94 protein-coding genes and 1 tRNA gene (1 of these 95 running past the window's edge) are annotated in these 108,997 nt (G+C 35.6%); 52 read left to right on the plus strand and 43 right to left on the minus strand.

Annotated elements, in window-relative coordinates; translation table 11 throughout:
- Positions 1 to 226, minus strand: the start of a protein-coding gene (locus A9G40_RS08750; RefSeq protein WP_065582807.1) for a 6-phospho-beta-glucosidase. Its footprint begins 1,211 nt before the window's first position; only the first 226 of its 1,437 coding nucleotides appear in the window; its start codon is at positions 224 to 226; its stop codon lies off the left edge, out of view.
- Positions 227 to 239: 13 nt separating this feature from the next.
- Complete coding sequence (locus tag A9G40_RS08755; protein WP_065582735.1) at positions 240 to 2,111, minus strand: glucose PTS transporter subunit IIA; 1,872 nt, start codon at positions 2,109 to 2,111, stop codon at positions 240 to 242.
- Between the two features lie 176 nt (positions 2,112 to 2,287).
- Between A9G40_RS08755 and A9G40_RS08760 the strand changes: the two genes are divergently transcribed.
- Entirely contained in the window at positions 2,288 to 2,992 is a 705-nt protein-coding gene (locus tag A9G40_RS08760; RefSeq protein WP_065582736.1) for a GntR family transcriptional regulator, read from the plus strand.
- Positions 2,993 to 3,090: 98 nt separating this feature from the next.
- On the opposite strand, the gene A9G40_RS08765 is transcribed toward A9G40_RS08760, so the two are convergent.
- The 8 genes from A9G40_RS08765 to rph form a co-directional block, all read right to left on the minus strand.
- A complete protein-coding gene (locus A9G40_RS08765; protein WP_065582737.1) occupies positions 3,091 to 4,098 on the minus strand; it encodes an aldo/keto reductase in 1,008 nt (335 codons plus the stop codon).
- Between the two features lie 271 nt (positions 4,099 to 4,369).
- A complete protein-coding gene (locus A9G40_RS08770; RefSeq protein WP_065582738.1) occupies positions 4,370 to 7,477 on the minus strand; it encodes a type I restriction endonuclease subunit R in 3,108 nt (1,035 codons plus the stop codon).
- Positions 7,478 to 7,489: 12 nt separating this feature from the next.
- On the minus strand, positions 7,490 to 8,590 hold the full coding sequence (locus A9G40_RS08775; protein WP_065582739.1) for an anticodon nuclease: 1,101 nt from the start codon (positions 8,588 to 8,590) through the stop codon (positions 7,490 to 7,492).
- Between the two features lie 26 nt (positions 8,591 to 8,616).
- Complete coding sequence (locus A9G40_RS08780; protein ID WP_065582740.1) at positions 8,617 to 9,738, minus strand: restriction endonuclease subunit S; 1,122 nt, start codon at positions 9,736 to 9,738, stop codon at positions 8,617 to 8,619.
- Positions 9,735 to 11,300, minus strand: coding sequence for a type I restriction-modification system subunit M (locus A9G40_RS08785; protein ID WP_065582741.1), 1,566 nt, complete (start codon positions 11,298 to 11,300; stop codon positions 9,735 to 9,737). Before A9G40_RS08785 ends, A9G40_RS08780 begins: the two co-directional genes overlap by 4 nt.
- 89 nt (positions 11,301 to 11,389) lie before the next feature.
- On the minus strand, positions 11,390 to 13,180 hold the full coding sequence (locus A9G40_RS08790) for a DUF262 domain-containing protein (RefSeq protein WP_065582742.1): 1,791 nt from the start codon (positions 13,178 to 13,180) through the stop codon (positions 11,390 to 11,392).
- A gap of 243 nt (positions 13,181 to 13,423) precedes the next feature.
- A complete protein-coding gene (gene pyrE, locus A9G40_RS08795) occupies positions 13,424 to 14,071 on the minus strand; it encodes an orotate phosphoribosyltransferase (protein WP_065582743.1) in 648 nt (215 codons plus the stop codon).
- A gap of 21 nt (positions 14,072 to 14,092) precedes the next feature.
- The gene (gene rph, locus A9G40_RS08800) at positions 14,093 to 14,809 is read right to left on the minus strand and encodes a ribonuclease PH (RefSeq protein ID WP_065582744.1); all 717 of its coding nucleotides are present in this window, start codon (positions 14,807 to 14,809) and stop codon (positions 14,093 to 14,095) included.
- A gap of 159 nt (positions 14,810 to 14,968) precedes the next feature.
- Between rph and A9G40_RS08805 the strand changes: the two genes are divergently transcribed.
- The 5 genes from A9G40_RS08805 to A9G40_RS08815 all read left to right on the plus strand — a co-directional run bounded on the left by A9G40_RS08805 (position 14,969) and on the right by A9G40_RS08815 (position 17,897).
- A complete protein-coding gene (locus A9G40_RS08805; protein WP_065582745.1) occupies positions 14,969 to 15,835 on the plus strand; it encodes a YicC/YloC family endoribonuclease in 867 nt (288 codons plus the stop codon).
- 58 nt (positions 15,836 to 15,893) lie between these two features.
- Positions 15,894 to 16,172 carry a hypothetical protein gene (locus tag A9G40_RS15315; protein WP_218057995.1) on the plus strand — a complete coding sequence of 93 codons (279 nt, stop codon included), beginning with the start codon at positions 15,894 to 15,896 and terminating at the stop codon, positions 16,170 to 16,172.
- Positions 16,173 to 16,448: 276 nt separating this feature from the next.
- Positions 16,449 to 16,727, plus strand: coding sequence for a DMT family transporter (locus tag A9G40_RS15320; RefSeq protein ID WP_218057784.1), 279 nt, complete (start codon positions 16,449 to 16,451; stop codon positions 16,725 to 16,727).
- Positions 16,728 to 16,882: 155 nt separating this feature from the next.
- The gene (locus A9G40_RS15020) at positions 16,883 to 17,047 is read left to right on the plus strand and encodes a hypothetical protein (RefSeq protein ID WP_176700468.1); all 165 of its coding nucleotides are present in this window, start codon (positions 16,883 to 16,885) and stop codon (positions 17,045 to 17,047) included.
- A gap of 157 nt (positions 17,048 to 17,204) precedes the next feature.
- Positions 17,205 to 17,897, plus strand: a complete 693-nt coding sequence (locus A9G40_RS08815; RefSeq protein ID WP_065582746.1) for a tetratricopeptide repeat protein — start codon at positions 17,205 to 17,207, stop codon at positions 17,895 to 17,897.
- A gap of 98 nt (positions 17,898 to 17,995) precedes the next feature.
- Here A9G40_RS08815 and A9G40_RS08820 read toward each other — a convergent pair whose 3' ends face one another.
- Complete coding sequence (locus tag A9G40_RS08820; RefSeq protein ID WP_065582747.1) at positions 17,996 to 19,381, minus strand: MATE family efflux transporter; 1,386 nt, start codon at positions 19,379 to 19,381, stop codon at positions 17,996 to 17,998.
- 390 nt (positions 19,382 to 19,771) lie between these two features.
- On the opposite strand from A9G40_RS08820, the gene yejK reads away from it, so the two are divergent.
- From yejK to A9G40_RS08865, 9 genes are all read left to right on the plus strand, one after another.
- Positions 19,772 to 20,776 (plus strand): nucleoid-associated protein YejK, encoded by a 1,005-nt coding sequence (gene yejK / locus A9G40_RS08825; RefSeq protein WP_065582748.1) that lies wholly within the window; start codon positions 19,772 to 19,774, stop codon positions 20,774 to 20,776.
- A 31-nt stretch (positions 20,777 to 20,807) separates the two neighbouring features.
- On the plus strand, positions 20,808 to 21,653 hold the full coding sequence (nfo, locus tag A9G40_RS08830; protein WP_065582749.1) for a deoxyribonuclease IV: 846 nt from the start codon (positions 20,808 to 20,810) through the stop codon (positions 21,651 to 21,653).
- On the plus strand, positions 21,650 to 22,693 hold the full coding sequence (locus tag A9G40_RS08835; protein ID WP_065582750.1) for a hypothetical protein: 1,044 nt from the start codon (positions 21,650 to 21,652) through the stop codon (positions 22,691 to 22,693). The genes nfo and A9G40_RS08835 overlap by 4 nt, the downstream gene beginning before the upstream one ends.
- 183 nt (positions 22,694 to 22,876) lie before the next feature.
- Entirely contained in the window at positions 22,877 to 23,341 is a 465-nt protein-coding gene (locus tag A9G40_RS08840; protein WP_065582751.1) for a hypothetical protein, read from the plus strand.
- Positions 23,342 to 23,539: 198 nt separating this feature from the next.
- Positions 23,540 to 27,238: a DUF4132 domain-containing protein gene (locus A9G40_RS08845; protein ID WP_176700469.1), complete on the plus strand. Its 3,699-nt coding sequence runs from the start codon at positions 23,540 to 23,542 to the stop codon at positions 27,236 to 27,238.
- Positions 27,214 to 28,329 carry an ATP-binding protein gene (locus A9G40_RS08850; RefSeq protein ID WP_141675235.1) on the plus strand — a complete coding sequence of 372 codons (1,116 nt, stop codon included), beginning with the start codon at positions 27,214 to 27,216 and terminating at the stop codon, positions 28,327 to 28,329. The genes A9G40_RS08845 and A9G40_RS08850 overlap by 25 nt, the downstream gene beginning before the upstream one ends.
- A gap of 16 nt (positions 28,330 to 28,345) precedes the next feature.
- The gene (locus tag A9G40_RS08855; RefSeq protein ID WP_081302211.1) at positions 28,346 to 30,961 is read left to right on the plus strand and encodes a DUF5682 family protein; all 2,616 of its coding nucleotides are present in this window, start codon (positions 28,346 to 28,348) and stop codon (positions 30,959 to 30,961) included.
- Positions 30,962 to 30,970: 9 nt separating this feature from the next.
- On the plus strand, positions 30,971 to 32,143 hold the full coding sequence (locus A9G40_RS08860) for a VWA domain-containing protein (protein ID WP_065582754.1): 1,173 nt from the start codon (positions 30,971 to 30,973) through the stop codon (positions 32,141 to 32,143).
- The gene (locus tag A9G40_RS08865; RefSeq protein WP_065582755.1) at positions 32,143 to 34,401 is read left to right on the plus strand and encodes a hypothetical protein; all 2,259 of its coding nucleotides are present in this window, start codon (positions 32,143 to 32,145) and stop codon (positions 34,399 to 34,401) included. The genes A9G40_RS08860 and A9G40_RS08865 overlap by 1 nt, the downstream gene beginning before the upstream one ends.
- A gap of 279 nt (positions 34,402 to 34,680) precedes the next feature.
- Here A9G40_RS08865 and yccS read toward each other — a convergent pair whose 3' ends face one another.
- Positions 34,681 to 36,816, minus strand: a complete 2,136-nt coding sequence (gene yccS, locus A9G40_RS08870; RefSeq protein ID WP_065582756.1) for a YccS family putative transporter — start codon at positions 36,814 to 36,816, stop codon at positions 34,681 to 34,683.
- A 1,009-nt stretch (positions 36,817 to 37,825) separates the two neighbouring features.
- Between yccS and A9G40_RS08875 the strand changes: the two genes are divergently transcribed.
- Positions 37,826 to 39,421, plus strand: a complete 1,596-nt coding sequence (locus A9G40_RS08875; RefSeq protein WP_065582757.1) for a hypothetical protein — start codon at positions 37,826 to 37,828, stop codon at positions 39,419 to 39,421.
- A 518-nt stretch (positions 39,422 to 39,939) separates the two neighbouring features.
- Positions 39,940 to 40,266: a Grx4 family monothiol glutaredoxin gene (locus tag A9G40_RS08880; protein WP_065580276.1), complete on the plus strand. Its 327-nt coding sequence runs from the start codon at positions 39,940 to 39,942 to the stop codon at positions 40,264 to 40,266.
- Between the two features lie 99 nt (positions 40,267 to 40,365).
- Here A9G40_RS08880 and rnt read toward each other — a convergent pair whose 3' ends face one another.
- Entirely contained in the window at positions 40,366 to 41,022 is a 657-nt protein-coding gene (gene rnt, locus A9G40_RS08885) for a ribonuclease T (protein ID WP_218057996.1), read from the minus strand.
- A 235-nt stretch (positions 41,023 to 41,257) separates the two neighbouring features.
- On the opposite strand from rnt, the gene A9G40_RS08890 reads away from it, so the two are divergent.
- From A9G40_RS08890 to cysZ, 7 genes are all read left to right on the plus strand, one after another.
- A complete protein-coding gene (locus tag A9G40_RS08890; protein WP_065582759.1) occupies positions 41,258 to 42,016 on the plus strand; it encodes a Nif3-like dinuclear metal center hexameric protein in 759 nt (252 codons plus the stop codon).
- Positions 42,017 to 42,112: 96 nt separating this feature from the next.
- The gene (gene dapA, locus A9G40_RS08895; RefSeq protein ID WP_065566282.1) at positions 42,113 to 42,991 is read left to right on the plus strand and encodes a 4-hydroxy-tetrahydrodipicolinate synthase; all 879 of its coding nucleotides are present in this window, start codon (positions 42,113 to 42,115) and stop codon (positions 42,989 to 42,991) included.
- A gap of 39 nt (positions 42,992 to 43,030) precedes the next feature.
- Positions 43,031 to 43,783 (plus strand): outer membrane protein assembly factor BamC, encoded by a 753-nt coding sequence (gene bamC, locus A9G40_RS08900; protein ID WP_065580267.1) that lies wholly within the window; start codon positions 43,031 to 43,033, stop codon positions 43,781 to 43,783.
- A gap of 69 nt (positions 43,784 to 43,852) precedes the next feature.
- The gene (gene purC, locus A9G40_RS08905; protein WP_065566284.1) at positions 43,853 to 44,563 is read left to right on the plus strand and encodes a phosphoribosylaminoimidazolesuccinocarboxamide synthase; all 711 of its coding nucleotides are present in this window, start codon (positions 43,853 to 43,855) and stop codon (positions 44,561 to 44,563) included.
- A complete protein-coding gene (locus A9G40_RS08910; protein ID WP_065566285.1) occupies positions 44,563 to 45,018 on the plus strand; it encodes a DUF441 domain-containing protein in 456 nt (151 codons plus the stop codon). Before purC ends, A9G40_RS08910 begins: the two co-directional genes overlap by 1 nt.
- Before the next feature lie 3 nt (positions 45,019 to 45,021).
- Positions 45,022 to 46,992, plus strand: coding sequence for a tRNA(Met) cytidine acetyltransferase TmcA (locus A9G40_RS08915; protein ID WP_065582760.1), 1,971 nt, complete (start codon positions 45,022 to 45,024; stop codon positions 46,990 to 46,992).
- A gap of 164 nt (positions 46,993 to 47,156) precedes the next feature.
- Complete coding sequence (gene cysZ, locus A9G40_RS08920; RefSeq protein WP_081302220.1) at positions 47,157 to 47,960, plus strand: sulfate transporter CysZ; 804 nt, start codon at positions 47,157 to 47,159, stop codon at positions 47,958 to 47,960.
- Between the two features lie 38 nt (positions 47,961 to 47,998).
- Here cysZ and A9G40_RS14350 read toward each other — a convergent pair whose 3' ends face one another.
- From A9G40_RS14350 to A9G40_RS08930, 3 genes are read right to left on the minus strand one after another with little or no spacing between them, the layout of a single operon-like run.
- Entirely contained in the window at positions 47,999 to 48,157 is a 159-nt protein-coding gene (locus A9G40_RS14350; RefSeq protein WP_081295541.1) for a YpfN family protein, read from the minus strand.
- 42 nt (positions 48,158 to 48,199) lie between these two features.
- The gene (dapE, locus tag A9G40_RS08925) at positions 48,200 to 49,339 is read right to left on the minus strand and encodes a succinyl-diaminopimelate desuccinylase (RefSeq protein WP_065582810.1); all 1,140 of its coding nucleotides are present in this window, start codon (positions 49,337 to 49,339) and stop codon (positions 48,200 to 48,202) included.
- Between the two features lie 13 nt (positions 49,340 to 49,352).
- Positions 49,353 to 49,712, minus strand: a complete 360-nt coding sequence (locus tag A9G40_RS08930) for an ArsC family reductase (protein WP_065582761.1) — start codon at positions 49,710 to 49,712, stop codon at positions 49,353 to 49,355.
- 1,100 nt (positions 49,713 to 50,812) lie between these two features.
- Between A9G40_RS08930 and A9G40_RS08935 the strand changes: the two genes are divergently transcribed.
- The 5 genes from A9G40_RS08935 to tkt all read left to right on the plus strand — a co-directional run bounded on the left by A9G40_RS08935 (position 50,813) and on the right by tkt (position 57,118).
- Positions 50,813 to 51,055, plus strand: a complete 243-nt coding sequence (locus A9G40_RS08935; protein WP_081297763.1) for a FeoA family protein — start codon at positions 50,813 to 50,815, stop codon at positions 51,053 to 51,055.
- Positions 51,052 to 53,328: a Fe(2+) transporter permease subunit FeoB gene (gene feoB, locus A9G40_RS08940; RefSeq protein WP_065582762.1), complete on the plus strand. Its 2,277-nt coding sequence runs from the start codon at positions 51,052 to 51,054 to the stop codon at positions 53,326 to 53,328. The genes A9G40_RS08935 and feoB overlap by 4 nt, the downstream gene beginning before the upstream one ends.
- Before the next feature lie 126 nt (positions 53,329 to 53,454).
- Positions 53,455 to 53,691 (plus strand): FeoC-like transcriptional regulator, encoded by a 237-nt coding sequence (locus tag A9G40_RS08945; RefSeq protein ID WP_081302212.1) that lies wholly within the window; start codon positions 53,455 to 53,457, stop codon positions 53,689 to 53,691.
- A gap of 330 nt (positions 53,692 to 54,021) precedes the next feature.
- The gene (gene tal / locus A9G40_RS08950; RefSeq protein WP_065567596.1) at positions 54,022 to 54,972 is read left to right on the plus strand and encodes a transaldolase; all 951 of its coding nucleotides are present in this window, start codon (positions 54,022 to 54,024) and stop codon (positions 54,970 to 54,972) included.
- Positions 54,973 to 55,111: 139 nt separating this feature from the next.
- Positions 55,112 to 57,118: a transketolase gene (gene tkt, locus A9G40_RS08955; protein ID WP_065582764.1), complete on the plus strand. Its 2,007-nt coding sequence runs from the start codon at positions 55,112 to 55,114 to the stop codon at positions 57,116 to 57,118.
- Positions 57,119 to 57,195: 77 nt separating this feature from the next.
- On the opposite strand, the gene A9G40_RS08960 is transcribed toward tkt, so the two are convergent.
- Positions 57,196 to 58,596 (minus strand): phosphoethanolamine transferase, encoded by a 1,401-nt coding sequence (locus tag A9G40_RS08960; RefSeq protein ID WP_065582765.1) that lies wholly within the window; start codon positions 58,594 to 58,596, stop codon positions 57,196 to 57,198.
- A gap of 588 nt (positions 58,597 to 59,184) precedes the next feature.
- On the opposite strand from A9G40_RS08960, the gene A9G40_RS15025 reads away from it, so the two are divergent.
- On the plus strand, positions 59,185 to 59,340 hold the full coding sequence (locus A9G40_RS15025; RefSeq protein WP_176700471.1) for a hypothetical protein: 156 nt from the start codon (positions 59,185 to 59,187) through the stop codon (positions 59,338 to 59,340).
- A gap of 265 nt (positions 59,341 to 59,605) precedes the next feature.
- Here the strand turns inward: A9G40_RS15025 and A9G40_RS08965 are convergent, their stop codons facing one another.
- Together A9G40_RS08965 and A9G40_RS08970 are read right to left on the minus strand one after the other, a co-directional pair.
- Positions 59,606 to 59,935 (minus strand): hypothetical protein, encoded by a 330-nt coding sequence (locus A9G40_RS08965; protein WP_065582766.1) that lies wholly within the window; start codon positions 59,933 to 59,935, stop codon positions 59,606 to 59,608.
- Positions 59,936 to 60,449: 514 nt separating this feature from the next.
- The gene (locus A9G40_RS08970; RefSeq protein ID WP_065582767.1) at positions 60,450 to 61,001 is read right to left on the minus strand and encodes a TetR/AcrR family transcriptional regulator; all 552 of its coding nucleotides are present in this window, start codon (positions 60,999 to 61,001) and stop codon (positions 60,450 to 60,452) included.
- Between the two features lie 124 nt (positions 61,002 to 61,125).
- Between A9G40_RS08970 and A9G40_RS08975 the strand changes: the two genes are divergently transcribed.
- Entirely contained in the window at positions 61,126 to 61,662 is a 537-nt protein-coding gene (locus A9G40_RS08975; RefSeq protein ID WP_065582768.1) for an HPP family protein, read from the plus strand.
- 539 nt (positions 61,663 to 62,201) lie between these two features.
- Positions 62,202 to 62,852, plus strand: coding sequence for a DUF421 domain-containing protein (locus A9G40_RS08980; protein ID WP_065582769.1), 651 nt, complete (start codon positions 62,202 to 62,204; stop codon positions 62,850 to 62,852).
- A gap of 65 nt (positions 62,853 to 62,917) precedes the next feature.
- Here the strand turns inward: A9G40_RS08980 and A9G40_RS08985 are convergent, their stop codons facing one another.
- Positions 62,918 to 63,190, minus strand: a complete 273-nt coding sequence (locus A9G40_RS08985; RefSeq protein WP_065582770.1) for a DksA/TraR family C4-type zinc finger protein — start codon at positions 63,188 to 63,190, stop codon at positions 62,918 to 62,920.
- A 154-nt stretch (positions 63,191 to 63,344) separates the two neighbouring features.
- Here A9G40_RS08985 and msrA point away from each other — a divergent pair, with 154 nt between their 5' ends.
- Genes msrA through msrB form a run of 3 tightly spaced genes read left to right on the plus strand, consistent with a single transcriptional unit; the run spans position 63,345 to position 64,909 of the window.
- Positions 63,345 to 63,878: a peptide-methionine (S)-S-oxide reductase MsrA gene (msrA, locus tag A9G40_RS08990; protein ID WP_065582771.1), complete on the plus strand. Its 534-nt coding sequence runs from the start codon at positions 63,345 to 63,347 to the stop codon at positions 63,876 to 63,878.
- Positions 63,879 to 63,893: 15 nt separating this feature from the next.
- Positions 63,894 to 64,415: a cytochrome b gene (locus A9G40_RS08995; protein ID WP_065582772.1), complete on the plus strand. Its 522-nt coding sequence runs from the start codon at positions 63,894 to 63,896 to the stop codon at positions 64,413 to 64,415.
- 53 nt (positions 64,416 to 64,468) lie between these two features.
- Positions 64,469 to 64,909 (plus strand): peptide-methionine (R)-S-oxide reductase MsrB, encoded by a 441-nt coding sequence (gene msrB / locus A9G40_RS09000; protein WP_065582773.1) that lies wholly within the window; start codon positions 64,469 to 64,471, stop codon positions 64,907 to 64,909.
- An 85-nt stretch (positions 64,910 to 64,994) separates the two neighbouring features.
- On the opposite strand, the gene lptG is transcribed toward msrB, so the two are convergent.
- Together lptG and lptF are read right to left on the minus strand one after the other, a co-directional pair.
- On the minus strand, positions 64,995 to 66,059 hold the full coding sequence (lptG, locus tag A9G40_RS09005; RefSeq protein ID WP_065582774.1) for an LPS export ABC transporter permease LptG: 1,065 nt from the start codon (positions 66,057 to 66,059) through the stop codon (positions 64,995 to 64,997).
- Between the two features lie 10 nt (positions 66,060 to 66,069).
- Positions 66,070 to 67,173, minus strand: a complete 1,104-nt coding sequence (lptF, locus tag A9G40_RS09010) for an LPS export ABC transporter permease LptF (RefSeq protein ID WP_065582775.1) — start codon at positions 67,171 to 67,173, stop codon at positions 66,070 to 66,072.
- A 137-nt stretch (positions 67,174 to 67,310) separates the two neighbouring features.
- On the opposite strand from lptF, the gene A9G40_RS09015 reads away from it, so the two are divergent.
- The 6 genes from A9G40_RS09015 (at position 67,311) to ruvB (ending at position 74,205) form a co-directional block, all read left to right on the plus strand.
- Positions 67,311 to 68,792: a leucyl aminopeptidase gene (locus A9G40_RS09015; RefSeq protein ID WP_065582776.1), complete on the plus strand. Its 1,482-nt coding sequence runs from the start codon at positions 67,311 to 67,313 to the stop codon at positions 68,790 to 68,792.
- Between the two features lie 16 nt (positions 68,793 to 68,808).
- A complete protein-coding gene (locus A9G40_RS09020) occupies positions 68,809 to 69,264 on the plus strand; it encodes a DNA polymerase III subunit chi (protein WP_065582777.1) in 456 nt (151 codons plus the stop codon).
- A gap of 646 nt (positions 69,265 to 69,910) precedes the next feature.
- The gene (dnaX, locus tag A9G40_RS09025) at positions 69,911 to 72,037 is read left to right on the plus strand and encodes a DNA polymerase III subunit gamma/tau (RefSeq protein ID WP_065582778.1); all 2,127 of its coding nucleotides are present in this window, start codon (positions 69,911 to 69,913) and stop codon (positions 72,035 to 72,037) included.
- 31 nt (positions 72,038 to 72,068) lie between these two features.
- Positions 72,069 to 72,407: a YbaB/EbfC family nucleoid-associated protein gene (locus tag A9G40_RS09030; RefSeq protein ID WP_065567582.1), complete on the plus strand. Its 339-nt coding sequence runs from the start codon at positions 72,069 to 72,071 to the stop codon at positions 72,405 to 72,407.
- A gap of 171 nt (positions 72,408 to 72,578) precedes the next feature.
- Entirely contained in the window at positions 72,579 to 73,187 is a 609-nt protein-coding gene (gene ruvA, locus A9G40_RS09035) for a Holliday junction branch migration protein RuvA (RefSeq protein WP_065582779.1), read from the plus strand.
- Positions 73,188 to 73,200: 13 nt separating this feature from the next.
- Positions 73,201 to 74,205 (plus strand): Holliday junction branch migration DNA helicase RuvB, encoded by a 1,005-nt coding sequence (ruvB, locus tag A9G40_RS09040; RefSeq protein WP_065582780.1) that lies wholly within the window; start codon positions 73,201 to 73,203, stop codon positions 74,203 to 74,205.
- Positions 74,206 to 74,295: 90 nt separating this feature from the next.
- Here ruvB and cysK read toward each other — a convergent pair whose 3' ends face one another.
- The 7 genes from cysK to mfd form a co-directional block, all read right to left on the minus strand.
- On the minus strand, positions 74,296 to 75,261 hold the full coding sequence (gene cysK, locus A9G40_RS09045) for a cysteine synthase A (protein WP_065582781.1): 966 nt from the start codon (positions 75,259 to 75,261) through the stop codon (positions 74,296 to 74,298).
- Positions 75,262 to 75,877: 616 nt separating this feature from the next.
- Positions 75,878 to 76,381, minus strand: coding sequence for an RNA 2'-phosphotransferase (locus A9G40_RS09050; RefSeq protein WP_065582782.1), 504 nt, complete (start codon positions 76,379 to 76,381; stop codon positions 75,878 to 75,880).
- A gap of 637 nt (positions 76,382 to 77,018) precedes the next feature.
- Positions 77,019 to 77,960: a homocysteine S-methyltransferase gene (gene mmuM, locus A9G40_RS09055; protein ID WP_065582783.1), complete on the minus strand. Its 942-nt coding sequence runs from the start codon at positions 77,958 to 77,960 to the stop codon at positions 77,019 to 77,021.
- Positions 77,950 to 79,350, minus strand: a complete 1,401-nt coding sequence (gene mmuP, locus A9G40_RS09060) for an S-methylmethionine permease (protein WP_065582784.1) — start codon at positions 79,348 to 79,350, stop codon at positions 77,950 to 77,952. Before mmuP ends, mmuM begins: the two co-directional genes overlap by 11 nt.
- 89 nt (positions 79,351 to 79,439) lie before the next feature.
- Positions 79,440 to 80,960 carry a YdgA family protein gene (locus A9G40_RS09065; RefSeq protein ID WP_065582785.1) on the minus strand — a complete coding sequence of 507 codons (1,521 nt, stop codon included), beginning with the start codon at positions 80,958 to 80,960 and terminating at the stop codon, positions 79,440 to 79,442.
- 270 nt (positions 80,961 to 81,230) lie between these two features.
- The gene (locus tag A9G40_RS09070) at positions 81,231 to 82,802 is read right to left on the minus strand and encodes a DUF945 family protein (RefSeq protein WP_065582786.1); all 1,572 of its coding nucleotides are present in this window, start codon (positions 82,800 to 82,802) and stop codon (positions 81,231 to 81,233) included.
- Positions 82,803 to 82,837: 35 nt separating this feature from the next.
- Positions 82,838 to 86,305: a transcription-repair coupling factor gene (gene mfd / locus A9G40_RS09075; RefSeq protein ID WP_065582787.1), complete on the minus strand. Its 3,468-nt coding sequence runs from the start codon at positions 86,303 to 86,305 to the stop codon at positions 82,838 to 82,840.
- Positions 86,306 to 86,464: 159 nt separating this feature from the next.
- Between mfd and lolC the strand changes: the two genes are divergently transcribed.
- The 3 genes from lolC to lolE are packed head-to-tail and all read left to right on the plus strand — an operon-like array spanning position 86,465 to position 89,619.
- Positions 86,465 to 87,667 (plus strand): lipoprotein-releasing ABC transporter permease subunit LolC, encoded by a 1,203-nt coding sequence (gene lolC / locus A9G40_RS09080; RefSeq protein WP_065582811.1) that lies wholly within the window; start codon positions 86,465 to 86,467, stop codon positions 87,665 to 87,667.
- A complete protein-coding gene (gene lolD, locus A9G40_RS09085; RefSeq protein ID WP_065582788.1) occupies positions 87,660 to 88,376 on the plus strand; it encodes a lipoprotein-releasing ABC transporter ATP-binding protein LolD in 717 nt (238 codons plus the stop codon). The genes lolC and lolD overlap by 8 nt, the downstream gene beginning before the upstream one ends.
- A 1-nt stretch (position 88,377) precedes the next feature.
- Complete coding sequence (lolE, locus tag A9G40_RS09090; RefSeq protein WP_065582789.1) at positions 88,378 to 89,619, plus strand: lipoprotein-releasing ABC transporter permease subunit LolE; 1,242 nt, start codon at positions 88,378 to 88,380, stop codon at positions 89,617 to 89,619.
- A gap of 55 nt (positions 89,620 to 89,674) precedes the next feature.
- On the opposite strand, the gene A9G40_RS09095 is transcribed toward lolE, so the two are convergent.
- The 4 genes from A9G40_RS09095 to pdxS all read right to left on the minus strand — a co-directional run bounded on the left by A9G40_RS09095 (position 89,675) and on the right by pdxS (position 93,092).
- Positions 89,675 to 90,406: a rhomboid family intramembrane serine protease gene (locus A9G40_RS09095; RefSeq protein ID WP_065582790.1), complete on the minus strand. Its 732-nt coding sequence runs from the start codon at positions 90,404 to 90,406 to the stop codon at positions 89,675 to 89,677.
- Positions 90,407 to 90,482: 76 nt separating this feature from the next.
- Complete coding sequence (locus tag A9G40_RS09100; RefSeq protein ID WP_065582791.1) at positions 90,483 to 90,977, minus strand: GNAT family N-acetyltransferase; 495 nt, start codon at positions 90,975 to 90,977, stop codon at positions 90,483 to 90,485.
- A 637-nt stretch (positions 90,978 to 91,614) separates the two neighbouring features.
- Complete coding sequence (pdxT, locus tag A9G40_RS09105) at positions 91,615 to 92,202, minus strand: pyridoxal 5'-phosphate synthase glutaminase subunit PdxT (RefSeq protein ID WP_065582792.1); 588 nt, start codon at positions 92,200 to 92,202, stop codon at positions 91,615 to 91,617.
- 2 nt (positions 92,203 to 92,204) lie between these two features.
- Positions 92,205 to 93,092, minus strand: a complete 888-nt coding sequence (pdxS, locus tag A9G40_RS09110) for a pyridoxal 5'-phosphate synthase lyase subunit PdxS (RefSeq protein ID WP_065582793.1) — start codon at positions 93,090 to 93,092, stop codon at positions 92,205 to 92,207.
- Between the two features lie 184 nt (positions 93,093 to 93,276).
- Here pdxS and A9G40_RS09115 point away from each other — a divergent pair, with 184 nt between their 5' ends.
- On the plus strand, positions 93,277 to 94,686 hold the full coding sequence (locus tag A9G40_RS09115) for an aminotransferase-like domain-containing protein (RefSeq protein ID WP_065582794.1): 1,410 nt from the start codon (positions 93,277 to 93,279) through the stop codon (positions 94,684 to 94,686).
- Positions 94,687 to 94,692: 6 nt separating this feature from the next.
- On the opposite strand, the gene A9G40_RS09120 is transcribed toward A9G40_RS09115, so the two are convergent.
- A complete protein-coding gene (locus A9G40_RS09120) occupies positions 94,693 to 95,301 on the minus strand; it encodes an IclR family transcriptional regulator (protein ID WP_081302215.1) in 609 nt (202 codons plus the stop codon).
- Positions 95,302 to 95,925: 624 nt separating this feature from the next.
- On the opposite strand from A9G40_RS09120, the gene A9G40_RS09125 reads away from it, so the two are divergent.
- The gene (locus tag A9G40_RS09125) at positions 95,926 to 96,189 is read left to right on the plus strand and encodes a SemiSWEET family transporter (RefSeq protein ID WP_081297764.1); all 264 of its coding nucleotides are present in this window, start codon (positions 95,926 to 95,928) and stop codon (positions 96,187 to 96,189) included.
- Between the two features lie 391 nt (positions 96,190 to 96,580).
- Entirely contained in the window at positions 96,581 to 96,970 is a 390-nt protein-coding gene (locus A9G40_RS09130; RefSeq protein WP_065582795.1) for a DUF1161 domain-containing protein, read from the plus strand.
- A 68-nt stretch (positions 96,971 to 97,038) separates the two neighbouring features.
- Here A9G40_RS09130 and asnA read toward each other — a convergent pair whose 3' ends face one another.
- On the minus strand, positions 97,039 to 98,031 hold the full coding sequence (gene asnA, locus A9G40_RS09135) for an aspartate--ammonia ligase (RefSeq protein WP_065582796.1): 993 nt from the start codon (positions 98,029 to 98,031) through the stop codon (positions 97,039 to 97,041).
- Positions 98,032 to 98,616: 585 nt separating this feature from the next.
- Here asnA and A9G40_RS09140 point away from each other — a divergent pair.
- Positions 98,617 to 100,212 (plus strand): hypothetical protein, encoded by a 1,596-nt coding sequence (locus A9G40_RS09140; RefSeq protein WP_141675236.1) that lies wholly within the window; start codon positions 98,617 to 98,619, stop codon positions 100,210 to 100,212.
- Between the two features lie 983 nt (positions 100,213 to 101,195).
- Here the strand turns inward: A9G40_RS09140 and fabB are convergent.
- Positions 101,196 to 102,407: a beta-ketoacyl-ACP synthase I gene (gene fabB, locus A9G40_RS09145; RefSeq protein WP_065582798.1), complete on the minus strand. Its 1,212-nt coding sequence runs from the start codon at positions 102,405 to 102,407 to the stop codon at positions 101,196 to 101,198.
- Between the two features lie 279 nt (positions 102,408 to 102,686).
- Between fabB and A9G40_RS09150 the strand changes: the two genes are divergently transcribed.
- Together A9G40_RS09150 and A9G40_RS09155 are read left to right on the plus strand one after the other, a co-directional pair.
- On the plus strand, positions 102,687 to 103,952 hold the full coding sequence (locus A9G40_RS09150) for a putative DNA modification/repair radical SAM protein (protein ID WP_065582799.1): 1,266 nt from the start codon (positions 102,687 to 102,689) through the stop codon (positions 103,950 to 103,952).
- A 3-nt stretch (positions 103,953 to 103,955) separates the two neighbouring features.
- Positions 103,956 to 104,765 (plus strand): TIGR03915 family putative DNA repair protein, encoded by an 810-nt coding sequence (locus A9G40_RS09155; RefSeq protein ID WP_065582800.1) that lies wholly within the window; start codon positions 103,956 to 103,958, stop codon positions 104,763 to 104,765.
- 56 nt (positions 104,766 to 104,821) lie between these two features.
- Here A9G40_RS09155 and A9G40_RS09160 read toward each other — a convergent pair whose 3' ends face one another.
- Positions 104,822 to 105,580: an MlaA family lipoprotein gene (locus tag A9G40_RS09160; RefSeq protein WP_065582801.1), complete on the minus strand. Its 759-nt coding sequence runs from the start codon at positions 105,578 to 105,580 to the stop codon at positions 104,822 to 104,824.
- 125 nt (positions 105,581 to 105,705) lie between these two features.
- Here A9G40_RS09160 and A9G40_RS09165 point away from each other — a divergent pair.
- Both A9G40_RS09165 and A9G40_RS09170 read left to right on the plus strand, forming a co-directional pair.
- Positions 105,706 to 105,777 (plus strand) — tRNA-Arg (locus A9G40_RS09165).
- A 166-nt stretch (positions 105,778 to 105,943) separates the two neighbouring features.
- Positions 105,944 to 107,113: a tyrosine-type recombinase/integrase gene (locus tag A9G40_RS09170; protein ID WP_065582802.1), complete on the plus strand. Its 1,170-nt coding sequence runs from the start codon at positions 105,944 to 105,946 to the stop codon at positions 107,111 to 107,113.
- Here A9G40_RS09170 and A9G40_RS09175 read toward each other — a convergent pair.
- From A9G40_RS09175 to A9G40_RS15885, 6 genes are all read right to left on the minus strand, one after another.
- Positions 107,102 to 107,317 (minus strand): helix-turn-helix transcriptional regulator, encoded by a 216-nt coding sequence (locus tag A9G40_RS09175; RefSeq protein WP_065568999.1) that lies wholly within the window; start codon positions 107,315 to 107,317, stop codon positions 107,102 to 107,104. The genes A9G40_RS09170 and A9G40_RS09175 overlap by 12 nt on opposite strands.
- Positions 107,318 to 107,426: 109 nt before the next feature.
- On the minus strand, positions 107,427 to 107,750 hold the full coding sequence (locus tag A9G40_RS09180) for a Lar family restriction alleviation protein (RefSeq protein ID WP_065582803.1): 324 nt from the start codon (positions 107,748 to 107,750) through the stop codon (positions 107,427 to 107,429).
- Positions 107,751 to 107,761: 11 nt separating this feature from the next.
- Entirely contained in the window at positions 107,762 to 108,121 is a 360-nt protein-coding gene (locus tag A9G40_RS09185; RefSeq protein ID WP_065581716.1) for a hypothetical protein, read from the minus strand.
- A 25-nt stretch (positions 108,122 to 108,146) separates the two neighbouring features.
- On the minus strand, positions 108,147 to 108,392 hold the full coding sequence (locus A9G40_RS09190; protein ID WP_065581715.1) for a DUF3850 domain-containing protein: 246 nt from the start codon (positions 108,390 to 108,392) through the stop codon (positions 108,147 to 108,149).
- Between the two features lie 2 nt (positions 108,393 to 108,394).
- Positions 108,395 to 108,670: a hypothetical protein gene (locus A9G40_RS09195; RefSeq protein WP_065609673.1), complete on the minus strand. Its 276-nt coding sequence runs from the start codon at positions 108,668 to 108,670 to the stop codon at positions 108,395 to 108,397.
- Positions 108,671 to 108,785: 115 nt separating this feature from the next.
- The coding region (locus A9G40_RS15885) for a single-stranded DNA-binding protein (RefSeq protein ID WP_141675237.1) at positions 108,786 to 108,997 on the minus strand (212 nt) is incomplete at its 5' end.

Consider the following 108,997-nt stretch of genomic DNA (forward strand, 5'->3'; position numbering starts at 1 on the left):
CAGCAAAGAGTTTGATATCATCTTTATAATGATGATAAAAATCAATGGCCGTATGGTTTGGGTAAAACTTATCGGGTTCAATATCTTGGGTGATTTGTCTTGCAACGCCATGAGCACCAGCGGTCATAACATCAACCACGCTGGGTCCTTTACCGCCTTCGTTCCAGCCACCTTCAAATTGGTGAGCGGCTAAAGCGCCGCCCCATAAAAATGGTTTTTTAGTCATTTTTGATTCCTTGTTATTGCTTAATTTTAAATATGATATCATCAACTGTTACTTCTGTTTTATCCGTTAATGAAATGAATTGGTATTGATCGGTATTAACAATAATAATTGGGGTGATTAACGGGTAGCCAGCTTGCTTAATTGCCTCAGGATTGAAGCTGATGAGTAAATCACCTTTTTTTACTTTTTGGTGTAATTCAACGTGATATGCAAACTCGTTATTGGTCAAATTAACCGTATCAATCCCCACATGAATTAGTAACTCAACGCCGTTATCTAATGTTAAACCAATGGCATGTTTAGAATTTTCAAATACCGCAGTTACCTCGGCATCAAAAGGCGCATAGACGTGATTATCAGTCGGTTCAATCGCAATCCCTTCGCCCATTAATTTTTGTGAAAAAGCAGGATCAGGTACTTCACTTAGGGGTAAAGCATGTCCTGTCATTGGGCTTGTGATATCCAGCTCGTCAAGCAAGACTTTAGGCGTATCATTTTCAATAACAGACTCATCTTGTTTCGTTTCACCAGTACCAAAGATTTGAATTAAAACGACAGGTCCCACCAAAGCAATAAGTGACCCAACTGCAACACCAATAAATGAGCTAGGGCTGTTTGGGCTAATTGCATTGACGATAGTTAAAGGGCCAGGCAAACCAGCATAAGCAAAGTAGTGAGGAGAAAAGAAACCAGCCACAATACCACCACAAGCAGCCGAAATACAGCCATAAATAAATGGCTTTTTAAAACGTAAGTTAACGCCATAAATAGCTGGTTCGGTTATCCCAAATAAGCCAGTAATAAAAGCGGATAATGAAATGCCTTTCATCTCTTGAGTTTTTGTTTTTAAATAAAAACCAAATGCTGCCCCGACTTGACCAATAACGGCGATGGTTTGAAATGCTTGGAAAGAGTCTTGACCATATTGTTTAAAGTTTTCAACGATAACCGGTGTGATCCCCCAGTGCACGCCAAAAATAACAAACACTTGCCAAACTGCACCAATAATTCCACCAGCAAACGATGGAGCTAAATTAACAAACCAGTTATAACCATCAGCAATATATTGTGCACCATTGGCAGTTAATGGACCAACAATAAGTAATGTTAAAGGTACCATAATGACAAGACTAAATAATGGTAATAGCACCGGTTTTATAATACTGTGCAGGCGAGGTTCTAAGAAGCGCTCTAAATAAGAGAGTAACCAAACTAAAAAGAGTGGTGGTAAAACGGTTGAGGCATAAGTGGTTTTCGATAGTGCAATGCCAAATAGATCAATTTCTTGCCCCTCGCTTATTAGTTTTGCAAACTCAGTCCATGTCGGCGATAGCAGTGCTGCACAGCAAGCAACGGCGATATATAAGTTACAACGGAAATGCTGTGAAGCGGTAATGGCAATAAAAATTGGCAAAAAGACAAAAGGCGCCCAAGAGATGAAATTGAACACCTCAAAAGTTCCAGTCTTTTCTAGCTCAGGGCAGACCAATTTAAGTAAAATCAAGATACCTTGCAAAATTCCTGATGCGGCTAAAATATAGACAAACGGGGCAAATACAGCCGACATTGTTGCAATGATGCGATTTAATATGTTGCTATCATTTTCTACTTCAATTTTGTTATCAGTATTAACGAGTTGAGTAAAAGCGTTATAGACTTTATCAACATGCGTACCAATAACCACTTGGATTTGACCGCCTTTTTCAACAACGGTAATCACGCCTGGTAATTTAGCAATGTTTTCTTTTGCGTGATCTGGTGTATGTTGGGTAACAAGGCGAAGGCGTGTTGCACAGCGAGAAACGGTAACAATATTTTTCTCACCACCTAACTCATTTAAAATATCAACAGCTAGCTTGTTATAATCTCTAATTTTTGATGACATCCATAAACTCCTTAAAAGCAATTCAGTAAGATTATTTTATAGGCAATTTCAAAATTGTTAATTAACAATTATATTGTTTGTGATCTAGATCGACTTTTTACATCATTTAATTTAAAAGTTAACCTAACCTGTATAAAATAATAGTTAAATTGCTTATTCAATAAAAAGATATATCAATGATTAAATATCAAGATGTTGCCAAAAAAATTAAACAGACGATCTATCAGCAACAATTAGCTAAAGGTACTCAACTTGCTAATATTGAAGGGTTGATTAATCAGTATCAGGTGAGTCGTAGCACAATTATTAAAGCGCTCAATTGTCTGGAACGACAAGGCGTTATTTATCAAGTGCAAGGTAGCGGTATTTTTGTTCGTGAGCGCAAAAAAAGAGGCTACCTCAGTTTTTTACAAAGCCATGGCTTTACTGTTGATTTAGATGATGTATATGGTTCATCTAAAGTGTTTAATGTTGACATTATCAAACCCAGTGCAAGAGTGAAAGAAAACCTACAATGTGATGATTGTGAAGATGTTTATTTTGTAAAAAGATTACGTTATGTTGATGATAAATTATATTGCTTAGAACAGTCCTATTATCGCAAAAAGCTTATTTGTTATTTAAATACAGACATTGTTGAACGTTCAATTTTTAGCTACATTCAAGAAAATTACAATATCAATATTGGTTTTTCTGATAAATATTTTCAAATCATCAAAATTGATGCAAACATAGCAAAATATCTTGGGTTACAAGCGGGGGATCCTGCTCTTTGCGTTGAAGAAATATTTTATACCTCATCTGGTGAGCCGTTTGATTTCTCAAAAATTATTTACCATTATGAAAATGCAAGATTTTGCATACAAAATCATTCAAAATAAGCCATTTAACATAGTCAAAACGGCGCTACGCTGTTATAAAAATTGGCGGTAAATAGGTACTAATTCTTATTATTTTCGATAACAATTTTATATCTAAGTTAATTAGCTTGTTTTATTGGTGGTTTGTTATCTGCCATGATGCCAACCAATGCGTGAGGTTTATAGCATTCTTCTAAGTAGTTTAGTTCGTCATTGCTTAATTGTAATTGGGTTGCTTTGACGGCTTCTTGAATTTGTTTGGTTTTTGTTGCACCCACAACAGGAGCAGTAACTTTAGTTAATAGCCATGCCAATGAAACTTCCGTCATGGATACTTGGTGGCGTTGAGCAATTTCTGCAACTCTATCGATGATCACGTGGTCTTGCTCGGCGGTTTTGTCGTATTTCTTCTTCGCATAGTTATCCGCATTGGCGCGTACAGTTTGGGTGTTATATGGACGAGCAAGGCGACCGCTGGCAAGAGCGCTATAAGGCGTCATGGCAATATTATCTTCTTGGCATAATCCAAATAATTCTCGCTCATCTTCACGCATAATTAAGTTATAGTGGCTTTGCATTGAAACAAACGGTGTTAAGCCTTCATATTTTGCTATAGTGTTTGCTCTTGCCAGTTGCCATGCATAACAGTTCGAAATGCCAATTGCACGGATTTTGCCTGCCTGAATATTTTGATGAAGGGTTTCAAGGACTTCTACTATAGGCGTGTTGTAATCCCAATAGTGATAAATATAAAGATCGACGTAATCTACCCCCAAATTTTTTAGGCTTTGGTTGAGTGATTGGTTGATAGCTTGTTGCCCAGTTATACCATTAGCAATTTGCTCAGCTGTACGTGGTAAAAATTTTGTTGCTATGACCACTTCATCACGCTGGCTCATATCGCGTAATGCTTTGCCAACATATCTTTCACTTGAGCCATTTTGATAAGCGATTGCGGTATCGAAAAAATTAATACCTTGCTCAAGAGCATATCCAATAATTTTGCTGCTTTCTGATTCATTTAGTGTCCAGTTGTGAATACCTGCTGTAGGATCGCCAAATCCCATACAACCTAAACAAATCTGCGAGACAGTTAAATCACTATTACCCAGTTTAGTGTATTGCATGATCACTTTCCTCTATTTAAAACAGAAACCTCTAATGCGCCTTATTATATTGCGCTTTTATTTTTATAGTAAATTTGAATGTGGGTTAATGTGATATCGATCACTTTTTTACAAAAAATAGAATGGATAAGAACTTCATCTATTAAAAAATATATTAAATTAAAACACATATTAAATTAAGACATAGCAGATTATAGCAAACCATATTGCTTGATTATTTATAGGGCAGGGAAAAGTCAGTGCGCAATTCCATGCCCTTTATCGTTAATAATTAGATGTTATCACTGCCACCAACCCCTTTAAATTTTTCAACCATTGTTGCTATTTTTTCAAAAACCCGACGTTTTTTGATTAAATATTGTGGATTAAGTGGGCTCATCTTCGGTAACATTTCGTTTAATTCAGTGCCATTTTCGGTTGCATATTTGCGCTTTAATGAAGAAGCAATATAGCGTTTGGTTGCTGCTTCATTTAAATTCTCTTCTTCGATTAAGGCGTTAATTTCAGCTTGTTGCTGACGTTGTGCATATTGATAAAAAGCATCAACCGTACTGGCTTTGTCGGGAATGTTATTTAAATCCGTTTGATTAATAAACTCAACAATTAACCCTTCTTTAGCTCGGTTTTCTAAACTTGAACGAATCAATCGTTGAGTCTCTTCAACAATATCTTGTTTGGTTTTTTCTTGTTTATTTTGTTCATAAATCAGCTCAAGAATATAATCCAAATTGATTTCTTGTGATTTTAATAGATCAATTTCGAAAACCACATCATCCCAATCAATGGTTGATTGAGCTTGTTGATTAGATTCCTTTTCTCTGCGTAGCCAATCGCGGATGTCATTATAAGTTGAACGATAATTTTGAATTGCACGGTCGGTTGGCAATTTTATTGTTTGCATTTTTTGTAGATCATCATCGGTTACATTATGTCGAGCTTTAAAGGCTAGCATGGCTTGTTCATCAGTCGTATCGAGTTGTTGGAATGCTTTTAATGCCACAAATTCATCATAATTTTGCAATACATTGTCAGCACGCAAGTACTCGCCAAATAATTTAACAAACGCTATTTTATCTTTTTCGGTGATGATTTCATCAGCACGGGGAAATTTTTCTTGTAAATCGGCAATGATTGTTAAATACCCATTGTGAATATCGCCTGATACTTTATCAGTAAAACCCTGCATATATTCATCATAACTTTTTTCTAACACCACTTCTCGGGTATTGCTTTTACCAAATGTTTTTATTGCATCAATGGTAGCTTGTTCCAAATCACGAAACGCTACAATATTACCAAAGGTTTTGGTTGCATTGTAAATACGATTGGTGCGTGAAAAAGCTTGAATTAAGCCATGATACCGCAGGTTTTTATCAACAAATAATGTATTGAGTGTTGGCGCATCAAAACCCGTTAAAAACATGCCAACCACAATTAGTAAATCGATTTCCCGATTTTTTACCTTTAATGACAGATCGCGATAATAGTTTTGAAATTGTTCACTACTAACATCATAGTTTGATTTAAATTCCTTATTATAATCGTCGATTGCCATTGCTAAAAATTCTTTAGCGCTTTGATTTAAAGCGTCAGTTTCAAAGCTTTCATCGGCAAAATTACCTTGTGCGTCTTGTTCTTCATTAGCTGCATAAGAAAATATTGTTGCTATTTTTAACGGCTTGCTGGCATCTTTTTGTAATTTTTTGAACGATTCATAATAGAGTTTTGCCGCATCGACACTGCTCACGGCAAACATGGCATTAAATCCTTTACCATTGCCCATTAAACGGTGGGTTTTTTGCTTAAAATTATTCAAAATATATTGGGTAATTTGTTCAATGCGTTTTGGGTGAAGTAGTGCTTGTTTATTTTCAGCAGCGCTGAGTTTTTCTAGATTTTGTTCTTGTTCAATCGATTTAAAATTAGGGCGCACATCATTATAGTCCACTTTAAATTTTAAGACTTTTTCGTCACGAATGGCATCGGTTAACACATAAGCATGTAATTCACGACCAAACACATCCGCGGTAGTTTGTGCACCTAACGCGTTAGCTGGCATGATCGGTGTACCCGTAAAGCCAAACTGATAATATTTTTTAAACTTGCGCTTTAAGTTTTTTTGCGCTTCACCAAACTGGGAGCGGTGCGCTTCGTCAAAAATAAATACCACATGTTTATCATAGATGGCTAAATCATCTTCGCTTTTTATTAAATTGTTAAGTTTTTGAATGGTGGTAACAATAATTTTATTATCGGTTTTTTCAATATTACGCTTAAGTCCTGCGGTACTGTTTGAGCCATTGACACTATCTTTGGAAAATTTTTGATACTCTTTCATGGTTTGGAAATCGAGATCTTTACGATCCACCACAAAAAAGACTTTATCTATAAATGCTAATTCTGTTGCTAACCGTGCCGCTTTAAAACTCGTTAAGGTTTTACCAGATCCGGTTGTGTGCCAAATAAATCCTCCACTTTGTAAGCTACTCCACTTTTTGGCATGATAAGCGCTAATGATTTGCCACAATATACGCTCGGTGGCGGCAATTTGGTAAGGGCGCATAATTAACAATGTGTCATTTACATCAAGCACCGAATAAGTCAGTAACACATTTAACAGCGTGCGGCTGGCAAAAAAGGTAGCGGTAAAATCTTTTAGATCTTTTATCGGCTCGTTTTTAACATTGGCCCAATTCATTGTAAAATCAAAGCTGTTTTTATCGCGCTTAGTGGTGTTAGCAAAATAGCGCGTGTCAGTACCATTTGAGATAACAAACAGTTGTAAATATTTAAACAGTGAATTATCTTGATTAAAACTCTCTTTACTATAGCGATGCACTTGGTTAAAGGCTTCACGAATGGCAATACCCCGCTTTTTTAATTCAACTTGAACAAGGGGCAAGCCATTCACTAAAATCGTCACATCATAACGATTTGCATAATTGCCAGTTTGCTGGAATTGACGGATAACTTGTAATTTATTATTGGTGACATCTTTTTTATCTAACAGCTTGATATTTTGAATATGTCCATCATCAAAAACAAAATCATAGATATGATCGTGGTGGATTTTGCGACTTTTGTCGATCATCGACTCATTGGGTTTATCTAAATACTCTAATACAAAGCGCTGCCATTCCTTATCGGTAAACTGAATTTTGTTTAAGGTTTGTAATTGATCACGAATATTAGCCAGCAATTTTTCGTGATTATTCAGTTCGGGAAGATATTCATAACCTTGACGGACTAAATCATCAATCAGCTCTTTTTCTAACTCTTTTTCAGTTTGATAAGTCGCTGCCGGCTCTTCAAGCCTGTTGTAGTTATCTAAAATAATATAATGATTGGTTTCAGCAAGAGGTGTTGTGTAAATTGTCATAGTCCATTCCAGCTATTTAAAATTGTAATTTTCGAGTAAATGATTAAGTAAAAATGAAACGATCTGTTTTTCTGGCTCGGATGGTTCTGGGATCATTTCATTCGATAATGTTGAATGACTGGTAAAGTTGATAATCCGTGTTAAATAAACTTGTTTATCATCAGGCAGGAGTTCTGACCATTTTGGATATCCTAAAAAACAGGCCGTTTTTTCATACAAGTTACGTAATAAAGTAAAGTGATATTTTTCAATTTTCTTTTCGCTAATGGCTTGTTGCAAAATATCTTTTAAATAAAGATGATACGAAAAGCTTTGATTTGAATCTCCTTTTTTTTCTTCTAGGGCAAAATCGCCATTTTCAAATCGTTTTAAAATACAGCCTGTTTTTAAACCCAGTTCATTATACAACACATTGTAAAATAATGGGTTATGAGTGGTGATAATAAATTTAATATCCGATTTGCTGCTATTGATTAATTTAGCAATATCGACCGCTAATTGGATTAGGTGATTTTCGTCCAATGAGCTGACTGGATCATCAATAAAAATATAGCGTAACTGATCAAATTCATTGGTAGAACGTTCTTTAGGCTCAACAATATTGCGCTCTGCGATCACCAAACTAATCAAGGTGAAAAAAATACTCCAAATTAAATTATTTTCTTCCCCTTTGGAGATTTTAATATTATCAATACGTTGATCATTACCCCCTGCGAGCGAAAAAGTCACAGCGGAAAAATCCTCATTGAAATGTGGCGTTAATTTTTGCTGGGTGTAGGATTGAAAGTAGTGAGCGATGTTTTGATCCTGACCTTGGTCTTTCAAAATCCAGTCCGTAAATGAGTTAGGTTTTATGATTAATTGATGTTCACCCTCTTGGTGTTTATCATTATCCCAAGCAAACAAATCCTCAGTAAAAGCGTTATAGTAAAGGATTTTGTGCCTTGTTAAGGCTGCATTATTCTCTTTATCGCCTTTATGCTGCGATATAATTAAATTTTTAAATGTTTGAGATAAACGTGTTTTACCAGTACCGTTAAAGGCATAGATTAATTGGTTTTTTTTATCATTTTTATCCAGCTTTTCAGCAATATTCCTTAATGTGGCATTCATCTTTTTATAACTCTATCTTATGATTCTTACTCTTTCGGAAAGTCTAATAATAAATTCCGATAATATTCATATTGTTTTTGGCGTAATGCTATCTCACGCGGTAACCCCTCGGTGATTGAATTGGTAAGCGCATCGAATTTATCTAAGATTTCGACAATACGGGCTTGTTCCTTGAGTGGGGGAATGGGAATTTTTAGTTTTTCAATAACCAATCGAGGTAATCTAGGTATGCTTGAGCGTCTTACTTGAGATGAAATGTACTTTTGTTTATTTTTTAATACATGAAATAAATATCTACTTAATATATGATTTGAACATTCAAAGTAAAAACAGTCATCGGCAGCCCAAAATACTTCTGGACTATAACCGATTTCTCCAGCTGCACCAGCGCTTATTATAAATGTTGTATTCTCTTTAGTATTAGTTTTTTCATAATATCCTAAAGGTGTTAAACTATTTTGGTAGACTTTATAGCTAGCTTTTGGTGACAATTCATTTCGGACAACACGAATCCCTCTTTTTAAGGTGGCTATTTCGTCAATTGATTTCCATTCCACTTTATCATCTTTAAAGCTTAATAATTTATCTCGATAATAGTTGTATTGTTTTTTTCGTATAGTAAGTTCTGCTGTGAGCTCTGCTGTGAGCTCTGCTGTGAGCTCTGTAAATGTGTCTAAAATACGGACAATTTCGGTTTGAATCGAAAATGGAGGTACTGGAATCTTTTTATTAGCATAATTACTAATCCATTGTCTTTTATGATCATTATCTATCTTTTCATTTGGAAGTGTATTCATCCAATAATAAATATATTTTAAATTATATTTTTCTTCATCAGCTGAACTGATGATTTTCATTGCTGACGATTTAATTTTGAAATCAAAATTAACCCATTTATTTGCGGTTGTAAAATCATCAAAAATGATAACTGGATTATTTTTCCCTGCATAAATTCCAGCTATCTCATTCGTATAACCTAAAATGAAAGTTTTACCTGCCGTCAAAACAGGTGTTTTGTATTCATCATTGTAATTTGTTGATGTGACAAGATATTTGGTAGGTTGTTCATAATTTGTTACTTCATCCAAATTTTTCCACTCAACCTCAATACCTTTCAGCAGTTCAATTATATTATTACGCTTAATCATCCCTCAATCTCCGCCACAATCGTGTCAATTTGGGAGCGTAAGCTATCAATTTTAGCTACGGTATCTTTTATTTCGGCATTAAGCTGGGTGATATCAATCACTTCACGGGTATTTTCGGCTTCCACATACGAACTGACCGATAGATTATAGTCATTTTCCGCAATGGTTTGATTATCAACTGATTTAGCAAAATATTCGATATCTTGCTTGCTAGCAAATACTTGCATAATTTCTTGAATATGTTTATCAGTGAGCACATTATTATTGGTCTCTTTTTTAAAGAGTTTGCTAGCATCAATAAATTGTGTTGTTTTGACGGTTTTATTTTTGGCAAGCACTAAAATATTAACCGCAATCGAGGTACCATAAAATAAGTTGGGTGCCAGTGAAATTACGGTTTCAACAAAATCATTATCGACCAAATATTTGCGAATTTTTTGTTCCGCACCACCACGATAAAATATCCCCGGAAAAGTAACAATTGCCGCTCGCCCACACTCGGACAGGTAACTTAGTGCATGCATAATAAAAGCAAAATCGGCTTTCGATTTTGGTGCCAGCACGCCAGCAGGTGCGTATCGGTCATCATTAATTAAGGTTGGATCATCACTGCCAATCCATTTAATTGAATAGGGTGGATTAGAAACGATTGCATCAAATGGTTTTTCGTCGCCAAATTTTGGGTTAAGTAGCGTGTCGCCTAAAGCTATTTCGAATTTATCATAGTTGATATTGTGTAAAAACATATTCATTCGAGCAAGGTTATAGGTGGTATGATTAATCTCTTGACCGAAAAATCCATCCTCAATGATATGTTCATCAAACTGTTTTTTCGCTTGTAACAATAAAGAACCCGAACCTGCCGCTGGGTCATAGATTTTATTGACCTTTGTTTGATTATGTAAGGCTAATTGTGAGATCAATTTCGACACATTCGGCGGCGTAAAAAATTCACCACCAGATTTACCGGCATTCGAGGCATAATTAGAAATCAAAAACTCATAAGCATCGCCAAACAGATCAATTTGATTGTCTGCAAAATCACCAAAATCAAGTTCGGCAACACCATTAAGTACTGCGGCTAACCGTTTGTTTTTATCGGCAACTGTATTACCTAAGCGATTGCTGGTGGTATCAAAATCGGCAAATAATCCTTTAATATCACTTTCTGATGGGTAACCAATAGCAGAACTTTCAATTGCATTAAAAATATCGGCTAGGTCAGTATTTAAGCTTGGATTGGTATTTGCATTAGCAACAACATTACAAAATAGTTGGTCGGGATAGATAAAATAGCCTTTGGTTTTTATGGCATCTTGCTTGGCTTCATCGGTAATAATATCGGTAGATAACGTGCTGTAATCAATACTGCCATCATCGCCTTGAATATAATTGGCAAAATTTTCACTAATAAAGCGATAAAACAAAGAACCAAGTACATACTGTTTAAAATCCCAACCATCGACTGCACCCCGTACCTCGTCGGCAATTTTCCAGATTTGGCGTTGTAGTTGCTCGCGTTGTTGGGTACTAGTGCTTGATTGAGAATCAATCGAAGTCATATTTTATGTTCCTAAGTAAAGATAAGATATTAGTAACTATAAAATAAATCATCTTTTTTATAGTTACTTTACGTCAATATAATAGTAGTTTAACTCTTATTTTCCATTTGCGGACTTTTCATTTGTTTTACTGAAGTTAAATCTATAGCTAATAATCTTTCTAGCCTTTCAAGTATCCAATTATACCGATCTTGTAACGCTTTTTCATGCCATTGTTGGTTAAAAGTTCTTTGATTGAAATCATCTAATACTTTTTGAGAAAGGCGAAAAGCTGTTGTATTATCGGTATGATTACCTTGATACACAGTCATTTTGATATTAAAAGGATTATTACTAGCATCAATATTTTTTTTACCACTCAGTAGTGTTAAATTAGCGATACTATGTAACCATTTGTTTTTTACTTCTTCTGTTATATAACTCCACGCAGAAATACTTTTATATTTTTTGGGTAATATATGTTCAAGATGTAAGTCGTTATTAAGTTTTAATAAAATAGGATTAGATTGATCGGTTAAATCATATTCAATTAAAATCAAAAGAGGTTTAATCCAAGCTTCTTTGTCAACCACATTAGAAGTTAATTGTGATATTGCCAATTCGTAAATCTTTTCCGAATTTAATTTATTAGAAAAAATAGCTCTTAAATAGTTAATATGTTTTTTTTCTTTGACTGCTTTGATGATGTTAAAAGAAGTCTGTTTTACTTGCGATAATGTTTTACCAGCAATCCAATATAAATAATAAAATCGCCTTAGTTCAAAAACTAAGTCATCAAAATTTTTATACTCTGTTGTAATTGCGGTCATTAATATTGCTTTCCAATAATTACTCCATCTTAAATATCTAAACGAATAAATATTTTTATCTTTTGAACAATATATCTTTTCATAATAATTAATAACAAACAGCTTTAATGAGGATATGACTTGATTTGGATCTTGATTTTCGAATAAGTCTTGTAGCTCTTCTGTAAATGATTTTTTTTGGTTTGAGCCCAACAAATAATGGGCATAAATAATAAACAAATCATTTAAACTCATATCATCACATTGTTTAATATATTGTTCCATTTCATGCCAATCAGACATAAAATTTTCTTCTTTTAATTTTGATGTAGATAAATCATCTTTGTATTTTTTATAAAGCTTTTCTAATAAAAAGCTTTTTATTAAGTCTGCTGAAGTTAAATCTAAACCTCTATTATTAAGTACTTGAAACAATTTAATAGCAAAATCACGGCTAGTACAATCAATACGTATTATCTTAACTTGGTAAAATAGATAATTGATTAACTTGCCAAGCTGGCTTTTGGGCAATGAATTCAATTTCTCTTTAAAAATTAGTGCGGTATTAATAAATTTGAATTTGGGTTCTTGGTCATTCTTAATTTGATATTTATATGGGGAAGATAATATTTTGGTTGCTCCATCGTTTAAAATATATGTTTCAAAGTCAGATTGATGAGAGCTATGGGTATGTAACCTTAAACGTGAAGCGCGGCTATTAAAGATAATGGCAGAACGAATAATATCTATATTTACAGAAAGTGGATTGGAATTATCATCTACATTAAGGCGTGGAAAATAATCGCGTATTACGCAAAATAGTATCATTAAAGTAGTTAATCTTTGTTGCCCATCAACAACATCAATGTAAGGAGATAAAGGTTCATCATGAGAATTAGCTGTGATAACAGAACCAAGAAAGTAATTTGGCACATGATTTTCATACGATTCTAATATGTCATCCCATAGCTGTTCAACTTGCTCACTTTCCCATTTATAGGGCCTTTGATACTTGGGTATTTTATAAAGATTTTTTGTATCACCAAATAATTCACTAATCGATAAACTACGGGGTTTAAAAGAGTCTTCCATATTTATACCTATTTGTATTTTTGCTCGCTTAATTCGAAGTTATTAAATTATTTGCCTTTATTCTACTAGTTTACTGGTTTTATATAAATTAAAATTATAAATAATTTTAAAAAAAGATTGATACAATTATTAAATCTAAACAGAACAATATCCATTGTACTTTTCATTGATTTGTAAAAGCTATGTTATCAATAAAAAAGCATCTTACGATGCTTTTTGTAAGGAAAGAAAAAGGAATGGTGATTATTTTATGCCATACTCAGCCCGATAAGCTTCAACTTGTTTTACTTGATCTTGTCGCTCTGGGGATTGATAGAGGTATTGGATCAAATCATCTAATGTGATAATTGAAATCACATCACAATGATAAGTTTGTTTAATTTCTTGGATTGCTGATAGCTCACCACGACCTTTTTCTTGTCGGTCTAAACAAATTAGTACACCAGCAAGTTTAGATTGGTTATCTTCTAATATTCTCATCGATTCACGAATCGCCGTACCAGCGGTAATAACATCATCAACTAGCATAACTCGTTGCTGATAAATTGAACTGCCGACTAGGTTGCCACCTTCGCCATGGTCTTTAGCCTCTTTGCGATTAAAACAATAAGGTACATCGGCATTATGGTGTTCTGATAGTGCAACAACGGTTGAAGAAACAATCGGAATACCTTTATAAGCAGGGCCAAAAATGACATCATATTCTAAGTTGGCATCCATCAACGCAGCTGCATAAAAACGGCCTAATAAAGCCAGATCTTTACCAGTATTAAATAATCCAGCATTAAAGAAATAGGGGCTTTTTCTCCCCGATTTTAATGTGAACTCGCCAAATTTTAATGCTTGCCTATCTAAAGCAAATTCAATAAATTCACTTTTATATGATTTCATCGGTTTTCTCCAATTAGCTGTTTAGTCGTTCAAAGCTTGTTTTTGCGCATCAATAATGGCGGCTATCCCATTTTTTGCTAATCCTAATAACGTTAACAGCTCTTCATGGCTAAATGGTTCACCTTCCGCGGTGCCTTGTATTTCAATAATTCGTCCGTCATCTGTCATTACAACATTCATATCGGTTTCTGCATTTGAATCTTCTATATATTCCAAATCACAAAGCGCTTGACCATCTACAATGCCGACAGATACAGCTGCAACTAAAGATTTAATTGGGTTTTGCTTAATTTTACCTTCGGCAACCATGTTATTAATGGCATCGTTCAGCGCAACACAAGCCCCAGTAATTGATGCTGTTCTTGTACCACCATCGGCTTGAATGACATCGCAATCTAGCGTGATAGTGTATTCACCTAATAATTCTAAATCGATCATTGCGCGTAATGATCGGGCAATAAGTCGTTGAATTTCCATGGTTCGGCCTGTTTGTTTGCCTTTAGCCGCTTCACGTTGGGTACGTGAATTGGTTGCTCGTGGTAACATACCGTATTCGGCTGTTACCCAACCTTGATTTTTGCCTTTTAGAAAACGTGGTACTCCTTCATCAACAGTGGCATTACAAAGCACTTTGGTTTCACCAAATTCAACTAGTACAGAGCCTTCTGCATGCTTAGTATAATGACGGGTTATTTTTATAGGGCGGATTTGTTCCGCAGATCGACCAGACGGGCGCATGCAATTCTCCAATTGTTACAATTAAAAAATATCGTTTTGAACTCATTATTTAGGAGGACATCAACAAGATAGGGTTAATGTTTAGCCTAAGCTAAGAGCGCATTATACAGAATATATGATACAATGCCCAGCAAGTTTTTATTATTTTAAGGTGTTATTATGATTTGCAGTATGACCGCCTATGCAAGAAAAGAATTAAGTCAACCATGGGGAACCGCTTCTTGGGAGCTACGTTCAGTCAATCAACGTTATTTAGAAACTTACATTCGCTTGCCAGAACAGTTTCGTTCACTTGAACCTATCATCCGTGAAAAATTACGGAGTCGTTTAACTCGAGGAAAAATTGAATGTAATTTACGTTTTGAGCTAGATCCTGCGGGGCAACATCAAGAACTCTTGTTAAATAAAGATTTGGCTAAACAAATACTTAATGCAGCAAGTTGGGTACAATCCGAGCATCAATCAGGGCAAACCAACCCTATTGATGTGTTACGTTGGCCAGGGGTTTTATCGGCTAAAGAGCAAAATCTGGATGCGATTTCCCAAGAAATTATAGTCTTATTAGATAGTGCGATTGATGATTTTATTACCGTGCGTGAGCGTGAGGGTAAAGCGCTTAGCGATTTGATTGTTAAACGCTTAGAAGCTATTACTGTTGAAGTTAATAAGATTCGCAATTACATGCCTCAAATACTTGAGTGGCAAAAAGAACGTTTAAAAAGCAAATTGCAAGAAGCCAATATTGAACTTGACCATTCCCGCTTAGAACAAGAGATAGTGATGCTTGCTCAACGTATAGATGTCGCCGAAGAACTTGATCGACTAATGACACACGTTAAAGAAACCTATTCTATTTTGAAGAAAAACGAAGCGATTGGACGTAGGTTAGATTTTATGATGCAAGAATTTAATCGTGAATCGAACACTATTGCCTCTAAATCAATTAATGCAGATGTTACAGCTAGCGCAATTGAACTTAAAGTACTCATTGAACAAATTAGAGAGCAAGTACAAAACATTGAATAATGACTTGATTAATGAGCCGATATCTTGGTAGTCTAGCTGTTGTATTAGCTTCTATTTTATGGAGGGCAATGTAGCCACATTTGCTCCCTCACTTTCTTCCTTGTTTATTGGCGCAGTTGCAATGGGGATTGGTGGGATTTTGCAGTGTGTTTTAGCTGTCTCTAAAATCATTAACGAGCGTGACTTGTTAATCCAGCATATCTATTTTCTTATTGTTGGTGCTATTTGCCGCAATGATTTATCCTTTAGCTCTTTATTCATCAATGCGATTATCGGGCGTGACAATTGGTACGGTTGTATCTATTGGCTCGGCGTCGATTCTCTTGGTTGTAATTGAATATGTGAACGGTGACTTTCGCTTAACTAGATGCTGGTTAATTGGCGCAATGTTTGGCATTTTAGGGATAATACTACTGTCACTTTCAGAAAATAATTTAATAAGCGTTCAAAGTAATCATATCATCTTTGGTGTTTTACTTGGTTTGGTTGCTGTATTTACTTATGCTTTATACTCATGGCCAGTGCATCAGTTTTAGTTAATGTTGAAAGAAATATCAACTAAGCCAGCCATGGGGCAACTTTTGGTTGTGGAGGCGTATTATTAATACCCATCATGGTGCTAACTGGTTTTGGTGTATGTGATTCATTAACGAATATGACAGTTTGTGTCTATATGGCATTAGTCCCTATGTTTGTAGGATATCTTTGTTATGGATTTGGCTTATCAAAAATATCCGCTAGTACCGCAACAACTATCACTCTGCTTGAGCCTGTAATAGCGGCAGTTTTAGCAATTTTGGTAGTAGGCGAAACATTGCCTTTAATGGGGTGTATCGGTATTTTCTTTATTCTTATTTGTCTTGCTTTAATAACGATTGATATAAACAAGTAAGTTATCAAAAAACAAGGATATGCAAGCAAGGCATTACACTTCTCATTTTTTATTACTTATCGTTAAAAAATATTCTCTACTTATTTTTAAGTTAAACGGGTATTGATAAAATTTAAATTAAAAAAACACAATGGTAATATAAATATGCCAATATTATGATGAAAGATAAAAGTTTGAAAAAATTATTAATCAAAGGGTTACTAATTCTATTTTTAGCTGGTTTTGTCAATGCTGACACCAATAATACCTCACTAAAAAACTTACCGATTGATGATGCCATTAAATTAGCTACTGACGCCAATAATGCAAAAGCCCAATAAAATTAGGTTAAATGCAATAAAGCTTATGAAGTCTTAATTTTGGTTTACGCATCAATAAAAACATATATTATTGATATTTGTTAAATTATAATTATTTTGATGAATTAAAACATCAACCCCAACAATATAATAGATATTACAATAAGAGGAAAGAATAATGAAAAAACTATTAACTACAGGCTTACTATTTATACTTTTAGCTGGTTTTGCTAATGCTGATACTGATAAAACTTCGCTAAAAGACTTACCATTTGATGAAGTGATGAAAATGGCAACCGAAAAAAATGATGCAAAAGCGCAGTATGATTTGGGTGTTCGATATGATCGCGGCGAAGGAGTTGAACAAGACTATGCTAAAGCAAGAGAATGGTATGAAAAATCAGCTGCTCAAGGTTATGCGAGTGCTCAATCTAATTTAGGTGTTTATTACGATTATGGTACGGGTGTTGAGCAAGATTATGTGAAAGCAAAAGAGTGGTACGAAAAAGCAGCCGCTCAAAATGATGATTACGCTCAATATAATTTAGGTATCTTATACAGTGAAGGGAGAGGAGTAGAAAAAGATGTGTCTAAAGCCAGAGAACTATTTGAAAAATCTGCGAAACAAGGTCTTGCCAATGCGCAATATAATTTAGCTATTATGTACTTACAAGGCGAGGGTGTAAAAAAAGATATAGTTACAGCAAAAGAATGGCTCGAAAAAGCCGCTATACAAGGTGTGCCACAAGCACAATTTAATTTGGGTGTCATGTATGAAAATGGTCAAGTTGTAAAAAAAGATCATAAAAAAGCCATGGAATGGATTGAAAAAGCGTGTAAAAACGGAGTTAATCATTCACTTTGTAACTAAAGCGTACTTTTAACCTGCAATACCAATAAAACTCGATTAAACGCAAAAAGGGGGAAATGAACTACTCCCCCTTTTGTTAATGTTATATTAAAATAATTCTAATTAGCTGCTGTGTGGATTCTTGTTCTGATTGATTTAAAATACCAAACAAGTACAGTCAAAGCGATACCAGCAGATAATAAATCCGCGATGGGTGATGAAGCCCAAACGCCATTAAGCCCAAAGAATAATGGCAAAATATAGAGTGTTGGCAATAAGATGAGGATCTGCCTTGAAAGGCTGAGCAAAATAGAAATTTTTGCTATACCAATACATTGGAAAAAGCTGGTTGTCACCATTTGAAAGCCAACAAAAACAAAAGACAGTGTAGTAAATCGTAAAGCAATAGCCGAAAGTTGCACTAAATCTTCCTCCGAACTAAAAGCTCGTACTAACATATCTGGAATAAAAAATCCTAACATAAAACCGAGCGAAGTCACCACTGTAGCCACTTTAACAGCATAAAAAAAAGTTTTTTTAACGCGATCATAATTTTTAGCACCATAATTATAACCAATAATAGGTTGCATACCTTGATTGATACCAATAACAATCATAATCACTAAAGTAATAAGCCGGTTAGCATTCGAATAAGCCGCAATCGAATCATCACCAGATATATCTGCAAGTGGCGCATAGCGGTTAAGTTGCCAGTTAATAAACACCACAACAATTGATGTTGCTACTTGCATTGAAAAAGGCGACAAACCGATTGATATCACTGATTTAGCAATTGAAAAGTCCAGCTTAAAATTACGACGATAAAGTTTGATATTACTATTCTTATTTAAAAAGTGTTGCATAACAAATACAAAGCTAATCATCATCGATAGCGTTGTTGCAAAAGCTGCTCCGCGCATGCCCCAACCTAAACCAATAATAAAAATTGGCGCCAAAATGATATTGGCAATTACGCTAACAAACATGGTGACCATCGCTTTAAAGGGATAACCGCTCGCTCGCATCATATTATTGTAGTTAAAGGTAAGCGTTAAAAAGATACTGCCGGGTAAAAAAATCGTTAAAAACTCTCGGGCATAGACATGATTCTCTGGGCTTGAACCCACAAAGTGCAACACAGGATCAACAAAATAGAGCAATAACGAAAGCGTAATGCCACTCAGCACTGCGGTTAGCATAAACGAGGTACCTGCGACTTTTTCGGCTTTCTCATTCTCGCCACGACCTAAAAAAATCGAAATTCGACTAGCAGAACCAATACCTACTAGCATACCAATGCCTGCAGCTAGGTTCATAACTGGCAAAATAATACCAGCACCGCTTAATGCTTCACGGCCAATCCAGTGACCAATAAAAATGCCGTCAATAATGTTATAAAGCGTATTGACAATCGCTCCAATTACGGCGGGCAGTGCATATTGCCAAAATAATGCACTAATTTTTTTATTTTTAAAATCGTTATAAACATCAAGAGAGTGAGCCATTGCTTTTAATTTCCTGCTGTTAAATATGTACAGAAGTTACAGATAACTATGTGTTTGAGTTAAAAGAATATAATCATTATTGAAATTCGTTATGATTTATTCATGCCAGTTTGTTGGTTATATTACCAAAATAATAAACGCGGTTTGTTATTTTTACTTATTTTTAATTATTACTGACAGTGGTCTATAGCAACTACCCTAATATATTCATTGCCATTATGGCGGTTAAATCTTGTCAAAAAATTTTAGGTAATGATGCATTTGAGTATCTATTTGATGCAATTTGATTGTGCTAGTTTAACAGACTGGTAAATTGTTAATAGCACTTTTTCAACGCTTTGATAAAATAACGCTCTTAATGATTATTGCGATCCAATAGGAACCTCACCAATGAGCGTACAGATAGAAAAGATCATACTGCATAAATTAATTAGAAAAAGTGATACAGAAATCGAACTGCAACTTCGTGATTCAATGCTAAGTAATGAGCAGGCGGTTGTTAATCTAATTGAAGATATCAACCGTATTTATAACAACAAAAGCAAAGCTTATGGGCTATTTAATAGCGACAGCTTGTTTGAGCAATCGCTAAAAGAGTTACGTCTTGGTAATCAAGACTTTTTACATTTTAGTCAGGAATCAACCAAACAACTGCGTAATGAACTGGCTAAATATCCTTTTGCTGAAGGGGGCACGGTCGTATTTTGTCAGTATCGCTATTTAGCGGTTGAATACCTGATTATTGCGGTATTAAACAGCTGTTTAAGTATGCTAGTTAATGAAGACTTAGATATTAGCGAAACGCAATACCTAGATATCGCTCATGCTGACATTATTGCTCGAGTTGACATTACCGAGTGGGAAACCGAAGCTGACTCAAAACGGTACTTAACTTTTTTAAAAGGACGAGTAGGGCGAAAAGTATCTGACTTTTTTATGGACTATTTAGGTGCAAGTGAGGGATTAGATGCAAAAGCGCAAAATAAAACGCTGGTCAAAGCGGTTGATGATTACTGTCAAGAAATGCAATTTGACAAACAAGACAAAACCAGCGCGCGCGAAAACGTTTATAACTACTGTCAAGCCCAATTACAAGCAGGCGAAGAAATTGAACTGAAAAATTTGGCCAACGAACTACCAGCCAGTGTTGACAATAACTTTATTGAATTTATTAAAAATAGTGAATATGATTTAGAAGAAACCTTTCCCGTTGATCGCAGTGCACTGCGTCAGCTTAAAAAATTCTCAGGTAGTGGTGGGGGATTAACATTAAGCTTCGATTCGAATTTATTAGGGGAGCGCATTAAGTGGGATCCGCAAACTGACTCTCTAGTGATTAAAGGGGTTCCACCTAATTTACGTGATCAGCTACAACGCAATAGCGGTTCCAACTAATTATCAACCAACAACGTTATTAGGACACAACATGAAATACATTGGTGCACATGTAAGTGCAGCAGGTGGGGTAGACAATGCCCCAATTAACGCCTATCAAATTGGCGCAACCGCATTTGCGCTATTTACCAAAAATCAACGACAATGGCACGCCAAACCGCTTGAGCCCACAATCATCGACAGCTTCAAAAAACGTTGCGAAAGGTATGGCTTTACTAGCAAACAGATCTTACCGCACGATAGTTACTTAATTAATTTAGGCCATCCAGATCGAGAACAGCTCGAAAAATCTCGCACTGCCTTTTTAGACGAAATGCAACGGTGCGAACAGCTAGGACTGACATTACTTAATTTTCACCCAGGTAGTGACTTAAAACAGATTTCGGTTGATGAATGTTTATCGCGCATTGCCGAATCGATTAATATCACGCTTGATAAAACACAAAATGTGGTTGCTGTTATTGAAAATACTGCGGGGCAAGGATCTAACTTAGGCTATAAATTTGAACATTTAGCGCAAATTATTGATCAAGTTGAAGACAAAAAACGAGTGGGGGTTTGTATTGATACTTGCCATGCTTTTGCCGCAGGTTATGATCTCCGTACTGAAAAAGCCTGCCAAGAAACCTTTGCCGAATTTGAAAAAATTGTAGGTTTTCAATACTTGCGAGGCATGCATTTAAACGACGCCAAAAGCGAATTTGCCAGCCATGTCGATCGTCATTATAGCCTAGGCAAAGGCAATATTGGCGAAGCTGCCTTTAAATATATTATGCAAGATCCAAAAATTGACGAAATTCCGCTTATTTTAGAAACCATTGATCCGGATATTTGGGCACAAGAAATTGCTTGGTTAAAGGAGCAAGTGAACTTATGATAAAAAAAGTATTCTACTTTTTTTGTATTTTTACTTTAGCTATGCCTAGTTTTTATAATTATGCAAAAAACCTTGAAAACAACACTTTGATAGAGTTTGATGGTAGTGGTTATCGGAAGGATATTCGAGTATATTCACTAGCACCTATTGATTATATTAAAGATGATCCTAACTTTATGTTTGTTTCATTATCTGATGATATTAAGTTATATGATGAAGAAAATAAGGAAAGTGTTTTTTTGATTCCAGAAGGCAAAAGAAAAAATTATAAAAAGAAAGAATATTTATTAACTGATTCGTATCGAGCTAAGTTCTTTTCTGAAGTGGGGATATCTGAAGACGATACTGTTTTTATTTATGATTATGATCAAAATTATTTAAAATCATTTCCTATTAATAGCTTAAAAGTTTTAGCTATTGTTAATCCTTATAAAGACGCAGATGATGGTCCTTTCCATTTATCTGATTATATGTTTGGTTTTAAATTAGATTCAAAAGGATTGAAAGATTATTCATATAGCAATCTTGTTTATATTGGTAAAGAAAATCCTTTTGTTCAAAAGCCCTTAACGCCTTTATTTTGGAACAAAATTGATGAAAAGGATTCTCCTGTTCTTGATGAAAATGATGACATTACCTCTTTAGCATTTGATGGCGACTTGAAAGATTTAAAAAAAGTGGATAGTTATTTGGCTCAAGCAAATGGTTTTCGTTTTTTTATAAAAAATTATACAATAAAAAATGAAAGTGCACTTTTCCATAGTGGTGAAATCATCGCAAGACATTTAATTATATTAGACTCTGACTCCAATATAATAACGAATGTGATTGACGGTATAATGGAAGGCGACATGTTTTACCCGTTAAATAACTTAAATAGCAAAGATGAGCCTATATATCAATGGACAGGTAAAATTTTAAAGAATGAACCACCTGTTGTATTTGGTTTTAAATCATCATCGTTTGCTTGTACTCCTGTTTTTCAATTTATGCACCCATTGCACGACTATTTTGTCCCAAGGTGTGATGCTCGGCACTGATATCCGATAAATTATTTTTATCTGAAAAACCGTAAAATCTCGTTCTTGAGAGGAAGAAGATATTAGAAGAAGATGTTAATAGAGTAAATTTTATGTAGGATTCTTTTTAAAAAGATTATCTATTTTTAGTATAGCTACAATAAGTATATAAATAACAAATTAGTTAAAATAAGGAATAGCGATTTGAATCAATCAGTATTGCCATTAACAGAGCTTAATAGTCCACCTTATTACCCAATTGAAGAAAGCCCTTTACCAGCTAGTTTCAGGCAGACTATGCAACAAAATTATGCGCAGCAATTAGTCATGTTAGCCGCAAAAGCAAAAAACGAAGCTGATGATAATGCGATTTGGAGCAGAAATTATCATTATGCTCATGAACGTAATGCAAAATTAAAAGCATGGACATCAGATACTCTTGATGATGTTTTTGCTTATTTAAATGGCGCTGAAAAAGAAGCCAGTTTAGATCTAAACAATAATAATCAATTTATTTGCCAAAACAATCTACTATTACTTACGTTGTACCGAGAATGTCTCCAAAAATTACCAGAATGCCATGTACAGCATTTATTACGGGCATATTATATTGAAACAAATATGCAAATTACCCATAATTTAGATTTACTTTTTGAAAAAGAGGAATAACTCCAGTAAGCAGATTTGCGACAATTTACTGACTTATTAGCCAGAATAATACCAAGCGAGCAAAAGGCAAAGCGATATATCGCAGATATTTTTAACGAAATTTTCTTTACCTTTTTAATTTGCTGAAGGTTATGCGGATTATATAGCCGTTGCGAACGCTTTAGACAGATTGAATCCAGAATGGATGGAGAAAGAACTATGAATAAAATAAATCAATTATCATCACAACAACTAATTACCGCCATATTTGAACCTGTAAAGCAATTGAATAAAGCCATGCCAGAACGTATTACTCAATATATTTTATATGGTGAAGACCCAAATGTGTTGGTTGATTTAAATCAGTTAAGCCAATCTTCAAACTCGACGAAAAATCTTTATGAATTACTTAGAAGACCTTGTGATTTGTATATCATTAGCCTTGATGACAAAGCGAATTCATCGGAAGATGCAAGAATAGCTTTTTACCAACGTTGGACTGATGAGTATTCTAATGAACAGATAACCCGTTTTGCCCGAGTTTTAGCCTCAGTTTGTAGCAATTTACACTTTATTAAACTCATTACTTCACAGGTACCATCTTGGTTTTTATATCTGCTATATGATGGTTTGATTACCACAATGACAGATTGTATTAACGAGGATCAACGACAAAATTGGTCAATTAAACAATTACAGCAATTGCTTGATGCTCAAGAGCCAGAATCAAGCCAGAAGTTACTAATGGCTATTTTTGATCGTCAAAATATTTCAATTAACTATCAGAGTTATTTCAGAAATTTCTTTATAATTAATGATTTATTACCTTATATTATTGAGCATATCGAGATTTTCAAACAATTACCCGAGCAAGGTATGGCGGTATTAGGGCAAGTTGAGCAATTAAAATATATCCAACAACATCCTGAGCTCCACACAATGATGATTGACTTTATTACTGTACAGTCATTAAATAGCTCAAAACAAGTTAGCCAGCTAGCAACGGAAATGCTACTTAGCTCTCCACGCGAAATAGTACAACCACATTTACAACGGTTATTAACCTCAGGTACCGTTAAACAACGTAGCAGTGCTGCGACATTGCAAGCTAGAATGTCATCTGATCCGACAATTTTACAACAAGCCTTAGCTAGCGAAACAAATAAAACCGTTATTACGACAATTGAAAGTGCACTGTCTCGGCTTGAAAGTGCCAATGCCGTTGAACAACAAGCAACGTTGGTCATTGCTGATTTCGAGCCAATACAAAATATTGATTTACCAATCAATGCTCGAGATATTTTGCAACAAAATTATGAAGAATATTTGATAGAATGTGAAAAAGCAGCGCAAAAAGAGGCTGAATATAATAAAAAATATTTAACAAATTGGACGACAGAAGCAGAAACATATAAAGCCTTAAAAGCGGTCACATCGAAAGATTTGGATGATATATATCACTATTTAAATGGTAAAATTGAACTTTCGGCATTATTTAAAAAAATAGATAATAGCTTCAGTACGTCATTTGTATTGGCTAAAAATAGGCTACAAAATTTACCTGAATGTACACTTTTTCATTTTTTGCGTGCGGCTAGATTGGCTGATAAGTATTCTGGCATTTATTATTTTCAACAATTATATGAAAAAAACGAATTTTTAAAAGACTTTGATCTTAGGCAGATAGCCTATGTATTAGCAAAACTTGATGATCCTGAACGTTCTCTCTATGCTATTGCTTTGCCATTTTTAACCACAGACACTTATCATGAGATCTATGAAAATGAGCCAAACAAATTATGGCCATTTTTTGCCGAACATGAATTTTTGCTTGATGAGGCGTTGGGATTTGCCCCAGCCAACGAAATCTGGTCGTATATCAATATAGATAAAGCGAGCGCTATAAAAATATTACAAACTTTTCCAACTTTGCCTGCTAAGTATGTTTCTTATCTATGTGAATTAGCCTTGGAAGAAAGCAAACAAATACGCTATACAGCGCAAGATGCTTTAAGTGTAATACCAAATATTCACAACCAAGTGGAGCAGGCGTTATCATCGGCTAAACAAGAAGTACGTATTGCGGCAGCTAATTGGCTTGCACAGTTAGGGCAAAAATCTTCGATTAAAGCGTTAAATGAGGCTTTACAAAAAGAAAAGCGTGAAACCGTACAAGCGTCATTATTAATTGCGCTTGAAAAAATTGGTGAAGATATTAGCCAGCAATTAACCACTAAAAAACTATTAGCTGATGCACAAAAAGGCTTAAAGGGTAAAAAACCTACTGATTTTGATTGGTTTGATGTAACGCTAATACCATCATTAACTTGGCAAAATGGAGAAGATGTCGAACCGCAAATTGTGCAATGGTGGGTATGGTTAGCTGTCAAGTTGAAAGAACCCGCTAACCCATTATTAGGCATTTATAGCCGTTTATTAAGTTTGTCAAGCCAACAACTATTAGGCGAATTTATTTTACAAAGTTTTATCAAACAAGATACTCGTAGACCAACAGTGGAAGAGGCTGAGGCACAAGCCAATTTATTGGCGGATAAGCGCTTACAACAATGTATCAAGTGGTATCAACAATATCCTCAATATTACCCAAGTTATGCCAATATCACTTTTGAACAAATATTTGAAGAGATAAAAAATGAAACACTTGCCGTCTATCTTGGATCGGCCATTAAAGCAAAAGGTCTATTAGCATTAACTCGTGGTATTGAAGGTCGTGTTGCGGTTTCACTAGTACGTAACTATATGAAAGATCATCAACAACGACGAGCACAAATTGAGGCCATGCTTGAACCACTTGCAAATAGTGATGATCCACTTATTACGCAACTCCTCTTATCGCTTGCACGCCGTTATCGTACCGCATCGATACAAGAAAAAGCACGATTATTGGTGGAAAATATTGCGAAGCGTAATGGTTGGACGACCGATGAACTCGCTGATCGCACCATTTCTACCGCAGGGTTAGATGATAATGGGGTGTTAACGCTCGATTATGGCGAACGAATTTTTACGGCGAGTTTCGATGATAAATTTAAATGGCATTTAAAAAATTCAGATGGTGATGAAATTAAAGCGTTACCTGAAGCACGTAAAAGTGAAGATGTAACGTTAGTGAAAGAAGCTAAAAAACAGTTTACTAACAGCAAAAAAGAGCTAACGCAATTACTCAATATGCAAATGACCCGTTTTTATGAAGCTATGTGCGCACAGCGCCATTGGCGAGTTGAGGATTGGCAAAAATACTTGCAACCCCATCCAATTGTGGGAAGGCTTGTTCAACGTTTAATTTGGCTTGAATTAGATGACAAAGGGCAAATTGTAAATAGCTTCAGGCCAACCGAAGATGGTAGCTTAATTACTACAGACGATGATGAAATTTCATTAAATCAAGTAAATAAAATTGCTGTTGCACATTCGGCATTGCTATCAAGTGATAACATAAAAGCATGGCAACATCATCTTAAAGACTACAAAGTCACGCAACTATTTGAGCAGTTTACACACTCATTACCCGATGTGAGTAAAGTTGAAAATAATATTATCAATGAATGCTTTGGCTGGTTAACTGATAGCTTTACCCTACGTGGCATTTTAACAAAATTGGGCTATAAACGTGATGCTGTTGAAGACGCAGGTTGTTTTTATGGCTACTATAAATATTTTGTTGGCCTTAATCTGTATATCAATATTGAATTTAGCGGCAGTATGGTACCTGAAGAAAATGTTCCTGTGGCACTTTTTAACCTTTATTTTAGTAAAAAACCCGGTTTAAAACACCGAGCAATTGAACTTAAGCAAGTGCCACCCGTATTGCTTGCAGAAGGCTATGCTGATTATATGGCTGTTGCTAAGGCCAGCAGTGGTTTTGATCCAAAATGGGAGCAGAAGCTATTATGGTAAAAAACGCACAAGCTATTCGTTTAAGTGCTGAACAACGTTATGCTGATGAGCTAAATACGCTACTTGAATTAGATAATGCAAACAATAAACCTCAAGGTTGGAACTTATCACCCAAATTAGTACGGCAATTTATTTTAGGTAATAAAGAGCTGGGCATTAGTCGTAAATTTTTTGGTGATGATCCGCTGGTCGATCGGGCAATTGTTTCTTTACTTGGTAAACAAGGTTTGATGTTAGTCGGTAAGCCGGGGACCGCTAAATCGATGTTGTCTGAATTGCTAGCGGCAGCAATTAGTGGCGATTCAAATCTGACTATTCAAGGTACGGCTGGCACCAGTGAAGATCATATCCGATATGCTTGGAATTACGCTTTACTATTAGCCGAAGGACCAACAGAGCGAGCATTAATCGGCTCGCCTATTTACCATGGTATGCAACAAGGTAAAATTGTTCGTTTTGAAGAGATCACGCGTTGCCCGCCCGAAATTCAAGATGTACTGGTATCATTAATGTCTGAAAAGCAAATGATGATCCCTGAAATGGGGCAAAGTGTAAAAATGAGTGCTAAGCCTGGATTTAATCTTATTGCTACGGCAAACTTGCACGATCGTGGTGTGCACGAAATGTCGGCTGCATTAAAACGTCGCTTTAATTTTGAAACGGTTAATCCTATTACAGATAAAAATTTCGAAATAGAATTAATTCAAACACAACTTAATCAGGAATTAGGCGAATTAAAATCACAAGTCATTGTCCCTATTGATGTCATTGAGCTGCTAGTGACCACATTTCAAGAGCTAAGACAAGGGCAAACGCAAAATGGCACTCACCTTAAAGTGCCTGATGCCGTGATGTCAACGGCTGAAGCTGTGAATATTGTGTATGCTTCAGCATTAGATGCTTATTATTTTGGTGATGGCACACTAAATGGGGGGCAGATTGCCAAACAACTGATAGGTGTTGTTTTAAAAGATAATGCTGACGATATCAAACGAATTCAATTTTATATGGATAATGTGGTGCGTGAACGGGCTAAACATTCATCGCAATGGCACTCGTTTTATCAGGTATCTAAACATTTTTGGAAATAATTAATCAATAATGATAATGAGCCGATCACAATTACCACAACGCCTACAACATGCTTTAATAGGTAAAGATGCTTTGCAACAACAGCAGATCTATTTTGCGCCTGTACGTCATCATAGTCCTGCTTGTAGCTATGCTGTTAGGCAACTGATTAACCAAATTAAACCTACCCATGTTTTAATTGAAGCGCCTGCGAGCTTTTCATCCATACTCGATGAATTATTACATCACGAAACTGAGCCACCTATAGCCATACTTTGTCAAGCTGATATCCAAATAGCAAAATACCTAAATAATGAAGAACAGGCGATAGGTAACGAGCAAGATAACGAAAAAGATAACGATAATGAATTGCTATCAGCAACGGAATTGATTACGCGCACCGCATTTTACCCATTTTGTAGTTATTCACCTGAATGGCAAGCAATGCAATTGGCAAAAAAATACCATGCCAATATTCAATTTATTGATCTACCTTGGGCTGAGCAAGCTGTTCAAGAAATGATGCCAAAGCATGATGCATCATTGTTATGTGAAACCTATTTGAAACACAGTGAATATATTACGCAATTAGCTAGAAAATTACACTGTCGTGATCATGATGAAGTTTGGGAACATTTGTTTGAATTACGTGATTTTGCTGATATTGCTAACTGGCGCACTTTTTTTGAAGATACTTTCATTTGGTGTGCCATGGCAAGGCTAGAGTATACTGCTTCATCGCTTGAATTAGAAGGCTCTAGCCAACGAGAACAGCATATGATAACGGCAATTAGGCAATTAAAACAGTCCATGCCAGAGGCAAAAATTGTCGTTGTCACAGGAGGATTTCACACTTTAGCGCTATATGAGGGATTGGCGAACGCAAAACTCATTGTACCGAACAAAGCAAAAATTAATAAAGTAAATCAACAGCGCGAGGCGAAACAATGGCAAAATAAAAATGATGGTGATCGAACTTGGCTTATTCGTTATAGTTTTGAGCGCCTTGATGCATTAAACGGCTATTTTGCCGGTATGCCTTCTCCTGCTTATTATCAAGAAGTGTGGCAGTCAATGCTAACTTATGAACAAAATTATGAACAAAATCAATCACAAACCACACAAGATCACCGACAAGCACAAGCCTTACAATTTTTATCAAATATTGTGCAGCAATTACGAAAACAGCAAAGTGTTGATAATGGTGCCAATAATGAAATTGGCTTGGTACCCTTAAAATCTGCGATTGAACAAACCTATTTATTAGCCGAGTTACGAGGGCATTGTGGTCCAGGACGATATGATTTACTTGATGGTATACAGTCAGCCTTTATCAAGGGTAGCATTCATGATGTGCGTGGAGAATTTTGGCAAATAATTCATCGTACTTTATCGGGCGACCAATTTGGCAAAATCCCAAGTAACATTGCTTCACCGCCGTTAGTCAATGAGGTTTACGCAATGCTCAAAAAGTATCGTTTTAAATTAGACGATACATTACCTAAAATTGCACATATTGATATTTACCGTAAACCTGAACATCGGCAACGGAGCCGTTTTTTACATCTGCTGGCTTTTTTAGATGTTGGCTTTGCCCAGCGCCTTGATGGCCCCAATTACCAGTATGGAACACGGTTAACCATCATGTTTGAAGATTGGCAATACCAATGGACACCAATGGTTGAAGCCAAGTTAATTGAGCTATCACAACAAGGCACTCGGTTAGAACACATCGCTTTACAAAAACTACATCTATTGATGGAGTCATTAACCGAAGATGGCATAACCCAACCTTGCCAACTTGTTGTTCAAATTATGCTAAAAGCGGCTTTAATGGGATTTCCATCCTATTTTACAACGTTATTGACAAAGCTATCAAAATACTTAGATACGGACAATACATTGTCATCATTAGTTGATTGTGGGCATCGATTACTTTATTTATGGCAGGGGCGTGATTTTTTAGCGCTTAATGATAGTGCCACTTTGTTAGCTTTATTAGCTAAAGTACCAAGGCAAGCTTTTTTCTTACTAGATACATTAAAGCAATCAGATGAGCAACAACAGCAAGAAAATTTCAATACATTATTATCACTTAGAGATCTACTCAATAATTTACCTGAGCAACTTAACTCGAAAAAGCTTAAGCAGGATTTTTATTTTAATTTACAACGTTTACAGCCTTTATTAACCCAAGCGCCACTAATTCGTGGTGCCATTGATAGTCTCTGCTACCTAGATTCGCAAATTAGCCAATCAGAACTTGATGAAAAAATAAAAATTGCTTTTGATTTAGGTGCTCAATATGAACAGGTAAGTAGTTATTTAACTGGCTTGATTCAATGTTCACCAGAATTACTTATTCAATCGTCGCAACTGCTAATGAGCCTTGATGAATTGTTGGTACATTGGGATCAAGAAAAATTTATACAAATACTGCCTGATTTACGATATGCCTTTGCAAAGTTGACGCCGAAACAAAATGCGACAATTGCTGAAAAAATTGCTAAAAAATATCATATTAAAAAGCAGAGCATGGACTTTGAACAATATAAATTTAGTGATGACGACTTACAAAAAACACTCGCTTTAGAATTTGCTATTTGCCAGTATATTAATCAACAACAACTCCAAGATTGGTTTAAACGGTAAGGTATAAACATGAATAATAATAAACCAATAATCGATACTCAAACCGTTAATCATATTAAACGATGGCGGTTGATTTTAGGTAAATATGCTGATCATCACCTTAATCAAATAGCATTCGATCAAAATGATCTTAGGTTAGCACAATTATTAGATTTCCTTTATCGGCATGAATACCGTCAACGAGGGTTAAACGTGGATGAACAAGATCACACAAAGCACAAAGGGAAGGGCGGTAGCAATCATCATTCTGTGTTTAACACCATTAATTGGTTAAATAAAACGCGAAAACTATTTCCTAAAAGCACTTTTGAACGAATGCAACAGCAGGCAATAGAACGTTATCAATTACACGAGATCTTAAACGATCCTAGCGTTATTAATGCGTTAGAACCCAATATGAATTCGCTGCATTTATTAATGAATTTTCGGGGGCAATTAAAAAAAGAGGTTTATTTGGCAGTAAAAGAATTGATTCAAAGGGTTGTTGATCAGATCTTACAAAAAATTAAACCCAATTTTATTAATGCGATAAGCGGTAAAAAACATCGATTTCGACCTTCCCAAATACGTTGTAGCCAAAACTTCGATTGGCGAGCTACAATGAAAGCCAACTTAAAACATTTTGATCAAAACAACCAGCGACTGATGATTGAAAATGTCATTTTCAACTCGCGAATGAATAGGCATTTACCTTGGGATATTATTTTATGTGTTGATCAAAGTGCATCAATGAATAACTCAATTATCTATTCTGCGGTTTGTGCAAGTATTTTGGCGAAATTACCTACAATTAATTTGCACTTGTTTGTTTTTGACACGCAAATTGTTGATCTTACTCATTTAGCTCACGATCCTGTTGAAGTGCTTATGAGCGTTCAGTTAGGTGGCGGAACAAATATTGCAAAAGTGCTTAATTATGCTGAACAAAAAGTCAAAACCCCGCATCGAACTATTATGGTATTGATTAGTGATTTTTGCGAAGGGGGATCACTCATTGAACTTTATACCACCGTGTCAAGGATGAATAGTAACCGCATTAAAATGTTAGGATTAGCCGCATTAGACGACAATGCCGAGCCGGTTTATGATTTGCAAATCTCACAGCAATTAGCTAATCGAGGTATGCAAATTGCTGCATTAACGCCTGAACATTTTGCTACTTGGTTAGCGGAGGTTATGTAATGAGTTGGCAGCAAATTTATTTAAATTATGATCAAGACGCTTTAGCGCTTTATGCTAACATTGGTTTAATTCGCCGCGCTCGTAAAGATATTGAGGCAAATAAAATTGAATTTATTCAGCAAGAAAATAATAATGTTTTGCAATTCAATGCTGATGGACAACAAGTTTGTTTGCCTGCACAAGGGATTCAAGCTGCTAGTTGCAGTTGCCCAGCGCATGGGCATTGTAAGCATATCATATCGGCTGTTTTATGGTTGCAAGCGCATAATTCGGAGCATGGTTTAGCGAATGGTTCAGCAAATAGTTTAGCAAATAGTTTAGCAAATAGTTCAGCAAATAACTCAGTACCAGAAGAAACCCCCTCTCATTGCACTAAACAAGATGATAAAAGCCCAATAAAACCATTAACGCCATTAGATGATTTGAATAAAGTTAATAATCAGGCTAAACAAGATCAGATTAAGCCAATCACGCCTTTAACTAACGTGTTAACTGAATTATTATCATTAGATGCCAGCAAGCTTTTAAAAAAAGCAGGTAAAGCGAACACACTGACGGCTTATGAACTTGTATGCAATTGGCAAAACAATAATTTACTGACAATTCAATACCAACAATCGCAACAATCGCAACTACGTATTACGGTACCTGAAAGTTCTGAACCTATTATTTATATAGCAGGAACAGGTTTTGATGGGATGATCTCAGCACTTCCCATAAAACAAAAAATGGCCGTGCATTTAGCCATTATTGCTTATCTTTTTGAACAAAATAATCAAGCATGGCAATGGCCAGTAACCGTAGATCAGATAAAAAATGAGACTCAACTACTTTCACTTGAAGAAATTACCCTCATAAAACAGATTCAAACATATATTTATAAGCTTATTTATCAAGGCTTATCTCATATTAGTCATAATCAACTATCGCATTTACAATTATTTAATATATCAGCCAAAACACAAAATTTACCGCGGTTGGCGGCAATGCTTAGGCAACTATGTCAATTGGTTGAGTTACTGGCTAACCGCCATTTTACCGTTGAAGAACAAGATATTTTACTGTTTTTGGGGCAGATAAAAGCTTATACCGAAATGCTATTACATAATCAAGGTGAACCGCTTAGCAAATTGCGAGGTAAGATAACGCGCCAATATAAAACAACAGAGCAAGCACTTGACTTATTACCATTAGGGGGACGTTGGTGGCAAAGTAGAACAGGAGCCGTTGGTGCGACATTTTACTTTTGGGATATAAAACAACAACAATACCAAGAAACGACATTAGCCAGATCTGATAAAAATAATATCAATTTTAACCGTGTAACAATTTGGAACAGTATGTCGATATGGCAAACATCCCCTGATAGGTTAATGCAAAATGCCATAACACTTCACCACCCACGTATATCCCAAGATGGCGAGTTAGCCAGTAGTGGTTCGACCGCTACGTTACAACAAAACGGGTGGAATGATGAAAATTATCTTAAATTTAAAGCAACTACAGGCTTCCAAAATTGGCCAGTATTAAATGGTTATTTGCAAAATAGCCATTTGGATGACGTTCTTTTTAATGAGGTAGTATTTGTTCATATACAAAATAACGATAAGCCGTATTTTGATGAAATTAGGCAAAGTTTAGTTTGGTGCGTAAAAGATGCCGAGAAAAACCAGTTATTTTTACGGCTGTTTTGGGATGAATATAGAAAATCACGCATTGAGGTTTTACGTAGTTTTCTAGAAACACAAAATCAGCCTTTAACCATATTAGTGAAAGCCGTAAAAAACGAGAGTTTTTTAGATTTAGAACCTTTCGCTTTACTTTATAAAGCACAAAAAACAAATGAAATAAAAACCTTAAATCTTGATTTTGAAGATTCTTGGCGCCGAAGAAAAACCGCAGTGGCCGAACACATGTTTCTCTCAAATACTTATACAATGCGAAAAATGCAGTTAAGCGAAAATAATTACACTAAAGATTCGCTTTCAACTTTTATTATTCAGCCTCTATTAACAATACTTGAAAGTGTGACTTGTTCAGGACGACTTGAATTATTTATCGATCAAAAACAGCAATTGAAAGCAATTCAACATGATTGTGACACTTTAGGATTAAACTCGTTAAGTTTAGTGTTAAACAAAATCCTTAGCAATCAACTCATCTCGATAACGCATCTATTACAAGCGGTTTATTTATGTTATCTATTAAAAAAAATGCATTATCAATTACCTATACAGCTTATTAAGCCGAATTGTTAGCTTAAAAATCTTTCAGAAAAGCTATTGATTTTATTGAAGTTTTTTTGTGATGCAATTGCTTTCTCATCCTAAATCATTCTAAAGTCGTTAAAATGGTTTTTATTGATGCCAAAATGAATCGCCAATGCATTAATCGTAAAAATGATTAAACTCTATAAAAAGTAAAAGTGGTGATTCAATCTGATAAATTAATCAATCGTTTTTTAGTAAGTAAAGAAATAATGAAAAACGTTATAAGAAAATTCGCCTTGCCTTAGTGTAACCTTGCTTTAGTATAACTTAGCTTTTTAGGCTACCAGCCAGAGCGATTAACTCTGGCAGAATATCTAAAATTAACACCAATTGTTGCATAACTAACAAATCATTATTGGCTAGATTATCATTGAACGAGAGCGTTTCAATATAATCTGTGGTCGATTTTTTTATTAATTGATATTTTTCATCCAGTTTTTTATCTGTTAACAGATTGATAATATACACTGATAGATCGTCAAACAGTTCAAGTGTGTGGGGCGAAATCCCTTTATCTCGGTGTGCGCCTAAGGTAGAAAGATAACTAATCAATGTATGATTAAGGGTTAATAAACGAAATCCTTGATCAATAACTATTGGATTCATATGAGGCTCTTTTGTCATCAAACTAATTAAAGATGATAAATCGGCATTGCTATCATGAGCGGCTCGCCTTGCTAATCGATATTGCGGATCGTTGGTTTTTCCTGATAAGTACTGGCTACCAATTAGCGCTAAATAATGGCTGTCATCATGACAAACTCGATCAATCAATTTTGGTAAGTTTCTAAATTTCCAATCAGGCCAAATAAAACTGACGGCAAACCACGCAATAAAACACCCTATTAAGGTGGCAATAATGCGTGAAATAGCCACCGAAATGCTACTTTCACCAATCAGGCTAAAGCTAAAAAATACTAACAATGTAATAAAGGCGGTGGCGTAAGCATATTGTGAATTTTTAAATAAAAAGAATAACCAACCAGTAATGATAATTAACACTAACTGCTCTTCAACGCTAGGAAATAAATAAGTAAGAGGAATGCCAATAATAATACCTAATAGAGTGCCGATTACACGTAATTTTAATCGGTGTTTTGTCGTTGAGTAATTAGGTTGGCAAACAAATAGGCTGGTTAAGATAATCCAATAGCCATGAGTAAGTTGGAAAAAGGAAAGTACCATATAGCCAACAAATAGGACAAGGCTCATACGAATTGCGTGGCGAAATAATGCTGATTTAATCGTCAAATTACGTTTGATTTTGCTAAAAATATCATGAAAGCTCGTTAGCTCTTCGTCAACTAGCTGATTATCTTCTTGTTCTTTTGATAGATGTTGTTCAGTATCAATATTGGCTAATAATAGATCAATAGATAGTAAGTTTTGATATAAGCTTTGCAAAGATTTAACCAATAATGCATTGTTTTTATCACGAATTTGATATTGTTTGATAGCTTCTTCAAGGTACGAAAAGTAATGCACAAACAGGGGATCGTGCTGATAAGTTTGATTTAGCTTAATTGACACAGCTAACTTAGTGCAAGCTTTGCCTTGCAAATTTAAAATACGTGCAAACCGAAACAAAATATCGCTATGCTTAAAATGCTGGCTTAAGATTTGATAATTGCTATGTGACGAGCTAGCCCGCTCATGAATATCTTGTGCGACAAAATAATAGTTAAGCATCTTTTTGACAGAAGATTGCCCTCTGTAACTCTTTAGTCGATTAAACAGTGTGCTTTTGGTTTGATTAAAAGCATTAATCAACTGATTATTGCTATCGGCCAGTTGTTGTGTTTGTTTGATAAAATGATTGGTTTCATCGGGATCAAACATTGCCGCTTTATCATCAAGATATTGCGCCAACTTTAAAAAACAGTAAGATAAACCTTGTTGTGTTGTCCGAATTGGTTGAATAATTGATTCAATAAACGAAACAATACTATACCAAAGTGTTCCTAACAATAAAAAACAGGGTAATGTATAGTTGTCTGTATATAAATTATGCCCAAGCATGGTATAGGCAGCAATCAAAAGTGACCCAAAAGCAATAACACCATAACGTTGCCCAAGCGCACCCAGCATAATAAAAATAAACGTTGAAGACATCAGCCCCACAATAAACAATGCCGGGTAATCAAATAACCACTCGACCGAAAAAGTCGCAATAGAAAAACAGAACAATGTCAGTATGATATTAATACAGCGACTTAATGGGCGGGTGTCGATTTCAGTTAAACCTGCCGCGACAACGCCAAGAGTCAGTGGAATAACCAGCGAAGTGTGTCCTAAATACCAGGGAACCAACGTCGATCCCGTTAAACTAATTAACATTCGAAGACTAAAAAGAAGATTACTGCTGTAAAAGACTTTACGTAAAGTCAAAATGAATGCGTGCACGGTGTATACGGTTTAGTGTGAGTTGAAACGATGGTAGCTAGCATACTATATTGTCGGGATTTGTGGAAGGGTAGGCAAAAATTGTCATCCTTTATAAGGTAAAAATAAAAAATTAAATAAAATCAATTGGTTTTCTGACTGGTTTTTCATCAAAAAAATTCGTCCATTTTTACCATTACTAAGCGGCTGTTGTTTTTTTTGACGCAATAATATGCTAAGAATCAATCATATCTAAAAGTCGCAATAAAAACTTTCATTTAAAATAGTGGAGCTAAAACGCTTTAACCTAGTTATTTTAAAAGTCACTCCATCCATTAAAAAATTTACAAAAAACTGACAAAAAAACGTGCTAAATATTTTTGAAAAGTAACAATTTCAATTATTGAAAAACAATCTCATCAAGTAAGTGGTAAACCAGAAAAATAAAAAAAGGTTTGTGTGGTAAGTGAAATGTGATGCTGTATTATTTTGGGCGTCAATGCTGGTAGCCCTATGCCTTGATTGCTACCGCCTTTTTCTAAATCGTCAATTCAGTTAAGAATTTGTGGTCGATATTTTGCTGGTATGTTTACTCCCTTTTATATTTTTTGGAAAAAACGCCAAGAAAAAAATTCAATAAAATCAATGGTTTTTCTGAATGATTTTTTAGGCTGACAAAGGTTTATTTTAAGGTTTGTGGGGTTTTAGGTGTTTTAAGTTTTGTCAGTAAAGTGTGTTATTAGTGAAAACCTCTGAAGCGTTAATCTCTTAAACGTATCCCATAAAATCGAATAGAATAATGCGATTTCCCACAAAGCCAATTCTTAAAAGTCGTTACGCCATTCATTATTAATAATTAAACAAAAAAAAACAAAAAATTAACAAAAAGGTAGCAAAAAAAATTTTAGTGGTTATAATTTCGCGGTTTAAAAACTAAACTAGACAGTGATATTACACGCAGAAAAAAATTAAAATAAAACAAAAATCACGAGATGGGTGAAATGTAATGCAGTATTATTTTAGACACTGGATGTCCTATATCTTAACTTTTGTAGCTAGTTCCAAAAATTGCTTTTATGCACGCAACTTAATTAAATTCACAAAGCTGTCTTTTTCGTTAAAGAAAAAATTGCTACCGCCACGCTTCTTGTTGCCGTTGTTGCTATTATGTTCATTGGATGTGCAGGCATTATCTGCGCAAAGCACAAAAGTAATACAAGGTAGTGCGCCGTATTTTACGTATGATGGTGGGCAAACGAAGATCTCAACCACCGAGGAATTATTAAGTATTAAGCTATCAGACGGTCAAATTATCACACCACAAAAAAATCCGTCAAGCCCAACAAATCCCATTGAGTTACCGCAACTGGGTGATAGTTTTAGTGATATTACTATGCTCGTTCCAGTGGACGTGAATTCAATAGCGCTAAATGCATTACTCGGCCCGCCATATCATTATTGGGGGGATGATGATGGCGACGGTCAAGACGCTAATGGGGCTAGCGCAACAGGGACTTTAACGGTTGATATCACCGATAAAGATGATAATGCCGTGAATCGTAATACGGTATTAAATATATGTGATGCACCTTATAAAGTAGTATTAACAAGCAGTGACGGTAGCTTAAGTACACGTTATGGCATGCCCAATAATAGTACATTTGATAGTGGTAGTGCTGTTTACTATATCAAACCAAAGGGATCAACCCGCTGTCATTATGATGATATCAAATACGTAAGGCCAAATTTATTGCATCATAATTTTGCACCAAAAGGTGCATTAGGCATTTTTGAGACTGTTGGTCATTCTTATCAGTTTGCGCTTTGGGGCAACCTGCACACGGACAATGATAGAGGCGGATTTTTAGTCCAATCAACTAAGTTGGCTACCTATGAACAAAATTTTCCGACAACAGGCGCTAATGGGCTGTATTTTTATTTAGATATGGATGATGACGTAAACCCAAGCGAATTAAGTTGGCCTTCGGTAAGTCAGGGGGGGATAACCGCTAGCATGACAGTAGAGCCGCCAAAACCATCAGTCGGTGACGGTTATCATTTTGAGCGTTTAGGCGGGGTAAAGGTCACCCTTACAGGGCCTACGGTAACGGCAGCTCAAAGACAATCTAGCAATCCAGGGACAATAGCTAAGCCAACTTTACCGCAACTATTTGTACTAAAGGGTTATGATAAAAGTAATAATGTGGTAATCAAATATGGATTTGTGTTGAAGCAGTGGTTTGTTCATCGTGGTACAAAAAGGGCTTCCTATTCTGACTCATTAGCATGGTGTAATAGTTTGGGGTATCGTCAAGTAAAAATTAAGGATATAACCAATGCCAAGTGCGGTTTAGATGACCGTTTTCCTTGTGTAAATGGCATCAATGGGGCGGTGCCAACATCAAACTCTTGGTTTCGCCAACGTAGAATCGATGCTGGCTTTAGTACGGAGTGGGGCGATGTTAGTTCTTACATTGGTTCTAGTTTTTTCAACGATAACTACGATTGGCATTGGACTAGTGACGTTTTCGATAGAAGCAGCCATTTTGTGGTAAGTCCAGCGGAAGCTACTGTTTATTCCCACTGGGATGGCGGCAATTGGTATTCCTTGTGCACTTATCCCTAGCGTTGGGCATTGATAAAAATTCTAAGTTTGCAAAAAGCAATATAAAATTCGGTTAAGCAAAGTCAGTAAAGCGCCAAACGTTCTGTAGTCAGGTGGCGCTTTAGTTAATTACCCCCCCAGTTAAGCGCTTTTGTAGTAGCAAGAAAAGGGATTGTTAATCAAATGACTAACTGTCATATTATGGCTAAAAAATAACGTTAAAAACCTCACATAAAAACTTAAAAATCAAGAATAAAAACATTAATAAAATCAATAGGTTTTCTGACTAATTTTTGATGATAAAACGTATTAATCTTTTGTTAGCTTAAAAATTATTTTGCTATTTTTTACTAATGAGAAGTAAGTCTTAAAATGATACGATTAATCATAAGCAGATGCTATTTATTGCTCCTTGTTTGTTTTAAAAATATGCATTAAACAATGGGGATTTAAGATAGCAGTGGGAACAATATCCATTGTACGTTAAAATAGTCAGTATTATTACGAAAAATGATAAAGGAAATCGTATGACCACTGAAATGACAACGCTCGATAAAATCAAAAAACAAATTGCCGATAATCCGATTATTCTCTATATGAAAGGTTCGCCAAAATTACCAAGTTGTGGTTTTTCGGCACAGGCGGTGCAGGTTTTATCACAATGTGGAGAGCCATTTGCCTATGTTGATATTTTGCAAAACCCAGATATTCGTGCCGAATTACCTAAATTTGCTAATTGGCCAACGTTCCCGCAATTATGGGTTGAAGGCGAATTAGTGGGAGGGTGCGATATCTTACTAGAAATGTTTCAAGCTGGCGAGTTGCAAACACTTATTCAACAAACTGCCGAAAAACATAAACCTTAATTTTTAAATAGCATTAAGCGTGCAGATTATAAGCGCGCTTTTTAATCGGTAATTTTTTGTTATTGTGTTTATGAATGCTTCGTGTTACTAAGTATTTTCTCAATCCATGATTGATGTTACTTCTCTATCATCTATGGCTGTTAAAGGCCATCCACCTAATGTTTTAAGTCGATTGACGATTTTGCAAAAGAGTATCGCAGTTTTTTGCGTGTCGTATAATGCGCTATGAGCTTGTTTGTGATCAAATTCGATTTGTGCTACTTGACATGCTTTGGCCAGTACGGTTTGCCCAAAAATTAAGCCACTTAGTGATGCCGTATCGAAGGTGGCAAATGGGTGGAATGGATTACGTTTGATATTTGAGCGTTCAGCGGCAGCCATTAAAAAACTGTGATCAAAGTGTGCGTTGTGTGCCACAATGACTGCGCGGGTACATTCGTTATTTTTTATGCCGGCTCTAACCAATTTGAATATTTCGTCTAAAGCGTGCTTTTCATCTACCGCTGAGCGTAAAGGGTTAGTCGGATCGATTCCGTTAAAAGCCAGTGCTGTTGGCTCTAAAATCGCGTCGCTAAATGGATTAACATTAAATTGCAAGGATTGATCTGGCTCTAGCCAGCCGTCGGGTGTCATTTTTAAAGTAATAGCGGCAATTTCTAAAATAGCATTGAGTTTTGGATCAAACCCTGATGTTTCTATATCAATAACAACAGGATAAAACCCACGAAAGCGTTCACATAATTTGGCGTTTGGCACGTTAATCTATCTTAATTTGTCAAAAAAAGACTATTATGACAGCTTTTGATTATTTCGCCTAGCATTGGCATTGAGATTTGCTATTGAATAGTTAATTTTAATGCGCTTTTATTGTGGCAAGGATTGTAGCCATTTTGGCAAAATAGAGATTAAAACGAACAAGAAGATGCGCTGATTGATTAAAGTGATTATAATCAATCATCATCATATAAATGATCTTAAAACCGAGTGAATTATGCACAACTTTGAATTAGAAAAGATAATTAATAATGAACTACAAATTACCCGTTATCGTGATTATGCACCAAATGGATTGCAAGTGCAGGGGCGCGAACAGGTGCATAAGATTGTGACTGGCGTGACCGCGTGTCAGTTATTATTGGATAAAGCGGTTGAATTACAAGCTGATGCTATACTTGTGCACCATGGCTATTTTTGGAAAAGTGAACCACAAACCATTACAGGTATTAAATATAAACGGCTTAAAACACTATTAACGCATGATATTAATTTATACGGTTATCACTTGCCATTAGATGGACACTCCATTTTTGGTAATAATATTGAGTTAGCTAATTTGTTGGGGATTGCGGTCGATAAGCGTAATGATATCGCTGATCTGCTTTTTACTGGCACGTTAAACATGCCACTGACGGCGTTACAATTTAAACAACACCTAGAGCAAGTGTTACACAATAATCAGCGACAAGTGTTATTTTGTGGTGATAATGCACCAGCAGTAATTAATCGTATTGCGTGGTGTAGTGGTGGAGGGCAAGATTATATTGAGCAGGCAGCGCAAAATGGCGTGGATGCTTTTTTTACTGGCGAAGTTTCGGAACGCACTATTCATATTGCGCGCGAGTACGGCATTAATTTTTATGCTGCTGGGCATCACGCTACCGAGCGTTACGGCATTAAAAAATTAGGCGAATGGTTAGCTAATAATCATGGTGTTGAAGTTATTTTTATTGATATTGATAATCCGGCGTAACAAAAGTTGAATTTACTTTAGAAATATCGCATACTTGTTCGCAGATTTTTTATTCTTTACGTTGTGTTATAAACCAATAATATGAGAGGTCATTTTATGTTTACAGGAAGTTTGGTCGCACTTGTTACTCCGATGGATACAAAAGGAAATGTTGATCATGTAAGCTTAAAAAAATTGGTTGAATATCATATTGCTAATGGGACATCGGCTATTGTTTCGGTTGGGACAACAGGCGAATCGGCAACCCTTGATCATCACGAGCATATTGATGTTATTAAACGAACAATTGATTATGCTGACGGTCGTATAGCCATTATTGCGGGCACAGGGGCTAATGCAACTAAAGAGGCTATTGAATTAACTCATCGGGTTGAAAATATCGGTGTTGTAGGTTGTTTAACGGTTGCGCCTTATTATAACAAACCTACTCAAGAAGGTATGTATCAGCATTTTAAAGCCATTGCCGAAAGCACCGCTCTGCCTCAGATTTTATATAATGTGCCAGGTCGCACCAGTAGTGATATTAAACCTGAAACGGTTGGACGCTTGGCTAAAATCAAAAATATTGTTGCATTAAAAGATGCAACAGGCGATCTTTCTAGAGTCTATCCTACTCGTAAATTGGTTGGACCTGACTTTAAGTTACTTAGTGGTGATGATTCAACATTTTTGGATTTTATGATTTTAGGTGGTGATGGTGTTATTTCCGTTACCGCTAATGTTGCAGCTAAAGCTGTTGCAACTGTATGTCAACTTGCTGCCAATAACCAAATTCAAGAAGCCCGAACTTTAAATGATACCTTAATGGCTTTACATCATAATTTATTTATCGAACCGAACCCAACTCCAGTCAAATGGGCTTGTGCAAAATTAGGTTTAATGCAAGATGCAACAATTCGATTGCCAATGGTATCACTCAGTGCATCATCGATCCCCGCAGTTGAGCAAGCGTTAAAAGAAGCAAATTTACTCTAATTAGTGTTGTATAACCTTTATTTTAAAAAGTAGATATCTATGTTAAATCACACATTGAACAGAACTTTATTTAAAAACAAAGCCATTAAAAAAGTGGCTGTTTTAACCATTATGACTTCTTTATTTCTTGTTGGCTGTGGGAGCAATCAAAACTATAAGCGTGAAGTCGATGGAAATGAAGATTACCTTAAAGCGCCTACATTAAAACCGTTAATTATTCCTGATGGCATTTCTGTGCCAGCTGAAAGCGGTGAATTTTATGTTAATAATGCTGAACTTAGCGGTGATTTAGGCAAACGAGTGGATATCCGCCCACCCATTTTACCGATTCCGACTATTCAAGAAGCCTTTGCAATTTATAATAACGGCGCGGTGACGTTTAACGTGCCATTAAGTTATAACGTGTGGGAGCGTATCCCGAATAGTTTAAGCAAAAGAAATATCTCCATTGTTAGTCAAGATCATAATACGCTAAAAACTGGCAAAGCATTTATGGTACGTGCAGATGAAGATCAAACCGTTGAAGCGGCTTATTCATTCAAACGACAATTAGTGGGTGATACCGAAACGATAGTGATTTCAACGCTTTCGCTAACACGTGGGGCTGATGATTTAACTTCGCAGCCTATTGAAGTACAGCGTTATGTTGTTGGCTTATTTAATGGCATAATGGATGATGTTGCACCAGATTCATTGCGCGTTGTACCACCAAAAGCGCAAAGTGATGATGCTGCGAAAGACAAGACCGAGGGCAAGAAACCCGCAACAGCCGTGAGTGGTGAAAATCAATAATAAGTTTGGAATTTAAGGAGCGAATAGCTCCTTAATTCTTTATTGGCAATTTGATATAAGGTTATAAGCATGAAAAAGTTGGCTGAGCTTTATCGTGGTAAAGCAAAAACGGTATATACAACCGAAAACCCTGATTTATTAATCCTTGAGTTTCGCAATGATACATCGGCATTTGATGGTTTACGTATTGAACAGTTAGAACGTAAAGGAATGGTTAATAATAAATTTAACTATTTTATTATGACTCAATTGCGTGAAGCAGGTATTCCAACCCAAGTTGAAGCTTTACTATCAGATAATGAAGTGTTAGTTAAAAAGCTACAAATGGTACCTGTGGAATGCGTGGTGCGTAATCGTGCAGCGGGATCTTTAGTTAAACGTTTAGGTGTTGAGGAAGGCAAAGTTTTAAATCCTCCTACATTTGAATTATTTCTCAAAAACGATGCATTGCATGATCCAATGGTAAATGAATCGCATTGCAAAGCCTTTGGCTGGGCTAGTGAAGATCAATTAGTTAAAATGAAAGAGCTCAGTTTTAAAATTAACACAATTTTAACTGATTTATTTGATAAAGCGGGGCTAATATTGGTTGATTACAAGCTTGAGTTTGGCTTATTTAACAATGAAATTACCTTAGGTGACGAGTTTTCACCCGATGGTTGTCGTTTATGGGAAAAAGATACACTAAAAAAAATGGATAAAGATCGCTTTCGACAAGGTTTAGGTGGCGTAATTGAAGCCTATGAAGAAGTGGCAAAACGTATAGGTGTTCCTTTGTAATGTTTGCGCAGTTTGATATTTCTTTTTTTCTTCTTTTAGGGTTAGCCGCACTGTGTTATTTAACACATAATAACACAGTGACATTTGCAGTACTATTATTGTTATTATTTAAGCTAACGCCATTAGCTGTTTACTTTCCATTTTTAAATCAATATGGTTTAACTATCGGTATTGTTATTTTAACGGCAGCTATGATGGTGCCATTGGCGGATGGATCATTAAAGATTGGCGATCTTGCCAAATCGTTTACCTCTTGGCAATCTTTATTGGCAATCTTTGTGGGTATTTTGGTATCGTGGCTTGGTACCCGTGGTGTATCGCTAATGGGAGCACACCCAACCATTATTAATGGCTTAATTATTGGCACATTAGTTGGTGTGGCTTTTTTCAAAGGCATTCCTGTTGGTCCGTTGATTGCGGCTGGTTTGTTGTCGTTATTGATTGGAAAAAGTTAGTCTATGTGCAACGCCAACAGCACAAGAACGCTATGGGTGTTACAGGGTGAAACTAGGCAATTATTTGCACAACTTAGTCATATTATCGGTAATTATGCTGGAGATTGGCTAACGATCACCTCGCAGACTAATTGGCCAAATGAATTTGTTTCCAATATGCTTTCCCCTAACCAAACTAAAAAGTTATTAGGGCGCCAATTTCGACATGCTATATTTGATGCAACAGCAGGGTTCAACCTTGATGCCTTTGCTATGCTGGTTGGCACGCTCGTTAAAGGTAGTATGCTAGTTTTGTTATTACCTAACGACTTATCCCGTTGGCACGATCAGGACAGCTTGCGTTGGAACGAAAATCCAACCGCTATTACTGTGCCTAATTTTATTGCGCATTTAATGCAGACCTTGGCGGAATGTGGTTTATCCTCTAATTGCAGATATTTTTCCAAACCAGCGACATTCTCGATCCCATCTTTACCTGTTATTACCGATAATTATTGCGATTTAACCGAACAACAAAACACGTTAAAGCAATTGTTAAACAGCAATAAGCTCATTAATGTCGTAGTTGCCAAACGTGGGCGAGGCAAATCAGCATTAGCTGGGCAGTTTAGTCATTATCGGCGTTGCATTGTTACTGCACCCAATAAATCAGCATTAACTACCTTTTTTACTTTTGCTAAGCCGAATACCCTCTTTTTTGCTCCTGATGAATTAATTGCATGTTCTCATAATAATTTTGCGGATTATTTGATTATTGACGAAGCTGCAATGATCCCTTTGCCAATGCTAAAAAAATTGCTACAACAGGCAATTGCCAATAATAGCAGAGTGTTGTTAACTACTACAGCTGAAGGCTATGAAGGTACTGGGCAGGGCTTTTTGTTGAAATTGTTGTTAGACAATTCATGTCAATATTTCTACCTACACACACCCATTCGTTGGCATGCAGGTGATAAGTTGGAGCAATTTAGTGATCGGTTGTTGCTAAATGGTTTATTAGAGCAAAAGGCTGGCTCCGAGCTCAATGTATTATTAGCACAATATTCGAAGGTTGAACGCAATGATATTAACACATTAAGATCTATCTTTTATTTATTAAAAATCGCGCATTATCAAACCACATTAACTGATTTAAGGCGCTTGTTTGACGCACAAAACTTGTCGGTTTGGCAGGCGACAATCGGCAATGAGCAAGTTGCTGCGGCACTCGCCGTTGATGAAGGCAACTTGCCCGATAGTCTGATCAATGAAGTGTGGAAAGGAACTCGCCGACCTAAAGGCAATTTAGTTGCGCAATCGCTTGTTGCACATGCGGGAGAACGGTTGGCAGCTAAATTGCGTTCGGTTAGAATTAACCGCATTGCGGTGCTAAACACCTATCGGCGCAAACATATTGCTAGCCAACTTATACACACCCTATTTGATCATGCTAAAACACAGCATAATGATTTTTTGTCAGTTAGTTTTGCTTATAGCCCGACTAATTATCAATTTTGGACCGCTTGTGGATTTGTTTTGGTTCACGTTAGTAGCCATAAACAGGCAAGTAGTGGCAGTTATTCTGTTATGGCGCTTAAACCACTAACCGAATCTGGATTGCATTTAACCATTAAGCTAGAGCAGAAACTACAGCGCAATGCATACTGGCTTAAAGATATCATCGATTTGCCTTTCAGCGAGATGATCACAAAAGACAGTAATGTCATGCTTTCACAAGATTTAGATGCGCAAGATTTAGATGAACTGGCTGGATTTGTTTACTATCACCGACCGTTTGAAGCGACTTATGCGGCGCTGTGCCGATTGAATCACTATAATCAAACCCACCAGCAACCATTATCAATGCAGATATTGTCAGCATTGATAAAAAACAAAAATAATCAACCATTGATCGTGAATTTATATCAACTTGCGGGTAAATCAGCGCTAATGCAGGCTATTAAGCACGAGGTCAAAACATGGTTGGAAAAGTAAGGCAATAGTGTGATTTTTAACAAAATACCCAATAAAGTTAGCTGATCATTATTGCAGGTTGCCATGAGGTATGTTTACAATGATCATCATGTTTCAATTTAGTTTTTTTAACTCAATTCGTTTTTATTAAAAAGGAATCGAATGTGACGCATAATAATTTAGAAATCCGATCGCAACATCGGTATTCACAAACCAATCAACCAAAAAATCAACCAACAACAGGTATTGAATATTTTTTTAAAGGATGGTCATTGGCGTTTAGCCCAGGTATTAAGCGATTTGTTTTTTTACCCATAATCGCCAATGTTGTGGTTATGTCGATATTATTTTATTGGTTTTTTCATACCATCTCGGGCATGGTCGATTGGGGGTTATCGTATATGCCAAGTTGGTTACATTGGTTAGGGTATATCCTCATTTTAATGGTCATTTTGATGTTAGTTATCCTATTTTGTTATTTCTTTAGCACTATAACTAATATCATTGCCGCACCGTTTAACGGTTTATTGGCCGAACAGGTTGAGGCACAGTTAACGGGTATTCCTGCTCCTGATACATCGTGGATTAGTATCATTAAAGATCTACCACGTATTTTTGGCAGAGAACTACACAAACTCGCCAATTATCTATTATGGGCAATCCCCATATTGTTAACTTATTTTATTCCTGTTATTGGACAATCAATAACGCCTGTGGTTTGGTTTTTATTTACTGCTTGGCAAATTAATATTCAGTATGCTGATTATGCCTTTGATAACCATAAAATAACTTTTCAGCGGATGAGTGAGTTACTTAAACAAGATCGGGGTGATAATTTAGCTTTTGGCATATTAGTCAGCTTTTTTACTATGGTACCGGTGCTTAATTTAATTATTATGCCTATTGCTGTGTGTGGCGCAACAGCAATGTGGGTTGATCGCTATCGTCATCAAGCACTATTTGATAGTAGTGCCCAAGATTTTCGCTAAGGCACGTGTTACTTTTTGTTAGTTGAATTTTTTGATGGCTAATCGTCGTCGTCATCTTGATAAGGGATAGGTTTTATCCCTTTCTTTTTTTCAAGATACGCTTTGTAACTTAGCCGATTCAGTGCTTTAATAGCATTAATAAAAATCCCAATTAAAATCACCACAATCATCCACCAGTAATCTTTTAACCACTCCATGCTATTTCCTTTTAAACTAATTGGATAACGACACAATGATAGCTATGTTAGCAATAATTTTTCTAAAATACGGTGATAAATCGCAGTTAAGGTAATAATATCTTGGCAATTAGCGTTTTCATTGACTTTGTGTATAGTTTTATTAAGTACTCCAAGTTCAATAACTTGGCATCCCATTTGAGCAATAAAACGCCCGTCCGATGTGCCGCCACTGGTCGATAGTTTAGTGTCAATATTGGTAAATTCTTTAATGGCACTAACCGCTGCATTAGTTAAATCGCCTTGTGGGGTTAAAAATGGGTGCCCTGATAATCGCCAATTTAATGTATAATTTAAATTATGCTTTTGTAAGATCTGCTCTACGCGTGTTTTAATTGCCGTGTCAGTCAATTCACTACTATAACGAAAGTTAAATTGTACACTCAGATCGCCAGGTACAACATTTTCAGCGCCAGTACCACCATTAATATTGGCAACTTGCATAGTCGTTTGTGGAAAGTATTGATTGCCTTCATCCCAAATAGTATTAACAAGTTCATCTAGTGCAGGGGCAAAGCGATGAATAGGATTATCCGCAAGGTGCGGGTAAGCGACATGACCTTGAATTCCATGTACAATCAAATTGGCAGTGAGTGAGCCACGGCGTCCATTTTTAATCTGATCACCAAGTACAACGTCACTTGACGGTTCGCCTACAATACAGTAATCAACACGTTCTTTTCGTTTAATAAGCAAATCAACGACTTTAACTGTGCCATCGCTTGCATCGGCTTCTTCATCTGATGTAATTAAAAAGGCCACTCGCCCAGCATGATTTGGGTATTGCTTAACAAAATCTTCTGCGGCACAAACCATTGCAGCAACACCACTTTTCATATCAGATGCGCCACGACCATAAAGCACACCGTGTTCATCAATGGTTGGTGTAAACGGTGGGTATAGCCATTTGCTTTCATCACCAACTGGCACAACATCGGTATGTCCAGCAAACATAAGGGTTTTACTGGTGGCATCACCATGATAAGCCCATAAATTTTTGGTTTGCCCAATATTCACTTCTTCAATAATAAAACCGAGCGGTTTTAATCGCTCAATAATCATCTTTTGACAGTTTTTATCGTCAGGGCTTATTGATTTTTCAGCAATGAGTGCTTTGGTTAGCGCAATAACAGGTTCAGTCATAATAGTCTCGATTTTATTTAGATTGCGAAATAAATTGTGAATAGAGTTCATTTGAAAACCCCAACACAGCACGCTTGCCACCGTCAATAAGCAAAGGGCGTTTTAAAATGGATGGGTTGGTTAACATAATCTTTTTTGCAGATTGCACATCATTTATTTGTGAACGGACGGGCTCATCTAATTTTCGCCAAGTTGTTCCTCGGGTATTAAGTAAACTTTGCCAATCGACTAATTGCAAAAAAATATCTAAAAGATCTTCAGAAAGACCATCAGTTTTATAATTATGAAATTGATAACTGACATGGTGATCATCAAGCCAAGTAAAGGCCTTTTTCATTGTATTGCAGTTTTTAATGCCATAGATGATGTACATAATAGAAATCCAAGTTTGAAGGATAACAAAATTATAGCAGTATGGGCATTGTGCAGCAAATTGCAAGAAACTATTTGGTTAGATATCTTATTATTGATTGATTTAGTGTCATTAATTTTTTATCCATTGGTTTTATCTTAAAATAGAAATAAAACCAATGTGGTATCTGATGTTTTTTGCGTGAAAAATTAAGTTATCATATAAAAATTTAAAAACTTGTTACCCTTTTTTTTAACAAAAAATTAAAATTAATAAAAACAATGAATTATAAAAACCTTTTCAAAAAGGGTTTTTGAAGACAAAAATCCTATTTGCCTTTTGCCAAACAAAGTTTATAGTATATTCGTTTCTAGTTTACCGCCGTGTAGGCGGTTTAGAAAATTGCGGGGGCTCGCGCCTCCCCAAATTTATAGCTTAACGCCGTATAGGTGTTTATTTTATATAAAAATAATAGATTAGTAATTTATTTTGATAATTTAATAAAGCAGTAAGCTGATATTTTACAACACTCGAAGATAATTATTGCTATTTATTCAGCGTTGAATAGTGTTGACGCTCTAGGTTTGTAATTAGCAAATTTTATACTCAAACGCGCATTCACCTAAAAGTTTTTACATTGTGATTTATCGAGTTTTGATAGCGTTACATTTTTAATTACAAAATAACGCTAGCATTAATGTTGAAGATAAAGAAATAGCTAATATTACTATAACAGTAGAGCTTTGTGCGTATTTTAATTATGTGGCAATGATCGTTCCTCAGAATAGCTCGTTCATTTTACAATTTTGTCTTAGATTGATGTAGGTTTACCACGAGTTTCCCAATTAAAAATTGCTAGCCAGATAGTATTTATTATTTTCAGTGGTAATTAATTTATTATCTAAATAAAAGCTTAACTTCTTGGATTGATTTTTGATTATTAGATGCCATATGTTTTTATTATTTGAACTGTTTGGTTGTTTTTTCGTGTTTTATTTGTCATTGTTGCGAGTGATTCGCATTTTTATACTAAAAATAACTTTTCTTTTCTTTAAAATACGTGTTGTTAATTTAATGCTATTACTTTTTTATTAATACTGTCATCTTTTTTAGGAAAAATAATGTCATCTTTTACCCTTAACCAACTACCTTTAGGGCACGAGGCGGTTATTTCTAGATTATTGCCCGAATCGTTACCCTTTCGTCGAAAGTTACTTGCAATGGGTATTACACCGGGTTGTAAGGTTTTGGTTGTGCGTGTTGCGCCACTTGGTGATCCGATCGAGATCAAAATGCGCGGTTTTTTGCTTTGTTTACGTCGTAATGAAGCGAAAGCTATTGAAGTAATGGAGGTCGCTGCGTGAAGATAGCACTCATTGGTAATCCTAACTGCGGTAAGACTACGTTGTTCAACTTATTAACAGGCTCTAAACAGCGAGTAGGGAATTGGCCTGGCGTGACTGTGGAACGTAAAACGGGTATTTTTACTTATCATCATAGGCAATATGAGATTATCGATTTGCCTGGCACATATTCGATAGAGCCTGATCCGCTCAGTGTTTCGCAAGATGAACTTATTGCTCGTCAATTTGTGTTATCTGAAAGTGACAGTGTTATTATTAATATTATTGATGCAACAAATTTGCAACGTAGCCTTTATTTAACGTGTCAATTAATTGATTTACAAGTCCCCATAATTGTTGTGTTAAATATGATGGATGCTATTAAAGCTATTGGCGAACAGATTAATGTTGATATGTTGTCTACACTACTTGGTTGTCCTGTTGTTGCGATATCTTCTACAAAAAAACAAGGTTTATCGCGCTTTTATCAACAAATTGAAGCCATGTCGAAAAATCCACAAATTGCTCAGCCGTCGGTTGATCTACTTGGTGAAGAGCAGCAAACTGTGATTAATCGTTATGTTTGCGATCTACCCGAAGATAGCATTATACGACAATTTAATCGCTGGCAATTGATGGATGTATTATTGGATGATTCGCGTTATAACTTGGCGCCATGTGAGAAAAAAATGTTAGTGGATTGTCGTTTAAAACTTGCGCAATGGTGTGATAATGAAATTGATGTGGCACTTGCTAGCGCTCGTTATGATACGATTGATGCAATTTGTAAAAAGGTGATTGAGAAACCACGTGAGCTTAGTCATCGGTTTTCTGAAATACTTGATAATATTACCTTAGGACGCATTACTGGCATTCCCTTCTTTTTGTTGGCTATGTATGCCATGTTTATGGTGGCGATTAATTTTGGGGCAGTATTTATTGATTTTTTTGATGTACTGTGTGGTACTGTTTTTGTTGATGGCACAACTGAATTACTTCATGCTATAAATGTACCAAGTTGGCTTATCGCGATTTTAGCTAATGGCATTGGTCGAGGTGTGCAAACTGTTTCGACGTTTATTCCTGTTATTGGTGCCATGTTTTTTTGTTTATCGTTTTTGGAGGATTCAGGCTATTTAGCCAGAGCAGCAATGGTTATTGACCGATTGATGCGATCTATTGGTTTACCAGGTAAAGCGTTTGTGCCAATGCTAGTTGGTTTTGGTTGTGGGGTGCCAGCCATTATGGGTACACGAACGCTAGAGAGCACTCGTGATCGCATTATGTCGATTTGTATGATCCCTTTTATGTCGTGTGGGGCAAGATTGCCTGTGTATGCGTTGTTTGCTGTGATATTTTTCCCTAAGAATGCTTCGATAGTGGTGTTTACTTTATATTTGATCGGCATTGCTGTGGCTATGTTAACGGGGTTTGTGCTTAAATTTACGCTATTAAAAGGTTCATTAACGCCGTTTATTATGGAAATGCCTGTTTATCGTATTCCGACTTTAAGCAGCTTATTTAGTTTGACGTGGCAACGGTTAAAGTCATTTATATTTAGAGCAGGTAAAGCTATTGTATTAATGGTGACGGTATTAAGCTTACTTAATTCATGGGGAAGCAATGGATCGTTTAGGGCTGAAAGCTCACAAGACACCATGCTTTCAGTGATTAGCCAAGATATCACCCCAGTATTTGCACCTATGGGCATTACCAACAATAATTGGCCTGCAACAGTGGGTATTTTTACTGGTATTTTCGCTAAGGAATCGGTAATTGCAACATTAAATTCACTTTATTCTATGAATGATAATAACGAACAAGCTGAGCCATTCAGTTTGTCACAAGGCGTTTTAAAAGCATTAGCTACCATTCCCCAAAATTTGCAGACCTTGTCTGATGCGGTCTTAGATCCGTTAGGGCTCACTACCGTTTCGCAAGATATTGATTCGTTAAAAGTTGATTTAGAGGTAGATTCGGCGACGATTTCACAAATTAAAATGGCTTTTGGTTCGCCTTCTGCCGCTATGAGCTATTTGATCTTTATTTTACTTTATACGCCTTGTGCCGCAGCGTTAGGGGCTGTATATCGTGAGGCTGGTTCAAAATGGATGATATTTGTGGCAATTTGGACTTTTACTATTGCGTGGCTAGCAGCAACAATTTATTACCAATGTACTTTGCTTGGGCATTCGGCTGTAGCTACTTGGTGGATCTTAGGATGCTGTATTTTTATTGTTGTGGCTTTGCTGTTTATGCGTTTTTTAGGTCGATATTCAACTTTAAATCAATAAGTTGAACTCAGTTTATGAAATCGTTAAAAATTATTGTATTGTCATTAAATAAATGGCTGGTTAATTTGTAAAAATAATAATAGAGGAGCGATTTGCAGGGCTCGCCCTGCAAATCATATTAATGTTATGTTAATGACGTCAATTCGTGATTATGTGCAATTAAAAGGCCGTGCATCATTGCAAGATATTGCAAGGCACTTTCGTTTACCTGAAAGTGCCACCGAGCAGATGTTACGGTTTTGGATAAAAAAAGGAATGATTAAATTGATAGCGCAAAATCAATCACTTCCTTGTCAAGCAGATAAATGCCATTCTTGCTCAAGTTGTAATTTAACAAATCATATTGAATATGCTTGGGGGTAATCAAATGCATTTGTTAGATTTGTCTGACTATTTTAGTATTCATTAGTTTTTATTTTTGTTGGTAGATTAATATAAATTAATAGAGATTTGATTTTGTGATTTAGTTCTCATAATTGAAATTATTTGTACGGTAAAAATAGCAAATATAACTAATCAAAATAAGTGAATTTATCTTGGTAAAGCTTGATAATAACGTCTTATTTGCAGTTTGAGATGTTTGTTTTTGCCAACAATATAATGAAATCATCGGCCGATGACAAAGTCGTTTTATTATCGAATAAATGTTATTATACTTTCATTATAGTAAAGCGCTGTATGAGGATAAAAAATATGAATCAATTAGATGAATTTAAAAAACTAACAGTAGTTGTAGCCGATACAGGTGATATCGATTCGATTAAACAATTTTCGCCTGAAGATGCAACAACTAATCCCTCTCTTGTTTTAAAGGCGGCACAGCTTCCTCAATATCGGTATTTGATTGATTCTGCGATTGAAACAGCTAAAAAATTAGGTGGTAGCAAAGAACAGCAATTGATTAATGCTTGCGATCAAGTGGCAGTCAATATCGGTGCTGAAATTTTAAAATCAGTGCCAGGACGCATTTCGACCGAAGTCGATGCTCGTTTGTCTTTTGATAAACAAGCGTGTATTGAAAAAGCTCGTAAAATCATTGCGCTTTATAAAGAAAAGGGCATTGATAAGTCACGCATTTTAATTAAAATTGCATCAACGTGGGAAGGTATTAAAGCGGCTGAAGTGCTCGAAAAAGAAGGCATCAACTGTAATCTAACTTTATTGTTTTCATTTGCACAGGCACGAGCTTGTGCTGAAGTAAATGTCTTTTTAATTTCGCCTTTTGTTGGGCGTATTTATGATTGGTATCAAGCTAAAAAACCTATTGATCCTTACAATGCGGATGAAGATCCAGGCGTTATTTCTGTTCGTAATATCTTTAATTACTATAAACAGCATGGTTATAAAACCATTGTAATGGGTGCGAGCTTCCGTAAAGTCGATCAGATTTTAGCGTTAGCTGGTTGTGATAGATTGACTATTGCACCTAACTTACTTGCTGAAATGCAACAATCAAATGCCACTGTTGTTCAAAAACTTAATCCAAATCAACCTGTAGTTGCTCGACCAGAGCCAATGACTGAAGCCGAATTTAGATGGCAACATAATAGCGATGCTATGGCAGTTGAAAAGCTAGCCGAAGGAATCCGTGCTTTTGCCATAGACCAAGGCAAATTAGAAGATATGATTGGGGCATTATTATAATCATTTTGAGCACTAGGGGAGTTAACTCCCCATCTTTACCATTATTTTGTTTTGTTAATTTGACTAACGATTTCGCAAGTAATTTTACCTTGCATGTATTAACAATTTTTAACTCAAAAATTTTTTTGGAGATTACAACATGAATGCAACCTCACTATCTCAGCGCGAACTGGCGAATGCGATAAGGGCATTAAGCATGGATGGCGTGCAAAAAGCAAAATCAGGCCATCCTGGAGCACCTATGGGTATGGCGGATATGGCTGAAGTCCTTTGGCGTGGTTTTTTAAAGCATAATCCAACTAATCCAAAATGGGCTGATCGCGATCGTTTTGTTTTATCAAATGGTCATGCGTCTATGTTGATCTACAGTTTATTGCATCTAACAGGTTATGCGGTGACAATTGATGATCTTAAAAATTTTCGTCAGTTGCATTCAAAAACAGCAGGTCACCCTGAATATGGTTATGTGCCTGGAGTTGAAACGACCACAGGTCCACTAGGGCAAGGTATTGCTAATGCCGTTGGTATGGCTATTGCCGAAAGAACCTTAGCTGCGCAATTTAATAAGCCTGCTCACACTATTGTTGATCACCATACTTATGTGTTTATGGGCGATGGTTGTATGATGGAAGGTATTTCGCATGAAGTATGTTCGTTGGCTGGTACTCTTAAATTAGGGAAACTCATTGCATTTTACGATGATAATGGCATTTCAATTGATGGAGAAGTTGAAGGCTGGTTTACTGATGATACAGCTAAACGTTTTGAGGCTTATGGTTGGCATGTGATTAGAGGTATAGATGGTCATGATGCCAAAGCGCTAAAACAAGCCATTGAGCAAGCGCAAGCAGTAACTGATAAACCGTCATTATTAATGTGTAAAACCGTTATCGGATTTGGTTCGCCAAATAAAGCGGGTAGTCATGAAAGCCATGGTGCGCCATTAGGTGATGCCGAAATTGAAGCAACACGTGAAGCACTTGGCTGGGATTTCCCTGCTTTTGAAATTCCTAAAGCTTATTATGATGCTTGGGATGCTAAAGATAAAGGTAAGCAGTGTGAAGATGAATGGAATGCCCGTTTTGATGCGTATGCAAAAGCTTATCCTGAATTAGCCAAAGAATTTACACGCCGTGTTAATGGTGATTTGCCTGAAAATTGGTTACAAATTGCTAACGATGTGGTGAATAAATTACAAGCTAACCCTGCAACGATTGCAACACGTAAAGCATCGCAAAATGCCATTGAAGCCTTTGCACCTGCTTTACCTGAGTTTTTAGGTGGTTCGGCTGATTTGGCGCCAAGTAACTTAACTATGTGGTCAGGATCAAAAGAAATTTTAGCTAATCCTAGTGGTAATTATATCCATTATGGTGTGCGCGAGTTTGGTATGTCCGCTATCATGAATGGTATTGCATTGCATGGCGGGTTTATTCCATATGGTGCGACTTTCTTAATGTTTATGGAATATGCACGTAATGCGATTCGTATGGCCGCGCTAATGAAAATTCGGTCATTATTTGTTTATACTCATGATTCAATTGGTTTGGGTGAAGACGGACCAACGCATCAACCTGTTGAACAAATGGCTAGCTTACGTATTACGCCAAATGTTAGCACATGGCGCCCGTGTGACCAAGTAGAGTCAGCGATTGCATGGCAATATGGTATTGAGCGCAAAGAAGGACCAACAGCATTAATCTTTTCAAGACAAAACCTAAAACAGCAAGAGCGTACAGCTGAACAACTAGCTAATGTTTATCGTGGTGGTTATATCCTAAATGATTGCACGGGCGTACCAGAATTGATTATTATTGCTACTGGTTCGGAAGTAGAGCTTGCTGTTGAAGCGTATCAACAACTGACCCAAGCAGGAAAGAGAGTACGTGTGGTATCAATGCCATCAACTGACGCATTTGATAAACAAGATAGTGCTTATAAAGAGTCAGTACTGCCATCATCAGTGACAGCTCGTCTTGCTATTGAAGCGGGTATTAGTGATTTTTGGTATAAATACGTTGGGTTAAATGGCAAAGTTATTGGCATGACAACTTTTGGTGAATCAGGACCGGCTGATCAACTGTTTAAAGAATTTGGCTTTACTGTTGAAAACGTACTTACACAAGCAAAAAGTTTGCTGAAATAGGTAACAACTAGCACTCTCAGTAATGCACTAAAAAACGCCATCATTTAGATTTGTTGATGGCGTATTTAAAACTAGTATCAATTAAAAGGATTTGGGTCTTCTTTTAATTGATCAAACTGAAATAGTTTATTGGTTTTCCAGTCTTTTATTTGTATTTGCGTTTGTTCTGGTATGTCTGTTAATTTATTTAGCATATAATCATGTCGTACATCTAATTTAATTCCCAACCAGTTGCTTAATAAATAAACAAGTTGTAATCCAGATATTTGTTTATTAATTTTTTGTTGAGATTTGTTATCTGAATCAAAAAAGATAAAAGGAATTCGATAGCTATCTTTATATTCGGCATTGTGTCTTAAGTCATTATATTGGTCGGTATGAGCAAGCCCATGATCTGCAAAGTAAACAACAGAATAATCTTGATTATGTTTTTTTAACATATCAATAGTTTGAGCAATAAGGTCATCTGTTTCTTTGATACTACTTGCATAACAAGAAAGATTTTTATTATTAAGATTAAACTGTACATCAAATTCTAATCGTTTACAAAAGTGAGGATGCGAACCTATAAGATGCATAATAATAAGTTTTGGTTTATTTCCTTCTTTTAGTAAAATATTATTTAATTCTGGTAATAATAATGTGTCATATTTCCCTCTTGATGATTTGCCATTATACTCGCCTTTCTTAGTATAAAAAGCATGCTGAGTATACGAGGCAATTCTTGGTACTGTAATCTCAATTTTTCCTAATTTTCCTTGATTTGATAGCCAATAAGTTTCAAATTTTGCATCATTAGCAATACTAACAATATTATTATTTAATTGTGCATGAACTTCTTTGCCATTTGGAAAAACAGATTGACTAATTATATGCGGAATGGATGATTGAGTATTTGGCGCTGGTGCAATAAGTCCATCCCAAATAATGCTGGCATGATTTCGAGCAAATGGTGTATTGTCATATTTAAATCCATAAGCACTCCTATAGTCCTTTCGAACGCTTTCGCCAATAATAATATAGGTTTTATGCTTTGGATTAACCGATATAATTGGTATGCTATTGGTTTGTTCGATCTGTTTAATTTGCTGTTGTTTTTCTGTTAAATATAGTTTTCCGCTTTCATAGAATGCAATACAAAATTCTAAAATAGGATATTTAGTATTGCTAAAAATAGAGTAAATTGTTGAATTGAAAGTATCGGGATGATATTTAATAGTTACTTTTATTGGTTTATGGAAGCATAGCACTAATATGAAAATAATCAAATAGCGATTATTTACTTTTGGAAACGGAAATTTTTTAAATAAGAAAATAAAAAATAGTATCAAGATTGTAGGAATAAAATAAAAATAAATAGGTAGTTGTGAACAAAATTCTGATATTTCATCAAAGTCTGTTTCTGCGATAGAGCTAATTACGGCAACGTTCGGCGGGCCATAATAAAATCCTACAGGTAGATAAAGAGCAGCTACCACAAACCAAATGCAAAAAAATGCGAAAAAAAGTAAGTCTAGCTAAAAATATCAGAGAAAAATATGTTAGAAATATACGATCAAAACGTTGCGGAAGTCCTAACAAATAAACAAGCAGAATGGAAAGACAAAGGCACATTCCATGTGAAAATAAGGTTTCTTTTTTTATCACTATTGTAATTGTATTAATTATTGGTAATTTTTGAGTCTGGTAATTATATATTTATTAGTTTGTTAAGCAATACATGATGTATAATTCACTCGCATTATTTACAGTATTAAGAAAAATTATTGTAATAAATATGTATAAAAAAAATATTAATTGCTTGTTATTGAGAAACGGTTTAGCGTTTATACAATAAAACAAAAATCACAGTCACTAACTTAGCATTGATATTTAATGTCAGTTGTCCCACTATTTATAAAGCATTAAAACTCTACCGTCACAAGCTTTTTAAATACAATTAGGTTCAAGTGAACGTTATAAAATAACAAAATATGGGCTTAAAAGGCAGGTTAAAGTTGAGAAAACGATAACAGATCGTCTAAATTCGGCTCAGCACCTTTTTACAGTATGATGTGTTACCACAAATGTCTTATACCATTAACGATATTTGCTCAGTTAACGGCACCGAATACAAAGGAACTATTGAGCATGATTTTGTTAAGTTTTGCCAAGACAATAAAATCAATCAAAAGTTAACTAAAATTGTCCATCCTCAACTAATGGTAAAGCTGAGCGAGTGATAAGTTTATTAATGGAAATTTGGTATGAACAATAAGTATTGGCCGATGTAATTGCCAACAAGCCAAATTTTGTCATTTTATTAACTTTTACAATACATTTAAACTACATAAAGGCTTAAATGGTGCTACACCTTATGAGATGCTTGAATTTTATTTTAACAAAAATGTGTAAACAACCAGAGGAGATCCTACAACCATTAAATGATATCGATTTCTAAATATTTTTTACAACTATCGCACAATAAATTTATATAAACTTTTTTCATTAAATTAAAGTATTCGACATTTCTTTTAAAAATATATTTGAATATGAGCTTAAGTTATCTTGGTTTTCCCCAAATGGATGCCTTTTTCCTAATTTAATTAACCAACGACTAAATTGATTTAAATAGGCTTTATTATCAGCATTAACTTCAAATATTGCTGAATCACAATAAGATTCGACTAGTAAATCTAGCAATTGTAAAAAATCCTCATCATTTTTTAATATTTCTTCAGTTTTTAGTAGTTGAAGAGAATTCATCAAATTTATTATTTCAGGTAACGTTAAAATAGTTGGACCATTTCTTATATTAGTCAATATTTCTTGAATCATTTTTATTTACCTAAAATTAACATGCAGAATTTATTAAAATATATAATAACTCATGCTTACTGTTTTAAATTCACATTTTCAGCGAGTTGTGTAGAAACTTTTATCAGAAAACACGAGATGGATGATAACAGGTAATCATTACCTATTTGCCCAAATAGGTGCTTAAATATGAAGTGATTACGTTCTTTCGCATTTGAGCGCCCGCAGTGATCATTATATTATTGTGCTTATTCTTAATCCTTGAGCACTTAATCCCTAAGCGATAGCTAAAACTATGGGGCTAATTAAGGCTAATTGCCCAAAAAGATAGCTGATGCAAGGTGGCTCTGTAAGATTGACGTTGGTGATGATCAAGCTCTTTAATGAGTAAAAAACCACAAAAGCGCTTCTATAAAAGCAAAAAACGAATTTATATTGAAACACGACCTACCTGAAAGTTTTTGATAAAATTCCTAATTGCAATTAATACAAATTCATTACTTTTTCTACATACTTAATAATGCATTATTTTTAATTAATCTTTCTTAAATACTAAGGCGTTATTTAGTAATTCTAGCACGAGGTTAAGCGTGTCCTGTAGAATTTGTTGATGCATGTTTTGCTTATTTTTGTATACCACACTAATATTGGCAAGCCCTTCAAGTATTACCATTAGTTTATTTGTTAAAGATGCCTTATTGGGGTAATTTTCAAGCTTATAAAAAATAAGATTTCGAATAAATTCTTTATGCTCTACTACAATATCAGATATGCATGATGAATCTTCTGGTATTTCTTCCATTGCACGGATAAACAAGCAGCCGTTAAAATTTTCTTCGCAATACCACTTTTCATGCCATTCAAAAATCTTCATAATAGCTTCTGTTCCATTAAGGTTTAAGATAGCTTCGTTAAGCTTTGCTTTAAACCTCAAATCTCTTTGCTTTAATACTTCAAGTATCAATTTATCTTTACTGCCAAAATTATTGTATAAGGTTGTTTTAGAGCATCCTGATTTATCTCTTATCTCATCGACGCCAGCATTAGCAAAACCACTTCGATAAAACAGCGCTTCAGCTGTTTCCATTATTCGTTTGTATGTTTTTTTCAAAATAAATTACCTGAAATAAATTATCTGTACTACTATTAATTTTGTACAGATCGGTACAGTTTTATTTAATCATTATTATAACCAAACAGGACAATAGCGAATGAAATTCTTTTTTTTCGATGGCGAAAAACTACCAAGTAGACCCAAATTACTGGACTTAACACAGGGGTTGTTAGGTGGCTTTTTGGCAATTTTAACATTAGTATATTTGACAATATACTCTGGTAGCTATTTTATAATGGTCCCGTTTGGCGCTTCTTGTGTAATTTTATTTGCAGTTTCTCAATCTCCTTTGGCGCAGCCTAGAAATGTGATCTTTGGGCATCTTATCTCAGCGTTTATTGGGTTGCTATTTTTAAAGTTGCTTGGTGATTCAGTATTCGTTATCGCTTTCGCTGTGGGATGTGCTACTGCTACCATGCAGTTTTTGCGATGCGTGCATCCGCCAGCAGGCGCTAATCCGCTAGTTATATTGTTAACAGCAAATCAAGTTAATTATAATTTTAGTTTTTTGCTGTTTCCTGTGTTATCAGGCTCTATCGCATTAGTTATCATTGCGTACATTGTCAATAATCTTATCGGAAAAAGCAAGTGGCCAATCTATTGGTTTGCGCTCTTTCGTAATAAAAAATTATAGCTAAATTTCCAATAAAAACGCGATTAATATTATTTTTATTGGAAATAATATAATTGTTTTTTCTCAAACCTGCTTGCAAATGGATGCAAAGATTTACCGTTAATATTGCACTTAATTTAATGGTTAAGATTCTAGAGGAAGGTAATATGATAGTCGTTGTTGCTTTAGTGCATTGAGTAATAATCTAAAGCAATTTCGAGTTGGTTTTATGCCATCATTAATGGTATTTTATCACCACAATCATTATTGTTTTTCATTGTTGTAATTTTTAACTAAAATTGCATAATAGAAATAAGTTATCACAATCAAAGCAATAATCTTATAAATTATTTAAATTTTAGAGTACAATAATAGTTACTTATCTTAATGATCATGTCTTATTTTGGTTTTTGCTCATAAAATAAATGTGAGTTGATTGTCAATTACACAAAAGTTACACCGATTTTTATATAAATTGTTACCTGTTCCAATTTGGAAGTTTGTTCAATTCTGTATTTGGAACTGTAGTTCAACATATCATGTTAGCTGGGAGAAAGGAAATGTATTTATTAGAAATGGCACCAAAATTTTTGTTAGCACTAGTTATTTTACTTATTTACGTCAAGTTATCAGGTAAAAGTCAAATTGCACCAATGTCACAGCTTGATCAGGTCGGTAGTATGGTTATTGGTGCGCTGGTTGGGGGTGCGTTACTTAGCCCAACAGTATCGCCTTGGGAAGCTGCTGGGTTAGTGGCGATTTGGGCGGGTCTACTTGTTTTAATTCGTTTTATCAAATCTAAAAACTCACGCCTACGTGATGCCATAGATGGTGAACCGATACAATTAGTGAAAAGTGGCTATTTAATTACGGATAATTTTATAAAAGCGAACTTACCGGTAAGAGATTTTGAAACTTTAGTGAATATACAAGGTATAGCTTCATTTGATGAATTAAAAGAAGTTTGGTATGAACTCAATGGTTCTTTAACCATTATCAAAAAAGGCGATAAAGATATCGCTGTACTCATTATAGAAAATGGTGCAATTAGTCAGGATAATCTTAAGCAGCTTAACAAAGATGAAGATTGGGTTAAACGCGAGATCACCAAACAAGGTTACGAAAAAATAGAAGATATTTTTTGCGCTGAATGGTTTGATAATAATTTGATTATTTATCCTTATGATGCAATTCGTGAAGGTAAAAAATAATTATTTTTTAGGGTGGATTGAGGTCCACCCATTTTCAACTCAATTAATTTATATCCGCGAAATAATTAACGCAGTTGGCTATCTTTACTGCCACGGCGATTATATAGGCTCGATGCTTTAGTTAATTGTTTATCGATTTCTTGTTGGCAAGACAAACAATATTGTACGCCGGGTAATGCTATTTTTCTGGCATCAGCGATAGGGTCGCCACACTCAATGCAAAAGTGAGCGCTAATTGTACCGTAATTGAGTTGTCGCCTTGCGTTTTCTATAGCATCGGCAATAGTACCTTCGATTTGTTGGTTAACAGCATCGTCAGATGCCCATCCACTTGCCATAAAAGGAGCCTCCTATAACTGAAATAGTAGGGTAATGATATGGTGTTTTTTTGGACTGTTTCAAGTAATTTAGGGCGTTAATCATCCAAAATTATGTTATTGACTACAGCGGTGCGCATATTTAATTTAACATTATCAAAATGTGGAGGTTTTTATGCAACAATATGAACAAGCAACATTTGCTGGTGGTTGTTTTTGGTGTATGGTAAAACCCTTTGATAAGTATGAGGGCGTGATCAATGTTGTATCGGGTTATACAGGTGGACATGTAATTAATCCAACCTATCAACAAGTCTGTTCAGGCACAACAGGGCATACTGAAGCCGTGCAAATTACGTTTGAACCGAAAGTCATCAGCTATAAAAAATTGCTAGAAATTTTTTGGCAACAAATTGATCCCACTGATTCTCAGGGGCAATTTGCCGATCGGGGCGATTCTTATCGTCCTGTAATTTTTTATCATAATGAATATCAACATAAACAAGCGCTGGCCTCTAAACAAGCATTACAAGCCAGCGGGAAGTTTGATAAACCAATTGGTGTTGCCATCGAGCCTGCTGTGAGTTTTTATGTCGCTGAAGACTATCACCAAAATTATTACACTAAACAACCGCAACGCTATAACCAATACTATCAACTATCAGGGCGCTCTCATTTTTTGGTTCAACATTGGCAAAAACACAAATAAGAGGATGAGTTAATAATGCAAAATTATCCGCACTATGATAGTAAACAAAAATGGATTCATTGGTTAACTTTTACCTTGATTTTGCTCGCGTTTTTAGTGGTTATGTTTAAGGCGGTATTGTCAAACTATTTGGGGGGTATGCCGGTTATTTACTTATTACATAAATCTTTGGGTGCATTGATTTTTGTATTAACGTTGTGGCGATTTGTGTTAATAAAGCACGGAGGCGTACCAGATGTCTTACCCAAAGATCATAAATTACAGCGGGTCTTGTCAAAATCAACGCAAGGGTTTATCTACATTTTATTGATTATTGTGCCGCTCTCTGGTTGCTTGATGAGTCGTCATCCACTGAATTTTTTTGGTATCGTCTCTATACCTGTTGTTGATTTGCCAAATCAGGCTTATCAAATATTTCATAGCGTTCATCAAGCCAGTTCATATTTACTTGGTATTTTACTTATCATACATATAGCTGGTGCTTTATATCATTATTTTGTAATTAAAGATAAAGTATTGCAATCGATGTTAAACTGATGTTAACCGACATTAATTAAAACAAGTAACTTTAAACTACAAGAAGGTGATTTATGAATAAAACCATGAAAGAAAAAGCGCTATCCATATTAACACCTATGCAATATTATGTTACCCAACAAAATGGTACAGAGCCACCGTTTGATAATGAATTTAATGCCAATCATCGTGAAGGATTATATGTCGATATAGTATCTGGTGAACCATTATTTACCTCGTTAGATAAATTTGATTCAGGGTGTGGCTGGCCTAGTTTTGCTAAGCCAATAAATAAGAGTAGTATTATTGAAAAAAAAGATACCAGTTTTGCTATGCGTCGCACCGAAGTGCGATCAGCGAATGCCGACTCTCATCTTGGACATGTTTTTACTGATGGTCCAAAAGAGCTGGGTGGGTTACGCTACTGTATTAATTCGGCTGCTTTACGATTTATACCTAAAGATGAATTAGAATATGCTGGTTATGGGCAGTACATAAAGCTATTTGATAAATAATAAATAACAGTCGATAAAATAGAACTTATAAAATAAAAATCCTATCATCTAACAAGATGATAGGGTTGATAAAATCTTAGCAAGCTTAGTTGTTTCGTTTAAATAAAATATAACTAATTAACAAAAATACAACACTGGTTATCAACGATCCAACGATGGGATAAATTCCAATAACAATACTCACTTGCGCAAATAAATTATCAGCAATATAAAATAAGAAACCGAAGCTAATACCAATTACTATACGAATGCCCATCGATACGCTACGTAATGGACCAAAAATAAATGACAAAGCGAGCAACATCATCACAGCAACCGAAACGGGTTTGATAATCTTCTTCCAAAATAGCAAATCATAATACTTGGTATCTTGTCCTGAGCTTTTAAGAAATTGCGAATATTGATAAAGTCCAGAAGCTGACAATGAGTCAGGATCAAATGCTACAATACTTAATTTATCTGGGGTAATGTTTGTTTTCCAAGGGATGGATACCATATTGACTCCTACCACTTTGTTGAGCGCTGTTAGATCATTTTTTTCTACTTGTGATAAAGTCCAACTGTCATTTTCATATACTCCATAAGCAGCATGGGTAATGGATAGCAACTTATTTTGATCAACGGAATAAATATAAACATTAGATATTGAATTATCGTTATTCACCTGCCCAATAAACACATAATCATTACCGTCTTTAGCCCAAATGCTGCCTTGCTGTGCCATTAAGGTATTACCATAAAGCTTTTCAGAGCGCATATTGCGTGCAGTCTGTTCGCTAATAGGAGCAATCCATTCTCCAACTGCCATTGTAATTAATACGAGCGGTAATGCTGTTTTCATAACCGCAAGGGCAATTTTGAAACGACTAAAGCCTGACGTTTCCATCACAATTAGTTCACTGCGTGATGCCAATAAGCCTAAACCAATTAAAGCCCCCAATAATGCTGCCATAGGAAAGAAAACTTCTAAGTCTTTTGGCGCCATTAAAAAGGTATAAACACCAACAGAAAACGCATCATAATCAACTTTTATTTTTCGAAGTTGATCTATAAAACGGATAATACCGGACAGACTAATCAGCAAAAAAAGGCTAACACCAATGGTACTTAAAATAGTTTTACCAATATAACGATCTAAAATCGAAAACACACTTTTCTCCTTAAGATGCCGAATATTTTAAGCGAAGTTTACGCATAAATAGATTATCCCAACAATTTAAAATGAGTGCCAATACAAAATATCCTAAATTCAGCGTATAAAACCACAATTCAGGATCTAATCTACCTTTCCCTGCGTTAGCCTTAATTGAACTCGCTGACAAAAAGTAAACCAAATAAAGCAGTAGCGCTGGAAAAACTTGAGCTAAGCGTCCTTGGCGTGGGTTAGATACGCTCAGCGGAATAACTAAAAATGCCATCAAAGGCACCGAAATAATCAATGTTATTCGCCAATAAAATTCTGCATTGGCTTTAGGGGTATTAAGGTTTGTAAGTTTAGACAATCCCAACTGTTGAACATTGGTTTTATCGACCTCTTCAGTAATATTGAGTTCTTTGGGTTTAATGATACCTAAATAATTATGAAAGTTTGAGATCCGAAAATCTTTTAATTGCGCTGTGCCTTCATAACGGTTGGCATTTTCAAGCTTAATGATTTGATTGCCTTCATCATCATGACCTGTTTTACCTTTATTGGCAAGAATGATAGATGGTCGTTGATTGGCTTTGGGATTGATTTGTGCAATAAATACGTTTTCTAGGTTATTATCATCAACATTACCAATATAAATCACTGAATTACCATCTGGCGTTTGTTGAAATTGACCCGCTAATAACCCCGCTAAACTCGGATTTATTTTCGCATTTGCAAGTAGCTGATCTTGTTTAATGTTAGACCAAGGGCCAAACCAAAGTGCATTCATCGCTGTCAATATACAGGTTAGAATACAGAGGAAAAGCACCACTTGATAAGTTAAGTTCTTTTTAATGCCACAAGCATACATAGCGACCATTTCACTGTCAGAATAAAGTCGTCCAAAGACCACAAGTACGCCTAAAAAAAGACTTAGCGGTAAAATAAGATCGGCCATATTTGACACCCCTAAAACTAATAATGGCATAATTAATTCTCGGGGGATCGAACCATCAATAGCGCTTGACAAAATTCTGATTAATTTTTGAGAAAAGAAAATAAGCAATAAAATAAATAAAATTGCTCCTTGGGTTTTCAATGTCTCTTTAACTAAATATCGACGAATTATCACAACTTACCTATACATGTTGGCATAAAATCTGACTATTATAATCTGATTTGAGCTCTTTTAGTTATCTTTTTGTTGCTATCCAATAATGAAGCGATAGAATATTCATTATCTTTATCAATTCATAAACGAGAAACACCATGGAATTTCAAATAAAAAACAGTGCTATTATCACCAAGCAAAAAACAGAGTGTTTAGTTATTTCAATAGCTTCAGGAAAAAATCAGTCCGATTTTGTTAAAGATATTGACAACTCAACCAATGGTTTAGTTAGCCAACTCATTAAATCGGGTGACATCAGCAGTGAATTGGGGAGAACTACGTTACTCTATGCCAACAGCAACAATTTAAAACGAAAACTGTTATTTGTCGGTTGTGATAAAGCCAAAAATTTTGATTTGTCACAAGCCAAAAAGGTGATTCAAGCAGTAATAAAAGAAGTCCTTGCCAAAAAAATCAAAAATATTGCATGGGATTTGTTAACAATTAATGAAGCCAATAATGCAAAAATCGCTAAACAATTACCGCAAATTGTTAGCGATATTACTTATCAATTTGATGAATTTAAAACGACTAAAACGCCTGTACCTAGTTTAACTAATGTGACATTATTCACTCACAACGAAAATGAGTTACCACAGTTAGCTAGTAATTTGTTACAAGGTCAAATTATTGCTGATGCGATAGCGACAACAAAAACCATTGCCAATATGCCATCAAACGTTTGTAACGCAAAATACTTAGCCGATCAAGGTAAACAGCTAGGCAAATTACACTCGCCATTAAAGGTCACTTGCCTTGGCGAAGATGAGTTGGCAAAATTAAACATGAATGCTTATTTAGCCGTCGGACGTGGTTCAGAAAATGAATCAATTATGACCATTATTGAATATGCAGGAGCAAAAGACAAACAAGCTAAACCGTATGTATTAGTCGGTAAAGGGCTTACTTTTGATTCTGGTGGCATATCTATCAAACCATCGGCAGGTATGGATGAAATGAAATATGATATGTGTGGTGCAGCGACGGTATATGGCGTTATGCAAGCTGTAGCCGAATTAAAATTACCAATTAATGTCATAGGTATTATGGCAGGTTGCGAAAATATGCCAGATGGCAACAGTTATCGGCCTGGTGATATATTAACGACAATGTCTGGTACCACTGTTGAAGTAATTAACACCGATGCTGAAGGTCGTTTAGTGTTATGTGATGTTTTAACTTATGTTGAACGTTATAATCCAAAAGCAGTTATTGATATTGCTACCTTAACGGGAGCTTGTATTGTTGCATTGGGGCATCACTATACAGGCGTAATGGGCAATAATGATCAATTGATAACACAACTTGTTTCCGCTTCTCAAAAAGCAGGTGACAAAGCATGGGCACTACCGATTGATAATGACTTCCAAGAACAAATTAAATCTACATGTGCCGATATTGTAAATGCAGGTGGTCGAGATGGGGGCACCATTACTGCTGCGTGCTTTTTATCACGCTTTACCGAAAAATATAAATGGGCGCATTTAGATATTGCCGGCACAGCATGGAGCTCAGGTGCAAAAAAAGGTGCAACAGGACGCCCTGTGGCGATGTTGATTCAATATTTACTAGACCAATAAATTGAGCGTTGATCTAATGAAAAAAGTCATCTTCTACTTACTTGAAAACCAAACACAAGCCGACGAATCGGGCATTTTGTTTTTTGAGAAGTTAGCATGTCAAAAAATTGTTGAAGCATGGCACGCGAATCAGCGTGTGCAAGTTGCTTGTCAAGATCAGGCTCAGGCCGAACGAATCGATGAATATCTTTGGCAACTCGAAACGGATAATTTTGTTCCTCATAATTTGGCTGGAGAAGGGATGAAAGGCGGATCGCCGGTTGAAATTAGTTGGCCGCAAAAACGTAGTAGCGCTAGTCGTCAGTTGCTGATTAATTTACAAGAGCAGTTTCCCGAATTTGCTAGTGTCTATCGTGATATTATCGATTTTGTGCCAACTGATGAGCGACTAAAGTCGCTCGCAAGGGTTAGGTATAAGCTATATAAAGAGGCTGGTTTTAATCTTAAAACGATTCCGATAATTTGTGCCTAAAAAAGTATCTTATTAATTTATTTTTGTTTTTTTGTGCTTAATAAAAAATTCAATAAAATCAATAGCTTTTCTGACTGTTTTTTGATGGCGATTTACAAGATACCGAACAATCGACAATCGTTTTAAACTTGTTTTATCAATTCATTAAAATTAATCACCATAACGAATTTAAATCGTTTATAAAAAAGTTTTTTGCAAACCTCATCTGGTTTTTCTTTTGTTAAGCAAGATGACATGTTCTATCTTTTAGTGTCACGCCCATTTCAATACTTAATAATAACTACCAGCAACTGGTACAATGTTATATCGCTAGTTAACCTAAAAATAGATAAAACTCATCATTAATCTAAACGTCTCTTATGTTATAAAAGCAGGTATTATGCAAAGTTAGCATCGTTAACTGTTATTGATGCTATTTGTTTGAGGCCGAAAATATACTAGCAATTGAGAAAAATTCGCAAATTGAATAAAAATATTAGACGAAATGATTTTTACCGAAAATAATGACCACCGAAGTAAATAGTACTTGAAAATGAAAAAGAGCACGTTGTGCAACCATTTTTATTATTGCCCATTTAAAGACTATTTTGCCAGTTTATGGTATGATTAGCGCCAAATTCAGTGGCAATAATGCGTTATGGTGATTATGAGTTATCAAGTTCTGGCTCGCAAATGGCGACCAAAATCATTTTCCGAAGTTGTTGGGCAGCAACATGTCCTTAAAATTCTGTCTAATGCGCTTTCACTTGGACGCGTTCATCACGCTTATTTGTTTTCTGGTACTCGTGGTGTAGGTAAAACGTCGATTGCCCGTTTATTGGCTAAGGGTTTGAACTGCGAAACGGGTATAACAGCGGCCCCTTGTGGTGTATGTGATAATTGTCGTGATATTGAGCTAGGTCGATTTGTTGACCTTCTAGAAATTGATGCCGCATCACGTACTAAAGTTGAAGATACACGGGAAATACTTGATAATATCCAATATTTGCCAACAAAAGGTCGATTTAAAGTTTATTTGATTGACGAAGTGCATATGTTGTCGCGCAGTAGTTTTAATGCGCTACTAAAAACCTTAGAAGAGCCCCCTGAGCATGTTAAGTTTTTATTAGCGACCACCGATCCGCAAAAGTTACCCATTACGATATTATCACGCTGTTTACATTTACATTTAAATGTGCTTGATACGGCTTTAATTAGCCAGCAACTTGAGCATATTTTACAATTAGAACAAATCAGTAGTGATCCCAAAGCGATTGGTTTATTAGCAAAAGCTGCTAACGGCAGTATGCGTGATGCTTTGAGTTTGACTGATCAAGCCATTGCTCTTGGTAATGGTATCATTGATGTAAAATCAGTGGCAATAATGCTTGGCACACTTGATAAATCGATTCCATTTGCTCTTGTTGAGGCAATGCATAATGGTAATGGCAATGCCTTAATGCAACAGATTGAGGTGGCAGCTATGCAAGGTGCAAATTGGGATCATTTATTAGCCGAAACAATTACACTATTGCACCAAATTGCTTTATTGCAAGTTGTACCAACGGCACTTGGTGATTATACTGATAGTGAAGAGCGCATCCGTTTTTTAGCACAATCTATGGCGCCAAATGATGTACAACTTTTTTATCAAATTTTATTGATGGGGCGTAAAGAACTAAGTTTTGCACCTGATAAAAAAATTGGCGTGGAAATGAGCTTTTTACGTGCTTTAGCTTTTATACCAAAGTCGGTTGATGCTGTTACACCATCAGTAATGCTACGGTCTGCTAGCAATACGCAGCAACCAGAGTCAATCCAAGCACAACCTAAGACTAATCAACAATCGCAAACACAACAACCTAAAAATAATGTTGAGCAGGTTACACCTCAACAACGTTCGTCATACGCAGTAACAAGTTCGAGTTTACCACCAAAGTTACAAACCGAAGATCAAAAAACGAACGATTTAATGGCAGATGTTGTTCCTTTAAAAGCGGAACCAACGGCTGATACAAAACCGAAAACGGTTGATTTAGCGATTCCTGATGATACTCCGTCGATGACTAAAAGCATTTTAGAAATGCGCATGCAGCTAATCAAAGAGGAACAAAATTCAAAAAAGTCTGAATCGGTTGATGTAAATCAACCTAAAAAACGAGCAGTTAATAAATCACTGACGCGAATTAAACAGAATATTCAGCAACCAGTAAATGAGGTTAGCGCAGATCCCCATAATACTGATCACGATAATAGTAAAGAAGAAATCACCGCTGAAAATTATCAATGGCAAGCTAGTGGTTTAATTGCTATGAAGGAAGAATTGGTTATTGATACTAAGGCCTTTCGTGAATCGCTTAACGGCGACAAAACACCCGAAATGACCCAAAAACTGATTACAGAAATGGCACAAAAAAATGCTTGGTGTGCCGAAATTGAGCAATTGAATTTGCCACCGTTAATTAAACAAATTGTGGTTAATGCCGCTTTTCAACAAGTGGATGATAACACTATTGTGTTACGTGTGCGCTCGGCTGTTAAGCATTTAATTAATTCGGCAAATAACGTAGCTAAAGTGCAAAAGGCGCTTTGTGAACAGCGTAAGCAAGAACTTGATGTAAAAATCATTATTGATGACAATCAAGATTATAAAACGCCATTGGAAATGCGCGAAGCATTGTATCAACAAAAATTAGCAAAAGCTAAAATAATCATTGCTGAAGATCCCAAAGTGGCAACAATTTGCCGATATTTTGACGCTAAGATTGATGAGACAAGTATTCGTCCTGTATAATACAGCGATATTTTTTTAACGAGGAATAATTATGTTTTCAGGTGGAAAAGGTGGCTTGGGCAATTTAATGAAACAAGCCCAACAAATGCAAGCAAAAATGCAACAAGCGCAAGAAGAGATCGCCAAATTGGAAGTTACTGGCGAGTCTGGTGCTGGCTTAGTCAAAGTCACGATTAATGGTGCACACAGTTGTAAGCGTGTTGAAATTGATCCATCACTTATGGCTGATGATGATAAAGAGATGTTAGAAGATCTTATTGCTGCTGCTTATAATGATGCAGCGCGTCGTTTAGATACAGCACAGAAAGAACGTATGGCGCAAGTTACTGGTGGCATGCAATTACCGCCAGGTTTTAAAATGCCATTCTAAGATAACACATTAATTTTGCGATTTATGTTGCCGATATAGTCAATAAATGTCGGCAATATTATTTTTATTGCCTGTCTATTTATACAGTTTTTCTTTATTATTTTTTTGCTATCGGGTAAACTACGCTTAATTATTTGCTGATTTATTATGCTTTATTATTAAGGATATATTGTGATTGGTCGTTTACGAGGCACTATTATTGAAAAACAACCCCCAAAAGTACTGATTGAAGTTGGCGGTGTCGGTTATGATGTATTTATGCCGATGACCTGTTTTTATGAATTACCTGAAAATGGGCAAGAGGTTATTGTGTTAACCCATTTTTCGGTTCGTGAAGATGCCCAAGTATTGTATGGCTTCAATCAAGACCAAGAGCGCGAGCTATTTCGTGAACTAATAAAAGTCAATGGAGTAGGACCTAAATTAGCGTTAGCCATTTTATCAGGTATGTCCGCAGGGCAATTTATTAGCGCCGTTGAGCAAGGTGAAATTAAAACCTTAGTAAAATTACCCGGTGTAGGTAACAAAACAGCTGAACGGCTAATTGTGGAAATGAAAGATCGCATTAAACGTTTTGGAGAACAATCACCAAGCGCTAGCACCACTATTGAAACAAATAGTGTTCAAAAATCGGCTAATCAAATTGAAAGCGAAGCGGTTTCAGCTCTAATTGCACTTGGTTATAAACCACAAGAAGCCAGTCGTATCATTAATAAAGTCATTAACCCAGATATGGATTGTGAAACACTGATTCGTGAAGCCTTAAAATCGGCATTGTAAATAGGGATTTATTATGATTGAAGCGGATCGTTTGATCACCCCACAAGTACAAAAAGAAGAAGAATCGTTAGATCGTGCTATTCGCCCCAAATATTTGGACGAATACATCGGCCAACCACAAGTGCGCGAACAAATGAAGATTTTTATTCAAGCAGCTAAACAACGTAGTGATGCGCTCGATCATGTGCTTATATTTGGTCCGCCTGGGCTTGGTAAAACCACGTTAGCTAACATTGTAGCGAACGAAATGAATGTTAATTTACGTACTACATCTGGTCCTGTTTTAGAAAAAGCGGGCGATTTAGCCGCTATGCTAACCAATTTAGAGCCTAACGATGTATTGTTTATTGATGAAATTCATCGCCTATCACCTGTAGTTGAAGAAATTTTATACCCAGCGATGGAAGATTACCAACTAGATATTATGATTGGCGAAGGGCCTGCGGCACGTTCGATCAAAATTGATCTTCCTCCCTTTACATTAATTGGTGCAACAACGCGAGCTGGTTCGTTGACTTCGCCACTGAGAGATCGCTTTGGTATTGTACAACGTCTTGAATTTTATCGTGTTGAGGATTTGGAATATATTGTTAGTCGCAGTGCCAAATTTTTAGGCATGGATCTGTCAGATGAAGGGGCTCATTTGATTGCCAAACGTTCACGTGGCACTCCTCGAATTGCTAATCGCCTTTTGCGTCGTGTGCGCGATTATGCCGATGTAAAATCCAAAGGTGTTATCGACAAAAAAATCGCTACCCAAGCACTGGATATGCTTGATGTTGATAACGAAGGTTTTGATTATATGGATCGCAAATTGTTGCTTACAATTATCGAAAAATTTATGGGTGGGCCTGTTGGCTTAGATAATATTGCGGCGGCAATTGGCGAAGAGCGTGAAACGATCGAAGACGTGCTTGAACCGTTTTTAATCCAACAAGGTTATATCCAAAGAACCCCTCGTGGCAGAATTGCAACACCACATGCGTACCGCCATTTTGGCATTATTCAGGATAATTAGCCCAGTATGTCAATAAATGTATATTAGCAAAAAGCGCAATGATTTGATGATTTGCGCTTTTTATTACGAATATTTTATTGCGATTTCAGCTTAACCGAGTTCCTTTTCGGTAAAAATACCACTAAATAAGTCAGTACTTAAATAACGTTCGCCAGAAGAAGGCAAAATGACAACAATGGTTTTATGCGCATTTTCAGGTAATTTAGCTAAACGATCGGCTGCAAAAACCGCAGCACCAGACGATATGCCAGCTAAAATGCCTTCTTTTTCCATTAATATACGAGCGGTATCAATAGCATCTTCGTTAGAAACTTTTTCGACCAAATCGATTAAACTTAAATCTAGATTTTCAGGAATAAAACCAGCCCCAATACCCTGAATTTTATGCGGTCCTGGCTTGATTGATTCACCTGCTAGCGCCTGAGTAATTACGGGTGAATTAGTTGGCTCAACGGCGACTGCAGTAATATTTTTACCTTGCGTTTTTTTGATATAACGTGTTACACCAGTGAACGTACCACCAGTTCCAATGCCAGCAACAAACACATCGATTTGACCATCGGTATCATTCCAAATTTCAGGACCAGTGGTTTTTTCGTGAATTTCAGGGTTAGCAGGGTTACTAAATTGTTGAAGCATGATATTTTTTTGTGGATTACTGGCAACAATTTCTTCGGCTTTATCAATGGCACCTTTCATACCTTTTGATGCTTCAGTCAATACTAAGTTGGCACCTAAAGCTTTTAACAGCTTTCTGCGTTCAATACTCATGCTTTCAGGCATAGTTAATGTTAGCTTATAACCACGAGCTGCAGCGATAGCCGCAAGTGCAATACCCGTATTACCGCTGGTCGGCTCAATTAATTCAACATCTGAAGTTAATAAACCACGCTTTTCCGCATCCCAAATCATATTCGATGCAATACGACACTTCACGCTAAAACTTGGATTACGTGATTCGACTTTAGCTAAAATATTACCATGACCAAAGTGTTTTAAACGAACAAGTGGGGTATGACCAATAGTTTGTGAATTATCATCAAATATTTTGCTCATTATCATTTCCTTATTTAGTCACAGTTAGATAGGCGACAGCCATCTATCTGGTTACTTAATCATATTCGCTATTATAAATCTATCTTAAAAAGATGGTACTAATTAATTAGTATAATGATATTCATTTAAGCTATAAGCAGGAAAATGGCTTTTTATCAAAAAGCTAAAAGCATATTTTGGTGCGAATAAAGGTTTAATAAAATTTCGATATTAAAATAAAAGTTAAATAAAATCAATGGTTTTACGAATTGTTTTTAACTTGCCAACTTTAAAAAAACTAAGAAAAATTGAACAAGATTAATGGAAAAAAGGATATCAAAATGGAGTAAAGTGGTAGGGTATTTAACCTGAAAGCAAAACAGGTTGGAGTCATTTATAAAATGAAGCTATGACCTTATCTTTTTGGTACTAAAAGTGTGGATACACCAAGTTATCTAGCCTTTTAGGTATATAGCAGATAAGTTGGATGCATAATTTAGAACTTATCTATATTTTATTTAGTTGTGGTAGCCTTCGTTTGATTAGAATCAAAATCAGCCCAATATAAAGTAGGTCAGGTTGAGTTAGGGGATATTTACTCAAACGTAAAAAAAGTATTAGGAACAGTACGGGTTAATCAAATACCATTATCAGCTAAATAGAACTTGAAGCCTTGTTGATGCACTAGCAAAGCTTTTACTTTTAATACAATCGGTTTACCATGCCGTTTGCCTACAGCATTAGCTGCCTGTTCATCGAAAGATAAGTGAACATAATGGCGGTCACCTGCAATTAACCCTTGTTCTTTAATTGAATCAATAAAACGAGTTGCCGTTCCATGATACAAAAATTCTGGTGGGATTTGTTGTTGATATTTGATTTCAATCTGTTTAGTTGAATGCCCTTGTGTAGCACGAATTTTTAACCCATCTTCTGAAATTGTAAAACGTTTTTTATCACTTGTTTTAACAACTTCCTCAATTATATCTCTGGTAAGATATTCACCATGGTGATTAGCTTGCATAATTAGCGTTTCAATCTCAATCCACCCATTAGAATCTAAAGCTATACCTATAGCTTCGGGTTGATGTCTTAAAATGTAACTTAGAAATTTACTCGTTTTTTCTAGTTTTTTGTTCAGTTTTACCCCTTAACTTTCTAAATTAGCACTTGAGGATATTTTTTAATATTTTTATATCAACAAGATAAATTCAATAATGACTTACTTTATTCTATTTCAATTAGAACAAAACTCTAATTTATCTTTGCATCGCTTAAAATTTTTATTTGCTATTTTTACTCAGAGTTAATGCCTGTCGTTCCACCATTTATAAAGCATCAAAACTTTGTTGTCGCAAGTTTTTTTAAGTCATAATTAAGCGCAAATTAACGTTAAAACAATAAAATATGGGTTTAAAAGGTGGGTTAAAATTGAGAAAACGATAGAAGAGCGTCTGAAACAGCAAGCAAAGCGTTATAAAAAATTTAAATACCCCAAACTGAGTACATAACTCATGTAGAAAATTAAGTTGCTTATTTGTAATAGTTTTTATTTAATCTGATGGACACCCAATAAAAAAGGACAACTGTCAGATTAGGTTTGAGCTAGAACAAATTATAATCTTTCAATTTATCTTCATTTTATACTTTATAATGCTTATTTCTCCTGCCTAAAATATTACAAAAACAAACGCATTCTCCTTTTATTATTTATTCAAAAATATTCAGAAAATTCATTGATTTTATTAGTTTTTTTGCAATCTCGGTTCTGATAAGAATCAATCTCCCTTTAATAACGCTACAATTTGCTTAATATCACTAGGTGTTGTTTGACAACAACCACCAATTAATTTAGCCCCTAATTTTATCCAAGTCGGTAATTGATTACTAAATGTACAATTATGTTGATGGTTTTTATGCCATTGTTTGGTAGTTGGATCGTATTGTTCGCCTGAATTTGGGTAGACTATTAGCGGTTTGGTGGTGAGTTTATTTAGTACCTCTAATGTTGGGGTGACGTTTTCTAATGCAATACAGTTAATGCCAATACTGACAATTTGCTCGATATTGTTTAAGTAGTTGATAACTTGTGATAATGGTGTGCCATCACTAAGGTGCTTTGAATCTTTTAGCGTTAATGAAAACCAACATGCCATTGTCGGGAATTGTGCGATAAGCGTAGTTAATGCTTTGATTTCTGCAAATGAAGGTAGGGTTTCACAAGCAAGAATATCAACTCCCGCTTCAATCAATGCTTGAATTCTGTCTTGATGAAAAGCAATAAAAGCCTCTTTATCAAGATGATAATTGCCTGTGTATTCTGATCCATTGGCAAGATATGCGCCGTAAGGTCCCACTGATCCGGCTATTAGTAAGGGTTTGTTTTGTTTGGTATCAGTTAAATACTGTTGTTTGGCTTGTTTTGCAAGTTCAACGCTGGTTTTAATTAGTTTGATAGATTCATCAAACGCAATGCCTTTTTGGGAAAACCCTAATGGTGTAGCTTGATAGCTGGCGGTGATGGCGCAATCAGCACCAGCTTTAAAATAATCATAATGGACTTGGCGGATTAATTCTGGTTTTTCAATTAATATTTTTGCCGACCATAAACTATCGTTAAGATCGCATCCGCGGCGCTGTAGTTCGCTAGCCAGCGCGCCATCAATAATAATGTGTTTTTTTTGCTTTAAGAGCGAGTGAATTAAATTATTATTGGTCATATTTTGTCACTCGCTTTTGGTAGGTTTGGGTAAAGTGGTGGGCAATAAAGCAAACAATCACAAATGGAATACCACAATAAAGCGCTATGCGTTGTTGAGGATCGAAAGCTAAGCCAATGCAGGCAATCAAACATAAAATAAAACCTAAAATTGGCACAAGTGGATAAAATGGTGCTTTATATTTTAGTGTGTTTTGTTCGGTTGTAGATAATTGCTTTCTAAAAAAGTAATGTGAAGCGCAAATGCTTAACCAAACAGCAACAACGGCAAAGCCTGAAATAGCTGTTAATGCCACAAATACGGTATTAGGAGCGATAACGCTTGTGAGCAATGCAAGTAATCCGCCTAACATACTCATTGTGATAGCAAATGCGGGAATACCATCTTTGGTCAGTTTGCTAAAGCATTTGGGTAATGTTCCTTGATTGGATAGCGACCATAGCATACGTCCTGATGCATAAAGGCCTGAATTAGCAGCAGATAAAATTGCAGTTAAAATCACAAAGTTAAGCATATCAGCAGCATAAGGCAGGCCAATGTTTTCAAAAACAGTGACAAAAGGGCTTTTTATCACGCCTGCTTGTTCCATTGGTAAAAGAGCCGCAAGAACAAAAATTGTGCCAATAAAGAATATAATAAGCCTTAAAATAGTGGTTTTGATAGCTAATGGGATGGTTTTTTCTGGTTGTTGGGTTTCACCTGCTGCAATGCCTATTAATTCAGTACCTGAAAAGGCAAAATTGACTGATACCATCGTCATAATAATCGGAGTGATGCCGTTAGGAAACCAACCATTATCGGTAATATTGTGCAAAAATGGGGCTGGCATGTTGTCTTTCATTGGGATAATGCCAAAAATGGCTGCTGCACCAGCAATAATAAAAATGACAATAGTAAGCACTTTGATAATTGAAAACCAAAATTCACTTTCAGCAAAAAATTGTGCAGTTATAATGTTTAATACAAAGATCACAATGCAAAATATTAAACACCAAATCCAGACTGAAACAGAAGGGAACCAGTATTGCATACATAAGCCTGCTGCAGTTAGGCTTGAGCCCAGTGCAACTGTCCAAGTTAGCCAATATAGCCACGCAACAGTATAACCTGTGCCAGGGCTAATAAAACGTGATGCATAAGTGTGAAAAGCGCCTGTTTCGGGCATGGCAACCGCTAGCTCTCCAAGGCATAACATAACTAAATAAACCACTAGTGCGCCAATTAAATAAGCAATAATTGTGCCGATAGCACCAGCGGTTGCAATAATATATCCAGTATTAAAGAATAAACCAGTACCAATCACACCACCGAGTGATAGCATAATTAAATGCCTAGTTTTCATGGTTCGTTTGAACTGGTTTTTATTTGATGCGTTGACCTGAGTGTTCATAAGAATGTTTTATTCGGTTAGTTTAAATTACATTCCGCCAATAAAACTGGCGGAATAATTAGGAAGTTAATTGAATTTATATTGATAATTTATTGAAGACTATTTAAAAATGCTTTTTTAGTCATTGTCTTATCATTTACCTTGACGTTGTCAAGGGCACGAGAATATTCAATGTCGGTGAATATACCTTGTTTACCGTCTTTACTGAAATTAACTATTGGTGAATTATATAAAAACATTTTGCTCATCATGACTAGATTCGAGCTTGCTTTATTAATTTGTTCTGGTGTGACGTTATCGGTATTTGGATGTTCTATTTGTGCTGAAATACGTCCTAATACATCAAATGGTGCGCTAAGCTGTAGTTTTAGGCGATCTATTTTATCAACATTATTATTATTATTTTCTAATGCATCTTTGCCTATATCTTTTACATCCATCACAAAATTAAAATTGATATCTCCAGCCGCGTTGTGCCAATTAAATTTGTTTAGTGAAAATTTTGTATGAACTGGGCGACTGCTATCAATAATTTCATCAAAGTCTTCAAGGCTAAATTGATCAGAAAATAGATCTTTATCGGCACCTTGGAAATTAAAGTCTAATGATACTTTTCCTAGATTTTGTTGTCCCCACAGAATTGAATCTATGCTACTAAATAATGAACCATCTACGGTATTAGCATTATTTAATGTGCTTTTTTGGTTTACAATCATGTTATTGATTACTACCGATTGAACTTTTGAAAATGAAGCGGTAGCAAAGGTGAATGCTAATTTATCGACGCTACTTTGTGTATCACCATTTTGGTTTTTGTAGTTAAAATTACCTTTTGATTGGAAATTATCAATATTAACCGTACTTTTTGTTATGCCATCTAGCGTGTATTTAGCATGTCCAATATTAAATTGGTATTCAAAGTCTTCTAGTGTATTAAGTGGTTTTAGCGATACATTAACATCTTTCAAACTATAATTGTTATCATCTGAAATGTAATCTAATTTATCCAATTGCACTTTAGCTTTCACGTCGGTAGCATCTGCATAGCTACTGAAGGTATAACTCCCGTTGCTCACATTGAGTATGCCATCATTGATGGAGGGTATTTCGCTTTGTGTGGCTTGAATTGCTTTATTGGCTAATTTTAGCGTGATATATTCGCCATAGCTTATTCCTATATGCCCAGCAATAAATGGTTGATTACCAGCAAGTTTCCAAAGTGTTGGATTGCTTTGTTCTGTCATTTCGTATTCTAGCCAAGCTTTTTGTGGGGCTAATGTCCCTTTAGCAAGCGCTGCAATAGGGAAAGGACCATGGTGGATGGTTATATCATCGTCAAATAAGGTTTTAGGCTTAGCATTTTCACCTAAAGTATTTTGAGGTGATACTGTTACAGTTAAATGTAATTTAGTTGAAAATATATTTTTTTCATAATTGCTTTTCATTACTGACACTGTAAAATCATCTTGAAATTCGTTAATTTTGGCTGTTATTTGTGCTAATTGATTATCGATATTATTTTCAATGATATTACCTGTTTGCCATGCCATGCCTACGTAGGCAACGCCTAATACAGCAACTATTCCTATTGCAAGTGTTGTTTTTTTCATTATGAGTCTCTTAGTTATTTTTGCTAGATTTAATATATTATTTTGATAATTTTAATCGATTTATACCTTATAGGCGATATTTTTTTAATATATTGAAAAATATTTATTTCTATATTTATTTCTATTTAGTTTACATGCCTTGTTTATATACGAATGTAAAGTGCCTAAATAGGCATGATTAAATTTGCATTTAAATATCGATACAATCAGTCAATGTAATCACGTTAGCAATTTAATTTATTCATTATTATTGTGTTTTAAAAAAATAAATTATAAAAAATTTTCAAAAAAATCTCTTTTATCTAATAGATGTCCATTTACGGTCACGTTCTGATCTCCTTTAGTGTATTTGATATCAGAATAATAACCTTCATTTTGATCTTTATTAAACGTAAACATTTTTGATTTACCAAATAGCTTTTTTGCATCCGTTTTTAATGTTGCAAAGGCGTTGGTTAGCTGTTCTTGGGTAACTTCGTTTGCATTGGGGGTTTTTATTTGCGCTAAATAATAGGCTAATACATTAAATGGCGCATCAATTTTTAACTTTAAACTATCAATGTTATCAATACCTAGCATGAGTTGTTGTAGTTCTGCCCATTCACCAGATATGTTACAGAAAAAATTCGCATTGATATCACCAGCTGGGTTTTTCCAATGTAGTTTATTTAATGCCAATTTGATGTTGGCTGGTGCTTGTTGGTTAACATCGGCTTCATAAAGGTCTATATCAAAATTGTTTAATATCATGGCAATATTAATACCTTGGTAGCTAAGATCTAAAGAACCATTACCTAAATGTTGTTGCCCAAACAATACTGATTGGGCATCTACTTTTAACCAACCATCTATCGTATTAGCCGTGCTTAAGGTATTTTCTTCTGCAATGGTGAGTTTTTCAATCATGATTGATGAGTCATTAAACTGGTTAATGTCAGGCTCAAATGTTATTTTATCTATTGTGACATGCGCATTAGAAGCTTGATATTTATTATTTAAACTCCCTTGGTATGTTAGGTGATCAAGTGTAAGGCGTGATGCTGAATATTCATCGATCAGAAAGGCTATTTTATTAGCGTTTATGGTGTAATTAATGCCTTTTTTTTCTGGGCTAGGCTCAGCTAATAAGTTGAATTTATTTAAAGTAATTGTTGGTTCTTTGGGATTGTCATAATAATTAAATTTATCAATATTGGCTTTGGCAACGATACTTGAAAAATCTTCATTGCTTTCAATTATAACATTGCCATCAGAAACATCTAAACCACCATGAATAAAATAATTAGCATCAAAATGTGAAGTGAATGCTGAATCAGTCAGTTTAAGCGCTTTATTAGTCAGTTTAATGGTGAGAAATTCGTGATAACTTATCCCCATATTGGCGGTGATAAACGATTGGTTACCCGCTAATTTCCAAAGCTCGGGCGCTGATTTTTCAGGCATTGCATAGTTGATCCATGCTATTTGTGGTGTAAATTTTCCTTCAGCTAGTGCCATCATAGGAAATGGCCCATGATGAATTGTAATTTCATCATTAAAAATAGTTGTTTCTGCTTGTTTTTTTTCTGCTTGCTTTTTGTCTTGTTCAAGTTGCAAATCGGTATCTTTGGGCACTAATTTAATGGTAAGGTGAAGTTGCGTTGAAAAAATAGCTTTTTGGTAATCGCTATATTCAATCACCACGTTAAACAAATTTTGATAATTATCAACTTGTTTTGTGATTTGTTGTATTTTATTGTCGATATTAGCTTCAATCATATTGCCAGTGTGCCAAGATGCGCCTATGTATCCTGAACCTAATACAGCAATAATTGCTATGGTAATAATGCTTTTTTTTATCATGATTTTCCGCTTATTTGGTTTAATTAATATTTGTTTTATTGAGCTGGTTCTTGATGCTCAGAAAACGCTTTTAATAAAGTTTTAATGTAGTCTATTCGTTCTGTTGATTGTAATTGTGAACGAAGTAATTTTAATCTATTGGCGCTTTCCAAACGGTAATTTTTCGGTTCTTTTTGAATTATTTCAATTAAATAATCAACCGATACCTTATTATTGCTACCAAATTCAATATAGCCACCTTTTTCACCAAATTCGATTTTTGTGATGCCTAATTGATTGGCGTGATAACGAATTTTGGTGGTTTCCAATAAAAATAGTACCGCATCGGGTAATTGACCAAAGCGATCTCGCATTTCGATTTGAATTTCTGTTAGCTCATCAAGGCTATTAATACTTGCAATACGTTTATAAAGCGATAATCGTGTATTTACATCAGGAATAAAATCATCAGGGATGAGTGTCGGTAAACGTAACTCGATTTCGGTTTGTTGGTTGTTGAGTAATGATTCAAGGGTTGGCTCTTTGCCTTCTTTGAGTGATTTAACGGCGTCTTCAAGCAATTCGATATAAAGATTAAAACCAATGGTTTCAATTTGTCCACTTTGATCGCTACCTAATAGTTCGCCTGCACCACGAATTTCAAGATCATGTGTCGCTAGGGCAAATCCTGCACCTAAATCTTCAAGCGAGGCAATGGCTTCAAGGCGCTTTTTAGCATCTTTGCTGAGCAATTTAGGGTGAGGTGTTAATAAGTATGCATAAGCTTGATGATAAGAACGACCAACACGCCCACGCAATTGGTGCAACTGAGCTAAACCAAATTTATCGGCTCGATCAATAATAATGGTATTAGCGTTAGGAATATCAATACCTGTTTCAACAATTGTTGTGCAAACTAGTACATTATAGCGTTGATGATGAAAGTCATTCATGACGCGCTCTAAGTCACGTTCATGCATTTGTCCATGACCAATGGTAATGCGTGCTTCGGGAACCAATTTTGCTAATTCTTCGCTGACTTTTTCGATATCTGATACATCATTATGTAAATAATAGATTTGACCGCCACGCAAAATCTCACGCAAAATGGCTTCTCTAATCACAAGATCATCATATTCTCGAACAAAGGTTTTTACCGCTAACCTGCGAGCTGGTGGTGTTGCAATAATAGAAAGATCTCGCATACCCGTCATTGCCATGTTGAGCGTTCTTGGAATTGGGGTGGCTGTTAGGGTTAAAATATCGATGTTTGCTCGCATTGCTTTGATGCGTTCTTTTTGACGTACGCCAAAACGATGTTCTTCATCAACAATTAATAAACCTAAATCTTTCCATTTAATATCTTCTTGTAATAATTTATGTGTACCAATGACGATATCAATTTTTCCCTCTCCAAGTGCTTCAATAATAGCTTTTTGCTGTTTGGCGGTCTTAAAGCGAGATAGGCTTTCGATGCGAATTGGCCAGTTGGCGAAACGATCGCAAAAGCTTTCATAGTGTTGTTCTGCAAGGAGTGTTGTGGGGACTAAAACAGCGGTTTGTTTATGATTAATTACCGCTAAAAAAGCAGCACGAATTGCTACTTCTGTTTTACCAAATCCAACATCACCACAGACTAATCTGTCCATGGCATAAGGCGAACACATATCGCCAATGACTGCACCAATAGCATTTTGTTGATCGTCGGTTTCTTGATAAGGGAATCCTTGGCAAAATAACTCATAGTGTTCTCGATCTTGTTTAAACTCGAAACCTGGTTTGCTTTCACGTTCAGCATAAATATCCAGTAGTTCAGCTGCGACATCTCGCACTTTTTCGGCCGCTTTTTGCCGTGCTTTACTCCATGTATCGGTGCCTAATTTATTTAGTGGAGCATTTTCTTCATCTCCACCAGAATAGCGACTAATTAAATTTAATGACGCAACAGGGACATAAAGTTTGGTATCGTTAGCATAGAGTAATATAAGGTATTCGGCTGTAATGCCACCTGTTTCTAATGTGGTGAGTCCTGCATATCGACCTACACCATGTTCCAAATGAACAACAGGTTTACCCGGTGTTAGCTCAGCTAAACTGCGAATAAGTGAGTCAGTATTAATGGCCTGCTTGTGTTCTTTTTTACGACGAATAATACGTCTGCCTAGTAGCTCATTTTCGGTAATAAATGCAAAATTATCTTGCTGATTAATAAAACCTTGTTCACTGGCACCAATCATTAGGTAAAAACGATTGTTGTTGCTTTGTTGCTCGTCAAGTTGATTGAGGGGTGTTGGGTGAATTCTAATTCGTCCTAAAATTTCTTGTAATGCTTCTTTACGTCCTTCTGATTCAACCGAAAATATGATTTTTCCTGTAAAATCTGCAATAAATTTTTCAAACTGTAAATAAGGATCTTTTTGCTGACTTTGAATGGCTATTTCTGGTAAAGCACAATAAGGTAGATTGATGTTTCTATTTGACTCAATAATTGGCTCGTGGGTTAAAACCATGCGTGGATATTGTTTGAAATAAGCAAATATTTCATCAGTTTTAGACCAGATCAAGTTAGGTTCTAAAAGCGGCCTCATTGGATCAACACCACGGCTATCAAAACGTTGACGAATATCATGCCAATATTTATTAGCGTATTGTTCAATATTTGCGGTATTGATGATGAGTGTCTTATCAAGAAAATAAGAACAAAGCGAAGTTAATGGCTCACTGAAAAACAGAGCTTGCCAATACTCAATACCTGTTGGCAAAATATTTTTACTCACTTGCTGGTAAATACTTTCTGGCTCTAATCTGACTTCAAATTTTTCGCGCCATTGGCTTCGAAATAGCTCAATAGCTGCTTTATCAAAGGGAAACTCATGAGCAGGTAGCAATTGGATTTGTTCTATTTCATCAAGTGTTCGTTGAGTTTCGGCATTAAAAGTGCGAATGCTGTCAATCTCATCATCAAAAAAATCAATTCGATAAGGGTGATTACTTCCCATCGGGTAGATATCAAATAGGGCACCGCGAGTGGCGTATTCACCATGTTCCATAACTTGGCTTACTGAACGATATCCTGCATTTTCAAGTTGTAAACGTAGGTTCTCTCGACTAATTTGTAAGCCTTGTTTCATTATAAACACATGCCCATTTAAATAGCTTTTAGGGCAGACTTTTTGCATTAATGTATTGATGGGTAAAATTAAAGCCCCTTTTTTTAGATGAGCTAAATGATACAAGCAAGACAAACGCTCAGAGATGATGTCTTGGTGTGGCGAAAAGCTATCATAAGGTAATGTTTCCCAATCGGGAAAAGAGATCGAAGGGAAAGGCGAGAACTGCTTTAGCTCTTCATCAATACGCGAGGCTTGTTGCATATCATCAGTAATAATCACAACTAAGCCATCATGAATATTTACGATTTGTGCACAAAGTTGTGATAAAGATGAGCCAACAAGTTGCCCAATGTGTTTTACTTCACCTGATTTTTTAGGTATTAACGTTGAAATATTTTGTGTTTTAGGCATGATGAGTTCGTTGAAATTGCTACAAGATTATAGGTTAGATTATAACGTAAGTACGTGGTTGTTTTCTATAACTGTTTAATCCTGTATGATAAGCACCTTGCATTTAACTCGTAAAACTTTGTCAAAAAGTTTCAGGTAATATATACGTTTATGTCAAAAATATTTCGCCCATTAGTGTTTTATATCGGTTTGCGTTATGTATATGGGCAAAAAACCGATGGTTTTGGTCGTTTTGTATCATGGTTATCAATGATTGGAATTATGCTGGGTTCTATTGGTCTAATCGTTGTATTATCTGTGATGAATGGATTAGAAGATCAAATGCAAAACAGTATTTTAAAGTTTTTTCCTCAAGCTCAAATTACCTCTAATCAAGGAAGAATTGATCCCAATGTCATTTTAAGTTCGCCTTTTGAAAAGATTACAGGAGTTAATCGCATTACGCCTTTAGTCACTAGTGATGTAGTATTACAAAGCGAACAAAGTATTACTGTCAGTACTTTAATGGGGGTAAAACCGGAAGATGAAGACCCAATAAGTGATTATATTTACATGGGTTCAATTTCGGATCTACAAGCAGGACAATATAATGTTATTTTAGGGCAAACGCTTGCCAATCAGTTAGGTGTTACAATAGGCGATAAAATTCGATTAATGGTGACAGATGCAAGCCAAATAACTCCAGTTGGGCGGATTCCTTCGCAACGTTTGTTTAATGTGGTTGGACTGTTTTCAGTTAATCATGATATTAATCAATCTCTTATTTATGTTAATCAATCTGATGCAAGAAATTTGTTACGTTATCCTGCCAATATGATCACTAGCTGGCGCTTATTCTTAGACAAACCCCTTGATATTGCATCGGTCACTAATACCGCATTACCAGAAGGGTTAGTGTTTAATGATTGGCGTGCAAAACGCGGTGAATTATTTCAAGCCATTAAAATGGAAAAGAATGTCATGGGATTATTGATTAGTTTAATTGTTATTGTTGCCGCTTTTAATATTATTACTTCATTAAGTTTACTGGTAATGGAAAAGCAAGGTGAAGTGGCTATTTTGAAAACGCAAGGTCTATCGCGATTTAAAATTATGTTCATTTTTATTATTCAAGGTGCAAGCTCCGGCATAATTGGCACGCTCTTAGGGAGTGTTTTAGGATTGTTACTTGCAGTCAACTTAAATGAAATCATGCAAGCGTTGGGCTTATCTTTAGCGGGTATTTTGCTACCGTCGCTCGTTGAGCCATCGCAAATTATTTTAATTATTATTGGATTGCTTATGTTATCGTTAATTTCAACTATTTATCCTGCATACCGTGCAGCCAATATTCAACCTGCTGAGGCTTTACGTTATGAATAATTCTGAAAAATTACTATCAGCAAACAATCTTTATAAAACTTATAAAGAAGGCAAAATGGTAACGGAAGTTTTAAAAGATGTTTCATTTGATATTTACCCAAAGTCGTTACTCGCCATTATTGGTAGCTCAGGCTCAGGTAAAAGTACATTATTACATTTACTTGGTGGGCTTGATAAACCCACTTCAGGTGATATCATTTTTAAATCACAGCAGTTAAATCAATTATCTGAACAAGAAAAAGCGCGATTGCGCAATCAAGAAATTGGCTTTGTTTATCAATTCCATCATCTATTACCTGATTTTACAGCATTAGAAAATGTAGCTATGCCACTGTTAATTGGTGGTGTTTCGCCAAATGAAGCAAAACAACGTGCTAGGGCAATGTTAGAATCCGTTAACTTAGTAAAACGAGCTAACCACCGTCCTTCTGAACTGTCTGGTGGTGAACGCCAACGTGTAGCAATAGGGCGAGCATTAATTAATAATCCCGCTTTAGTTATGGCTGATGAACCGACGGGTAATCTTGATAAATCAACGGCAGATTCTATCTTTGAGCTATTGATTAAATTAAATCGTGAACATGGCACTGCATTTTTAGTTGTTACGCATGATCTAGAGTTAGCCAGTAAACTTGATAAACAGTTGGTGATGAGAAATGGCAAACTATCTGATAGCGTATCATCAGATAAAAAGCTAATGGATAACTAATATGAATTTATCTTTAATTACCGCCATCAAATTTCGAAAAGGGCGCCGTAAAAGTGGCATGGTGTCATTAATATCTATCATTTCAACATTAAGTATTGCTATTGGTATAGCGGCATTAATCATTGGGTTAAGTGCCATGAACGGCTTTGAACGAGAACTACATAACCGCGTATTATCTGTTGTGCCTCATGGTCAATTGTATCTTGATTCTGGCAATTTAGAGAATTGGCGCCATGTACAGCAAGAGCTTACAGAAAATAAAAATATTGTATCAGCCGTTCCATTTGTTAGTTTTACTGGGCTTATTGAAAACGGTAGTAAACTTGGTGCTGTTGAAGTACAAGGGCTTGATCCTGAGCAAGAACAGCAAATTAGTGCATTACCTAACTATGTGCTCAATCATAAATGGCAAGAATTTAAGGCAGATAATCAACAAGTTATTATTGGTTCTGGTTTAGCAAAATCTTTAGCGGTAAAAGAGGGGGCTTGGGTTTCTTTATTAATTCCTGTATCAGCAAGTGGATCAACTCAACTTAAACCGCCTAAGCGAGTTCGCTTACAGGTTATTGGTATTTTGGATTTAAGTGGTAGTTTAAGTAATAACGTTGCTCTATTGCCTTTAGTTGATGCGCAAAAACTACTCAATATAGGTGACAGTGTCACTGGGATAATGATTAATGTCAATGATGTATACCGAGCTAATCAAATTATAGGCCAAGCTGCATTGAGCTTAGATGACACCTTATCATTTAATAGCTGGGAAAATTCATTTGGTTTTATGTATCGCGATATTCAAATGATACGACAAATTATGTATCTGGCAATGATTGTGGTCATCGGTGTTGCTTGTTTTAATATTGTATCAACGTTAGTTATTGCTGTTAAAGACAAACAACGTGACATCGCCATATTGAAAACACTAGGTGCAACTAATCGATTAATCAAACATATTTTTATTTGGTATGGGGTAATTTCTGGATTAATTGGTAGTTTAATTGGTGTTATTTTAGGTGTGATATTGTCATGGCAACTTTCCAACATTATGGGGTTCTTTGAATCATTAATGGGGCATAAAATTTTAAACAGTAATATCTATTTTATCGATTTTTTACCATCTGAAATTCACTTCTTTGATGTGGCGATAGTGTTTATAACTGCTATGTTACTTAGCTTAATTGCTAGCTACTATCCTGCTAAACGAGCTTGTAAAATTGAGCCAGCCCGAATCTTAAATAGCTTTTAACAGTTAGCTTAAATAAAACGCTGTTTGATTGGTTATCATCAGCGTTTTTTTATTATTAATTATAGATATAATAGCCATTAGGTAAGGCATAATGCATATATACTATATATATTGCCAATGCAGTAGTCATCAATAATAGGCTAATAATAAGTAACGCTAGCTTACTTGGATATTTAAAAATTTTAAGACACAATGAAATTAGCCCACCAAGAACAAATCCAGTACAAGCACCACCGATATGTGCCATATTATCAATTGAAGGCAATAATCCTAATCCAGCAGTTAAAATTAAACTTAGTAGCATTGCCTTGATTGGCATTTCTTGTATATTGGTTTTAAACACTAAGCTATAGGCTAATAATGCAGTAATAACACCTAAAATAGCACCTGATGCACCACAACTAATTACATTATGGTGAATTGTGGCAATATCGCTTGATAAGCTTCCTACTAAACCAGAGAAAAAATAAATACCAATAAAAGCAATGCGAGGTATACGCTGTTCTAAAATTGGTCCAATACTCCATAATGCCAGCATGTTCATGGCTAAGTGAGTAAAACCTACGTGCATAAATAAATTGGTAAACATACGCCAATATTGACCAGAAAAAGTCAGTTCTGCCACATCGGCTCCCCAATCAATTAAAAAATGATTTTCATACAAGGTTGAAAAACCTCGGCTATCAAGCAATCTAAATGCAAAAAAGCAAAAAATGTTTACAACAACCAAGGTTGAAGTGATTTTAGATTGATTTGCGTAATATTTAAGGTCATTTAAAGCGCTCATCAAAAAATCCTTTTAAATCGTTTTGTATCATTAAATGGTATATTAATAATAAATGGTATATTAACAATGTGCAGGCTTAATTTAGTCGTTTACCTAATATCAGCAAATCACACTGAACATTATCAAGTTCAGCAATTTTGGGAAGAAAGCCCCATTGTTCATATTGCATTTTTTTAAATAAATTAACGCTAGGTAAATTATGCCCAAAAACGTAGCTAAAAATTGCCTCAATTCCAGTTTTTTTGGCAAATTTTTCAATTTCAGCTACCATAAATTGACCAATTTTTTTACCACGAAAATCTTGATGAAGATATAAGCTAATCTCAACAGTTTTATAAAATGCAGGACGACCATAAAACGAAGATAAACTAATCCAACCACATGGTTGATCTTGGTATTTTATTAGCCAAATTGGGCGATTATGTGGATTATGTTGGTGAAACCAGTCTAATCGACTCTCAACAGAAACCGGCTCCGTGTCGGCAGTGACTTGCCTGCCGGCAATTGTTGAATTATAAACATTAACAATAAAAGGCAAATCGGTTAATGTGGCATCTTGATAAGTAATCATAGCATTTGTTGTAAGTGATTAAAGTAATTTTATTGTAGTTTTATTATTTGTTTTAGGCAATAAAAGATATTTTTTCAACAAAGAAGATAAAAGCCTATCGTTTGTTATTTTATCAAATAATATTAGGATAATATTGTTTAATAATACTGGATGCTGACCAAATGGGTTGTTATCATCCTACCAAAATCCTTGCCAACCTTTTTTTTAATAATAAATTAAAGTAAATAAAAACAAATAGTTAATGTAGTGTCTAATAAAAGGTTTTTTGAAGATAAAAATCTTATTTGCCTTTTATTAAACAACGTTTATAGTATATTCGATTCTAGTTTACCGCCGTTTACCGCCGTATAGGCGGTTTAGAAAGCAATAGCTGAAAACGAAAACTCAAAACCAACGTTTACTGCCGTGCAGGCGGTTTAGAAAATTAACCCTAATTATTGGCTTTTTTATGTAAAGTTTACCGTCGTGTAGGCGGGTGTGTTTATAATGACAGTAAAAATCTATTGGGAATTTAAAGGACAATTAGCTATAGATTTTTATTGATTAACATGAGTAATCAACCATTAATTAACTGCAATAAATTAGCTACTAGATAAGGACAGCCTTTAGGGATTTTATATAAAATCCCTTATTTAATTTAGCATTTATCAACAAAGTAACGCATAATGCGATTATCATTAGTTAGTTCGGGGTGAAAGGCGCAAACTAGGATATTATTTTGTTCTGCCATAATACAATGCTGTTGGACAAATGCGAGTTGCTGAACAGCTTTTCCTGCTTTGGCAATATAGGGGGCTCGAATAAATACAGCGGGTATTTGTAGACCAACAACTGCTATATCTAAGGTTGTTTCAAAGCTGTTAACTTGGCGTCCAAATCCATTTCTTTCAACACTTATATCGATTAAATTTAATAACTCTACTTCGTTATGTGTTGTGGTTTTACCGCAAAGCACAAGCCCAGCACAAGTGCCAAAAACACCTTTGCCTTGTTTAGCAAATTGTTGAATGGGTGTTAAAAGCCCATTTTGTTTGATTAAACGGCTGATTGTTGTGGATTCTCCACCTGGGATAATTAAACCATCTAACCTTGCTAATTGTTCAGTTTTCTGAACTAAAGACGTTTGTACATTGTTGATACTACTTAACATTATCATATGCTCACTTACCGCACCTTGTAAATTAAGCACACCAATATGCTTGATACTTGGTTTTGATGAATACATTATTACCAACCCCGATCTTGCATTCTTTCAGATTGAGTCAGTGTGCTAATTTCAATGCCTTTCATTGCTTCGCCTAAACCTTTTGAAAGCTGAGCTAAGCGTGGATAATCGTCAAAATAAGTCGTGGCTTGTACAATGGCTTTGGCAAATTTTTCAGGGTTTTGTGATTTAAAAATCCCAGATCCAACAAAAATACCATCGGCACCAAGTTGCATCATTAATGCCGCATCGGCGGGGGTTGCTATGCCGCCTGCGGCAAAATTAACAACGGGTAATTTTCCTTGCTGTTTGATTTGTAAAACCAGTTCGTAAGGTGCATTTATTTCTTTGGAAAAGGCCATTAATTCATCTTTTGATTTACTGACCACTAGGCGGATTTGCTCATTGACTTTACGCATGTGGCGCACAGCTTCAACAATGTTACCCGTGCCGGGTTCACCTTTGGTGCGTAGCATTGATGCACCTTCGCCAATTCGGCGTAGTGCTTCACCCAAATCACGGCATCCACAAACAAATGGCACGGTAAATTCATCTTTAAGTAAGTGGTACTGTTCATCGGCAGGGGTTAATACCTCGCTTTCATCAATATAATCAACGCCCATCGATTCTAGAATACGGGCTTCAATAATATGACCAATTCGAGCTTTAGCCATAACAGGTATACTCACATTTTTCATCACTTGCTCAACAATGGTTGGATCAGCCATTCTGGCTACGCCACCAGCCGAGCGGATATCCGACGGTACTCGCTCTAACGCCATCACTGCAACTGCGCCAGCTTGTTCGGCAATTTTGGCTTGTTCTGCATTAACAACATCCATAATTACACCGCCTTTTTGCATTTGTGCCATGCCTCGTTTAACGGTTTGTGTGCCTGTTACTTGGTTCATCTTTTACTCCTTTTTAGGTTTATAATGGCAATATTGTTTAACGTAATTAGTGTGGCGTATTATTCAAAAATAAAGCACAATAAAAAACAGCCAATTGGACTATAATAAAACCATCCAATTTTGGGCAAATTTGCTGTAACAAAAATAATTAAAAAACGGGCTAAACCATTAAAGCGGAGTAATAATGTGGGATAAACAAAAACTGGTACCATTTACTGGAGCGCTTTTTAAAAAGGTGACGCAGCTAATAGAACACTATATTGAACAGGGCGTGTTGATCGCAGGTGAAAGGCTACCTTCAGAACGTGATCTGGCAAAAAAATTATGTGTTAATCGCTCAACTGTGGTTCATGCGCTGGAGTTGTTAACAGAACGGGGTGTGCTGATCCGCCGTCAAGGGAGTGGCACCTATGTTAATAAGCAAAAATGGGGCGTGCAAGCTTATTCATCGATTAATTGGCGTTTACCTGCACATTTTTATCATAATAAACAATCATTTTATCAGCAAAAAGTAGCACAAATTCGCGAACAACAATTGTGTATTTGTGATCTGGCTAATGGTGATTTACCAACATATTTAATCCCCAAGCTCCAGTTGCCAAATATTTCGTTAAATGAATTAATTATGCACGAAAAAAACAGTGATATGTTGCAATTAGGTTTGCCATCGCTTAAAGCACAAATTGCACTTTATATGCAAAGCCAGTTTGCTATGCAAGTTGATATTAATGAAATTTTAATTACATCAGGTACGCAACAATCATTATTTCTTATTACACAGGGCTTACTTAAACCTGGCGATGCAGTTGGTATAGAGTCTCCTTCTTATTTTTACTCATTACCTTTGTTTCAAGCAGCGGGATTACGTTTATATGGTATTGAATGCGATAATGAAGGCATAACGCTTGATAGCCTATCAAATTGTGTACGGCAACATCAAATAAAATGGTTATTTTTAAATCCTATTTTTCAAAATCCAACAGGGTTTGTTATGAGCAATGAGCGAAAGTTGGCAATATTGGCATTTTGCCGACTACAATGTATCGGGATTGTTGAAGATGATGCTTATAGCCGTCTAGCATTTACTCCTGATTTAGCTGTAACGCCAATTAAAAAGTATGATCAGCATAACCAAGTTATCTATTTAGGGTCGTTATCAAAATATATTGGGCGTAATATTCGTGTCGGGTGGATGTTAGCTCCGCATAATATTATCGAAAATTTAGCCAAAATTCGTCACCATATTGATTCAGGTTTAAGTATATTGCCACAATTATTAGCTCAAGAATATTTACAACGTTATCATGCCTCACACCAACAACAATTACGTCAAGCGCTACAAATCAAAGCTGAACAGTTAATGCAGTGGTTAGATAGCTATTTTGGTGGTGACATTACTTATCAAGCGCCGTTGGGTGGTTTTCATCTGTATGCACATTTGCCCGTGAGCACGGTGGCGCAAGAATCAACCTTGCTTAATCAATTGCTGTCAAAAGGGATAATTGTATCGCAAGGTGCCGATTTTGGTGACGAACTTGGCACCATTAGGTTAAGCTTTGGTCATTTTGATCAGCAACTGAATATGGACAAATAAAATAGATTAGCTTTTTATTTTGTCAGATAGCATTTTCGTTGCACTCAGTAAATATTGAACAAACTCGTTGATTCTTTCACTTGGCATTTGAAATCGAACCCCTGATGTGCTAATTGCGGCAATGACTTTGCCACTTTTATCATAAACTGGTGCAGCTAAGCAGGTCACTTCATCAAAGTCTTCGGCGTTATCAAATGCCCAACCTTGTTCGCGTATTTTTTTAAGTTCCTTTTTGTATGCCGTTTTTGTGGTAATTGTGTTTTGTGTTTTAATCACTAAGTTTTCGTTTGGATATAACTCATCAATACGCTGTTCTGGTTCCCATGCTAAAAGTGCTTTACCAAGAGCAGAGCTATGCAATGAAAGCTTGCGACCTAGCCAGCTTTTGACCTGAATTGCGCTAGGGCTTTCGACTTTGGCTAAATAAATCGCTGAGTTGCCGTCTAATATGCCTAAATGGCAAGCAAGTTGTGTTTTATCTCGCAAAAATGAAAGAGGCTCAATGGCTAGCTCTTTTATATTAAATTGTTCAATTGCTTTATTGCCAAATTCATAAAAAGCAAGTCCTAAAAAGTATTTTCCTTCATTTTGCCTTAATAAGCTATTAGTAATCAAACTGGCAAGTAATGTTGATTTACTTTAGTGGTTATTTTTTAATCGATTCATAGAAGTATTAAATAATCAAAATATTAAAGAGTTATCAACAAGCTTATTCAATACTTATTAAATCCAACAGTGAATAATATTTTAAGTTAGTTTTGGCATTATTAGTTAAGCCTGTGATGAAGGTTTGCTTCAAAATTTGTTCTGACGATTAAACTTAATTTGCTTGTTTTATTTTGGTGTATAATCCTATAATTTATTGTTATTATTGATAAAATTGATATTTATCTTCATTAGCTTTTCGATATGAGATATATTCAGATGAGTGGAAATTACCAATCAATAATTATTCCTTAAGCATAATTAAATCATTTAGCCAATTATTAAAATTAGTTTCATCTTATTATTTATTATTAAATTGTGTTATAAATAATTGAAGGTGTTTTGTAACTTAATGATTAAATAAAAATCCTTGGCAAAGAATGTTAACTAAATAATTCAAATTTAGTTAATGAATTGTTTTATGTCGATCTTCTTAGGGTTACTGAATCTTAGCGGGTTGTTTACTGATAATGCCCTAAATGGTTATAATTAATACATAATTTAATAATTAATAAATGATATTAGGAGGCAGTTTTGCATCTTTCACCAAAAGCTTTTCGTGTTTTAGGGATTGTTGCTACATTTGCATCATTAGGGATGTATGTTTCTTATATTCCTCAAATCATTGATAATTTACATGGGCTTAAATCAAATCCTACTCAGCCATTAGCAGCTGCGATTAACTGCTCACTTTGGGTTTGCTATGGTTTATTAAGAGAAAAAAAAGACTGGCCAATTGCAATTGCTAATTCGCCGGGTGTGTTTTTTGGCTTAATGGCTTTTTTTACCGCTCTATAAATAAGGTAAAGATAAGTAAGGTAAAGCCATTGAACGGTAATTAATTATAGGGTTATTGCTGTTTTGTGGGAATTTTGTTTTCAATGATAATGCAAGGCCTTTTGAATCAGGTTGAAAAAGTAAGCTTTTTTAAGCTAAATAAAATCATAACTAGAGAAGTTTAATATTTGATCTATTTAAAAACTATTTAATAATCAATAGGTTTTTTAGTTATCAACAGGTTTGTTAAACTGTTATCAAACTTTACTGTGAATAAGTTGTGTTAGCAGATTTGTTGGATATTTAATTATGGCGCAATGTTATTTGTAGTTGTAATTCAAAAAGTAAAGGTAAATTTTCCAATCATTTTCTATTGCAGATGGTAGTTAAATTACATATAAAAGGGAAAAAAATGAAAAAATTAATCGGCATGTTTTTACTTGGTTTACCGATGTTGGCGGCGGCATCAAATTGTGATGAAATTAGCCGTAACATTGCCGAAAAAATCAAAAATAATGGCGTAGATCCGTCACTGTTTCAGCTGAAATTAGAATCGGTTGATAAGTCAGAACAGCAAATTGAAGGTAAAATTGTGGGATCATGTGATCGTGGTCAGCAACATATTATTTATGTTCGTTTATATAGCACTACAACCACGTCACAAACACCGTCAACTAATGCAAAAGATGAGCCTACACAAAGTGATGAGGACAACTTAACACAGCCTTCAACAATTAATCCAACAGAACAAAATGCTCAACCGATTCCCCAAGATAATCAATTAGCACCAGTACAGAATTAATTATCAGTAGTTAGTCACAGTCTTGAGTCAAAAAATAGGGCGTAGTGCCCTATATTTTTATGGCATGGTTATAGTAAATGGTTGTAATTTACTTTGGTATCATCGCTCCATACACTTGCTTGTACTTGGCCAATGTGTTTTTGCTGTAAAAGTAGCATTGTTAGTCGTGATTGACCAATACCGCCACCAATTGTTTGTAATAAATCCCCATTGATTAAAGCTTTATGCCAAGCAAATTGCAAGCGATCTTCGTCATTAGTCAACTTTAATTGGCGTTTTAATGTTTCAGGATCGACACGAATACCCATTGATGAAATTTCAAAGGCACTATTTAATACCGAATTCCACACTAAAATATCGCCATTCAAACCTTTAGAGCCTAAATCGTTATTGCTACTCCAATCATCATAATCAGGAGCACGCACATCGTGTCTTTCATTATTTGAGAGCTTACCGCCAATACCAATTAAAAATACAGCGCCAAGCTCTTTGGAGATTGCGTTTTCTCGTTCTTTAGGTGGTAAATTTGGATAGCGCTTTAAAAGTTGTTCGCTATCGATAAAAGTGATTGATTCGGGTAAAAAGCGTGAAAGATGATATTGTTGAGATACCGCTTTCTCAGTCGCTTTAATAGCGGCATAAATATTATCGACAGTTTGTTTTAAATAAGTTAAATTGCGATCTTCAGGGCGAATGACTTTTTCCCAATCCCACTGATCAACATAAACGGAATGAATTGGCGAAAGCTGATCTTCGTCAGGGCGCAATGCTTTCATATTTGCATAAATTCCCTCGCCAGCTTCGAATTGGTGATCACTTAAAATCTTACGTTTCCATTTTGCAAGTGAGTGTATAACTTCATATTGTGCATTAGGAATTGCTTTTACCTTAACTTGTACTGCGTGCTCAGTCCCTGACAAATTATCTTGAATACCATCGCCCACTTTACTTAATAACGGGGCTTGCACTTCAATAAGTGATAAACGCTCGGCAAGCTGATTGGCAAAAAATTGCTTAACAAAGCTAATTCTCTGCTGTTGCTCTTTAAATGATATCGTCATGTTTACACTCTAGTTATTTAGTTTTTGGTGTATGAGTAAGGTAAACTAGATGAGTACATTTTGCAAGATGTAGATAGAGTATTAAAACAAGGTTTTATACGTATTCAGTTTTATGGTTTTTGATAATTTAGCGCATTGCTAAAATAGAGAAATTTATAAAAATAATTATGATCACACAAAAACAATTGATTTTTTTAACGTTATTTTTCTTTACGCTTCTTAACAAAAATTTTATTGTGAAACATAATTCATTTCTTTATACTTTGTCGAAAAATCGGAAGCATTTGTAATAAAACAAATAAGTAAAAGGATAAAAGGATAAAAGGATAAAAGGATAAAAGGATAAAAGGATAAAAGGATAAAAGGATAAAAGGATAAATGGATGATAACATGTTAAAATACAATTGTTTACATCAAGTTGGCCAACCAATAAATTATGGCTTATTTGGCGTTAAGAACGGGAAGCGATATCTCGGTTATAATAATCTAATAACAAGGGAATGTTATAAGTTCCATTTTAAAAAATCAAAATTTTTATTTGCACCATTAAATTCTCTGTTTATTGGCATCTGTTTGCCACTAACAATGAGCATCAATACAGCGAGCGCTTTAAATGTGACAACAGTTAATGCGATCAATGGTAATGCGCCGTATTTAACATTTGATAATGGAATAACTAAAGTAAATGATACTAGCTCATTATTAGGAATAACGTTATCTGATGGAACAATCATCAAAGCGGATGACGACAACTCCAGCGAAAGTCACCCGATAGAGTTACCTAATGCAAATGATACATATTCAGATATCCAAACAGCAGTACCATTTCCTAGTGAAGGTAATAATAATTATCCAGTAATTAATATCAATAATTTGATTAATGAGCCGTATAACTATTTTGGCGATGATGATGGTGATGGTAACGCGACCGCCATGGGAAATGTGAAAGTAAAATGGGAAAGCAAAAATGCCCGCAATAGCTATGAAGATATTACATCAATAGTCAAAAATGGTTCAAATGCAATACTAAGCATCTGTAATCCCCTCTATAAACTAACTATAAGTTCAACAGATGGCTACTTACAGACCGAATATGGTGTGCCTAATACTACTAATTTCGCAGGTGGAAGCCATACATATTATATCAAGCCTAATAAAAAAACCGCATCGGTTTGTTATGCTCAACCTAGTTTAGTGATAGATGGGACCTCTGGTAGGGTGGCGTACATGGGGTTTAGTGATTATTACGATTTAGATTGGGATGGAATGACGTGGGTAGCTAATAAAGGGTATAGAGTATTCAGCGCCTCAAATAGTGGAAATTATGAAGGAGATTCAAGTATAACTTGGAATAACTTTCCAAGCACTGGCTCACATGGATTGTTTTTTTATTTATTATTTAAAAATATAACGCCTGCTCAGGTATTAGCTGCTAATGGCAATACAGTAAGAGCAGAAGAGGACAGTAATGTAAGTTTAGCCCTTAGTGCGGAAAACACTCCTCGTTGGGCATTCCATTTTAGCATGGGGGGCTTAAAGCCTAGTAGCGTAGGTGATGTGGAACCAGGTTTGAAGATAACGCTAAAAGGTCCTAGGTATAACTCAGGGAATAAGAGTTTTAGCCCGGTTACCTTTAAGTTGTACGCCGACAGTGGAAAAACAAAATTATTATATGAATTTAGACTAATGCGTTGGTATATAGTGCAGCCAGGAATTAATTATAAAGGAACAAACATCGGAGCAGATGCGCAAGCACAAGTGAGAAATTATTGCCAAAGTTTAGGTAGCGGCTATCGCTTACCAGATGTTAATGATTATACGAACGCAAACACAAAATATTATGGGTGGGAAGGGGGCATTCCTGGTAGACCTTTGAATAGTTGGGAAAATGGTGTTTATCGTCGCCAATTAAGCTATCAGGAGACTGGAACGAAATGGCAAGGGGGAATATTTAGTGAATGGGGGTGTATGGCCCCAGCTAGTAGTAGTGTAGACCCTAATGAGCCGTATAATTGTACTGGTTATTCAGGAAGTGATTGGGATATATATGCTGGGTATTGGAGTGGCAATAGTGGTTATTATGATTTAGGGTTAACGGTTAGTGCAAATGAAGGCAATGCTTATCGATATAATTTTTACCGACAATCTGCGGTTAGCCGAGCCGTTTGTGTAGCTCCATAATGAAATAGTTGTAGACTCAATCAGGCAAGATCATACCCATTCTACATAGTAGGCTGGGTATGATCTTGCTGAGTTCAAAAAATAAGTGAATAATTGTAATGGTTTTTACTTAATTTGATATTTAATTTATTTTATAACCAAAAAAGCGTGCTAGAAATAAATCAAATAGCAAAACCCAGATTATGGGCGATCTAGCGTTGCTAATCAATTCTGTGAACAAGGAATATTAGCTTCAGGTTGTGGCGATTATATTATTATTTAGAAAGTTTTAAAAAATATTTAACCGCCAGCATCCAAGTTATTTATGCGTATAAGATATCTATTATGTTGGATGTATTATAGGGAATAGGTAAAATATACCAATAAACGTTCACTGATACCTAATCAAGGCTAGGTTTTGCCAAAGTTTATACCCAAAAATAATTTAATTGCGACAGGTATGCTTGATGATAAGTGCTTCCTTTCTTTGATATTGAACAAATGCCACTATTACGCATATGAATGAGCGACCGAATAATGCGCATAAAGAAAGCTATGCTCATGAATTTTATTTTTAACCTTGAATATATTGCTCACACCCAAACCAAAGCTTATAGTCACAAACGAATAGAATTTGTGAACGATTGCATAAGACGATAGAAATTGAAAGTTACGATGTGGTGTTCAGACATAAGACTTATATTGAATTATCTGAAATTCAACAAGATATTGAACAAGAGCTGGAATTTTAAAATAAAGAAAGAACGTATTCAGGCAAGTATTTTTATGGCAAAACGCCGTGGCAAATTTTGCTAGGTACAAAAGGTGTTAGTTAAGGAAAAGCAACTGGACAATTTATTTTACTCATCGGCTCCTCATTTTGTTAAAATGTATATTCGATGAATATTTAGTGTCTGTTAGATTAAGTTTGAGCTACTACAATCAATAAAAAAACCGTTCTTAAATAAACGGTTTTTTATTGATTGATACTAACTTAGTGCTTATTAAGCTTTGTATTTTCTCATTACAATTGAGGCATTAGTGCCACCAAAACCAAAACTATTTGACATGACTGTTGTGAGTTCACGTTCAGTTGGTTCGGTAATAATATTCATACCAATAGCAGCTTCATCAAGTTCATCAATGTTGATACTTGGAGTAATAAAGCCATGTTCTAACATTAATAATGAATAGATAAGCTCTTGTGCGCCAGTGGCACTTAATGAGTGGCCTGTCATTGATTTGGTTGATGAAATAGCCGGAATGTTATCACCAAAAACTTGTTTGATTGCCCACAATTCTTTGACATCTCCAACTGGGGTTGATGTACCATGAGTATTGATATAATCAACAGGTACATCTAAGTCTTGAATAGCCAGTTGCATACAGCGCATTGCACCTTCGCCTGATGGTGCCACCATGTCATGACCATCTGATGTTGCACCATAGCCAACAAGTTCACCGTAAATATGAGCTCCACGCGCAAGAGCATGTTCTAGTTCTTCAACAACAACCATACCAGCACCGCCAGCAATAACAAAACCATCACGGTTTTTATCATAAGCGCGTGATGCCTTTTCTGGATTGTCGTTATATTTGGTTGATAAAGCGCCCATAGCGTCAAATTCGCAAGACATTTCCCAGCAAAGCTCTTCACCACCACCAGCAAAAACAATATCCTGTTTGCCAAGTTGAATGAGTTCAGCTGCATGACCAATACAGTGAACCGATGTTGCACAAGCTGATGTCATTGAATAGCTAACACCTTTAATTTTAAATGGAGTTGCTAAACAAGCCGAAATTGCTGATGACATTGATTTGGTTACTGCATAAGGACCAACTCCTCGTAATCCTTTTTCTTTCATGCCAGCAACGACATTGTATTGTGTCTTAGTTGAACCACCATAGCCCGCAATTAGACCAGTACGAGGGTTAGAAACTTGTTCAGGGGTTAATTTTGCATCTTCAATAGCTTGTTGCAAAGCAAGATAACCATAAATAGAAGCATCATTCATAAAACGAACAACTTTGCGATCAATCAATCCTGTAGTATCTAGTTTGACATTTCCGCATACATGGCTACGCATACCGCTATCTTTCATTTCTTGAGAAAAGGTAATACCGCTACGGCCAATTTTTAGTGATTCTAAAACTTCTTTAGTATTATTCCCAATACTTGAAAGAATTCCTAACCCTGTAATAACAACACGTTTCATTTACTATTTAGCTCCTAAGTTATATCTGGCTTCATACAAAAAAGTGCGTTGATTATAGCGTACAGTTGTAAGCTGAACAATACTTTGCCGAGTTTTTTATTTCTGTATCCTAATATCGCCTTAATTATTTATATAGGTAAAGCAATTACAATAAATTTACCGCTTAAAAAAATGATTAAAATAGTGAGTGATGACGGTTTTTGTTAGCAATATATACTTGCAAAACCTACTATGGCTACGATATACTGTATAAATAAACAGGCAAGTGTTGAGTTCAATATGACTGGAAAAATAATAACCAAACTGGAAATTTTAGCTGAATCGGCAAAATATGATATTTCTTGCTCGTCGAGTGGTGCATCAAGAAATAATAAAAATAAAGGCATAGGTAATGCATATAAATCTGGTATTTGCCATTCATTTACCGCTGATGGGCGATGTGTTTCTTTACTCAAAATTATGTTAACTAATTATTGCATGTTTGATTGCGCTTATTGCATTAACCGACAAAGTAACGATATTCCTAGAGCTGGTTTTACTCCGCGTGAATTGGCTAACCTCACCATTGAGTTTTATCGTCGTAATTATATTGAGGGTTTATTTATTAGTTCGGGCATAGTTAGAAGTCCCGATCATACCATGGAAAAAATGATTAGAGTGGTAAAAATTTTGCGCCATGAGCACGATTTTAATGGTTATATTCATATGAAGGCGATCCCTGGCGCAAGTAACGAGCTAATTAATCAAGCTGGCATGTTAGTTGATAGGATGAGTGTTAATTTGGAAATTCCAACCGAAGAAAATCTTAAATTATTAGCACCTGATAAAGATCACCAAAGTATCTATCAGCCTATGCGTCAAATTCATCAAAACCTATTAGAAAATATTGAAGATCGCAAAAAATTTCGTGCTACACCCAAATTTGTACCCGCCGGTCAAAGTACACAAGTTATTATTGGTGCAACAGATGAATCAGATAAACAGATATTACAATTAACGGCCAAACTTTACAAACGACCTAGTATGAAGCGGGTTTACTATTCGGGATTTATTCCTGTAAATGGTTACGATAAACGTTTACCTGTAGTGCAAGAGGTGCCAAGAGTACGTGAAAACCGTTTATATCAAGCGGACTGGTTACTGCGTTTTTATGATTTTAATGTTGATGAAATTGTTAACGATCAATACCCCGATCTTGATTTGACTGTCGATCCTAAGCTATCTTGGGCCATCCGCAACCCACAATGCTTTCCAGTTGATGTTAACCGTGATAGCTACCAAAAAATTTTGCGGGTGCCAGGTATTGGTATTAAATCGGCCAAGTTGATTGTGATGGCAAGGCGTCATCGAAAGCTTACTTTTGATGCGCTTAAGCGCATTGGCGTTGTTTTAAAGCGTGCACAATTTTTTATTGTTTGTCATGAAATGAGGAAATTTAAAGTGCTTGATTCATCGGCCGAGTATATCCGACTCTCTTTGCAAGATCCCCCTTTGTTAGAGGCAAAGCAAGATAATATTCCACAGCAACTAGTCATGGGATGGTAGAGTATGTTAGCATTCTATTACGATAAAAGCTTTGAAGGATTATTATGTGCGGTATTTGAGGCTTTTAAGCTCAAAAAAATGCCTGAATGTTTGTTAGCTACAGAGCAAGTAGAGCCACTATTAGTATCTGACACACATCATGTCGAATTTGATAATGCCAAATATGAGCGTGTTCGAAAGGCATTAATTAACAAACTTAGTAAAGTTGCTCTACGCCATTTAATGTATGTTTGGTTATCTGAACTGCCCGAAAGTGATTTAATCGTTTTTCGCTATATTTGCAAGGTATTTAAATCATCTCAATCAATCGAAACCGATTTTGCCGATCAAGATGTGCTGGCGGTACATGATATCGCTAAAAAAGTTAGTCGAGAACGGCATCGTGTGATCCAATTTGTACGTTTTAGTGCTATAAATAATCCTGTTAAAGATGTGTTTAATGATAAAGAAGATAAAATCTATTTTTCAATCATTGCTCCTATATATAACGTATTGCCGTTGGTACTAAAGTTTTTTAAAGATCGTTTTGCTGATCAAAAGTGGGCTATCTATGATGAAAAGCGCGAATATGGTTATATTTATAATTTACATAGCATTAAACCCGTTTCGCTGACTGATAAAAATGATTTGATTATTAACAGTCAAGTGAATAAAAATTATCTAGCTAGGGATGAAGCATTATTTCAAACCATGTGGTTACGTTATTGTAATGCGTTAACTATCAAAGAACGAATCAACCCAAAATTACAAAGGCAACAAATGCCAAGTCGATTTTGGCATTTGTTGCCAGAAATGAAACTCATGTTGAAATAAATTCTAAAACCAAAGGTCGCCAATAATTGACAGCCTTTAGTATAATTTAATAAAAATTATTGAGAATCAATATCGCTAATAAAATCATTAATAGATTCTTCGCGTTGTTGCTGCTTATTTTCGTCTACTTTACCACCAGAGGCTACAAAGTCATGACGTTGAAAGTAAGCATTGCGCATAAAGTTATAAGGGTCATCGCTATTCTTAATTAAATCTTCATATTCAATCGCAACTGCACGCGCTTCAATACCGTCAAATACACCACGTACTAACGCCCATTGCCAATCTAACCAAACAAGTGGAGGATAAAGGGTATCAACCACACTACCACCTTCGTTTCTTAACGTTGCGGAACCATAAAATGGCAATACAACATAAGGGCCATAAGGCAGATCGTAATGACCTAAAACATCACCAAAAGTTCGTTTTCCACCTTTTTGCAATTGTGGATCTGACATACTTGCAACATCCACCAAACCAGCAAAACCGAAAACCGTATTTAAGAAAAAGCGTGCTAAATGCGTTCCGGCTTTGTGAACATCGCCTTGTAATAAGTTGTTTGCCATTGATGCAGGTTCGGAAAGATTAGACGAAAAGTTAACTACACCTGTACGAATAGGTGATGGAACGTAATCCTTCCAAGCGACTGCAGCTGGACGTAAGACATAAGGATCAAGCGCATAGTAGTTAACATTAAACATGGTTTTGTTAAAGCCAGATAATGGGTCACTATAGGAATTTGTTTCAGGTTGATAAGTGGCACAACTGGTAAGCGCCATCACAGAAAACATCATACCAACTATTCGTTTTTTCATAGTATCTTTAATTAAATTTAATGAGGTTAAATATAGTTCAATTGTATCATGATTACTTAAAATAAAAAATTTTTCGTTATTTAAATGGCATTATCTTTGCAAATTTATTAGAATAAGCCACCTATGACCTCATAGTTAAATGGATATAACGAGCCCCTCCTAAGGGCTAGTTGCAGGTTCGATTCCTGCTGGGGTCAAAACCGCAAGCAAGATTAAAAACGATACTCTACGATTCAAGCCTTATTTCAACAGTATTTTTAATCGATTAACACGATTAGACACGATTCTAAACGATTGACAACGCAAATGCTTAAACGGTATATTTACGGTATATTTTAATATCGTAATCTAAAATACCGTAATATGTTAACTATAAAAGCCATTGAATCAGCTAAACCCAAAGAAAAACCGTACAAACTGCCAGACTTTGAAAGTTTATATTTATACATCACGCCCACAGGTACCAAATCTTGGCGTTACGATTATCAATTTAACGGTAAAAGAAAAACGTTAACAATAGGTAAATATCCATATATTAGTTTAGCTGATGCTCGAAATGAAAAGGAGCTGGCTCGGCAGATGCTTGCTCACGGTAAAGATCCTGCTGTCGAAAGGAAAAAAAAATCCTTACTCGCAAATATCGCCCAAGGGAACACGTTTAAAAAAATAACACTGGAATGGTTTGATACAAAAAAAAGAAATTGGTCCATTAATACCAGAGAGATGATTATTCGGTATTTTGAAAAAGATGTTTTTCCATTTATTGGTGACATGGACATTACGCAAATCAAGCCTCTTGAAATGCTAAGTTGTTTAAAACAAATAGAAAACAGAGGGGCATTGGAGATTGCAAAAAAAATGCGCCAACGATGTACCGAAGTTTTTCAATATGCAATTATTACAGAGAGAGCGGAAAACAATCCTGCACGTGAATTAGCTAAAGCCATGATCACGCATACGCCAGAAAATTATGCGTTCCTAATGGAGGACGATATGCGCGAGTTCATGAGAGCGCTACAATCGTATTCGGGTAATATTTTAGTTCGTTATGCTACAGAATTATTAATATTAACGGCTGTCAGAACCATGGAATTATTGAGTTGTAAATGGGAGTATGTTGATCTTGAGAAAAAATACATAATACTACCCAAAGAATCAATGAAAAAATCACGCGTTCACGTGGTTCCGCTATCTAATCAGGCTATTAATATTCTTAAATTTTTACAACCAATTACAGGGCGGGGAGAATATGTTTTTTCTGGTAGAAATAGCAGTTCAAAACACATGTCTAACGGCGCTATTTTGGGTTTAATAAAACGGTTGGGATTTGCTAATCGTGCAACTGGGCACGGATTTAGACATCAATTTTCTAGTGTGTTAAACGAGCATGGTTTTAATCGAGATTGGATAGAAAAACAGTTAAATCATGAGGAGGGCAGTGTGCGAGGTATTTACAACCACGCACAGTATTTGGAGGGACGTCGTGAGATGATGCAGTGGTATGCGGACTATATAGATAGCCTAACCGCATGATTGATATTCTTGTTCTTTTTGGGCAAGATAGGCGTTGATGGTAGACAATTTCCAGCGTGGGTGTCTACCTAAATACAAATCGGGCTTTGGGAATTTTTCCTTTGCCACCCATTTGTCTAGTGTCGTTTGATCTAGCTCGCCCAAATATGAGCAAACTTGCGCCTTGCTGTAGCGCGGATCTTCAATTGTTAGATTATTTAACATTATTTACTCCTATAATTTTCTCATCTCTCATCAATAAATAAACTACGTAATTGTCTGTATTTATTCATGTTTTAATCTTAAGCTATCAGCAAATGCTAGAATTTCAGCTTTATTGTTTTTGTGGCGGAAAATCACTACCGACAACTCCGATGTATGTTTCGTTATCAGCTTTTTTTACGGCTTCTTCAATAGCTTGCGCTTTAATTTCGTTGATATGTTTTTGTGATTTGCTGATTCTTGAATTCCAAGCCAAAATTGCTTTATTTTCAGTATCTTTTTCGCAACCTCTTGCATTACAATCATAGCAAACCACAGCGAAACAAATAGCATCTCTGAGATGCTCAGGAATATCTTCATTGAGTCTATAATCAATCTCATCAATGAATAAATATTCACTGCCGCAAAACGGGCAAGGTTTTAATTGTTTTGTCATAATTGTTCTCCTCATTTAACTGTTACTATCACGCCGTTTTTTATTACAGCGCGCAAACCAATACATTTAACGGGAAATAAACCATCCCCTAGTTTTGTATAAACTGGCAAAATCTCAGCAATTATTTGCTCGTGTATTTCGCTCAAATTTATTCCAAACATGCGCTCTAATATCCTAATTGTTGCATGTTCGCTAACTATTAGTTTATTATTACGTGATAGTTCATTTATCTTTGTTTGTACGTCGAGTATTTCATTTTTGATTGAGTTATAGCGATGCTGACAATCTGTTAATTCTGTTTTGACAACGCTTTGCTTCGCTTTTAATTTTTGTAATTGAGTTTGATATTTCTTTAGAGTATTACTATTCATAATTCGCCTAATTCCTCTACATAAATCAGTATATTACGTCAATGCTCAGCATTACATAACCATCCCTCAAATACTCAGCATCATCTAAAATGTGAGAGACAATAACGCTACATTGATTGCCAGTTCGATTACCTAGCTCATCAATCTCATGCAACTTTAGAATATCTCCGACTTTGTAATTTCGGTCGTTGTAGCGTATTTCAGCCTTTTTTATGTCTTTTACAACATCCATAAAATACTCTGATTTAATTTTTAGTTCGTGTGTAGTCATGATTATTTCCTTTTAATTACAGCTTTTACTGGTTCGACCATACAGTTATCAGCAAACACTTCTCCTTGACCGCTAATAAGATTGATTGCGCATCCGTTAGTTATTTCGTGTACACCTTTAGATGAGCATTTGAAAACAAACGACAGAATAATCGGGTCTAATTCAATCTTCATATAAAGCTCGTTATCAAACAAGAAAACATAACCATAGTCGATATGTTGAAATTCGATTTTGCCGTGGTTAAATACGGATTCATCAATTTGCATAATTATTCCCATAAAGTATCTACGCTAAATAATCAGCGCAGATAGTTGTAATAAATTAATAGAATAGAGGGGGTGCTCGGCAGCTATTAGTGATTAACCGCCAAGATAGTTGATTTAACTAATTGATTTAAAATGGGATGTTGTCATCAAATGTATCTTGATGCTGTGTTGTTGTTTGTTGCTGTTGTTTTTGTTGTGTCTGGCTAGCGTTATTATTGTCACGACTACCCAAAATTTGCAATGTACCACCTATTGGGTTGACTACAACTTCAGTTGTATAATGATCGTTACCTGATTGATCTTGCCATTTTCTTGTTTGTAATTGACCTTCAATATACA

This window comes from Gilliamella sp. Nev3-1 (assembly GCF_001690435.1).
GTDB classification, from domain to species: Bacteria; Pseudomonadota; Gammaproteobacteria; order Enterobacterales; family Orbaceae; genus Gilliamella; species Gilliamella apicola_C.

What these genes read in the sequence shown, in the direction of transcription:
- A9G40_RS08755 (WP_065582735.1), bottom strand. Translation starts at nt 2,111, where the DNA reads ATGTCATCAAAAATTAGAGATTATAACAAGCTAGCTGTTGATATTTTA.
- A9G40_RS08760 (WP_065582736.1), top strand. Translation starts at nt 2,288, where the DNA reads ATGATTAAATATCAAGATGTTGCCAAAAAAATTAAACAGACGATCTAT.
- A9G40_RS08765 (WP_065582737.1), bottom strand. Translation starts at nt 4,098, where the DNA reads ATGCAATACACTAAACTGGGTAATAGTGATTTAACTGTCTCGCAGATT.
- A9G40_RS08770 (WP_065582738.1), bottom strand. Translation starts at nt 7,477, where the DNA reads ATGACAATTTACACAACACCTCTTGCTGAAACCAATCATTATATTATT.
- A9G40_RS08775 (WP_065582739.1), bottom strand. Translation starts at nt 8,590, where the DNA reads ATGAATGCCACATTAAGGAATATTGCTGAAAAGCTGGATAAAAATGAT.
- A9G40_RS08780 (WP_065582740.1), bottom strand. Translation starts at nt 9,738, where the DNA reads ATGATTAAGCGTAATAATATAATTGAACTGCTGAAAGGTATTGAGGTT.
- A9G40_RS08785 (WP_065582741.1), bottom strand. Translation starts at nt 11,300, where the DNA reads ATGACTTCGATTGATTCTCAATCAAGCACTAGTACCCAACAACGCGAG.
- A9G40_RS08790 (WP_065582742.1), bottom strand. Translation starts at nt 13,180, where the DNA reads ATGGAAGACTCTTTTAAACCCCGTAGTTTATCGATTAGTGAATTATTT.
- pyrE (WP_065582743.1), bottom strand. Translation starts at nt 14,071, where the DNA reads ATGAAATCATATAAAAGTGAATTTATTGAATTTGCTTTAGATAGGCAA.
- rph (WP_065582744.1), bottom strand. Translation starts at nt 14,809, where the DNA reads ATGCGCCCGTCTGGTCGATCTGCGGAACAAATCCGCCCTATAAAAATA.
- A9G40_RS08805 (WP_065582745.1), top strand. Translation starts at nt 14,969, where the DNA reads ATGATTTGCAGTATGACCGCCTATGCAAGAAAAGAATTAAGTCAACCA.
- A9G40_RS15315 (WP_218057995.1), top strand. Translation starts at nt 15,894, where the DNA reads ATGGAGGGCAATGTAGCCACATTTGCTCCCTCACTTTCTTCCTTGTTT.
- A9G40_RS15320 (WP_218057784.1), top strand. Translation starts at nt 16,449, where the DNA reads ATGGTGCTAACTGGTTTTGGTGTATGTGATTCATTAACGAATATGACA.
- A9G40_RS15020 (WP_176700468.1), top strand. Translation starts at nt 16,883, where the DNA reads ATGATGAAAGATAAAAGTTTGAAAAAATTATTAATCAAAGGGTTACTA.
- A9G40_RS08815 (WP_065582746.1), top strand. Translation starts at nt 17,205, where the DNA reads ATGAAAAAACTATTAACTACAGGCTTACTATTTATACTTTTAGCTGGT.
- A9G40_RS08820 (WP_065582747.1), bottom strand. Translation starts at nt 19,381, where the DNA reads ATGGCTCACTCTCTTGATGTTTATAACGATTTTAAAAATAAAAAAATT.
- yejK (WP_065582748.1), top strand. Translation starts at nt 19,772, where the DNA reads ATGAGCGTACAGATAGAAAAGATCATACTGCATAAATTAATTAGAAAA.
- nfo (WP_065582749.1), top strand. Translation starts at nt 20,808, where the DNA reads ATGAAATACATTGGTGCACATGTAAGTGCAGCAGGTGGGGTAGACAAT.
- A9G40_RS08835 (WP_065582750.1), top strand. Translation starts at nt 21,650, where the DNA reads ATGATAAAAAAAGTATTCTACTTTTTTTGTATTTTTACTTTAGCTATG.
- A9G40_RS08845 (WP_176700469.1), top strand. Translation starts at nt 23,540, where the DNA reads ATGAATAAAATAAATCAATTATCATCACAACAACTAATTACCGCCATA.
- A9G40_RS08850 (WP_141675235.1), top strand. Translation starts at nt 27,214, where the DNA reads ATGGGAGCAGAAGCTATTATGGTAAAAAACGCACAAGCTATTCGTTTA.
- A9G40_RS08855 (WP_081302211.1), top strand. Translation starts at nt 28,346, where the DNA reads ATGAGCCGATCACAATTACCACAACGCCTACAACATGCTTTAATAGGT.
- A9G40_RS08860 (WP_065582754.1), top strand. Translation starts at nt 30,971, where the DNA reads ATGAATAATAATAAACCAATAATCGATACTCAAACCGTTAATCATATT.
- A9G40_RS08865 (WP_065582755.1), top strand. Translation starts at nt 32,143, where the DNA reads ATGAGTTGGCAGCAAATTTATTTAAATTATGATCAAGACGCTTTAGCG.
- A9G40_RS08875 (WP_065582757.1), top strand. Translation starts at nt 37,826, where the DNA reads ATGTCCTATATCTTAACTTTTGTAGCTAGTTCCAAAAATTGCTTTTAT.
- A9G40_RS08880 (WP_065580276.1), top strand. Translation starts at nt 39,940, where the DNA reads ATGACAACGCTCGATAAAATCAAAAAACAAATTGCCGATAATCCGATT.
- A9G40_RS08890 (WP_065582759.1), top strand. Translation starts at nt 41,258, where the DNA reads ATGCACAACTTTGAATTAGAAAAGATAATTAATAATGAACTACAAATT.
- dapA (WP_065566282.1), top strand. Translation starts at nt 42,113, where the DNA reads ATGTTTACAGGAAGTTTGGTCGCACTTGTTACTCCGATGGATACAAAA.
- bamC (WP_065580267.1), top strand. Translation starts at nt 43,031, where the DNA reads ATGTTAAATCACACATTGAACAGAACTTTATTTAAAAACAAAGCCATT.
- purC (WP_065566284.1), top strand. Translation starts at nt 43,853, where the DNA reads ATGAAAAAGTTGGCTGAGCTTTATCGTGGTAAAGCAAAAACGGTATAT.
- A9G40_RS08910 (WP_065566285.1), top strand. Translation starts at nt 44,563, where the DNA reads ATGTTTGCGCAGTTTGATATTTCTTTTTTTCTTCTTTTAGGGTTAGCC.
- A9G40_RS08915 (WP_065582760.1), top strand. Translation starts at nt 45,022, where the DNA reads ATGTGCAACGCCAACAGCACAAGAACGCTATGGGTGTTACAGGGTGAA.
- A9G40_RS14350 (WP_081295541.1), bottom strand. Translation starts at nt 48,157, where the DNA reads ATGGAGTGGTTAAAAGATTACTGGTGGATGATTGTGGTGATTTTAATT.
- dapE (WP_065582810.1), bottom strand. Translation starts at nt 49,339, where the DNA reads ATGACTGAACCTGTTATTGCGCTAACCAAAGCACTCATTGCTGAAAAA.
- A9G40_RS08930 (WP_065582761.1), bottom strand. Translation starts at nt 49,712, where the DNA reads ATGTACATCATCTATGGCATTAAAAACTGCAATACAATGAAAAAGGCC.
- A9G40_RS08935 (WP_081297763.1), top strand. Translation starts at nt 50,813, where the DNA reads ATGTCATCTTTTACCCTTAACCAACTACCTTTAGGGCACGAGGCGGTT.
- A9G40_RS08945 (WP_081302212.1), top strand. Translation starts at nt 53,455, where the DNA reads ATGTTAATGACGTCAATTCGTGATTATGTGCAATTAAAAGGCCGTGCA.
- tal (WP_065567596.1), top strand. Translation starts at nt 54,022, where the DNA reads ATGAATCAATTAGATGAATTTAAAAAACTAACAGTAGTTGTAGCCGAT.
- tkt (WP_065582764.1), top strand. Translation starts at nt 55,112, where the DNA reads ATGAATGCAACCTCACTATCTCAGCGCGAACTGGCGAATGCGATAAGG.
- A9G40_RS15025 (WP_176700471.1), top strand. Translation starts at nt 59,185, where the DNA reads ATGTCTTATACCATTAACGATATTTGCTCAGTTAACGGCACCGAATAC.
- A9G40_RS08965 (WP_065582766.1), bottom strand. Translation starts at nt 59,935, where the DNA reads ATGATTCAAGAAATATTGACTAATATAAGAAATGGTCCAACTATTTTA.
- A9G40_RS08970 (WP_065582767.1), bottom strand. Translation starts at nt 61,001, where the DNA reads ATGGAAACAGCTGAAGCGCTGTTTTATCGAAGTGGTTTTGCTAATGCT.
- A9G40_RS08975 (WP_065582768.1), top strand. Translation starts at nt 61,126, where the DNA reads ATGAAATTCTTTTTTTTCGATGGCGAAAAACTACCAAGTAGACCCAAA.
- A9G40_RS08980 (WP_065582769.1), top strand. Translation starts at nt 62,202, where the DNA reads ATGTATTTATTAGAAATGGCACCAAAATTTTTGTTAGCACTAGTTATT.
- A9G40_RS08985 (WP_065582770.1), bottom strand. Translation starts at nt 63,190, where the DNA reads ATGGCAAGTGGATGGGCATCTGACGATGCTGTTAACCAACAAATCGAA.
- msrA (WP_065582771.1), top strand. Translation starts at nt 63,345, where the DNA reads ATGCAACAATATGAACAAGCAACATTTGCTGGTGGTTGTTTTTGGTGT.
- A9G40_RS08995 (WP_065582772.1), top strand. Translation starts at nt 63,894, where the DNA reads ATGCAAAATTATCCGCACTATGATAGTAAACAAAAATGGATTCATTGG.
- msrB (WP_065582773.1), top strand. Translation starts at nt 64,469, where the DNA reads ATGAATAAAACCATGAAAGAAAAAGCGCTATCCATATTAACACCTATG.
- A9G40_RS09015 (WP_065582776.1), top strand. Translation starts at nt 67,311, where the DNA reads ATGGAATTTCAAATAAAAAACAGTGCTATTATCACCAAGCAAAAAACA.
- A9G40_RS09020 (WP_065582777.1), top strand. Translation starts at nt 68,809, where the DNA reads ATGAAAAAAGTCATCTTCTACTTACTTGAAAACCAAACACAAGCCGAC.
- dnaX (WP_065582778.1), top strand. Translation starts at nt 69,911, where the DNA reads ATGAGTTATCAAGTTCTGGCTCGCAAATGGCGACCAAAATCATTTTCC.
- A9G40_RS09030 (WP_065567582.1), top strand. Translation starts at nt 72,069, where the DNA reads ATGTTTTCAGGTGGAAAAGGTGGCTTGGGCAATTTAATGAAACAAGCC.
- ruvB (WP_065582780.1), top strand. Translation starts at nt 73,201, where the DNA reads ATGATTGAAGCGGATCGTTTGATCACCCCACAAGTACAAAAAGAAGAA.
- cysK (WP_065582781.1), bottom strand. Translation starts at nt 75,261, where the DNA reads ATGAGCAAAATATTTGATGATAATTCACAAACTATTGGTCATACCCCA.
- mmuM (WP_065582783.1), bottom strand. Translation starts at nt 77,960, where the DNA reads ATGACCAATAATAATTTAATTCACTCGCTCTTAAAGCAAAAAAAACAC.
- mmuP (WP_065582784.1), bottom strand. Translation starts at nt 79,350, where the DNA reads ATGAACACTCAGGTCAACGCATCAAATAAAAACCAGTTCAAACGAACC.
- A9G40_RS09065 (WP_065582785.1), bottom strand. Translation starts at nt 80,960, where the DNA reads ATGAAAAAAACAACACTTGCAATAGGAATAGTTGCTGTATTAGGCGTT.
- A9G40_RS09070 (WP_065582786.1), bottom strand. Translation starts at nt 82,802, where the DNA reads ATGATAAAAAAAAGCATTATTACCATAGCAATTATTGCTGTATTAGGT.
- mfd (WP_065582787.1), bottom strand. Translation starts at nt 86,305, where the DNA reads ATGCCTAAAACACAAAATATTTCAACGTTAATACCTAAAAAATCAGGT.
- lolD (WP_065582788.1), top strand. Translation starts at nt 87,660, where the DNA reads ATGAATAATTCTGAAAAATTACTATCAGCAAACAATCTTTATAAAACT.
- lolE (WP_065582789.1), top strand. Translation starts at nt 88,378, where the DNA reads ATGAATTTATCTTTAATTACCGCCATCAAATTTCGAAAAGGGCGCCGT.
- A9G40_RS09095 (WP_065582790.1), bottom strand. Translation starts at nt 90,406, where the DNA reads ATGAGCGCTTTAAATGACCTTAAATATTACGCAAATCAATCTAAAATC.
- A9G40_RS09100 (WP_065582791.1), bottom strand. Translation starts at nt 90,977, where the DNA reads ATGATTACTTATCAAGATGCCACATTAACCGATTTGCCTTTTATTGTT.
- pdxT (WP_065582792.1), bottom strand. Translation starts at nt 92,202, where the DNA reads ATGTATTCATCAAAACCAAGTATCAAGCATATTGGTGTGCTTAATTTA.
- pdxS (WP_065582793.1), bottom strand. Translation starts at nt 93,092, where the DNA reads ATGAACCAAGTAACAGGCACACAAACCGTTAAACGAGGCATGGCACAA.
- A9G40_RS09115 (WP_065582794.1), top strand. Translation starts at nt 93,277, where the DNA reads ATGTGGGATAAACAAAAACTGGTACCATTTACTGGAGCGCTTTTTAAA.
- A9G40_RS09130 (WP_065582795.1), top strand. Translation starts at nt 96,581, where the DNA reads ATGAAAAAATTAATCGGCATGTTTTTACTTGGTTTACCGATGTTGGCG.
- asnA (WP_065582796.1), bottom strand. Translation starts at nt 98,031, where the DNA reads ATGACGATATCATTTAAAGAGCAACAGCAGAGAATTAGCTTTGTTAAG.
- A9G40_RS09140 (WP_141675236.1), top strand. Translation starts at nt 98,617, where the DNA reads ATGAGCATCAATACAGCGAGCGCTTTAAATGTGACAACAGTTAATGCG.
- fabB (WP_065582798.1), bottom strand. Translation starts at nt 102,407, where the DNA reads ATGAAACGTGTTGTTATTACAGGGTTAGGAATTCTTTCAAGTATTGGG.
- A9G40_RS09150 (WP_065582799.1), top strand. Translation starts at nt 102,687, where the DNA reads ATGACTGGAAAAATAATAACCAAACTGGAAATTTTAGCTGAATCGGCA.
- A9G40_RS09155 (WP_065582800.1), top strand. Translation starts at nt 103,956, where the DNA reads ATGTTAGCATTCTATTACGATAAAAGCTTTGAAGGATTATTATGTGCG.
- A9G40_RS09160 (WP_065582801.1), bottom strand. Translation starts at nt 105,580, where the DNA reads ATGAAAAAACGAATAGTTGGTATGATGTTTTCTGTGATGGCGCTTACC.
- A9G40_RS09170 (WP_065582802.1), top strand. Translation starts at nt 105,944, where the DNA reads ATGTTAACTATAAAAGCCATTGAATCAGCTAAACCCAAAGAAAAACCG.
- A9G40_RS09175 (WP_065568999.1), bottom strand. Translation starts at nt 107,317, where the DNA reads ATGTTAAATAATCTAACAATTGAAGATCCGCGCTACAGCAAGGCGCAA.
- A9G40_RS09180 (WP_065582803.1), bottom strand. Translation starts at nt 107,750, where the DNA reads ATGACAAAACAATTAAAACCTTGCCCGTTTTGCGGCAGTGAATATTTA.
- A9G40_RS09185 (WP_065581716.1), bottom strand. Translation starts at nt 108,121, where the DNA reads ATGAATAGTAATACTCTAAAGAAATATCAAACTCAATTACAAAAATTA.
- A9G40_RS09190 (WP_065581715.1), bottom strand. Translation starts at nt 108,392, where the DNA reads ATGACTACACACGAACTAAAAATTAAATCAGAGTATTTTATGGATGTT.
- A9G40_RS09195 (WP_065609673.1), bottom strand. Translation starts at nt 108,670, where the DNA reads ATGGGAATAATTATGCAAATTGATGAATCCGTATTTAACCACGGCAAA.